A 115,343-nucleotide genomic window follows, 5' to 3' on the forward strand; every position below is an offset into this window, starting at 1 on the left:
GCTGCGATGCTGGCGTTCAGCATCTGCATGCCGACGGGGGCTCTGCAGGCCTTCGCGCAGGATAGCGACGACATGACGTCTGCAAAGGCGGCGGAGGGCCTGAACTCTCCCGAGGAAAACGATGCGGACGATCAGGAACATGCCGGTCTTGAAGCGCCTGTCGACGAAGATGGGCAGCTTGCAGACGAAGACGAGGCGGCTGGCGAAGCCGCCGGTCAGGCGGACGCTGCCGATTCCGTGATCTCGGATATCGCCCAAGTCGCGTCCCTGAGGTCTCCTGGCGTCGAGCTTCCGAATGTCGTCACGAACGCCCACGTGACTACCTCCACCGGCACCACGCCGGTGAACGTCGGTCCTTGGCAGGCGTTCAAGATCCACTTCCACTACGTTCTTCCCAACCACACGGTGCACGAGGGCGATACCACTACCATAGAGCTGCCGGCCGGGTTCAGGAGCGCTGCTCCGACCGACTTCGTGATCAAAGACGGCGACAACATCATTGCCCGAGGCAAGACCGACCCTACCAACACGAAGTACATCCTCACCTATACGAGCTATGCGGAAGGCAAGTCCGACATCTCGGGCGACTTCTCGGTGAATGCTCAGATCGACAACGACGTTCACACCCACTCCGGCGTTCTTCCGGTGAATCCTGTGGTAAGCGGCGAGACGGTGCCGGCGGGTTCCGTCAACTACACGGTACATGTTGAAACGGCCTTGCCCATCATCAAGTCTGGCTGGGCGAATGCCTTCGATACCACCAAGGGCGTCTGGCAGATCAAAATCAATCAGGACGGCAAGGAATATACGGATGCCGTGCTCGACGACACGCTCCTGACTCCCGGCGTGTCTATCATTCCCGGCACGCTCGAAGTGTTCGAAGGAACCTGGCAGCTTCAGGGCACGAGCTATAAACTTGTCGGTCAGACCAACGTCACCAGCCAGTACCTCCCCCAGTTCATTTCTACCGGCACGACATTCAAGCTCGGATTGGGTCATATCCCCGCTTCCAAGGGGTTGCTGGTGCGATTCCAGACCAAGATCTCCTACACGCCTCTTCCTGGCGAGAAGTTCGAGAACAAAGGGACTCTTACCGACAACGGCGTAAGCAAGGAAAGCAAGGCCTACTATCTTCTGCCGACTGCTGGCGGCATCGGAGAAGGATATAACTACACGATCAATATCAAGAAGACCGACGAGATGGGCGCTCCTCTTGCCGGTGCGGTGTTCGATATCGTCCGCACCCGCACCGGCATGGTTGTCGGCCAGGTGACCACGAACGCTTCCGGTGAGGCGAGCCTGTCAGGCCTTCTGCGCGATAGCTACGTCATTAAAGAGACCACTCCGCCATCGGGGTATCTTGCGGCTGACGACCAAGCGGTTATCGACACCGACTTTCCTCTCACGACCAAAAGCGTGACGAAGACATTCGTCGACAAGGTCGCTCCGTCCACAGTCGACGTTGCGGTTGAGAAGGCATGGAACGACAACGGCGATCAAGACGGGATCCGCCCCTCCTCGGTCAAGATCAGGCTGTTCGCTGACGGTGCGCCCACGAGCAAGATAGTGACGCTCGATTCGGCCGGTTCGTGGAAGGGTTCCTTCACGGGTCTTGACCAGAAGGATGCATCGGGCAACGATATCGCCTATACGGTAGAGGAAGATCCAGTTCCGCTCGGGTATATCTCAGCCGTGACCGGCGACGCGACGGCGGGGTATACCGTCACGAACACTCACGACCCCGAGACCATCGACATCCCGGTGGTCAAGAAGTGGGTCGGGCCCGCGGGCTCCGAGGTGACCGTGCGCCTGCTCGCCGACGGCGCCGATACCGGCAAGGAGCTCAAGCTCGACGCCTATAACAACTGGTCGGGCGCGTTCTCGGGCCTGCCCAAGTACGACCACGGCCGCGAGATCGTCTACACGGTGACCGAGGCCGAGGTGTCGGGGGTCGATGGCTCCAAGTACGATACGGGCGTTACGGGCAGCGCCTCCGACGGGTACGTCATCACGAACACCAACAAGGAGACCGTGAAGGTCCCGGTCGAGAAGAAGTGGGTCGGGCCCAAGGGCTCCGAGGTCACCGTCAGGTTGCTCGCCGACGGCAGCCTCGTTGCGGGCAAGGAACTCAAACTCAATGCCGGCAATAGCTGGAAGGGCTCCTTCGACGGCCTTCCCAAGTACAACGCTAATGGCTCCGAGATCGCCTACAGCGTGACCGAGGCCGAGGTCACGGGGGTCGATAGCTCCAAGTACGAGACCTCCGGGGCCGGAGACGCCGCGAGCGGCTTCACCATCACCAACACGAACAAGGAGACCGTGGATATCTCCGGGACCAAGTCCTGGGAAGACGATAGCGACCGCGACGGGGTCCGTCCCGCCTCGATCACGGTGAACCTGATGAGGGACGGCGCGAAGGCCGACTCCAAGGCGGTGACGCCCGACGCCTCGGGCATGTGGGCCTATGCCTTCACGGGCCTTCCCAAGCACGATCCCGCCGACGGCCACGAGTACGCCTACACGGTCGTCGAGGAGGCGGTCCCGAACTACGCCACCTCTGTGGACGGCACGGATATCGTCAACTCCTACACGCCCGGCAAGACCTCGGTCACCGTGACCAAGGCGTGGGCCGACGCCAACGACCGGGACGGGATACGTCCCGCGAGCGTGAAGGCCCAGCTCTACGCGGACGGCAAGCCCCTGGGCGATCCGGTGGAGCTCTCCGAAGCCAACGGCTGGACCCACACCTGGACCGGCCTGTTCATGAAGGAGGCCGGCAAGGACGTCGCCTACACCGTCAAGGAGGCCGGCGTGCCGAGCGGTTACGACGTCGCCGTGGCCGGCGACGCGACGGCGGGCTACACGGTCACGAACACGCATACGCCTGCGACCGTCGATGTCCCCGTCGTCAAGAAGTGGGTCGGCGGCGAGGGCGGCGAGGTCACCGTGCGCCTGCTCGCCGACGGCAAGGACACGGGCAAGGCATTGAAGCTCAACGCCGGCAACGGCTGGAAGGGCACCTTCGACGGGCTTCCCGCCTTCGAGGGCGGCAAGCGGATCGCCTACGCCGTGGCCGAGGACGCCGTGGAGGGCTACTCCTCCAAGGTGACCGGCGACGCCTCCAAGGGCTTCACCGTCACCAACACCAAGGACGGGAGGCCTGAGGCCCCCGCCCCCGGCGGCGGAACAACCGATACGACCAAGGGCAAGACGGGATCGTCTGGCTCTCTGCCGAAGACAGGCGACGGTGTGGCGGCTCCTCTAGCTGCTCTGCTCACCGCGCTTGCTGCCGGCTCCGTAGTTCTCATTGCACGTCGTAGGATGTCGTAACAGGACACCTTGCGTCTGAAGAAAGAGTCCATCAGTCCTTACGGTTTCATAGGATTCTGCAGGGACATGGGTCGGAACTCAACATATCGCATCAAGAAGACGCGCCGACGACCTATATCGACGGCGCGTCTTCCCATATCTCTCATGCAAGGTGTTGGCCAGCGGGAATACGCCACTCAGGAACTTTGATGCCGTATTCCTGCTTGAAGCTTTCGGTCAGCATGAACGTTACGGGGTTTCGTCTGCGTGCCCTGCAGACAACGCCGATTCTTTCCAAATCAGACAAATATTTCCTAGTCATCTGCTGCCCTATATCGAGATGTCGGGCTATTTCGGCAAGAGGCGCATCGCCTAGGAATCCGAATGTTTCATATTGCATGAGCATGAAGACCGCTGATGATTTCTTCGCATTGAGCTTCAAGTCGCTGTTGATGCGGTCCAGCGCTTCCGTCAATCGGCCATAGGACCGTTGGGCGGTTTCGAGTCTGTTTAGTATGTCGATCTGAGCATCGCTTATAAGCCCGAGCAGCTGATACGTGAAATGGGTCAGTTCGCCGTGGTTCAAAGGGTCTTGAGCGATGGAGAATGCGTTGTAGTAGACGTCTTTATGTTCGGCTATCGTTCTGGACAATGACAGGGATGTTGCCATGGATAAAGGTATGCTCAGGTAGAGCGCAAGGAGATACCTTCCCGTCCGCCCGTTTCCATCATAGAACGGATGCGCGTACTCGAACAGATAGTGCGAGACGATAGCACCGTAAAGTGCAGGAATCTCTTCCGACTGCGCGATTGCAAGCATGGCCGCCATAGCCTCGTATATCTTCTTCTCAGGTTCAAGGCCCTTGTGCACGACTTTTACCCTGTTGTAGATGTCAACGCCATGAGCGCGGAACAGCGTTCCATCCGGAGTGTCGTTGCGAGACAGTTCTCCATTCATGACCTGGTCGTATATTGCGCGAATGTCTGCAGGCTCTTCCGGCAGCTTCGCCGTCTGGTCGAGGATGCTCATGTAGAGCATTGTGAGCTCTTTGAATCGTCTCTGCGCCGAATCCTCCGAATCCATCGCATTCAACGCGTCTTTTATTTCACGTTTCGTGCTGCGCACCCCTTCGATTTCGTTTGACGATACGATCTCGTCAAGGACGAGCCCGCGCAGAATAGCGCCTCCCGCGATTCCTGGCATGTTTTGCATGCGCAAGGAGACCTTCCGCTCTGTGCGCAGTATCTTTTCGCTGAGCAGGGTAATTTCTCGCGGCATAGCAAGGAACAATTCATCATTTCCTGCGATATAGCCCGTTCGGAATGTTGATTCGGAATGCAGCCTCACATGCAGTTCGGCCAAAAGATCGGAATCTCTGCTCGTGGATGCATGTGCATGGTAAAGTTTCGAGAGCTCCCTGTATTCCAACTGAGCCTCCAATTGCCATGGGTGCTTTTTAATTTATATTAAATCGTATTTATTATAAGTAAACGAAGTAATTCATGGATTTGTTTATACGAAACCGCGAAAGAGAGCATCCGGCAATCTCGTTCGTTGCCAGTCATACCGGCGGCGATGGTTTCTTCGCGTGCGTGGCGGCTTCGCATCGAGCATAAATCATGCAGCATTGCACGCTCGGCGGCAAAAGGCTGAATGCAGTTTCTTTCCGCCGATGGCGAAATAGCCGCCTTCGCGGATGCTTGTAGAGCCGCTCATCGCGTAGTAGTCGCCACGCTTCTCAAACGTTTTCGCCGCGACAGGACGAGTGTCTCTCCGTGTGCATTCATGTAGCTGCGGTATTCAGAGAGCAACGACTGCGCAGCCTGGCTGGCTTCCGTTAAATCGGCGTCACGTCCGCTTATCAGATTGCCCGGCTCTTACGCACGCATGGACGTCTCCACATATGCGGACAAGAACGGATATGAGCGAACAAGGACGGTCTCGGTTCGATACCGAAACCGTCCTTGGAGTCGCATACGAACGGCGCGTGAGCGCCGCCTGCGCTTGGATCAAGCGCATCCCTTCTGCTCCGCGTCCCATCTACTCCGATCGCGGAAGCTTCTTCGAATTGCGTGCGGCGAGTATGACGCAGAGCGCGATGACCGCGTCGCAGGCCGCGCAGAACAGCCATACGCTGTTGTAGCCGCCAGTCGCTTGATAAATGCTGGTCAATATCGGCACGCCCATGCACCCGAGCGCGTATCCGATAGCCGGCACCAGCGAGTAGATCTTTGCATAGTCTTTGCTTCCGAACAGGAATGCGGTCAGCATGGCTATACCTGTGCCGTAGCATGCATACATTGTGTCGTTCAAGCTTGCTCCGACGAAGGCGAAGGCCGGCATCGATGCACCGATGCCTAGGCAGACGAAGGACAGTATGGTGACGGCGCACCAGAGGATAACGCCCTTGTCCGCCCCGAATTTATCGCAGGTAAAGCCAATGAGCGGGTTCCATGCGATATCGGAGAGCATGGCTACGGTCACCATGAGGCTGCCGAATGCAGCGCCGTAGCCTACCGATTCGCTGTAGCTGGTGAACAGCTGGTTCGTGATAGTGGTCGTAGTGATCAACGTCATGGCCACGAGCAGCAGGATGAAGGCAGGCGATTTGATCGCATCGCGGAAAGCCACGCCGTCAGTGGGATCTTCCACATGTGCCCCTTCTTGCTCTTTCTCGTAACCGTAAGGGAGCAGACCTAGGATTTCAGGCTTCAAGCGAATGATGAACAGGGATGCGCTGCACATCAGCACGAGGCTGGCCGCGCCGAGGACCACGTATCCGACGCGCCATCCGGCATTGATGATGACCTGTGCGATGAGAGGGCTCATGATGGCGTTGGCAAGCGAGCCGATAGCCCATGCCATGCCGATGGCGAACCCTGTCTTCTTAGCGAACCAGTTCGTCAGCACGATAGCAACGCCGATGGATGTATTGAATCCCATGCAAAAGCCGATGACCAGGCCGGATACATACCACATATGCACACTGCCGTAGGTCGACATGGCAATGGCGGCAACGGCTTCGATTGCGCAGATTATCGTCATATGCACGGGTATGTTCATTCTGGGTATCGTGCGTCCCGCTATAGGGAAGCTGATGGCTTGACCGATGCTCACCAAGGTCATGTAGAATCCCAAATCGGATTCGGTCACTCCCAAGTCCTGGCTTACAGGTACGTAGAAGTTACCGGATACGATCGTGAGGAACCCGATCGAACCGGATACCCACATGCCGCAACCCAGCACGACGAGCCAAGGATAGATTCTTTGTTTGGTTGATGGTTCGCCCATGCGAATCGCCTCTTTTCTAGAGGTCCGGAGTGCAGAGGATCTAGTACGTGAACAGGGTTCCCGTTTTTCCGGCGAGCGCCTCCTCGGCTTTCGAAAGGCTCGTGATGATGGCGCGTTTGTCGGGATAGGCGCGTACGAATTTCATACACGCTTCTACCTTGGGCTGCATGCTTCCCTTGCCGAACTGGCCTTCCTTGCAGTATCTTTCTGCCTCGGCCAACGTCAGGCAATCGAGATCGCGCTGCTCGGACGTGCCGAAATCAAGGGCGACCTTCTCTACTTCGGTGAGGATGAGCAGCACGTCGGCGTTCACGTTTTCAGCTAGGAGCTCGGCGCCGAAGTCCTTGTCGATGACGGCCGCGGTGCCTTCCAGCGCGCCGTCGGCATGTTCGATCACGGGGATGCCGCCGCCTCCCGCGCAGATCACGATCGAAGAATTCCAAAGCTGCCTGATGGCATCGATTTCAACGATTTTCTGCGGCTTCGGGCTTGCCACAACGCGACGCCACCCGCCGCGCGCCTTGTCCTCGCGCATTTCGTAGCCGCGTTCCTCTTCGAGGCTGCGAGCCTCCTTTTCGTCGTAGAAGGGGCCGATTGGCTTCGTAGGATCTTTAAAGGAAGGGTCTTCCCCATCTACGATGGTTTGCGTGGCTATCGTGACCACGGGGTAGTCGAGCCCCCGTTTAGCAAGCTCGTGCTTGAGCGACTGCTGCACGTGATAGCCGATATAGCCTTGGCTCATGGCGCCGCATACGTCGAGAGGCATGGGCGGAACCACGTCCTTAGCCGTTTCGCTTGAAAGCAGGATGCGTCCTACCTGGGGGCCGTTTCCATGCACTATGGCCATTTCATAACCCTCGGCAGATAGTTCGGAAAGAAGCCTGCAGGTATCTTTCACGACTTCAAGCTGGGCTTCAGCGGTTCCGTCGCTTCCTTTGGATTGCAAAGCGTTACCACCGAGAGCGATCACGACTTTGGTCAGGATTTTCGAATCGGTCATTTCGAACGCTCCTTTCGTGAGGGGGGGGGCGGCTTGGACCGATTGCAAGGATCCGAGGCATTGCATCCCTGCGCATCGGTTCCCCATAGTCATGCCTGCGTTGTTTCAGCGACATTGACCGCGTCGCTTCGCTGCACGCTCTCCGTTTCTCGAGGCATGCATTTCCAGCCGAGCTGTCTGCTGAACAGGATTCCCAGTACGATGACCGCGATGGGGTACAGGTAGCAGAAGAATGCGAACGGCAGGTATTTCAGACAGGGCACGCCCAGGATGGTGACCATGTAGATCGAGCACGTATTCCAAGGCACAAGCACCGATGTGATGCCCGACGCGGAATTGCAGATGTTGCTCCATACTTCGCCGGGCGTGCCGTGCTTCTCGAACGCATTGCCGTACATCTTGCATGACATGGCGATTGCGGGATATTGATCGGGCATGACGATATTGAACAGAGCGCCGCTTGCGACCGTGCCCGCGAGGAGCGACGCATAGCCTCGCAGCTTCGATGCAATGGGTTCGATGAGGGAATCCATCAGGCCTGTATGCTGCATGAGACCTACGAATGCCATGACCAAGATGACGATAGTGATCGTCGGGAGCATCTCCGCAATGCCGCCTGTGCTGAACAGTTCGTCGATGACGGCGGAGCCGGTAGCGCTCGTTACGCCGGCGCTGCAGGATTCGAGCGCGACGCCGAAGTCAGCGCCCTGCAAGAACACCGCTTCGATCAGGCCGAGGGCGGCACCCAGCAGAAATGCCGGGATGGCGGGCACCTGAACTGCGATGCATATGATCATCACGATCAGCGGAACCAACGTGAGAGGTCCGATCGAGTAGGCAGAGGACAGCGCGCCCATCAGACCGGCGGTGCTTGCCGCCGCCGATGCTTCGGTCGCATCTGCCAGATGGCCGATGCCGAAGTACAACGCAATGCTCAGCATGCATACGCCGACGACGATAGGCAGGAACCTCTTGCACATGTCGAAGACGCCGACTCCCGCCACTGCGGCGCAGAGAACCGGTCCGTCCGTAAGGGGGGAAGCGATTTCGCTCACGTATGCGCCCGCGATGATGGCTCCTGCTGCCATGCCCAGCGGGATATCCAATGCTGCGGCGATGCCTATGAATGCTATGCCGATGGTTCCTGCGGCGCCCCAGGAACCCAGGACGATGCCGACGAGCAACGTGCCAAGAAACGCCACGGGCAGGAAGAGCTGGGGGCTGATGACGGCAAGGCCGTAGTAGATAAGCGTGGGAACGGTGCCGGACTGAATCCATGACGCGACGAGCATGCCGATGCACATCAGGATGAGCACGGCTTCCATGGAGTCCATGATGCCCTTCATCATGGACTCCAACACATCGTCCCACTTGAATCCGAGATACATGGCGAGTCCGCCGGCAAGGAGGCATCCGATGACCAGGGGCATTTGCGGCTCGGTTCCCAAACCGACCACGCAAAACGCCATGGCGACAGCCAAGAACGTCAGGGCGAGCAGGCCATGACGGAATCTGATCGGCTTAATCGTTCTTTCGTTCACGGAAGCATCCTTCATGGCGACGGAAAGGAAAGGCTGGCACGGCGTGCTGAGGAAGCGTTGGGCAACGCGGCCCTAGATCTTGGAAAGGACCTTGTTGATGCGGGCTTCGGCATCGATGGCGATGGCCGGATTCGCGGCCTTTTTCTGAGCTTCGGCCTGTTTGACTAGATAGACGAGGATGGCGCGGATGGAATGCTTGCGATTCTCGGCCTCGATCCAGCACAGGCTGCGTTCGGGATCGTCCATGACCTCGTCCACGACTTCTTCGCCGCGGGTTGCGGGAAGGCAATGCATGAATTTGGAGGTCGGGGATGCGAAGTTCATCATATCCATGGTGACCTGATACTTAGGATAGAAGATGTCCATGTAGCTGCTGGTGCCTTCTTCATCGTCGTAGAGCCCGTACCATACGTCGGTATAGATGAAGTCGGCGCCCTTGATGGAGTCGAGGTCGTCGGAGACGGTCACGGTGCCGCCAGAGGTTTCGCAGTTCTTCTGAGCAATGGCGACCAGATCGATATCGGTATCGACTTGCAGGCCGCCGTCGGATACCTGATGGCCCTTAGGTCCGAAATGGACGAAGTCCATGCCCATGATGGAGCAGATGAACATCAGCGAAACGCAGACTTGGGTTGCATCCCCGACGAACGCGACCTTGCAATCCTCGAGCTTCTTTCCCTCGGGCAGGTTTTCGATCATCGTAAGCAGGTCGCCGAGCTCCTGGGTGGGATGGTTGTATTCCGACATCCCGTTGATGACGGGGACGCTGCTATACTTCGCCAGATTGACGATGTCCTTATGGCGATCGACGCGAGCCATCATGACGTCGAGCAAGCTGCCCATGACGCGGGCGGAGTCCTCAATGGTTTCATGGCCGCCCAGTTGGATGGTTCCCGGCCCGAAGAACTGCGCATGTCCGCCCAAATCGGTCATGGCCGTTTCAAAGGAAATGCGGGTGCGGGTGGAAACCTGCTGGAAGATCATTCCCAAACTCTTGTTCTTCAGGAGCTGCGGATACGCGCCTCCATCCTTGATCATGGCTTTCATCGCACGTGCGAGCTCGATCATCTCAAGAAGCTCTTCTTTCGTGAAATCGTTCGTATCGATGTAGTCTTTGCAAGCCATGCCTTCCTCCTTCGTCGAAGATCTGCAAGTGCGGAGCCGCCCATGCGGCGCCTCTGATGAACTCCACTATGCTTTCAGGTCCTCGGGTTTGGAAAGCCAGGAATAGGTTTGCCTGCCAGACGAATGGGTTTATGGATAGCGAGAACATGTACGTCCAGTTCACGATGCTCTGACCGCTGCCGGCTCATCGTGCGTCTAAACCCAATTAAACCGTGTTGAACTTTTCTGGATGGTAGTCTGGGGTTGGGCGAAGGTCGGAATCATAGCTCGGGGGATAATTGTCCGCTCGGCGAAAAAGAGGCATAGGTGGAAGCGACGTTTTCAACCTATACGATGGCAGTGATGTTCATCTGTGCCGTATCCAGTGCAGCTTCATTCGGTGCGTACCTGCTCACCCGAAATCGCACCTACATGTTCGCTGCCAGCGGCTTCTTCCTGTATTTTTTCGACCTGGCCTCTATTTTCCAGATGGAGAATCTCAGTCATGGGGCGCCCATTACCCTCGAACAGCTCTATGGCATTCAATTTCCCTACTATAAAGCCCTTCCGGCCGCCGGCATGCTGGAGTCGTGCTGGCTTTCCATATGCGAATATCTCGACGAGAAAAGCGTGACGCTCAAGATCGGGCCGGGCGTGGCGTTTCTGACGGGGGACCTCCTCATTGCGGCGGCGCTACCAGATGGTCCGATCAAGCAATGGCTGTTCTACAGCGCACGCGAGGCGTTTTTGGCCTGGTGTCTCCTTTTTCTCCTTTTCGTTTCTCTTTCCAATCGCAAATCCAGCGTGGAGAAGGCGCTCGTCCTGCGCCAGAAGAGATTCATCGCCATGGTCGCGATGATCACCTGCTGCATCATTGCTGAAAACACCTTCGTCATACTCATATGGCATCCCTCGCAAGCGACGCTGGATTCCATGTTGCCCCTCTATATCTCGGAGCGTAATTTCTCAGAGAATCTCCTGGTCATAACCCTTGGCGTAATAGCGGTGCGCCATGCCGCGGATGCGCTGAAGCTCCGGCATGTCGAACCTCCTACGCCTCGGGCGGACAATCAAGAACGCTATGTAGCCCTATCGATGTCGCTGTTCAGCGAAAAGTACGGCCTTACGGCGCGAGAGCGCGATGTGCTGCGGGGCATCATAGACGGCAAGGACAATCAGAACATCGCGAGCGATTTGAACTTGGTGCTGGGGACCGTGAAGTCGCATACCCACAACATATTCAAGAAGGCGGGCGTGGCCACGCGCCAAGAGCTGCTGCAGAAATTCTGGGGCAAGTGACGAGGGACCGAATTCGCATAGACTGAAAGGACGATATGCTGTCTTTTTCGATGCATACGGCCGTAATGGCTTCTTTCAGGAGGAATTCAGAGACGACCTTTGCGCAACACGGCCTCTCGTGCACCATTTTTATACCATGTACGTCCAGTTCATGAAAATATGCTGACATCTCGTGACCAATCGTCTATATTGTGGCATTGCAACAACGCGGCTTCATATTCATGAAACCGTGTCATCGGTCTCGCGCGTTTGCCGTCCGGCACCCGCGCGAAACGCAGCAGGGAAACAGCAGGGGAATTCATATGGGCTCATTGAAGAAAGCCATGGCGGCGCTCGTTTTCGCGCCCGCCGTGCTCGTCGCCGTCATGTGCGCCGGCATGCACGTCGCTTACGCCGACGATACCGCCGGTCTCGCGTTCGACTCCGTCACGATAGAGGAAGCCGAATCGCATACGCAGGTCGCCGACCTGATGGCGGGCGAAGTTCCCGCGCTTAAAGCCGGTGTCACCTACGCTCTCGATGTGAGCTACAAGGTTCCGTCCGGCCTGCAGTTCTCCCCGACGTATCTCAACGTCCGCCTGGGCGACGGCATCTATGCCACGGGCCTTCCCGGCGCAACGTTCACCGAGGGCGATATTTCGAACACGAGCTTCAGCAAGCTCCTGAAGACGCCGACGGGCACGGGAACCTCTCCGTACGGGTATCCCGAGGCAGGTTCTGAAAAGAGTCGGAACGGCGATCTCAAATACATGACCAAGAGCGGCCTCGTTCGCGTGGACACCAAGTCCGAAATCCGCTTCCGCATCGACGATGCGTACGAAAACCAGGATGCGTCCCAGGTCATTTCCGATGCCATCAAGGTGAGTTTGAGCACGGACGAAACGTCTGGTGTCGATGCGCATTCCTATGCGATCAATCCCGCCGACGAGCTGAAGTACGGCTTCTGGGTTGACCAAGCGACCGAGGTCATCTCCAAGGGCGGCACGACCGGCGCCATCGAGGCGTCCAACTCGGGCAGCGGCGCGTCTCTCACCGAGGCCGGCAGCAAGACCACGGTTCAGCTCATCTATCCGAAAGACGTCGAGCTCGTGGGCCTCGGGGAGACGGCCCTCTACAAGACGAACGGCACGGTTGTGAGCACCGTGGAAGACGGCGACAACAAAGTCGCCACCATCGAGTGGGACGAGCCCGGCTCGTATTCAGGCGGCCTGACCTTCAAGCCCCATCTGAAAGTCGCTTCCGATAGCACGCGTCCCAACGGCTCGTCTTTCGACGTCACGCTGAAGAACTTCAAGAAGACCATCTGGAACGACGTGCCGAATGCCGACAGGACGTCCGGCACGCAGAGCGCGACCATGAAAGTCACGGTCATCGACGGCGCGGTTCCCGAGAAGATCACGACCCATGCGCTCGTCGACTATGCGCCCAACTGGGCGCTTAAGAAGTACGACACGTACAATACGCGTCTGGGCGCCTATCTCATCAAGAATGAGCTTGCGTCTCCTACCTTGCCGAAGACCCTCGAGATGACCATCGACGAAGGCAACACGGCCATCATCCGCGGCGTCACCATCCCCTATAAAGAGGGTATGGCCTATGGCGCCATCTCATGGACCGCATCCGACGGCACGACCGGCACCGCCGATCCGAACATTCTGAAGAAGTCCGACGTTTCGGCGCTCATCACCAATACGGCGTTGGGGCTCGATATCAATACATCCATCACGTCCATCAAAGTCGATCTGGGATCCATTCCCGGCGGCTACGACGGCATCAAGCCCATGCAGGACATCCTCGACACCTGGAATCCCTCCAACAAGCATGTGACCGATGAGTACTACGGCTGGAGCTACATCTCCAACGGCGTGTACGGATCCTGGAAGCAGGGGACCGATGCCGACGTGAAGACCACGGTCAAGCTCTACACGACCGGAGACGCGCCGGGAGATGGGGAAGCCATCATCGGCAAGTCGAGCGCGCCCGAGGTGCTCAACGGACAGGGCTCCATCAGCAAGACCCAGATCAACGGCGGCGACTCGTTCACGATCCAAGGCGTCATCAACGATGCCAACTGGGATTGGAATCCTCTGCAGGAGCCTGTCCTCTACGTCATCATGCCCGAGGGATTTTCCTATAGCGATCTGAACGTCACGGAAGGCACGCTTGGCGATCCCGAATTCGTAGGGTCGTTCGACAAGAACGGCACCGAAGTCAAGGTCTGGAAATACCCCATCGACATCGGCGATGGAACGCGCGGCCAGTACCAGCCCGATTTTTCCATCAAGAGCATGAAGCTGAGCATGACGGTCAGCACCAACAAGCTCGCTGCGAAGGGCGTGTACCACATCAACGACTTCGTGGGATTCACCACAAAGGACTTCAAGGACATCGGTGCGGTCATCAAGAGCGAGAAGTGGGATCGCAGCAACTGGAACACCGATAAGTACACGGCGCTGTTCGGCGACAAGGTGAACTCCGGCGAGACGATGGTGTCTCTGTCCGAAGGCCGCGGCATCACCGTCGACCAGGCGTCCGAAATCGCCGCCGTCTCGACGTTCTCCGTGAAGGACGGGCAGACCGGCGACGTGACCGATTTCGCGTACGACCCGGCGAACAAGCCGGCCACCACCGCCGTTCTTCAGAAGGGCGATACCGCTACGGTCCGCATTGCCGTGAGGAACAACGCCGGCGTCGAGGCCTCTTCCACATCACTGTTCGTGCCGCTGCTGTCCAAGGCCGCAAACCTGGGGGATTCGTTCACGCCCGAGGGCTCGACCGAATTGCCGCTCAAGCTTGCGTCGGTTTCGGCCTCGTCCAACTATGCGGTGAAGTATCTCAAGCTGAACGCCGGCAAAACGTATGACGTGAACCACGCTCCGCAGCCCGGCGATTACACCGAGGTCGACGACCCGTCCGAGGCCGATATGCTGCTTCTGGAATCCACCAGGCCCCTTGAGGCCAACGAGGGCGGCTATGTCGCCGTGTCCTACGCGGTGAACGACACGGTAGGCTCCGCCTGCAATGACAAGCGCGACGTGTTCAATACCGTCCTTGACTACGATATCGAAGGCAATCACTCCACATTGACGCTTGCCACCAATGCGGCGACCTTCGCAGGAACCGATGTGCTCCTGACCAAGGTTTGGAACGACGGCAACGATGCGGGCAAACTGCGCCCGACCCCCGATGCCTTCGCGGCTGCGCTCACGCTTACGTCCGACAAGGGCATCGACCTGAGCGCCTTCGCGCCGCAGGTCAAGGACAAGGGCGACGGCACGTATGAGGTGTCGTACCGGGGTCTTCCCAAGTACAAGGGGAATGCGGGCAATATCGTCGCCTACACGCTGACCGAGGGCGACATCGCGCATTACACGACGGATTCCGCGTCTATCCAGGGCAGCGGCACCACGGTGGAAGGAACCATCACCAACACCTATGCCCCTCGGCCGACCACGCATGATCCTGCGGTGGAGAAGAAGATAGAAGGCCCGAAGCCCTCGAGCCCCGACACCTTCTCGTTCGTGCTGAAACGCACCGATGCGTCGTTCCCCATGCCTGCGGGCAGCGATGGCGATAGGAAGACGATTATGGTCGAAGGCGCGGGCAGCTCCGAATTCGGCGATATCGAATTCACCCTGCCGGGAACCTATACGTACACGATCACCGAAACGAAGGGTGGCGCCGCCTGCACCTACGACGGATCCTCATATGCGCTGACATACGAAGTGACAGACGACGGCCAAGGCAAGCTTCAGGTGAAACGGTCCATGACGAAGACCGTCGACGGCACGACCACGGTTGTCGATCTGGGCGCCCAGGGCGATGCCGTCGGTGCGGTGTTCACCAACGTGTATCCCAAGCCTGCCGATCCGGAGCAGCCGACGAGTCCGACGAACCCGACGGAGCAGGCGAAGCCCCAGAAACCCTCGGCCCCATCGACGCCTGCCGGCGGCTCTGGTGCGACATTCAAGACGTCGGATGCGCCTGCGGCGAAGGCTCTGCCGCGCACGGGCGATGGCACGCTGCCGTACGTTCTCGTGGTCCTTGCGAGCTTGAGCGCGGGTGCCGTCTTGGTCGGCACGGAGATGAAGCGCCGTATGGCATAGCGCGTCCGCGGGACGGAAAACGCAATCGCCCCGCCTGAGTGAACCGACTCCCATTTTCGTGTCCAAGAAACGGGAGTCGGTTCAGGGATGCGGGGCATATACGTAGAAAGCAGGCCTTCTGGACCTGCTTTCTACGTATGGAGCATGTGCGTTCCGAGCGCATCCCGAGCGCATCCCCGAGTGGACTTCAGCCGCTGCACGCTCATGCGCGCATCCGGCTATCCCTGAGGGTCGTAGGCGTTCGCCTGGGAAGACAGATCGGCGAGCACCTCGACCGAAAGGCTCCTGCGGGCGAACGGATACACCACGTCGTTTTCTTTCTGAACATGACGCCTGATCAGATGCACGTACTCCATCGACCACGAAAGAAGCTCGAGCTTATGCTCGTCGGTGGGGTCGGCGGCGTAGTCCTGGGCGGCCTGCTCGATCTTCGAGGTGGCCATGCGTCCTGCGTCGTGTTCGACCAGCATGCCGTGCTGGATGAGGTTCTCTGCGATGCGGCCGAGGTTGGTCACCATGTAGGAATACAGGACGTCCTCTTCTTTCTTATGGTGCGAAGCGTCCGCATATGCGCGGATGAACCTGACTTTGCGTAGATATGAGGCAAGGTCGAACGCATCGGTCGTCATGAGCGCGAGGCACATGCGCTCGAAGTCGTCCGCCTCTTCCAGGATGCGGTCGTGTTCGGCCAGCATCGCGTCGATGATGTCCATGTCGGCGGTGTCGGGCAGGTTTTCGAATTCATCAAGATTCACAGCCATAGCCTATGCCTCCCTGGCGATACGGTAGGAACCATCTCCGGATGCCTCGAGCGCGATGCGTGCGGCGCTCAGGAATCCGGTCATCCATGCGCGACGGACCTGCTCGTAGCAGGCGGCTGGATGGGGCTCCAACCGGATGGTCCAGGAAATGGTTTCAGGCGAGCTGCCGTGCAGGGTGACGAAGCGATCGCACGGCATGCCGTCCAGCCAGTGCGCATCGACGGCCGTCCACGCATCCTGCAGGGATGCGTCGGGCAAGAGCGAGCTGCGTCCGCTTGTCGCCCCTAGCTCCTTCACGAATTCCAAAGTCTCTTCCACATGGTCGGGGACGGGTTCGCACGCGCAGGCGAGCGCCGCCTCGGCATTGCCGACGAGCGCGTTCAGGCCGCCATGGATGTCGGTCACGTCGATATGGCCGGTCAAGTCGCCCTCAAGGCGAGGATGCCGCGCATTCAGGCGTGCTTCGGCACCAGCCGTCCAGCCCTGCTCATCGGAAAACACGGCGATGCGCCGCGCGAGCGCGTCGACCGCCTGGGCTTTCCCGTACATGCGGTAATGGATGGGTCCCAAGGTCGCGCTCATGCGTTGCTCCCGTTCAGCATGCCCAGCACCTCGGCGGCGTTCATGCCGTGCACCATGCAGGCGTCATCGAGCGATTCGCTCTGCGATGCCGGGCAGCCCACGCAGCCCATGCCGGCGCTTTCGAGGATGGCGATATTTCGGGGATCGCGGCGAATGATTTCGCCGACCAGCATGTCTCCGGTATAGGCGCTGCCGTTCATGAGATACCTCTTTCTTCCTTCTTCCCTGCATCCGCGTTGGGCTGGATGCTTTCGTGCGTCGAGGGCCACTATGGGCCGAAGGTCCTCAGAGGTACGTTGTTAAAACAACAAATGAAGAAATGCCTATGGGATACGCCGGATCCGGCACGTTTCTATGGCTCGAACACCTGGCACAGCCGATCGACGACGTCGTCGATCCTGCCCGGGTCGATGGCGGCGTAGTTGACGACGAGCGTGACCTGTCCCGGCATGTCGATATCGCAGATGCTGTAGTCGGTGAAGAACGATATCCTCAATCCGAGCCGCTCTCCCTTCTGCGTGATGTCCGTTCGCTTGAGATCGGTTCGCACTCTGAGGAGGAAGTGCGTTCCCGCCGCGTACTCCTCGATCGTCGACCTGCGTGCGAGCGGGCTTTCCCGAAGCGCCTTCAGCAGAGCCTTCCTTTTCTTGCGGTAGAAGTTGCGCATGCGGTTCATATGCCGCTCGAAGGCGCCCGAATCGATGAATTCCGCCAGCGCGAACTGTTCGAAGCTCGATACCGTGCACGAATAGAATCCCTGCTGGTCGCGGTAGGCATCCATCAGTTCGGGCGGAAGCACCATGTAGCCGATGCGCAGCGAAGGCACCATCGTCTTCGAAAACGTGTTGAGGTAGATGACGCGATCGCGCCCATCCTCGGCGAAAAGCGGGAGCGTCAACCGCCCTGCATAGCGGAACTCGCTGTCGTAGTCGTCTTCGACGACGTAGCGGCCCGGTTCCTCATAAGCCCAGCGCAGCACGTCCGAACGCGTCGAGGCGGGCATCACGCGTCCCGTGGGGAAGCGATTCGCGGGCGAAACGTACATAAGCTGCGCATCGGTTCCGCGCAGACGATCCATATCGAGGTCGTCGCCTATGTCGAAGAGGTCGTCGGAAGGTTTCGGGGGCACGATGACGGCGCGCGCGTGGAATTTCGAGGCTCCGAGGATGAGCTTCTTGAATCCCGTGCTTTCGATGCCGAAGCCCACATTGTCTCCGAACAGCGCGAAGAGCCTCATGAGCAGGTATTCCGTTCCGGCTCCGATAACGATGCACGCGGGACTCACATGCATGCCGCGGCTCCGATGCAGGTATTCGGCGATGGCATTGCGCAGCTCGGGCAGCCCCGCATACGGAACGGTCTGATAGAGGCGCGTCCCGCCGTCCAGCATCGCCTTGCGCATGCAGCGATTCCAGAGATCGATGGGGAAACTGTCGAGGTTCAGGCGATTGGCGCGGAAGTCCATGACGCAGCCGGGTTCGTCCTCTTCGACGGGAAGCCGTTCGGGCCGGTGCGAGCTGACTGGGGCGATGTCGCGCACGTCCGCCACGAAGTACCCCCGCTTCTCTTGCGCTTGAACGAAGCCTTCGGCAACGAGCTGGCCGTATGCAAGGGCTATGGTATTCACGCCGACGCCCAGGTTCTGCGCGAGCGCACGCTTGGAGGGGAGCTTTTCCCCTGCGGCCAGCGTGCCGGCGATGATGTCGTCGCGGATCCGTTCGTAGAGGAACGCGTAGAGCGATGTGCGCCCGCGTGCGGACAGGTCGTAGGTGATCATGCAACTGGTTCCATTTCTTTTTCAATATCTGGTTCTTTTGATAGCACCATTCTATCCATACACTCCGATTCGTCACCTACGAACAACGGAAGGAATACCGATGACCATGGAACTCAAAGAATCGTATGGACTGTATATCAACGGCGCGTTCGTGCCCGCATCCGACGGAGGCACGTTCCAGACGAAGAATCCTGCGACCGGCGAGGTGCTCGCCACGTGCGCCGATGCCACGCAGGAAGACGTCGATGCCGCGGTTAAGGCGGCGTGGGCCGCGTTTCCCGCATGGAAAGCGGTCGAGCCTATCGAGCGCGCGAACATCCTGCTGAAGATCGCCGATGTCATCGACGAGAACGCCGAGCTCCTTGCCCGCGTCGAAACGCTCGACAACGGCAAGCCCATTCGCGAGACGAGCGCCATCGACGTCCCGTTCAGCGCCGATCATTTCCGGTATTTCGCGGGCGTCCTCCGCTCCGAGGAAGGATCGGCCTCCGTGCTCGACGGCGGCTTCCTGAGCCTGATCCTGCGCGAGCCCATCGGCGTCGTCGGGCAGATCGTGCCCTGGAACTTCCCGTTCCTGATGAGCGCCTGGAAGCTTGCGCCCGCGCTTGCGGCCGGCGACTGCGTCGTCATCAAGTCCTCGTCGTCCACGCCGCTTTCGCTGCTCGTGCTGATCGAACTCATCGGCGACCTGCTTCCCGCAGGCGTCGTCAACGTCATCACCGGGCGCGGCTCGAAGTCGGGACAGTACATGCTCGATCACCGCGGTTTCCGCAAGCTCGCCTTCACCGGCTCCACCGAGGTCGGCCTCTCCGTCGCGAAGGCCGCCGCTGAGAAGCTGATTCCCGCCACGCTCGAGCTCGGCGGCAAGAGCGCGAACATCTTCTTCGACGACTGCGACCTTCAGCAGGCGATCGACGGCCTGCAGCTGGGCATCCTGTTCAACCAGGGCCAGGTATGCTGCGCCGGTTCTCGCGTGTTCGTGCAGGAGGGCATCTACGATCGGTTCGTCGAGGCGGCCGTCGAGCAGTTCAATAAGGTGAGGATCGGCGATCCCCTCGATCCCGAGACGCAGCTCGGCGCTCAGGTCAATGCGGCTCAGGCCAAGAAGGTCAAGGCCTATATCGACATCGCCCGCGAAGAGGGCGCCCAGATCCTGTGCGGCGGCGAGGCCTATACGGAAGGGGAGTGCGCGAACGGGACCTTCTTCAAGCCGACGCTCATCGTGGATGCGAACAACGGCATGCGCTGCGCCCGCGAAGAAATCTTCGGGCCGGTCGCGGTGGTCGTGAAGTTCAAGACCGAGGAAGAGGTCATCGCCATGGCGAACGACTCGGATTACGGACTGGGCGGCGGCGTCTGGACCAAGAACATCGATCGTGCGCTGCGCGTGGCCCGCAACGTGGAGACCGGGCGCATGTGGGTGAACACCTACAACCAGATTCCGGCGGGCGCTCCGTTCGGCGGCTATAAGGAATCCGGCATCGGCCGCGAGACGCACAAGTCGATCCTCCAGGCGTACACGCAGACCAAGAACATCATGATCAATCTGAACCAGGGGGTCTCCGGGTTCTATCCCGAGAAGTAGGCCCGCTTCTTCCGGACGGTCGCTTCTTATAGAGAGAACAAGGCGCTGCCCCTGCTTCTGCAGAGGGACGGCGCCTTGTCTGGCTTTTCGTGCGGCGTTCGGCGCGGAGCTCAAGGGCGTTTCCAAGACCCGTTTCCGTTGCCGGCGCGGATGCAGCGCCGCTTTCGGTCGCTTTCCGGCGGCAAGGCTTCACGCCTGAAGCTTCGGCCGTGTTCCTAGAGCGCCAGCATCCGGGAGAGCAGGGGCTTGTCGTAGGTCATGACGTTCTGCTTCATGACCGCGTTGCGGGCGATCAGCAGGCAGTCCACGTAGTCGAGCAGGCTCGACCCGAACAGGCGCGTCGCGTATTCCACGATGGGCGCTTCGATCAGGGTGATGTCGTTCATAAGGGTGACCAGGGCGTATCCGATCTGTGAACGGGGAACGCCGTAGACGTCGCGCAGGATGATGGCCACGCGCGCGTAGATTTCGGGATATGTGTACGCTTCGCCCGTCGCTATGGCCTCGCACGCGCGGTGGTATCCGCGCTTATTGTCGGCAAGCAGGTAGCGCAGGATGATGCTCTCATCGATTAAAAGTTTCATGTTTCGCCCCCAATGACCTGATCCATGATTCGCGTTCCGCCTCGCGATCGATGTCGCTTCCGTATGCCTTGAGGATGCCTTGCGCTTCCATGCCTCCCTTTCCTGCACTATAGGTCGGTCGGAAGGGGAGGCCGTGCTGCTTGATGGATTCGGCTATGAAAATGCGGATCGCCTCCGACAGGCTTGTGCCCAGATTCTTGAAAATTTTTTCGGCCTCTTCCTTTTGGTCCGCATCGATTCTGACGTGGACGACCGAATCCCGACTCATGCGCATCCTCCTTCGATCGGTTTTTCCGAAACGGCGATACTTTATTTCTTCCAAAAATGCAAACAACAAGGTGAAAACGGTATGTTTTTCAAGATTGTATCACGAATATGATACGTACCGCATATCTTCAAATACAACGCATTCTGTAAGAAATATACACGAACGTGATACATTATATCATCTTAAGAATAATATATTGTCAATATACCTCGAAAAATGCCTGCAAATGCCGCTTTGACAAAAACCCGTAATGGGTAGATATTCATAAATGGTTCACTTCGTGTAAAAGTCCTTTTCACTATATGAAAGGTCTTTAGGGACATATCAAATATGAATAAATCAAGGAGGTGAAGGAAGAAAACGCAATCGAAACGCCCCTTCAAGAGGTGGAAGAAAGCTACACGAAGACTAAATTGGGGGAAAAGATGAGCAGCAAATGTGTTGTTGCGGATCCAAGGCTATGCATCGGTTGCAAGACCTGCATGGCGGCCTGCATCGAGAAGCACGACGTAACGGGGGACGCTGCTGTTCCGCGACTGAATCTGGTCGAAACCATTCGGGTGTCTGCACCCATCGCCTGTCATCACTGCGTGGACGCGCCCTGCGTCAACGCCTGTCCTCAGGGCGCGCTGTACTACGACGGCGATCGCGTCGCGGTGAGCATGGAACGCTGCATCGGCTGCCGCAGCTGCGTCATGGCATGCCCGTATGGCGCATGCGACGTGGTTTCGCGTCTCGAGCCGGTCATGTTCGGCGATCTGGTTCTCGCGGACAAGACGGTCGCGAAGGTCATCAAATGCGATCTGTGCGCCGACGAGCCCGAAGGCCCGCGGTGCGTGAGGGCATGCCCGACCAACGGCCTGCGTCTCGTCGATCAGGACGATTTGAAGGATATGGCTCTCAAACGCCGCCGCGTTGCCGCAGAGTCGTACGAGTCCATGATGGACTCCACCGTGTACGCGCTCGTTTAAAAGGGGGAATACCATGGAAAAGCATATGGCCGTATGTCCATATTGCGGAGCCGGCTGCAAGCTCAACCTTCTGGTCGAAAACGGCCGGGTCGTTGGCGCCGAAGGCCTTAACGGCGTCACCAATGAAGGCGAGCTGTGCCTCAAGGGCATGAGCGGATACGACTTCATCAACGACACCAAGATCCTGACGCCCCGCATCCTGCACCCGATGATCCGTCGCCGCAAGGGTGCCGAGCTCGAGCGCGTGAGCTGGGACGAAGCACTCGATTTCACCGCCAAGCACCTTATGGAGATCAAGGCCAAGTACGGCCCCGATTCCATCATGCTGACGGGCTCTTCACGCGGTCCGGGCAACGAAGCCAACTACGTGATGCAGAAGTTCACCCGTGCATGCGTGGGCACCAATAACATCGACAACTGCGCGCGCACCTGCCATGGCCCCTCGGTCATCGGCCTGATCGATGCCGTTGGCTCCGGCGCCATGAGCGTCTCGATTCCCAATATGGAAAACGCCGACTGCGTCTTCCTGTTCGGCTACAATCCTAGCGCCTCCCATCCCATCGTCGCCCGCCGTATCGTCAAGGCGAAGGAGAAGGGCGCCAAGATCATCGTCGCCGACCCGCGCCTCATCGAGACCGCCCGCATCGCCGACATCTACATGCCGATCAAGAACGGCTGCAACCTGGCCTTCATGAACGCCTTCGCGAACGTCATCATCAACGAGGGCCTGGAAGACCGCGACTTCATCGAAGCCCATACCGTGGGATACGACGAATGGTGGGAAACCATCAAGAAGTACACGCCGGAATCCGTCCAGGACATCACGGGCATCGACCCCGAGACCTTCCGCAAGGCCGTCCGCATGTACGCCACCTCCCCGAACTCCATCATCGGCTGGGGCATGGGCGTCACCCAGCAGCGCCAGGGCGTCAAGACCGTCCATCAGATCGCCGCCGTCGCCTGCATCGCCAACCAGATCGGCCGCGATGCCGCCGGCCTCGCCCCCGTCCGCGGCCAGAACAACGTCCAGGGCAGCTGCGACATGGGCATGTGGCCCACGCTCTATCCGGGCTACCAGAAGGTCGACGACCCTGCGATCCGCGCCAAGTTCGCCAAGTCCTGGGGTGTTCCCGAGGAGAAGCTCTCCCTTGAGCCCGGCTTCAAGCTGACCGATCTGCCCCACGGCGTGAAGGAGGGCAAGATCCACGCGTTCTACAACTTCGGCGAAGACCCGCTGCAGACCGAGCCCGATTCCGCCGACATGAAGGAAACCCTGCAGAATTGCGACTTCGTGATCAGCCAGGACATCTTCATGACGCAGACCACGGCATACGCCGACGTCGTCTTCCCCGGCACCTCCTGGGGCGAGCACGACGGCGTCTTCAGCGCCTCCGACCGTACGTTCCAGCGCTTCACGGCCGCCGTTCCTCCGAAGGGCGAGTGCAAGCACGATTGGCAGATCTTCAGCGAGCTCTCCACGCGCATGGGCTATCCGATGCACTACGAGAACACCAAGGAGATCTGGGACGAAGTCCGCGAGAACTGCCCGTCGTTCTACGGTGCGACCTACGAGAAGATGGAAGGCGTGGGGCACGCGCAGTGGCCTATCCCGACGCTGGAGTGCCCGGGCACCCCGACCCTGTTCAAGGGCGGCAAGTTCAACAAGCCCGACGGCAAGGCCCGCCTGATCGCCGCCGACTTCGTGGTTCCCACCGAGCTGCCTGACGACGAGTATCCGCTGGTCCTCTGCACCGTCCGCGAGGTCGGCCACTACAGCTGCCGTTCCATGACGGGTAACTGCAAGGTCCTCTCGCTTCTCGCCGATGAGCCCGGCTTCGTCAACATCAACCCGGCAGACGCCGAGGCCCGCGGCATCGCGCAGGACGATCTCGTGTTCGTGAAGTCCCGCCGCGGCAAGGTCATCACCCGCGCCAACCTCAACGAGCGCATCAACAAGGGTGCCGTCTACATGACCTACCAGTGGTGGATCGGCAAGTGCAACCAGCTCACGATGCACGTGACCGACCCGCTGTCCGGCACGCCCGAGGACAAGCACAGCGCATGCCAGGTCGAGCAGATCGAAGACCAGGTCTGGGCCGAGCGCTATGCGCAGAAGCTCTACACGGACATGAAGGACTGGCTGGCGGGCGAGGCCTCCGCGCAGGATGTCGCCCCTACCGAAGCGCTGGTCTGATCCGATCCGGGACGGTAACGACATAAAGAGGAACGACATGAATGGCTACATCGTTATAAACACATATCGATGCATAGGCTGTGGAACGTGTCAGGCTGCTTGCAGCGAAGGCCATCAGAAGGCCGGGCTGCAAGCGGCCCCCCGTCTGGCTCTGGTCATGACGAGGGATGTGTCGGCGGCGGTCACCTGCCATCATTGCGACGGGGCTCCCTGCATGCAGGTATGCCCCGTCAGGGCAATCACCAACGAGAACGGTTCGATCCACATCAACGAGCAGACGTGCGTCGGGTGCAAGATGTGCGCCGTCGTCTGCCCGTTCGGTGCGATCCATCCTTCGGGCACCTCTCTCGCGGGCGTTGCCGGCATGAAGTACGACACGCCCACCTTCCCCTCTTCCCGCGGCGAGATGCTGCAATGGGAGGAAGGCATCACCACCAGGGCCGTCAAGTGCGACCTATGTTCCTTCGATTCCGAAGGTCCTCATTGCGTCAAGGCATGCGCGACCAACGCTCTGAGCTACGTCGACGAGGCTGCGGTCAAGTCAACGTTGCGCCTGGAGCGCGCCGTCGCCGCGGAAGCGAGCGACCAGTACGCGCATGACTTCACGAGGATGGGGGCTCAAAGATGAGTATGACAATCCTGCTCGCCTCGATCGCGGTCTCCGTCATCGGCGGCTTCCTCGCCCTGTTCCTGGGCAAGAGCGCCCATGCGGCCAAGGTCGTCGCGTGCCTGTTCGGCATGGGATCGGCGCTGCTCGCCGTCCTCGCCGGCTTCCAAGGCGTTATCGGCCAGGGGGCGTGTCTGTCCGTCGCGACGCCGTTCTCCTTCGCCGACTTCACCCTGCTGCTCAATCCGATCGCCGGCCTTCTGCTGGCGATCATCAACGTCCTCGCGTTCGCGGCGTTCCTGTACGGCCTTTCCTACTTCGACGAGTACAAGGAAAACGGCCTGGGGGCCATGGGCCTGTTCATGAACCTCTTCATCGCGTCCATGAACGTGCTGGTGGTCGCCGATAACGCGTTCTGGTTCCTGGTCTTCTTCGAGCTCATGTCGTTGACCTCGTATTTCCTGGTCGTCGTCGAGCAGAAGAAGCAGTCCATCAAGGGCGGCTTCATGTACCTGGTCATGGCGCATGTAGGCTTCCTGATGATCATGATTTCGTATTTCATCATGGCGTCCCAGACCGGCAGCTTCGAGTTCGCCGCCTATCGCGTCCACGATTTCGGTCCTGCTCTCGGGTCCCTCGCGTTCGTGCTGGCGTTCTTCGGCTTCGGCTGCAAGGCCGGCATGGTGCCCTTCCATTCCTGGCTGCCCCAGGCGCATCCCGCGGCGCCTTCCAACGTGTCCGCGCTCATGTCCGGCGGCATGATCAAGATCGGCGTCTTCGGCATCATCAAGGTCGGGCTCGACCTGCTGTCCGGCACCGACTGCATGCTGTGGTGGGGCCTGCTGGTCCTCATCGTCGGCGCCGTCTCCTCGGTGCTCGGCGTCGTCTACGCGCTGGGCGAGCATGACATCAAGAAGCTTCTGGCCTACCACTCCGTCGAGAACATCGGCATCATCCTGCTGGGCGTCGGCCTCGCCTTCGTCGGCGTCGCGATGGACCAGCCCGCGCTTGCCGGCCTCGCGCTTCTGGCGGGCATCTACCACATGCTCAACCACGCGATGTTCAAGGGCCTGCTCTTCCTGGGCGCCGGCTCCGTGCTGTACTCCACGGGCACGCGCAACATGGAGAAGATGGGCGGGCTTATCCACGCCATGCCCGTCACGGCCATGTGCTTCCTTATCGGCAGTCTGGCCATCTCGGCCATTCCGCCGCTGAACGGCTTCGTGTCCGAATGGTTCACCTATCAGGCCATGTTCAGCGCGGCCTTCATGGGCGGAACTATGATCAAGGCCTTCGCCGCCTTCGCGGCCGTGGCGCTCGCCGTCACCGGCGCGCTTGCCGTGACCTGCTTCGTCAAGGCCTACGGCGTCACGTTCCTGGGCGTCGGCCGTTCTGACGCGGCGCTTAAGGCCAAGGAAGTTCCCGCCTCCATGACGGCTTCCATGGTCATCCTATCCATCGTCTGCATCTTCCTCGGTCTGGGCGCACCTCTCTGCGCGCCCGTGCTCGAGGGCGTCGCGGCATCCGTTCTCGGCGGAAGCGCCGTCGCGGTCGCGAGCGGCGCTGCGGTCACCAACGGCATCACCGACAGCGTCATTTCCACGCCGCTGGTCGCCGTTCTTCTGATCGCGGCCGTGTTCGTGGCCTTGGGGATCCGCTCGATGTTCGCGAAGGGCGGCTCTTCGGTCCGTCGCGACCCCTGGGCCTGCGGATATAAATCCGAAGGTGACATGCCGGTCATCGCGACCACATTCGCGTCCGAGGTCAAGTGGGTCATGGGCCCGCTGTATGCCGCGCGCGGCGCGCTCGTGGGCACGTCCCCGAAGTTCGTCAAGGCGTTCGAATCGCTCGTCGGCGGAGCCAAGGTTGCGGAAACGGTGGGCGATAAGCGCCTCGTCGATCCCGTCGCCGCATTCGTCGACCGCATCGCGAAGCTCTCGCAGCGCATCGAGGCCGGCGACTCCCGCCTCTATATCGTCTACATCGTCGTCGCTCTGGTGGCTCTGCTCATCGCGACCGTCGCTTTGATGGGAGGTGCCGCATAATGAGTATCGTCGTTGCGATCCTCCAGGCGTTGCTCCTGATGCTCCTTGCGCCTTTGACCTCTGGTATCGGTCGTTGGCTGCGCGCGAAGATCCATACGCGCAAGGGCCCTTCGATCTTCCAGGACTACTACGACATCATCAAGCTGTTCAAGCGTGACGACGTCCGCACCGAAAGCTCGACGTTCGTATCGCGCTACATGCCCGTCCTGTACGTCGGCGTCTGCTTCGTGCTCGCCATGGGCATGCCGATGGCGACCCGTGCCTGTCCGATCCCGGTGCTGGGCGACATCATCCTGATCATCTACCTGCTCGCCCTGCCGCGCTTCTTCTTCGGCTTGGCCGGCGTCGACCGTTCGGGCAACTACGCCTCGATCGGCGGCATCCGCGAGCTCATCGTGGGCATCCTGGTGGAGCCTTCCATGATGCTGGCGCTGTTCGCCACCGCCATGATCCTCGGCACCACCAATGTGGGCACCATGGGAGAGATGATCGGATCTCTGCAGGTCGCATCTCCCGTCGGCGTGACCGTCGCGGGCGTCGCGTTCGCCGTCGCCTGCTACATCGAACTCGGCAAGCTTCCGTACGACGTGGCGGAAGCCGAGCAGGAGCTGCAGGAAGGACCTCTTTCCGAGTACTCCGGCCCGTCTCTGGGCATGATCAAGGTCGCCATGACCATGAAGCAGATCCTCGTGGTCAGTTGGTTCCTCGCGATTTTCCTGCCGTTCGGCAGCGCCGTCGAGATGACGGTGCCGGCCATGGCTCTCGGCCTGGTCGTGTACCTGGTCAAGATGGCTGTCGTGTTCCTCGTGATTCTCGTCGTGGAAAACCTCGTCGCACGTGTCCGCTTCAAGTTCATGGGCAAGCAGACCTGGGCCGTCGTCGGCATCGCCGTCCTGGCCTTCGTCTTCTGCGCCCTCGGAATCTAAGGGAGGTGCTTGAGAATGGTATGTAATCTCGCCATGCTGGCAATCGCCTCCATACTCGTGCCCTTCGTCGCCTCGCTTGCCATCGTCGTGTGCCCGAGGCCTGCGGCGAAGGCCATCTGCATCGCGGCCGCCGGCATCTCCACGCTGTGCGCGATCATGACCTGGATCGGTCTCGGCGCGTCGGGCGCGGATAGCGCGCATGTCACGCTCGCCGTCATCGGCGGCGTCGAGATCATGGGGCTCACCATCGACAAGGTCAGCGTCATGCTTGCGACCGCGTTCGTGAGCATCGGCCTGCTTATCTCGATCTACTCGGTCGGCTACCTGAACGAAGGCAACCGCGAGCATCCCGATAAGCCCCGCCGCCGCTTCTATGCGTTCTTCACCGTGTTCATCGGTGCCATGGCGGGCCTGGTCTTCAGCTCGACGTTGATCGGCCAGCTGATGTTCTTCGAGATCACCGGTGCATGCTCTTGGGCCCTGATCGGCTACTACGACACGCCGACCGCGCGCAAGTCCGCCATGAAGGCGCTCATCCTGACCCATATCGGCTCTCTGGGCCTGTACGTGGCGACCGGCGCGCTCTTCCTGCAGACCGGATCGTTCTCGGTCGTCGACATCGCTCAGCTGGGCGAAGGGTGGAAGACCTTCATCCTGCTCGGCGTCATCTTCGCCGCCTGGGCGAAGTCGGCGCAGCTGCCGTTCTACATGTGGCTGCCCTCCGCCATGGAGGCGCCGACGCCCGTGTCCGCCTACCTCCATGGCGCATCCATGGTCAAGGTCGGCGTCGCGGTGCTGGCCCGCGAGCTCATGAGCGCGGGCGCCATCCCCGAGGCCGTGGGTTGGGTCATCGTCATCGGTGCGATCATCACCTGCATCTTCAGCTTCATCATGTACCTGCCTCAGACCGACATGAAGCGCCTGCTGGCCTTCTCGACCATCAGCCAGCTGTCGTACATCTTCCTGGCGTTCGGCTTCTACGCGTTCGGCAGCGGCATCGCCCTCGAGGGCGGCATCGCCCACATCTTCAACCACGCCTTCGCGAAGACCCTGTTCTTCCTGACGGCAGGCGCGTTCAGCTACACGCTGGGCACCCGCATGCTTCCGCAGCTGCGCGGCGTGCTCAAGAAGCAGCCGCTGCTCGGCGTCGCGTTCGCGTTCGCCGCGCTGGCCATCGCGGGCGTCCCGCCCATGAACGGCTTCTTCAGCAAGACGCTCATCTTCGCCGGCGGCTTCATCACCGCTGCGAACAGCGGGCATCCTGCGCTGATGGTCATCGTGGTCATCGCCCTGCTCGAGACCGTGGGCTGCTTCGCCTGGTTCCTCAAGTGGATCGGCTCCGTGCTCTTCGGCGAGCCTTCCGAGACCGTCGCCGCCGCCCAGCCCGTGCCTCGGGCCATGGTGGTCGCCTTCGTCGTTCTGTTGGTCATGACCGTCTGCTCCAGCTTCATCGCTGCGGCGTGGCTTGGTTAGGAGGGGGAACATGGACGGATTTACCATAGTGAACATCCTCGGCGCGTTCCTCATCATCACGTCGCTCGTGATCGTGCTGGAAAAGGCGCCTCGCAAGGCGGCATACGGCTACATCGTTCAGTCCCTGGTCCTCATCGGCTGCTTCCTGGCCCTCGCCGTCACGACGGGGTCGGTCGAACTGTACGAATGGTCCGTGACGGCCTTCGTCACGAAGGTCGTCGTGGTGCCGAGCGTCATCATCTTCCTTTCGCGGAAGATCGCCGACGCAGGGTCCGAACTCGAGCCGAAGCTCACGGCAACCAAGGCGATCGTGCTGGTCGCCGTCGAGGTCGCCATCTGCTTCATCGCGGTCCAGAATATCGACCTTCCGGCGGCCGTCGAGGTCAAGCCTGCGCTGGCCATTTCGCTTGCGCACTTCTTCATCGGTCTGACCTGCATCATCACGCAACGTAACGTCGTGAAGCAGATCTTCGGCTACTGCCTTATGGAGAACGGCTCGCACCTGACGCTCGCCCTGCTTGCGTCCAATGCGCCGGCGCTCGTCGAGATCGGCGTCGCCACCGACGCGTTCTTCGCGGTGATTATCCTCTCGGTCCTGGCATACCGCCTGTACGGCGTCGCCCACACGGTGAACGCCGACGACCTGACTGAATTGAAAGGTTAGGACCATGACTGGTGAACTATTGATCATCCTGATGCTCGTGCCGCTCGTCGCGGGCGTCATCATCGCCATCCTTCCCTCGAAGGAAGGCCTCATCCCGGCCTACGAGGCGCTGCACGGCATCGATGTCGTCGCGGTTCTGGTTCTGAGCTTCGTGTCCATCGCGGGCGTCGTGGATTCGGGCGAGACCGCCGCCGCCATGGGCGAGTGGTTCCGCCTTGACCAGCTGTCCTGCATCTTCGTGGGCCTCATCGGATTCATCGGCTGCATGACCGGCCTGTATGCGATTCCCTACATCAGGCACGATGTGCAGCGCGGCGCCATGGAGCCGCGCAAGGTGAAGCAGTTCTACCTGTTCTTCAGCCTGTTCATCTTCACGATGCTCGTGGCGGCGCTGTCCAACAACATCTTCATGATGTGGATCGCCGTCGAGGCCACGACGCTGTCGACCATCTTCCTGGTGGGCGCCTACGACGTGAAGCCTTCGCTCGAAGCCGCCTGGAAGTACGCCATCGTCTGCACTTCGGGCGTCGCGTTCGGTCTGTACGGCACCGTGCTCATCTATGCGAACGCCGCGAGCATCCTGCCCGATCCGACCCAGGCCATCTACTGGACCGCGATCCTTCCCTATGCCGACCGGTTCGACACGCTGACCGTGGCGCTGGCGTTCGTCTTCGCGACGATCGGCTTCGGCACCAAGGCGGGCCTGTTCCCGATGCATACCTGGCTGCCCGATGCCCATTCCGAGGCGCCGAGTCCCGTGTCCGGCCTGCTGTCCGGCGTTCTGCTCAAGTGCGCCATGCTGCTCATCATCCGTTACTACATTCTCGCATGCGCGGCTTTGGGAGACGCATTCCCGAAGATGGTGATGCTGGTCATCGGCATCCTGTCGGTCGCCATGGCGGCTCTGTCGGTCTTCTCTCAGGACGACCTCAAGCGCAAGCTGGCCTACCACTCCGTCGAGAACATCGGTATCGTGGCCCTGTTCCTGGGCTTCGGCGGCCCGCTCGGCATCGCGGCTGCGCTGCTGCACTGCGTGACCCACGGCCTGACCAAGTCCTTCCTGTTCTGCCTGTCCGGCAACGTGCTCATGAAGTACGGCACGCGCGACCTCAACGAGATCAGCGGCGTGCTCAAGGCCATGCCGGCGACCGGCGTGCTGCTGGCGATGGGCTTCTTCGCCCTGGCCGGCTTCCCGCCCTTCGCGATGTTCGTGTCTGAGATCACAGGCATCACGGCGGGCGTCATGGACGGGCGGTGGATCGTCCTCGCGATCTTCGTGATCGCGCTCACCATCGTGGTCGCCGCCTGCGCCCACGTCGTCACCGCAGCCGTCTTCGGCAAGGTTCCCGACCATATCAAGAAGGGCGACGTCGGCGTCGCCGCCCTGGTTCCCGAAGTCATCCTGGCCGTCACGCTTCTGTGGTTCGGCGTCGCCGCCCCGCAGCCCATGCTGCAGTGCGTCGAGGACGCAACGGGGATCGTCACGCAATCCAGCACCGAGGCGCTGCACGAGACTCCCGTCGTGAACATTCTGTTCAGCCAGACCGATGGCGCCTCCGCAGGCATGAAGGTCGAAAGGTAGGGGGTCATGAAGAACAAGAAGGAGCTCCGTATCGGCGAGACCCACGTCGAAGCCGTGCGGAATCGTTTTCCAGGATCGGTTGTCGACGCGAGCTGGCAGGGCGAGGATCAGCTCTGCGTGACCGTGAAGCTCGATATGCTGCCTGACGTGGTGGAATTCCTCTACTACGATCGCGGCGGCTGGATGCCGGTCATGGTCGGCAACGACGAACGCCCGCTCAACGGCAATTATGCGCTGTACTACATCCTGTCCATGGAGGATGAGGATCGGTGCTTCCTGACCGTGCGCGTCGAGGTTCCTCCCGAACCGGGCGAATACCCCAGCGTCACGCCGCGGGTTCCCGCCGCGGTATGGAGCGAGCGCGAGGTCTACGATATGTTCGGGCTGCGCGCGATCGGCATCATCGACAACCGTCGCCTGGTCCTGCCGGACGACTGGCCGGAAGGCCTGTATCCGCTGCGCAAGGACAGCATGGACTACCGCCATCGTCCGAAGCTCGCATCGGAGATGGAAACCTACGAGTTCCTGCGCGAGACCGGAGATCGCGAGACCACGGTCGTCCCGATGGGGCCGCTGCACATCACGTCCGACGAGCCGGGCCACTTCCGCCTGTTCGTCGAGGGCGAGACCATCGTGGATGCGGACTACCGCCTGTTCTACGTGCATCGCGGCATGGAGAAGTGCGCCGAGCAGCGCCTGAACTACGATGCCGTCACGTTCTTCGCCGACCGCATCTGCGGCATCTGCGGCTGCGCCCATTCGGTCGCGTACGCCGAGGCCGTGGAGAACGCCCAGGGCATCCAGGTCCCTCTGCGCGCCCAGTACATCCGCTCGATCGTGCTCGAGGTCGAACGCCTGCACTCGCACCTGCTCAACATCGGCCTCGTGTGCCACTACTGCGGCTTCGACACGGGATTCAACCATTTCTTCCGTGCGCGCGAGAAGTCGATGGATCTGGCCGAACGCATCACCGGCCACCGCAAGACCTACGGCCTGAACCTCATCGGCGGCGTCCGCCGCGACATCTTGAAAGAGCAGGCCGGCACCCTGCAGCTCGTCCATGAGCTGCGTGCCGAGGTCAAGAGCCTGGTCGAGGAGCTTCTGGGCACCCCGAACTTCGATTCCCGCACCAAGGGCATCGGCATCTTGGACCCGAAGGTCGCGCGCGACTACAGCCCCGTCGGCCCGCTGGTCCGCGGCAGCGGCTTCGCCCGCGATGCGCGCCACCATCATCCCTTCGATGGCTACACGCATCTGAAAGACTGGAAGCCCCAGTTCCAGACCGGATGCGATGTCCAGAGCCGCACGCTCGTGCGTGTCGGGGAGTTCTTCGACAGCCTCGATATGATCGAGGAGCTGCTCACCAACGCACCGTCAGGCCCGATCCTCACCGAGGATTGGACCTACACGCCGCATCGGTTCGGCGTGGCGGTCGCCGAGGCGCCGCGCGGCGAGGACGTGCACTGGGCCATGGTTGGGGATAATCAGAAATGCTACCGCTGGCGTGCCAAAGCGGCCACCTACAGCAACTGGCCCGTCCTGCGCAGCATGTTCAGGGGGAACACGGTCTCGGATGCCGCGCTCATCGTCGGCAGCCTCGATCCCTGCTATTCCTGCACCGACCGCGTGACCGTGGTGGATGTGAAGAAGCAGACCTCCAAGGTCTTGACCAAGAGCGATCTCGAGTTCTACTGCCGCGACAGGGCTCATTCGCCGTTGAAGGATTAAGGAGACGGCCATGCTGAAAACCTTGATCAACGCCCTGAAAACGGGCAATGCGACCACCCAGTACCCGGCGGTGCCGATGGATCTGCCGTACGGCTTTCGAGGCAAGCCCGAGCACGACGAGAAGCAGTGCATCGCCTGCGCCGCGTGCGCATCGGCGTGCCCGCCCAACGCCATTCAGATGACGGTGGACGAAAGCGCCGGCACCATCGCGTGGAACATCAACTACGGTCGCTGCATCTTCTGCGGCCGTTGCGAAGAGGTCTGCCCCTTCGACGCGATCAAGCTCGGCAACGAGTTCGAGCTCGCGGTCATGGCGGCGGAAGACCTCGAGGAGAGCAGCACCTATCTGCTCGAGCACTGCGTGGCGTGCGGCAAGCCGTTCGCGCCGCGCAAGCAGGTCGCCTACGCGGAGGGCCTGTTGAAGAACATTTCCGGCATCGCCGGAGAAGAGCTTGACGCGTCCCTGGCGAAGCTGAGGGTGTGTCCTACGTGCAAGCGGACCATGGATGCCAAGGCGGCCCAGGCGGTTTCGCGCATCGAAGGGGGGAGGTAGGACATGCATACCGTACTCGAGCAGGTGCCCGAGCGCCTGCAGGCCATTCCTACCAGGATAGAGCTCGACGAGAGCATACAGAAGGCCAAGGCCGCGCTGCTCAACGACATCAAGCGCTCCGTCTACATCTACCGCGTCGACTGCGGCGGATGCAACGCGTGCGAGATCGAGATCTTCGCGACCATCACGCCGGTCTTCGACGCCGAACGCTTCGGTATCAAGAACACCCCGAGTCCCCGTCATGCGGACATCCTGGTATTCACCGGCGCCGTCACGCGCGCCATGCGCCTGCCGGCCATGCGCGCCTACGAAGGGGCTCCCGATCCGAAGCTCGTCGTGTCCTACGGCGCCTGCGGCTGCACCGGCGGCATCTTCCACGACAACTACTGCGTGTGGGGCGGCACCGACCAGATCCTTCCGGTAGATGTCTACATCCCCGGGTGTCCGCCGTCGCCGGCCCAGACCATCTACGGCTTCGCGATGACGCTCGGCATGCTGGGCCAGAAACTGCATCATAAGGAGACCATCGAGGCTCCCGGCGAGCTTGCGCGCCTGGCCTATGCGGACATCCCGTACGCCCTTCGTACGGAAATCGAGCACGAGGCACGTCTTATGAGCGGGTATCTGCAGGGTCACGACCTCGCCGATGATTTCCTGAAAGCGCTTTCGTCTTCGAACGGCAGCGTGATCGCCTCGGTCGACGATCTTATCGCCGGCACCGACGACCCGCGTCGCGCCGAAGTCTACGCCGACCTCAAAGAGCTTCTGCTTAAAAAGGTGATCGGATGAGCCTTGCGCGCAACAACGGGACCGACCTTGCGCCTGAGCATGCTCAGGCGCGGACGGTGCGCGTCCATCGCCTGGTGAGGAAGTTCGTGGACAGTGCGCAATCGGTGCCCGACGACGCGAAGGACGTTCTGTACTACACGCTTTCGGTCGGGCATCATACCGGCGTCATCGATTGCTTCGAGTGCGTGCTGAGCATGCCGGTCGAGGTATTCGAGCGCATCTGCGCCGCGCTTCCTGAGGGAGAGGCGCGCTACAAGCTCGAGGGGGTCATGCGCCATTCCGAGATAGAGCTCGGCAAGGCGCAGGTCGACATCGTGATCGACGCGCTCGAGCCGCTTGCATCGGCTGCGGATGAGGAGGTCGCCCGCTACGTCGGGCTCTTCCTCGAGCAGCTTCGCATCGTGCGCGAGGAGCCGTCGGTCTATGTGATGGTCAGGGAGGTGGTCTCGTGAACGTGGGGAATCAGGTCCTGTTCACCGTCGGAAGCGTCCTGCGCGGCGACGACGCCGCAGGCCCGATGCTCACGCAACTGTGCGAGGAGGATCCCATCGAGGGGTGGAGCGTCATCGACGGCGGGCAGACGCCTGAGGACGACCTCGTCCTGATCCGTCGGGCGCATCCGAAGCGCCTCGTGCTCGTGGATGCGGCCGACATGGGGCTCGAGCCCGGGTCGGTGCGCGCCATCACGCCCGAGGAGGTTGCGACGCAAGCCCTCATCACCACGCATTCCCTTCCCATCACGTTCCTTTTGGGGCAGCTCGAGGCGTGTTGCGACGAGATTCTGTTCGTCGGGATCCAGCCGCAGGACACCTCGTTCTTCAACCCGCTGACGCCCGAGGTCATGAAGGCCGTCCGGTTCGTATACGACTGGGTTGCGGCCGGAGCCGACTTCGCGATGTTCGCGGGAGCTCGTGAGTCTAGGTAAGCGATCCATTCGATTCTAGGGGAGTAATCATGGAGAACAAAGAACTCGATGCGTTGAAGCCCGATGCTCTTTCGCCGGTCGCCACGCTTGCGAAAGCCGTGGGAATCGGAGTCGGAAAAACGAAGATGCTGCCGGGCCGCATGTTCATCTCGGCCATGCTCGCCGGCGCCTTCATCGCGTTCGGCGGCCTGTACTTCTGCGTCTTCCTCGGCGATCCGGCCATGCCCTTCGCCGCGCAGCGCATCGTAGGCGGCATCTGCTTCTGCTTGGGCCTCGTGCTCGTCGTCTGCACCGGCGTCGAGCTGTTCACCGGCAATTCGCTTATGGTCTGCGCGCTCGTCGACAAGAAGATCGGCATCGGACCGCTGCTCAAGAACTGGGTCATCGTCTGGATCGGCAATCTGGTCGGTTCCCTGATCGCGGTGGCGCTCATCTATCTCGCCGCCACGCCTGCGCTCGGCGGCGGCGGAGTCGGAGAGGCCATGGTGAACGTGGCTGCGGGCAAGGTCGCGCTCGCTCCGGCGACCATCTTCTTCAAGGGCATCATGTGCAATGTGTTCGTGTGCCTGGCCGTTTGGGTCGCGTTTTCCGCGCGCACGGTCGCTGACAAGGTGCTCGGCGTCCTTCTGCCCATTTCCGCCTTCGTCGCCGCAGGATTCGAGCACTGCGTCGCCAACATGTCCTTCCTGCCCATGGGCCTGCTCCTGAACACCACGGGCATCGGCGATGCCGGCCTCGTCACTCTGGGCGGCGTCATGACCAACCTCTGCTTCGCCACGCTCGGCAATATCGTCGGCGGCGCGCTCGTAGGTCTCGCCTTCTGGGCGATCAACCGCGCGGTCAAGAGCGACAAATAAGCGGAGGGGCGGCAGCAAGGGGGCGCCGTGAGCGACCAACGCGTCATATATCTTGATAACGCAGCGACGACCAGGCCCTACCCACGCGTGTGCGCCGTCATGGCCGATGCTATGGAGCGCACGTTCGGCAATCCGTCCTCGATTCACGGCGTCGGTCGGCAGGCCAAGCGACTCATGGAGGAAAGCCGCGAGACGTTGGCCGAGCTGATCGGCGCCCATCCCGACGAGATGTATTTCACGTCCGGCGGCACGGAATCGAACAACCTCGCCATCACGGGGTCGTGTCTGGCTTTCGAGCGCATGGAAGGGAAAGGGTCGGTCATCACGTCGGCCTTGGAGCACCCATCGGTCACGAAGACGGTGCGCAACCTGCGCCGCGACGGCTGGCGGACGGAGCATCTTGATGCCGTCAAGGGCGATCTCGATCTGGATACGCTCGGACGGCTGCTCTCGGAGCGTGACGACGTCGCCCTGGTCACCGTCATGAGCGTGCAGAGCGAGCTCGGGTATCGGTTCCCTATCAAGGAGGTCGCCGCCCTGTGCCACGAACATGCCATGGCGCGTCGCGGGACCGATTCCGACGCAGCGAGCGCCTCGTATCCGCTCGTGCACACGGATGCGGTTCAGGCGTTCGGCAAGCTTGATGTGCAGGTGGACGACCTCGGGGTCGACCTGATGTCGTTTTGCAGCCATAAGATCGGAGGTCCCAAGGGAATCGGCGCGCTGTACGTGCGGCGGGGCACGACGCTGTTCACCACGGCTGCCGGCGGCGGTCAGGAATCCGGACTCCGCTCGGGGACGCAGGCCGTCCCTCTGATCGTCGGGTTCGCCGAAGCGGCGCGAATCACCTGCGCGGATCGGGAGGCGTCCTTCAAGCGCGTATCCGCTCTGAAGCGCATGATCCTCGAGGGGCTGGCCGAGCGCTTCGACGGGCTCTGCGTGAATGCGCGCGACGACAGCAGCCCCTACATCGTCAGCTTCTCGATTCCCGGCACGAGCAACAGCCAGGTCATCAGAATGCTTGACGAGCAGGGTATCTGCATCTCCGCGAGCACGGCCTGCTCGACGTCCCGCGCCGACGTGCCCGAAGGCACCTGGCGTGTGAAGCATCCGTTGACGTTGCGGCTCGCGGGGTTCCCCGTGACGCATTGGCGCTATACCTACCGTGTGAGCCTATGCCGGGACACGACCGAGGACGAAGTCCGTACGTTTTTGGATGCGTTCACGGTTGCGGCGGAGAAGTCGTTGGGGAAGCGCGCCGGCTAGGCGTCTCGACGGCGAAGCGGCGGTTCTCGAAAAGCATGGGGAGCGTTCGTTGGGCGGGCTTCGTCTCACGGGACGGAGTCCGCTTGCCTTTTGCGGTTGCCGGTCGCGTTCGCGCTGCCGGCTGTTCGGACGGACGAGCCTGCGTGCCTTCGGCGGCTGCGGGCGGGAAGGAGGGAAGACGCATGAAGGGGAGGACGTCCGCATTCGTCGGCGCCGTTGCGGCGACGGTCGCCGCCTCCACCGCCCTCGCGCTCGCGTTTTCCTTCGCCGTCGATGCATCGAGCTGGGTTTTCTCTGAGACGGAACATGTTGCCGTTCTGCTTCCCCTGGTCGGGCTCGAAACCTATCTGTTCTATCGCCTCATGCACGTGCCGTTCGGCATGGCGACGGGCGTGGCCATCGAATCGCTGAGGCGTGAATCCGCGGGAGCGGGAGAGATCGGCGCAGGGGAGGCGAACGCCGATCGCGACGCGTGCGAGATGGCGGTTGACGGGAGTGCGGGCGATCGATCGGCCGCTGTAGGAGAACCGGGTGTCAGGCATGGCGTGAGCGAATCGATGTCTGACGACGTGGTGTCCGGCAGAGCGTCGGTCGCGTTCGCTCCGGCAGGGGAGGCGCGCACGTCGGCAGGCGAGGCATCCGCGCCGAATCCCGCAGTGCCGGGCGTGCCTTCTTCGGAATCCCGCCTCTGGGGCTATCATGCCGCATCCGGGAAGCGATCGGACGCATCCGACGTTGACCGGGGATTCTTCGGGGGTATGCGCAGATTGAGCGACACGGCGGTTCCCGACGAACTTCCCGTGACGCTCATGCCCGCCATCTTCCTCGGCACCTGCATGACCATCCTCTGCGGCGGTTCGGTCGGCAAGGAGGCGGGCGCGCTGCAGATGAGCTCCGCGGTGGCGTCTATCATGCGCCGCCTGTTCAGGGTCGATAAGAAGCAGCTGGTCACGCTTGCGTCGTGCGGCATGGCCGGTGCGCTCGGCGTCCTTTTGGGCATGCCGCTCGCTTCGGCGCTGCTTTCGATCGAGCTCATGCGCAACCATTCGTGCGGCATCAGGGGGCTCGGCGTCGTCGTCGCATCGGCGTTCGCCGGCGACGGATGCGCGAAGCTCGTGGGGTTTTCCGGTCTTGGATCGGCCGTCGTTGCAGGATCGCTGCCGGCGCTTGCGCAGACTCCGGCATTCTTGCTGGTCGTGCTCGGCAGCACTGCGGCGGGGGCGTTCTTCTGCTTCATCGTGGTGCGGGGGCGCGCGGCTGTGGCGGCGCTGCCGGTTCCCATGTGGCTTCCCCTCGTGATCGGCGGGACGATCGCGGCCGTGATGGTGCTGTCGCTGCCCGGCATGCGGGTGTTTTCGGGTACGGGCATGGATTACGTGACCGCCGCGTTCGCAGGCGGTGTGACCGATCCGTACTTCTTGGGAAAGCTCGCGTTCACGGCGTTCCTGCTCGCATTCGGCTTCAAAGGCGGGGAAATCATGCCGACCATGTGCATCGGCGCGACCTGCGGATGCTTTCTCGGGGACGTTTTCGGCATCGATCCGGGATTCGGTGCCGTCGTGGGGCTTGTCGCGGGAATGACTGCTGCGGCGAACTGCCCGATCGCAGCGTGTTTGCTCGGCCTCGAGGCGTTCGGCCCCATCGGTGCGGGCTGGTTCGCCGTTGCGGCGGCGATCTCGTTTCTCTGCACGCTTCCGCTGAGCCTGTATGGGAACGTGTTTTCGTATCGCGAGATCGGTCCGGCGGTGCGAAGCGCGTTTGCGTCCGTGCGTCGGGCTCGATAGGAATGGATCGCGGCGCGCTATGGTGCCGCTTCTCGCCTAGGCCGTCCCGCGCGCGTACGCCATGCGTTCGCCTGCGTGCCGGGCATTCGTTCGTGCGTCGGGCTCGATGGAAACGGATCGCAGTTCGCCATGCCTTCGGTCAGGCGCTGAGTTCGGTAGGAATGGATCGCAGTTCGCTATGCTCTTATTCGCGCGTCGGGCTCGATAGGAATGGATTGCGTGCGCATCATGCTCTCGCCTGCGCCGCCCCACACGCGCCGGGCGCTTCCTTCTGTGAGGCGAGGACGATCCGCATGCGTTTAGCGGCATCTTGCGACGCTAAAAAGTTGTTAGAGCGTCGGAGCTGTTTCTAATCACTTTTTAAGGCGATAAAAAGTGATTAGAGCATCAATGGGTGTTCGAACAACGCGAAATCGTTGCGAGAAAGGCTTATCAATGTGATGAGAGTTTGGTTGCCGTCGCGCGATCCGTTGAATGTTTTCATGCGCGACACCGGTGCCGCATGCGTGGACACCGCGCATGCGTTATCGAAAATGCGCACGTGTTATCGAAAAACGTGCATGCATTGTCAAAAAATCAGTGCTTTACGAAAAATAGAAGCCGATCTTCGCCCAACTGACAGTTTTTCCTAGGTTAGGGGGTATTCGATCCCGCGACGAAGTCTTTTGAAGGGGTATTTTGTTGTTCTTGCAACGAAAATGGCTCTCGATTTCGAAAAACGACTTTCAAAATCCCACTAAGCTCTGCAAAATCGGCAGTGCGGGTGGATTGGGCTTACGCCATGGCTGTCCGCACGAACCGTGTGGCGCAGGATCGCCCCGAGTGCAGGATCGCCCCGAGTGCAGGATCGCCCCGAGCGCAGGTCAAGCAGTTTGTCTCCGCGGGCTAGCGTTTCCATATTGTCTGGTCGAAGTCTTGCAAAACGTTCGGTCAAAGCGGCTGATCCAGTCGTTCAACATCGCGATAGCCGTACAGGCGCATGTCATCGGCGGTCCTCAGATGCAGAATCCGATCACGATGCCGGCATCGTAGTTGCCGAGGAATCCATAGGGGTTCGCCGATCCATCTTTGTAAACGCCGACGTAGTACACATCGTCGCTCGCACGCGAGCTGCGCGTCCACCAATCGCATTGCTTCTCGCCGTCGGGAAACGTGCGAGCGAGCAGCTCGGTTGGCGCCGAGGCGTCGCGGCCGGTCTCGTGGCTGAACGCCTGCGCATCGTCGGTGTCCACGACGATGCCGCCCGCGTTGATGCCCGCTTGCGCGAAGAGCCGATACTGGCTGCCTTCCTCGGCGAGCACATCGTTGCACCAAGCCTGGTCGTCGGTGAACCATACGATGTCCTGCCCCCAGATTTCAGCGGCGGAAGGAATCCAGAGCGCATCGTCCGTCGCGCTCAAGGATGCGCTTGGGTTCGCGGCATCGGCGTTGCCGAGGTTGTTCGTCGTCTTCTCAACGGGCGTGATGGCTTTTTCCAGGTCGTCAGGAAACGAGGGAAGCACCTCGTTTGCCAGCCATGCGCGCGCCTCGCTCTTCTCCCAGCCGCCTGCATTCGACGGTCCGGCATTCATGCCATGCGGTCCCACGGCCGTTGTCGCAAGGAAGGTGATGCCGGCTTTCCCCGATCCATCGGATTTGTCATCGTGGTAGACGTCGGCGACGCGGACCGCGATCGTCTCCCCGGAATCGAGCGCGATGGATTTCGTGCCCTCAGCGATAGACCCATCTTCATTGACGAAGCCGTACGAGGCCGCACGCGCCAAGGCATCCTCCTCATCGGACGCAGATGCTATATCGTGCGCGGCTGCCTCGATTTCATCCCAAGTCATGGTCCCCAAGGCTCCGGAATCCATCGACGTCGCACCGCCATGCGCGCAGCCGGAGGCCGCCATGCTTGCGAGGAGGGCAAGGAACACGAGGAGGACGACGGTGCGCCCGAGGGAGTCGCGTTTGGAGCCGCGGCGGCCGTCGTTGAGGTGCAGAGCATGAATCATAGGGAACTTCTTACCTGTCAAAGACCGTTGACGCTATGCGATGAGGCCAGGCGCGGTCTTGCCAATACCTTTTGATGGTAGCATCCCACGAAACGTCTCATCCTTCGAGGCGTCGAAGGGAGCCACATGGAACTTGCAGGACAGATAAAGCGCCTAAGGTCCGAGAACGATTTGTCTCAAGACGATTTGGCGTCGAGAATATACGTCTCGCGCCAGACCATTTCCAATTGGGAGAACGACAAGACCTACCCAGACGTGCAGAGCCTGCTGCTGTTGTCGGCGACCTTCGACGTATCGGTGGATAGCTTGATCAAAGGAGACGTGACGGCCATGGAAGAAATCATTGGGAATAAGGATCTTGCGAAGAAGCTCACGATCCTGTCATGGACGGGCGTGGTGTTCCTTGCCGCTTCCGTGGTCCTGCTTGCAGGAGGAACCATGTTTTGGGGATGGGGCATGATCCCATCCGCCATCATCTGGCTTCTATCCTTTGGAATCGGATGCTCGTTCTTCTGGCGGATCGACAGGATCAAAAGAGACCAGGATCTCGTGACCTATCGGGAAATCGTCTCCTTCATCAAAGGCGACCCCGTTGACCGCGACAATCCCACAAGCGTGCGTGCTCGCAAGAACCGCCTGCGCAATACCGCGCTTCGAGTCTTGGTCTGCGCGATGCTGGGAGGTGTCGTCGGATATCTGTTCGCACAGGCGGTCATGTCGTAAAAATGACGCGTCAGTGCAGTTGACGCTTGAAAATAGCATTACATCACGGGTATTGAGAAGTCAGGATGCTCTTACAAGCAATATCGGACAGGCAGCTTTCGAGTCGCTCAATGAGTATGAGCTTGCTGCCATGCAGTACGTGTATGCAAAGGGTCGAATCACTGTCGGAGAACTATCGGGGCTTCTCGGGAGAAGCGTGAAGGTATCTAGGCCCACGCTTAAAGGCCTTGTGAGCAAGGGATTTATCGAATGGCATGGTTCGAGTGCCAACGACCCGTCGCAGTACTATGGCATGAGAAGGTTCGAGTAGGTTCGAGTAAAAGTGGGATCAGAAGAGTTTCCACAGGTCAGAAAATGTGCAAGCTCGTACCTTCAGGTTCGAGTACATGAGCTCAAGCTGTCCGCGACCATCTCTTCCCGCGTTTCACCGCTTCCGTTCCTCCGTGAATCTGGCGATATGCATGCCACTCGCTTCGCCAAGATGACGCTCCGTCAACGTTTAGTGACGCACGCTTAGATTTTCTCAATTGGGCATTGCGTGTTACGGCTTGGCTGCTAGTATAGGGAACCGTTAGCAGTCGGGCATGCCGAGTGCTAGCACTCATTCAACTCGGGTATCAAGTCATGGAGAAAGGACAATCGATCATGAATTTGAAGCCTCTGGGCGATCGCGTCATCGTGAAGCGCGACGAAGCCGAATCCGCAACTTCCGCGGGCCTGCTCATCGCATCCACCTCCAAAGAGAAGCCGCAGACCGGCATCGTCGTCGCCGTGGGCGAGGGCAAGCTGGACAAGGACGGCAAGCTCGTGCCCGTTCCCGTCAAGGCCGGCGATCGCGTCCTGTACGGCAAGTACGGCGGAACCGACATCACGCTTGATGGCGAAGAGGTCCTGATCCTGCGCGCCGACGACATCCTGGCCGTCTACACCGCCTAATCGTGCATCCTGCCGGTCGCGTCACTCGTGGCACGCGGCCATGCAGCCGCCAGGTTGAAGGGGATAAGGCAGATCCTCTTTCCTCGAGCCTGGCGCAGCGGTTCATCTTTTGAGGCAGCCCGAAGGCTGCGAAAGGAAGAATTTCAATGGCTAAAGAAATCAAATTCGACTCCGAGGCTCGCGGCTCCCTTGCAGACGGCGTTTCCAAGCTTGCGGAAGCCGTCAAGGTCACCCTCGGGCCCAAGGGCCGCTATGTCGCTCTCTCCCGCAGCTACGGCGCTCCCACCGTCACCAACGACGGCGTGACCGTCGCCAAGGAGATCGAGCTCCCCGATCCGGTCGAGAACATGGGCGCCCAGCTCGTGATGGAAGCCGCCACCAAGACCAACGACGGCGCGGGCGACGGCACCACCACCGCCACGCTGCTCACCGACGTCATCGTCGAGGAAGGCCTGCGCAACGTCATCGCCGGCGCCAACCCGCTGGCCGTCCGCCGCGGCATCGACAAGGCCACCGAGGCTCTGGTCGCCGAGCTGAAGGAAACCGCGATCCCCGTTTCCTCCAAGGATCAGATCGCCAACGTCGGCACCATCTCCTCCGGCGACGCCGTTATCGGCGAGAAGATCGCCGAAGCCATGGAAATCGTCGGCAACGACGGCGTCATCAGTGTCGAAGAGTCCCAGACCTTCGGCTTCGAGATCGAAACCGTGGAAGGCATGCAGTTCGACCGCGGCTACATCTCCCCGTACATGGCCACCGACATGGAGCGCATGGTCGCCGAGCTCAAGGATCCCTACATCCTGCTCACCGACCAGAAGATCTCCAATATTCAGGACATGGTCCCGCTGCTCGAGCAGATCATGAAGAGCGGTCGCACGCTGCTCCTCATCGCTGAAGACGTCGACGGCGAAGCTCTGGCCACCATTCTGCTGAACAAGCTGCGCGGCACCTTCAACTGCGCCGCCATCAAGGCTCCGGGCTTCGGCGACCGCCGCAAGCGCATGCTCGAGGACATCGCCGTCGTGACCGGCGGCCAGGTCATCGCTTCTGACTTCGGCATGTCCCTTGCCGATGCCACCGTCGATATGCTGGGCACCGCCAAGACCGTCAAGATCACCAAGGACAACACCACGATCATCGACGGCGCAGGCTCCAAGGACGCCATCAACGAGCGCATCGAGCAGATCCGCGTCGAGATGGACAACGCCACGAGCGACTTCGATCGCGAGAAGCTCCAGGAACGCCTGGCCAAGCTCGCCGGCGGCGTTGCCGTCCTGCGCGTCGGCGCAGCCACCGAAAGCGAGCTCAAGGAGAAGAAGAGCCGCATCGACGACGCCCTGCAGGCGACCCGCGCGGCCGTCGAGGAAGGCGTCATCCCGGGCGGCGGCGTTGCGCTCCTCAACGCCCTCGGCGCTCTTGAGAAGGTCGAATGCGCGGATAAGGACGAAGAGGTCGGCGTCGCGATCATCGCGAAGGCTGTCGAGGCTCCGCTGCGCACCATCGCCCAGAACGCCGGCTACGAAGGAAGCGTCGTGGTCGAAAAGGTCAAGGGCATGGCTGCTGGCGAAGGCTTGAACTGCGCTAACGGCGTGTATGGCAACATGATCGAGATGGGCGTGTCCGATCCGGTCAAGGTCACCCGTACCGCCCTGCAGGCAGCTGCTTCCGTCGCGGGCCTCATCCTCATCACCGAGGCCACGGTCAACGAGATCCCGAAGGAGGGTCCGGACCTGTCCGCTCTCGCCGGCGCTGCCGGCGCAGGTGCAGGCATGGGCTACTAAGCCTCGTGCATCTCGCACGTATAGCGCATTGAACCGAAGGGCCGCGCCGGTGCGCGGCCCTTCGTGCGCTAGTCGCTCCTCGGATTTTTCGAGGAGCGACGTTCTTTCCGAGGCTGCTCTCTATATACAGATTATTGGATCGAGGTGTTCTGTCGAGGTTGAAAGCAAGGCCCGAGGCGGATTATCCGCCTCGGGCCTTGCGTGCGCATCGGGTGCAATCGTATCGAGTGCGATCGATTCCTATTTCCTGAACAGGCGAGAGAAGAATCCGAGGATGCCTCCGCGCTTGCGCCCATGCACCCCGGAGCCGGTAGGCATGGGAACGATCTCCACGTGCGTCGCCGCGACGGGTTCGCCGGGTACGGGTTCCGAGAGGCCCCGGTCAGGATCTGCAGGGTGTGCGTGGGCGGGATCTTCCGGTTGAACGGGAGCTTCTTGAACAGATGCTGCGGAATGAATAGGAGCATCCGTCGGATCGCTGGCCGCTGCCGCCTCGGCCGTCGTTCCGGCCCCAGCCTTCGCCGAGCAAGCGGGAATGCCTGAATGATCAGGAGCTGCCGCAGTTCCGGCATCCTCATCGGCTGCACGCGCATCTTCATGCGCGACAGGCGCCACGGCATCGAGCTCGTCTCTCGTCACCATGTCGTCCATCGCCTCTTCTGCCATGGCTTCGATCTGGGTGGACAGCTTCTGGCGCTGGGCGAAGTCGTAGGCTGCCGACGGCAGCGTATGCTCGGCGGCCACGTATGCATCTCTGATCAGGCGATCCTGAGCATCGAACGGGCGCTTCGGCATGCCGTCCTCGGCAGTTCCCAGGAAGTGCCCCAGGCGCGTGTAGGTTCCATCGGGCAGAAGCTCGCGCAGCTTCGCCGTGTCGGACAGCATCGTCTGGAAGTACGCGACGACGCTTTTCCGAGCCTGCGGATCTTCCACCGGCCACATGATTTCGACGCGTTTATCCAGGTTGCGAGTCATGAGGTCCGCGCTCGAGAGGAACACCTTGCGCCCTTCCCCCTCGCCGAACACGTAGATGCGCGAATGTTCGAGCAGGCGTCCGACCACGCTGACCACGCGCACGTTCTCGGTTTCGCCCGGAATGCCGGGCACGAGGCATGAGATGCCGCGCACGAGCATCGTTACCTCGACGCCCGCACGGCTGGCCTCGGCGATCTTCTCGATGATGTCGCGGTCGGTCACGGAGTTCGTCTTCAGGTACGCGCACGCGGGCCTGCCGGCGCGCGCAAGGGCGATCTGCTCGTCCAGCAGGTCGCAAAGGCGCTGCTTGATCATGATCGGCGCCACGCTGAGCTTCTGGTAGTCCTTCGACACCGATTCGAGCTGCATGCTGCGGAAGAACAGCGCGGCATCGCGGCCGAACACGGGGTCGGCGGTGATGAGCGAGAAGTCGGTGTAGAGCTTCGCGGTCTTCTCGTTGTAGTTGCCGGTGCCGAGCTGCGTGATGAATTGCAGCCCCTCGGGCGTGCGGCGCGTGATGGAGCAGATCTTGCTATGCACCTTGAAGTCGTGGAAGCCGTAGATGATCGTGCATCCAGCCTGTTCGAAGCGATGCGACCACTCGATGTTGTTGTTTTCGTCGAAGCGTGCGCGCAGCTCGAACAGCGCTGTCACGTCCTTGCCGTTCTCCGCGGCCGTGATGAGCGCATCGGCCAGGCGCGATTGGCTGGCCAGGCGGTACAGCGTGATCTTGATCGAGATGACGTTCGGGTCGACGGAGGCTTCCTGCAGCAGGTGCACGAAGGCGTCCATCGTCTCGTACGGGTACGACAGCAGGATGTCCTTCTGCTGCACCTGGTTGATGATGGAGCGGTTGCGCACCACCGATGCGGGCCACTGCGGCGATGCCGGCTCGTCCACCAGGTCTTCGCGCACGTCGGCCGGTACCAGGGACGGCAGCGCGAACGCATAGCCCATGTCGAGCGGCATCCCGATGCTGTAGATCTGGTTGCGCTTGAGCTTCAGGCGCTTGGCCAGCACGCGCTGCGTCATGTCGGAAAGCGGGTATTCGCTCTCCAGCCGCACGGGGGCCAGGCGGGCGCGCTTCTTGATGATGCGCTTCATGTGCGTGCGGAAGTCCTCGTCGTTCTCGTCGGCTTCCTCGTACGCGTCCAGGTCGGCGTTGCGCGTGACCTGGATCACATTGGCGTGCTTGACGGGATACATGCCGAACAGGCCCTCCACCACCAGCTCGAGCGCATGTTCGAGCAGGATGAACGTGAACGCGCCATCGCTGCTCTTGATGGGGATGATGCGCTGGGTGTTCTTCGGCATGGGGATGATGCCCATGATGACGTTCTCGGCCGCCTTCGCCCGCGCCGCCTTGCGTTCGGCCTTGCTGGCTTTCTTCGTCTTCTCGAGCTCGGCCTCGTCGTCGAGGCGCACGGCTATGTAGAGCGCGCCGTTCTCCAGATGGGGGAAGGGATGCGTCGCGTTTATGATCTGCGGCGATATGAGCGGCAGCACGTTGGCATCCAGATACGCCTTCACCTGCTCGGCCTGTTCGGCCGACAGTTCGTCGGGATAGAGCTGGCGGATGCCGGCGTTCGCCAGGCGCGCACGCACGGCATGGAAGTCCTTGGATGCCTGCGGCGTCAGGTCGCGCACGCGGGCGTAGACGGCGTCGAGCTGCTCGTTCGGCGTCATGCCCGTCTTGCTGTCGTAGACGTCGGTCTTGGCAAGCGCCAGGTCGAGCAGGCTGCCGACGCGCACCATGAAGAACTCTTCAAGGTTCGACCGCCAGATGGCGAGGAATTTCAGCCGTTCGAGCAGCGGCACGCTCGGATCGACGGACTGGTCGAGCACGCGCTGGTTGAACGCGAGCCAGGAAAGCTCTCGGTTCTGCATATAGGTCGTCGGGGCAGGGCGCTGCGGCCTCTTTTTCGCCTTGCGCTTCGGACGGGCTTCGGGGTCGGTTTCGACCTGGTTCTCGTCCATGTCCGTAGGAGTTGATCCGGTCATGGGTGATCTCCTTCCGTGAGGTGCGGAAAGCTCTGATGCTCTGGTTACGGGTATTATAGTAACCGTACCGGGGCGCTTCGGCCCCGGGGAGGGCAGCAACCCGCGCAGCCCCGCGGCGAAGGGAGCGTATCCGTGCTCGAACAGGTTGATCTCGATCATAAGACGGCCAAGGAAGACTACAAGGCCGAACACGATGCCCTGATGGCCCGCCTCATCGTCCTTCAGGTGAAGGCGATGCAGGCCGGCATCGGCACCGTCGTGATGTTCGATGGCTGGAAGGGCGCGGGCAAGGGGAGCCGTATCAGCGATCTGGCGTACAACCTGGATGCGCGCTACATGAACGTGCATACGCTGTCGGATTTCGACGTGCATGCCCATAGGGAATTCTGCGAGAAGCATCCCGGCGTCACCGGATTCTATCCGTTCATGCAGGAGTTCTGGGGCGCGCTGGGCGAGCGCGGCCGCATGACGATCTACGAGCAGGGCTGGTACGCTGCGGCGCGCCGGCTCATGGCCAAGGGCGACGACCCGCAGGCCCGTGCGCGCGAAACCGTCGAATCGATCGGCGACTTCGAACGCATCCTCGCCGACAACGGCTACGTCGTGGTCAAGTTCTTCGTGCATATCTCCCAGAAGGAGCAGGAACGCCGCCTGCGCAAGCTGGCCGACAACCCCGACACTTCCTGGCGTCTCAAGGGCGGCGGGATTCCCGGCAAGGACGAGTACGCCGCGCGCTACGAGGAATTCGACAAGACGCTTTCGCTCACCGACGCGGACCATGCGCACTGGGTGCTCGTCAACGGCGAGGACAAGCGCACGGCAAACCTGACCATCGCCCGCACGCTCGTGACCGAGCTCGAGCGCGCCCTGTCGCGCAAGGAGGACCCCGCTGCCGCGGCCGCGGCGAGAAAGGCGGCCGAGAACAGCGCAGGCGCCCTGGCCCAGGCGACCGACCCGCGCACGCGCAGCGCCGAGGAATCCGCGCTCGTGCTGGAGGCGGCGCGCGCCCAGGCGGCCGAGCAGGCGACCTTCGCGCCTCGTCACTCGCGTTTCAAGATGGTCGACCGTCCGGTGCGCCTGGCCGATGTCGACAACACCCTCTCCCTCGCACGCGCGGACTACTCAAAGGCGCTCAAGGAGGAGCAGAAACGCCTCGGCGAGCTCGAGCTCAAGATGTATCGGGCCCGCGTGCCGCTCATGATCGTCTACGAAGGCGACGATGCGGCCGGCAAGGGCGGCAACATCAAGCGCGTGGCCCAGGCCATCGACGCGCGCGGCTACACGGTGTTTCCTTCCGCCGCGCCGACGAAGCCCGAGCTCATGCATCCTTTCCTATGGCGTTACTGGACGCGCCTTCCCAAGGCCGGGCACGTCGGTATCTACGATCGCAGCTGGTACGGCCGCATCCTGGTGGAGCGCGTCGAGGGATTCGCATCGCCCGAAGAGGTGTTCCACGCCTACGACGAGATCAACGAATTCGAGCGCGAGCTGGTGGAATGGGGTGCCATCCTGCTGAAGTTCTGGGTGGCCGTCGATCCCGACGAGCAGCTGCGACGCTTCGAGGAACGCGAGGCCAACCCTGCCAAGCAATGGAAGATCACGCCCGAGGACTGGCGCAATCGCGACAAGCATCCGCAGTACGCCGCCGCGGTCGACGATATGTTCCGCCTCACGTCGACGCCGGCGGCGCCGTGGCGCATCCTTGAATCGACCGATAAGCTCCATGCGCGCGTGAAGGCGCTGCGCACCATCAACAAGGCGCTCGAGGACCGTCTGGGGTAGGTCGGGTCATCTGCGGATCGGGTCCTCGGCTCCCAATATTTCAGGGCGGTAACGCCATGCTTCCGTTTGCATAATCATCGAGCATTGCAGTACCATATGAAGGAAACATGTGAAAATGATGTACGGAAAGCAGGAAGGGGGTCGCCATGACGTTATTCGGCCTGACGGTTCCGATGACGCTCATCTGGGTCATCGCAGCCATCGTCGTCGTGCTCGTCATCGCGTTCATCGTGAAGGGCTTCATCGACGAGATGAAGCACTAGGCCTGATATGTCAGACGCGCTTGCAGGAGCGTTTTGGACGGAGATGCCGCTTCGGGCGCATCCCCGTCCTTTTTTCGTTATCATGACGCTATGAAAGAGATCAAGAGAACCCATTCGCATCAGGAAAGCCGCACGCACGGACGGAGGAGCAGGGGATACGAGCCTGCGAAGTTCGGCATGCCTTCCGCGCGCCCGCAATCGGCGCGCGCGTACGCCGCCGCATCTCCCGAGGCATCCCAGTATGCCCGGGCGCGCTACGGCCAGCAGGCCGCCGTGAACCGCCGCAACCGCCGGGGCGACCACTTCCTTTCGTTCGTCATCGTGGTCGCAGCCGCGGTGTTCATCGCGTCGATCGTCGTGCTCGGCGTCATCTGGTACGGCTATCACAGCAGCACGAAGATGTACGACGACGTCGCCAGCCACGCCGTCATCAGCGAGGAAACGTCTGACCTGGCGAATATCACGATCGACTGGGATTACCTCAAGTCGGTCAACAAGGATGTCGTGGCCTGGGTCTATATGCCCGGCACCGAAATCAACTACCCGATCGTCAAAGGTGCCGACGACGATGAATACCTCTGGAAGAACTTCGATGGAGGCGAAGGCGCCATCGTCAAGAAAGGCTCCATATTCCTCTCCGGCGTCAACTCTCGCGATATGTCCGACGACCTGAGCTTCTTCTATGGTCACAATATGCATGACGGCACGATGTTCTCGCTGCTCGAGAAGATGGTGAACGACACGAAGCTCTTCGATGGGTCGCGCACGTTCTATGTGCTCACCCCCACCAAGAACTACCGATGCTCGACCTTCGCCCTCGACCGCGTGGACGAGACCAAGGTGGAGCTCATCCAGCCGACGTTCTCCTCGGCCGACGAATTCCAGGCCTATCTGAACGACCGCGTTTCGGAATCCCTCGTGTCCCTGCCTGGCGATGTGGACCTTTCCGGCATCTCCAAGTCGTTCGCGCTGGTGTCGTGCGCGGTGCATAACGACGGCACGCGCGTGATCCTCTACGGCGGCGTCGTGGATGCGGCGGCGCCCGCGAACGCGCAGGAACCGTCCGATGCAGGGGGTACCGAATCGGTCGACAACGTGGCGGAAGACGTGGAGGCGGACGTCGCGGCGCAGTAACGGAGCGGAGCGCGGCTCCGGCCCGGGCGGCCGGGGCCGTTCGGTTTCCCGGCCCGATGTCGCTCTCGTCGGCCGGTGCAAAAAGGGGAAGATGCCATGGCAACATCGATTTTTCCAGGCGAAGCGCCTGACCGCCCGCAGGAGGAGTGCGCGGTCTTCGGCGTGTATTCCCAGACCGACGACGTGGCGCGTCTGACCTGCTTCGGTCTGCAGGCCCTGCAGCACCGCGGCCAGGAATCCGCGGGCATCGCCGTGGGCGACGGCGACACGGTCACGGTCACCAAGGATCTCGGCCTGGTCACGCAGGTTTTCGACGAAGGCGTGCTCTCTGCGCTCAAGGGCAACCTCGCAGTCGGCCATTGCCGGTATTCCACCAGCAACAATGCGAATCCGTGGGCCTCTTCCCAGCCGCACATCTCCGCGATCGACGACGAGCTCGTCGCGCTCGCGCACAACGGCACCCTCGTCGACACGCGCGCCCTCAAGGCGTTCCTCGTCTCCGAGGGCGTCCAGTTCCGCTCATCCACCGACAGCGAGATCGCCTGCCAGGCCATCGGGCATTTCACGCGGCAGACGCATCATCTGCGCGAGGGGATCAAGGCGACGATGGAAGCCATCCGCGGCGCCTACACCATGGTGCTCGCATCGCCCCATGCGCTCTATGCGTTCCGCGACCCGAACGGCATCCGACCGCTTTGCCTGGGCGAGCTGCCCGACGGGCGCGGCTGGGTCGTCTCGTCCGAGACCTGCGGCCTCGATATCGTCGGCGCACGGTTCGTGCGCGACGTCGAGCCCGGCGAGATCCTGCGCATCGGCGAAGACGGCCTGTCCTCGTCGCATGGGCTTCCCGCCGGCGAGCATCGCGGCTGCATCTTCGAATACGTCTACTTCGCCCGGCCCGATTCCACGATCGACGGCCAGAGCGTCTACGAATCGCGCCGCTCCATGGGCCGCGAGCTCGCACGGGAATCGGCCGTTGATGCGGACCTGGTCATGGGCGTGCCCGACTCGGGCGTTCCCGCGGCCCTGGGCTATGCCGAGGAAAGCGGCGTCCCGTTCGCGGACGGCATCGTCAAAAACCGCTACGTCGGACGCACGTTCATCCAGCCCACCCAGGAAATGCGGCAGATGGGCATCCGCATCAAGCTCAATCCGCTGCCGTCGGTCATTGCCGGCAAGCGCCTGGTCGTCGTCGACGACAGCATCGTGCGCGGCAACACGTCCAAGCAGCTTGTCAGCATGCTGCGCGCCGCCGGCGCCACCGAGGTGCATCTGCGTATCTCGGCGCCCGAGGTCACGTGGCCGTGCTTCTACGGCATCGACACGCCGTCGCAGGACGAGCTGATGGCAGCCACGATGTCCAACGAGCAGATGCGTGAATTCATCGGCTGCGATTCGCTCGCGTTCATTTCGGTCGAGGGCCTGCGCGCGTCGGTCCGATCCGAGCACCGCACGTTCTGTGAAGCATGCTTCACCGGCCGCTACGTGGTCGAATTGCCGGACTATCTGAAAAAGACCTCGTTTCTCGCGAAGGAGCAGTGATCGCGCATGTCGCAAGTCACGTACGCCGACGCCGGCGTCGATATCGTAGAGGGCGCGGCTGCGGTCGACGCCATCAAGGACGCCGTGCATTCCACCTATCGGCCCGAGGTCATCGGCGATATCGGCGGATTCGGAGGCATGTTCTCCGCCGCCGCGTTCAAGGGCATGGAAGATCCCGTCCTCGTGTCCGGCACCGACGGCGTGGGAACGAAGCTCAAGGTGGCGCAGCTTCTGGGCACGCATGGCACGGTCGGCATCGATCTGGTCGCCATGTGCGTGAACGATATCCTGGCCTGCGGCGCCGAACCCCTGTTCTTTCTCGACTACATCGCTTCGGGCAAGATCGAGCGCGCGCATATCGCCCAGATCGTGGGCGGGATCGCCGACGGTTGCCGCCAGGCGGGCTGCGCCCTCATCGGCGGCGAGATGGCCGAACACCCCGGCGTCATGGATCCGGACGACTACGATCTTTCCGGCTTCACGGTAGGCGTCGTCGACCGTCCGCGCATGATCGGTCCTGAACGCGTGAAGGCGGGCGACGTCATCGTCGGCCTTGCATCGAGCGGCTTTCATTCCAACGGATATTCCCTGGTCCGCAAGGTGCTCATCGAGGGGCGCGACGCAGCCGGCTTGAATGTCGCGCGCGAAGACCTGGGCGGCCGCACGCTCGGCGAAGCCCTGATGGCGCCGACGCGCATCTACGTGAAGCCCGTCCTGTCGCTTCTGCGCGGTCTGCCGGGCGCCGTTCACGCGCTTGCGCATATCACCGGCGGCGGCATGACCGAGAACCTCGATCGCGCCCTTCCGTCCGACCTCGACGCCCTGGTCGATCGCGATGCGTGGGCCGTACCCGCCGTCACGGCGCTCGCGGTGGCCGAGGCGGGCCTTACGCGTGCCGAGGCGTTCAAGACGTTCAACATGGGCATCGGCATGGCGCTCATCGTCGCGTCCGACCGGGTGGAAGCCGTCGAGGCTGCGCTTGCCGAAGCCGGCGAGGCCCCCGTTCGCATCGGATCCGTCGTTTCCGGCGCCGGCGTCGTACGCTATCTGGACGAGGAGTAGGCCATGGTTCGCTTCGGGGTTCTGATCTCAGGGAGCGGCACCAACCTCCAGGCCGTCATCGACGCGATCGCGGCCGGCACGCTCGACGCCCAGGTTCCGATCGTCGTTTCGAGCCGGCCTGACGTCTACGGCATCGAACGCGCCCGCGCCGCCGGCATCGAAACGCTGGTGCTCTCGCGCGAGACGTACGCCGATCCGCGCGCAGCCGACGCGCGCATCGTGGAGGCGCTGCAGCGTGCCGGCTGCGACTACGTGGTCATGGCCGGCTACATGCGCAAGGTGACCGATGCCATCCTGGATGCGTTTCCCGACCGCGTGGTCAACCTGCATCCGGCGCTGCTTCCCGCCTTCAAGGGCGCGCACGCCATCCAGGACGCCTTCGACGCCGGCGTGAAGGTGACGGGCGTCACCGTGCATTTCGCCAACGCCGAATACGATAAGGGCCCGATCATCGCGCAGCGTGCGGTCGTCGTCGCGGAAGGCGACACGGTCGATGCGCTCGAGGCGAAGATCCATGCCGTGGAACACGAGCTCTACCCCGAAACGCTTGCGCTCATCGCCAGCGGCCGCGTGAGCGTGGGGGAGGATAGGAAGGTGCACGTTGCGTAGGTCCGCTCTGCTTGAGATCATCGATGACGTGGGGCATGGCGTCACGCCCGATCTGCTCCCCGAGGATTTTCCCTGCCTGGACGCGTGCGTCTCGGACAACCCGCATATCACGCCCGATGTCGCGACGCGCATCGCGGAAGGCCTCGGACGCGTGGACATCCCGACGTTCGAACGTGCCGTGCGCGCGATCGACGAAGGCGAGCTCGCCTGGATCGGGTTCAAGGTCGTGTTCGACGCCGAGGCCGCCCAAGCGAACGTGGATAACCAGGTCACCAAGAAATACGGCGAGGTGGGGAGCGCCGATGGGTCCGATCTGGCCTTCTTCGTAAGCGATGCGAAGGAGATCGTCGCGTCGCGCCCGTATTCGGCCCGCGACGCCTTCCAGATGAAGGACGTCACGCGCGGGCCTTCCATGCATAACGATCAATTCAATGGATTGACCTGGGTCTCCGTTCCTCTCTTCGACCCGGTTCGCGTCTGGCTGCTCGGCGCGAGCGACGCGGCCTCGGAGGTCGCGCGTCTGGCGCATCACGTCGGTTTCGCGGTCGAAGTCGTCGACGACGACCCGGCCTACGTGAACGAGGAGCGCTTCCCGTCCGCGAAACGCCATCTCATCGGCGATTTCTCCGAGCTGGGCGATTTGAAGGGCTCGTCGGCCGATTACGCCTGCGTGCTCACACGCGGCCATATGCACGACCACGAGTCCTGCGTCTGGGCATCGGCCCAGGGCATGCGCTACGTCGGCATGATGGGGTGCAAAGGCAAGAACGAACGCATCCACGACCTCTGCATCGCATCGGGCATGACCGAGGGGCAATGGGCGGCCGTCAAGCGTCCGATCGGGTTGAAATTCGGAGCGAAATCGCCTGCCGAGCTGGCTATCGCCATCGTGGCCGAGCTCGTGGACGTACGGTATAGGCAGCGGTACGACGCGCAGGCGCGTGCGCGGCATGAACAGAGTCTGGGAAGGTGACGGCATGAACGATCCTTGCGTGAAGCGGGTTCTCATCTCGGTGACGGACAAGACCGGCGTCGTGGACTTCGCCCGCGCGCTGCATGACGAGTTCGGGGCTGAAATCGTATCGACGGGCGGCACCGCGCGCGTCCTCGAGGAGGGCGGCGTGCCCGTGCGTCCGATCGACGACGTGACGGGCTTTCCCGAGATGATGGACGGTCGCGTGAAAACCCTGCATCCGAAGGTGCACGGCGGCCTTCTGGCCAAGCGCTCCAATCCCGCGCACATGGCCCAGGCCGCGGAGCATGGCATCGGCATGATCGACATGGTCGTCGTGAACCTGTATGCGTTCGAGAAGACCGTCGCCTCCGGCGCCGATGCCGCCGCCTGCATCGAGAACATCGATATCGGCGGTCCGAGCATGTTGCGCTCCGCCGCGAAGAACTTCGAGAGCGTCGCCGTGGTCATCGACCCCGAAAGCTACGGCGCCATCCTCGACGAGATGCGCGCGCACGGCGGCGCCACCACGCGCGAGACGCGCGCCCGTCTCGCGCTGCACGTGTTCCAGACGACGAACGCCTACGACGGCGCCATCGCCGGCTGGCTTGCGGGCCAGGTCGAAGGTGCCGGTGAATTTCCCGAGCGCCTGTCTATCGACCTGGTCAAGCAGCAGGACCTGCGCTACGGCGAAAATCCCCATCAGTCCGCGGCCTTCTACCGCCGCATGACGGCGACGCCGCACGCGCTGGTCAATGCGCGGCAGCTCAACGGCAAGCCGCTCAGCTACAACAATATCCTCGACACGGACGCCTGCTGGACCATCGTGCGCGAATTCGACGATCCGGCCGTCGTGATCCTCAAGCATCAGAATCCCTGCGGATCGGCCGACGGCGCCACCGTCGCCGAAGCCTTCGAGCGTGCGTTCGCGTGCGATACCAAGAGCGCGTACGGCGGTATCGTCGCGGCCAACAAGACGGTCTCGCTCGCCATGGTCGAAGCCGTCAACGCCCATAAGCTCTTCGTCGAGGTGCTGATCGCGCCCGATTACGAACCTGCGGCGCTCGAGCTGCTCCAGCAGAAGAAGAACCTGCGCGTGCTTGCGACCGGCGGCGTGGATGCGCTCGGGCAGGAGATGGAATTCCGCACCGTCGACGGCGGCGTGCTCGTTCAAGATGCCGACGTCGTGTCCGAAGCCGCCGATTCCTTCGCCGTGCCGACGAAACGCATGCCGACCGCCAAGGAGATGGACGACCTGCTGTTCGCGTGGAAGGTCGTCAAGGGTGTGAAATCGAACGCCATCCTGGTCGCGAAGGACCATGCGGGCATCGGCATGGGGCCGGGGCAGCCCAACCGCGTCGATTCCGCGAAGCTCGCGTGCGAACGCGCGCATGAGGCATGCGCGCGCATTGGGGTTGCGCCCGAAAGCCTGGTCGCCGCGTCGGATGCCTTCTTCCCGTTCCGCGACAACATCGACATGCTCGCCGGCTACGGCGTGACGGCCATCATCCAGCCCGGCGGTTCCATCAGGGATGATGAATGCATCCAAGCGTGCGACGAGCTCGGCATCGCGATGGTCTTCACCGGCCGCCGCCATTTCCGCCACTAGGCGCGACCGATCCCGCCGTCGATCGGCGGGGTCGGGCAAGGCGGTTTTTCGGATGCGGGGCGATGCCGAAGCTCTCGACAGACGCGCATGCGGCATGCGTGCTTGTGGCGTTCGGCGGTTGATAGTATGCTTGCGGATCGCCATGTCCAAGCGGCATGCGCCCGTCGCTCCCTGCGAGCGGCGCGTCGATCATTGGAGGGAAAGAAATGAACGAGATCAAGGGAATGTCGCGCCGCAATTTCCTCGCGGGCGCCGCCATGGCAGGTATCGCCGCGGCGGGCGCGGGCCTCGGCGGCTGCGCGCCCAAGACGGCCGAGGAAGGCGAGGAGTCTCCTTCGCCTGCCAAATCGTCCGATAAGAAGCATACGTGGGAGCAGGCTCCCGATCCGATCACCGACATCGTCAAGGACGTCGACACCGAGGTGCTCGTCATCGGCGGCGGCTATTCGGGCACCTGCTGCGCCCTGTCCGCCGGAGAGAACGGCGCCAAGGTCATTCTCGTCGAGAAGGATGCGGTCCTGAACGGCCACGGCGTCGGCGGCACGGGTGCGGTCGGTTCGCGCGCGCTCGACGAGCTCGGCATCTCCTTCGATCTTCCCGTCGAAATGGAGCGCTGGGTGTCCACCTGCGGCAACCGCTGCCGTGAATCCCTTGTGGCCAAGTGGTTCCGCGAATCCGAGCGTTGCATGAACTGGCTGCTCGACCTGGCCGAGAAGAACGGCGCCACCTGCATGGTCACCGTAGGATCCCGCTCTATCGTCCATCCCGAGATCGACTGCTACCACATGGTGTCCGGCGGCCCCCTGTTCGAACAGCACACCGTCGCCGACTTCGTCGAGTATATGTTCGAAGCCGAGGCGAAGGCCACGGGCAACGTTGAATTCGTCTACGAGTCGCCTGCGGTCCAGCTCGTGCAGGATGCCTCCGGCAAGGTCACGGGAGCCGTCTGCAAGGCCAAGGACGGATACGTCCAGTACAACGCCACGAAAGGCGTCGTGCTCGCGACGGGCGACGTTTCGTATAACGACGAGTATCTCGACGAGTTCGCCCCCATCGCCAAGAAGGTCATGGCGCGCCTGTGCGCCGACAAGGGCAATGTCGGCGACGGCCATAACATGGCTGCCTGGGTGGGAGGCTCCTTCCAGGCGGCGCCCTGGCCGACGATGATGCATCCCCAGGCCGCCGCGTTCTATCATGGCCCCTTCCTGTTCGTGAATCCCGACGGCAAGCGCTTCATGAACGAAGCCACCTGGGTCCAGGGCAAATGCGTGGGCATCATGGTCAACGGCGGCCACGACCATGCGTGGTCGATCTTCGACGCCAACTTCGAGGACGACAACACCGCCTCGCTGGAATACGGCGGCGGCATGTTCTGGGATTCCTTCCGCCCAGTCGGTTCCACTTATGCGGATGCCTCTGCCGCCAATGCGGCGACGGTCGAGAAGGGCGTGACCGATACCCCCGACAACTACAAGAAGGCCGACACCATCGAAGAGCTCCTCAAGCAGCTCGACGTCGATCAGGCCGAGGCGAAGAAGACCATCGACCGTTACAACGAGATCTGCGAGGCGGGCGCCGATACCGACTTCTTCAAGGAATCGCACTTCCTCTTCCCGATCAAGCAGGGCCCCTTCTATGCATGCAAGGTCGCTCCGGGCTTGCTGGGCGTGTGCGGCGGCATCCATATCTCCGACAACTTCGAGGTCCTTACCTCTGACAACAAACCGATCCAGGGACTCTATGCGATCGGCAACTGCGCGGGCGACATCTACGCCTACGACTATCCGATCAACGTCCAAGGCAACAGCCATGGCCGTTGCCTTGTGGAAGGCAAGTGCCTCGGCGAGCAGCTCGCCGGCGTGTACGACAAGGTGAAGGCCTAGAGGATCCGCGCGAATCCGGCGGGATCCGCGCGAATCTTGGGACGAAAGGCGCACTGCGCGCCGTGCAGACGAGAACGAAGGGACGGCTTCCCCGGAAAGGGCCGTTCCCCGCGCGATGCATGAGGTGATGCCGATGAAGGCCGGCGCCAGCACCTATACCGGCGATGTGGCGGACGAGGAATCCGTCGATGCGCTTTTCGACCGCATGAAGGAGCTCGTCGATCTGCTTCCCTCGATGGAGGAGAAGGGCCGACGGCTCCTTGCCGATGCGGCGGCGCGCCGCGCGTGCGAGGCGATGCGGTACCGCGAGGGGCAGGAACGCGAGCTCGCCTATGTACGGGGGCTGTTCGAGGAGCATTCGAAGGCGCTTGAGGCCGCGATCGCCGCGGGCGACGCGGAAGCCGAGGAGCGCGAACGCTACGCCACGTTACGCTTCGGGAATCAGATCGGCATCAAGAACGGCGCCGTCGCATCGGCGCGGCAGGCCGAGGAGGATCGTCTTGCGGAAGGCGGCTTCGACGGCATCGAGGCGGCCGAAGCCCGCATTCTTCCCGACGAGGAACGCGACGCGCTCGTGCGCGAGACCGATGCCTTCCAGGAGGACTACCGCACGACGCTCGAGGCCTGCCGGGTCGCGCTCGACGAGGAGGAATCCGGGCGAACCGAATAACGGGCGCGGGGCTTACGGATCTATTAGGAAGCGGCTTCGGAGCCGCTTCTTTCTTCCTGCGAACGGCCGGCGTTCGGACGAGGCGCGAACACGCTGTTCCGTCTGCGGGGCCTATTTCCGTCCCGTATGTACGGCGACGATGCCTCCAGCGTAGTTTTTCCAGCGCACATCTTTGAACCCGGCGTCGCGCATCATCTGGGCATACGTTGCCTGATCGGGAAACGCCCTGATGGATTGCGCAAGATAGACGAAGTCCGCGCGTTCGTGCGTGAACAGCTGCCCCCAGAAGGGGATCATCACCTTCAGGTATACGTGGTAGAGCGCCCGCCAAACGGGGTTCGGCGGCGTCGAGAATTCGAGGCAGGCGAACGTCGCGCCGGGTTTGAGAATGCGGTTGACCTCGCGCAGCGCGCGCATGCGGTCGGGCATGTTGCGGATGCCGTAGGCCATCGTGGCCGCATCGAAGCTCTCGTCGGAATAGGGGATGTCCTGCGCGTCCACGACTTCGAAATCCATGGGCACGCCCATGCTTTCGCCCGCCTCGAAGCGTTCTTGGGCGACTTCGAGCATCTCGGCGGTGTAGTCGGTAAGCTGGATATGGGCCGGAGGATTGCGGCGCGCGGCCGCGAACGATATATCGCCTGTGCCGCCTGCCAGGTCGATCATGCGGGAAGCGGGCGTCAGGCCGGCCGCGTCGACGGTACGGCGCATCCATGACCGGTACAGTCCGAAGCTCGAAAACGCGTTGAAGCGCCGGTACTGCCGCGCGATGGCTCCGAAGATGCGCCGCACGCGTTCTTGGGAAAGCTCGGCGGGCGCTTCGGCGCCGGTCGCCGTGTCGATGCTGTGCGATTCTTCGGTCATGCGCATGCCTGTTCATCGGGATTGTTTCGAGGGCGAAAAAAGATGCTCGGATGGGAGCCATTGGCCCAGCCGCAAAGTATAGCCCATGTCCTGATGCGCTATCATATCCACATGTTACTCTGCGCCCAACACATCATCCCGGTCACGGCGGAGCCCATCGAAGATGGCGCCGTTCTCGTCGTGGACGGCCGCATTGTCGAAATCGGCAGTGCCCAGCGGCTGAAAAGCCGCCATCCATCCGAAGAAGTGCGCGACTTCGGTCAGGCGGTCATCATGCCCGGCCTCGTCGACCTCCACACCCATCTCGAATACACGGCGCTGCGCGGGATCGTGCACGACGTCCCGTATGCCGAGTGGCTCGCCATCGAGCATAAGAAGGCCGACCAGATGACGCGCGACGAGCGCTACGATTCCGCATACCTCGGCTGTCTCGAGATGATCGCCGGAGGCGTCACCACGCTCGCCGAGTTCACGAGTTCCGGCGCGTCATGCGAAGCGCTGCACGACCTGGGCCTGCGCGCGCACGTCTATCGCAGCGTCGGCGCCACCGACAAGAACGCGGTGGACATCGCTTTGGACGAAGCCCTTGTCAACGTGAATCGTTGGAGGGGCGGCGTCGATGCCGACCGCATCGCCGTCGGCATCGCCCCCAAGGCGCTCCATGCCTGCCATCCGACGCTCTTCCGCAAGGTGAACGAGCTCGCCGCTCGGGAGAACCTGCCCATCGCCATGCATATCGCCGGCAGTTACGAGGAATACAAGTACATCAAGTACGGCTCCACGCCGCTTTCCGTGCGCGGCATCACGCGCGGCGAAGACACGCTGACCGATCGCCCGACCTGGCTTCCGACAGGCGTGACGCCGGTGAACTATGCACTGAACTGGGATGCCTTCTCCAGCCCGACCAACGTTTTGGCCGTCCACTGCGTGCATGTGGACGAGGACGACGTCAAGAAGCTCAAGCAGTACGACGTGGCGGTCGCCGTCAGCACGCGCTGCAACGCCCAGCTGGGCATGGGCCTTGCGCCGCTGCAGGACTTCCTGAGCTCCGGCCTGCGCGTCGGGCTCGGCACCGATTCGCCTGCAGCCACCGACACGGCCGATATGTTCATCGAGATGCGCTTGGGCATGCTCATCCATCGCGCGGTCGATCGCGAAAGCTTCCTGAGCGCTCAAACGATGCTCGAGCTCGCCACGATCGGCGGTGCGCGCGCGCTCCGCATGGAAGACGAGATCGGCAGTCTTGACGAGGGAAAGCGTGCCGACCTGATCGTCGTGGACCTTTCCGCGTCCCGTCAGACGCCGCTCGTCGATCCGGTCACGGCAGTGGTCACCGGCGCGTCGGCGTCCGACGTCATCTACACGATGGTCGGCGGCATGCCGCTGTTCGACCTGAGGAAACGGTGGGCAGGCGGTGCCAACGTCATCGACGCGGCGCGTCGATGCGCGAAGATTCGTACGAGGCTGAAGGGTTAATCGTGTCAAACCAGAAACTCACGGCAAAGCAGCGCGCGGCCAAGGTGGAGGCCGCCCAGCGGCGCGCCGAGGCGGCGCAGGCCAAGAAGGAAGCCACCGAACGGACCAGGAAGATCTTCACGATCGTCGTGTGCGTGATCCTCGTGCTTGCGCTCGGCATTCCCACGATCGCCATCGCGGCGATGGGCGGTGGGAAACTGTAGCGTTTCGCACCGGCGCTTTCGCGCTTTAGCGAAGTGGAGTACAATAGCGCATCGACATCCATTCGACGCATGCGAAGGACGAAGATGAGCGATTTGCGCACCCCCGAGGTTGAATCCCTGCTCAAGGTCCTTGTCACGCTTGATGATCCGGACCAGGTCTACGCGCTTCTGGAAGATTTGCTGACCATCAGGGAAATCAAGGAAACCTCCCAGCGCCTTTCCGTCGCGCGCCTGCTTGCGGACGGGCGCCCTTACACCACCATCGCTCAGGAGACGGGGGCATCGGCCACGACCATCGCCCGCGTATCCAAGGCGCTGAACTACGGGACGGGCGGATACGCGCGCGCGCTCGACATCCTCGCGTTGGAGGACGGCGCACCCGCCGACGGGGCGGGCATGGAGCCCCCTGCTTCGTAGGCCGCGCTTCGCAGGCACGGATTCTTCGAGTATGATGCGATTCCCTGCATGCGTGGCATCCAGCGCCCGCGTCGCGTCGACGCATTCGGATGCGCGCTGCGTTCGGCATATCCAAAGGGGGATTCATGCGGGAGCTGCATCGGCCGTCACCGGCGGTTTCGTTCGTCGGACGGCATAATTCAGGCAAGACGACGCTGCTCGAGAAGGTCATCGCCGAACTCGTCTCGCGCGGGCTGAACATCGGCACGATCAAGCATCATGGGCACCCCGATTTCGACATCGACATTCCCGGCAAGGATTCGTTTCGGCATCGCGCCGCCGGATCCGTGGACTCCGTCATCGTGTCCTCAGGTAAGATCGCACGCGTGACCAGCCTCGATCGCGATCTCGAATGCTCCGAGATCGTCAAGTGCATGCCCGATCACGATCTGATCATCGTGGAGGGCTACCGCAAGAGCGGCCTGGACGTCATCGAGCTGTTCCGCGCCGCGAGCGATCGGGACGTCGCGGCGGCCCGCGAGTTCTGCATCGATGCGACGATCGGCGGCGTCGCGCCCCAAGCCGTCGTCACCGACATGCCTGACGTCTCGGCGGTCTCGGCGGCGCACGGCATTCCGTCGTTCGGGTTCGAGGATATCGACGCCATCGCGACGTACCTCGAGAACGTGTATGCCCGTCCGAAGCTCACCGTGGTGGTGCAGGCGGGCGGCGAATCGCGCCGCATGGGGCAGAGCAAGGCGCTTGTAGGCTTTTTGGGCGAACCCATGATCACGCGCATCCTCCATCGCATCGCGCCTGCTGCGGACGAGATCGTCGTGACGACGAACGAACCCGACCGGCTCGCGTTCCTGCATGATATCGATTTCGGACGGCCGCTCCGCCTCGCGAGCGACGTCTATAAGGAACGCGGCGCGCTGCGCGGATTCTGCACGGCTATCGCTGCGGCGCGAACGCCGCTCGTCGCCTTGGTGGCGTGCGACATGGTCTACGCATCGCCGTCGCTCATCATCGCCGAGGCGGCGACGCTTCATGCCGAACGCAAGGATGCGGTGGTTCCCGTGACGCGTTTCGGGCTCGAGCCGTTCCATGCCGTCTATCGAAAGGATGCATGCCTCGATGCGACGCGCGAGCTCGTCGAGCATGGAAGCGTGCGCATGGTGGATGTGTTCGACCGTCTCGACGCGCGGTTCTACAGCCGCGAGGAAACGCGTGCGGCCGCGCCGGACGGCGGCTGCTTCATCAATGTGAACACGCCGGACGAGCTCGCGCATATCGAATCGTCCATCTTGGGCGATGGGGACAGGGGCTAGAGCCGGAGGCCAAGGCTCGGTATGGAGATCGGAATCCGCAAGGCCGGAAGCCGAGATCCGGCCTTGCGATCGGAGCTAGTCCCGAACGGTTTCTTCCAGGGCCTTCCGTGCGAAATCTCGGGTCTGCTCGAGCAGGCCGTCATAGGCCGCGAGGAGGTTCTCGCCTTCGCGCGTGAGCGTCGAGCCATGGGCTCCGGCACGGAAAAGCAGGTCGAAGCCGAGGTTCGTTTCGGCTGATTTCATGATGCGCCACGCCTTGCTGTATGCCATGCCCATCGATTTGGCGGCTTTATTGAGCGAGCCGGATTCCCTGACGCCGCGACAGAGGGCGGCAACGCCCTGGCCGAATGCCAGCGGTTCGGCTTCGGTGCCGATGCTGAGCCTGATGACCGGCTTGAGATTCGAAAGTTCGTTCATGGAAAGGCCCTCCTTTGCGACCGTGCGCATCAGGTCGTCGCGCGGACGCTGAACCGGTATTCTCCAATAATGGATAAGTATAGAGCATGCGGCGTCGGCCGTGTCGGACGAGAGCGCGACCGCACGGCTGTCTGGAATGCGGGACGCGGGCGCGTCCGTATGGCCGCCTGTGAAGCCGGAAGAATATTCTTGATTGATAATATTCATGCATGAGAATATTATTACCGTCACGCGGCCGATGCGGCCGTGCCATGCAGGAAGGGAAGCAAAGGGGTATGCCATGAAGAAATGGAAGGCGTTGCTCGCAGGAGCGTTCGCAGGCGCGCTCATCGCATCGTTCGTGCTTGTCGGGTGTTCATCATCGAACGATGGCGATCAGATGTCCTCGTCAGACGAGGGTTCGGCGGCGGACATGGCTGCGAAGGCCGATCCCGTCGAGCTGCATGTCTTCGCAGCCAATTCGCTGCAGAAGGCCCTGCCGGAAGTTCAGGAGCTTTACACCAAGGCGCATCCTGAGGTTTCCTTCGCGGATACTCAGTTCGAAGCCTCGGGCACGCTCGTGAGCAAGCTCGCCGGCACCGACGGCCAGACGCAGGCCCATGCCGATATCTTCATCGCGGCATCGACGAGCTCCATGGACAAGGCGGACAAGAACGGCTCCATCGACGCGTCCACGCGCCTGAACATGTTCAATAACGATCTGGTCCTCGCCGCCGCCACGAACAGCGACCTCAAGGTCGCCGATTTGGCGGACCTCGGAACCGATGCCGTCGATTCCTTCGCCATCGGCGAGCCCAATGCGGTTCCGGCCGGCAAGTACGCGCTGCAGTCCCTCGTCTCCGCCGGTTTGGCGACGTCTTCTCAGGCGGATGACGGCACGGTGTCCTACGAGTGGGACGCATCGGTCGCCGACAAGGTGAACGCCGGTGCGCAGAAGGTCGGCGACGTGGCTGAATACGTGAGCTCGGGCAACGTGCAGCTCGGTTTCGTGTACTCCTCCGATATCTACCGTTATGACGGGATCAAAGCCATCTACACCGTTCCGGCCGATATGCACAAGGCCATCGTCTATCCGGGAGCCGTGACGTCAGACTCTGCCAACGCGCAGGTCGCGCAGGATTTCCTGAACTTCTGCATGACCGATCCGGACGCTCAGGCCGTCTTCCAGAAGTACGGCTTCGAGCTGGCGGCCGCGTAGGCTGCCCTGCGGCCGGCGCATGCCGATTCGATCGAGCCCTGCCTCCTTCGCGGAGCGGGGCTCTTTTCATGCGCGGGAGCATATCGCGCGCAGCCTGCCTTCCGGAATATGGGTCGAATCGTTCTTTTCAAGCAGGGAAGGCCTTATGTCCGTTAAGATGAAGGCCGATTATTCTCAAGGGGGTACTATGACGCGCATGCGGAGAGGGATCGAAGCCGGGCCGAAGCGATGCCCGGCGGTCTCGCCATGCCGCGACGCCGTATGCGGCGTAGGGCGGCCGCGCATCCTCACGTCCCTTTTCGTCTCCATCCTGATCGTGCTTGCGTCGGTCCTCGCGGCAGGCTTTCTCTGCGTGCCGACGCATGCCTATGCGGACGAGGACGCGAGCGCGGCGCCGGCATCGGACGCCGCCGCCCCGCGCGATGCGTCGGGCGCCCCTCTGAGTCCGTCGGCGGCTAACCTCGAACGGGACAGCCAGGTCACGGTTTCCGCCGAGGCCGATGCAGCGGTGATGAGCGTCGCACGCGAAGGCATAGCGTCGTTCTCGCGGCAGAACAAGGGGACGAACCGCGATATCGATGGGCGTTACCTCGGGTATCGCTATGCGATGGCCGGTTCCGACGCGTTCTCCGTCATCGCGACCGATACGTCCGCGATCGTCTACATTCCCGCAAACGTCGCATCCGATCTAGGCATCGACGTGAACGATCCGGTATTCCAGGAAGAATTCCTCGTCACGCTGCGTGCGCTCGACGACGCGGCATCGAAAGGCGGTCCCACGCTCGCCGGTGCGGACCGATGCTTCTACTTCACGTCGAGCGAGTCCGTGTCCGCAGGCGACTACACGTATCGCTTCGCCGTGGAAGGCGAGGAGGGGCGCTTCTACGCGACGTGCACCCTCGAGGGGTCCCAGGATGGCAGCGCCGGTGCCGTGTATGCGGAATCGGGGTTCCTGACCGATGCGAACGACGTGGCCGTGACCCAGAAGGCCGAAGGCTTCGCCGCGCTCAAGCAATTTCTTGCCGATCTGGACTGGTCGCCGCTCTGGGTTTCCCTTAAGACGACCGGCGTGGCCGTCATCGTGATCTTCTTCCTAGGCCTGCTCGCCGCATGGGCGACGCTGCGCGTATCCGACCGTTTCAAGGGCATCTTCGACACGGTATTCACGATTCCCATGGTGCTTCCGCCGACGGTCTGCGGCTTTCTGCTCATGCTCTTCTTCGGCACGTCGACTGCAGTGGGCCGCTGGTTCATCGCGCACGGCATCGATCTGGTCTTCACCTGGCCGGCCGCCGTCATCGCGTGCATCGTCGTCGGTTTCCCCCTGATGTATCGCACCGCGCGCGGCGCGTTCGAGAACCTGGACGGCGACATGCTGGACGCGGCCCGAACGCTCGGATGGGGCGAGGGGAAGATCTTCCTGCGCCTTATGCTGCCTTTGGCCTGGCCCTCCATTGCGGCAGGAACCGTGCTCGCATTCGCGCGCGCGATGGGCGAGTTCGGCGCGACGCTCTTCTTCGCCGGCAACTACGTCGGCATCACGCAGACCATCCCGATCGCGATCTACTATGACTGGATGGCGGGCAGAAACGACGTCGCGATTTTCTGGGTCATCGTCGTGATCCTGATATCGTTCCTGGTCATTCTCATCATCAATGTCTATTCGTCGCATACGCAGACGTACCGTCGGAAAGGGGCGGGACGTGAGTCTTAGGATCGATATCCGCAAGAAGCTCGCTTCGTTCGACCTCGAGGTCGCCTTCGAGGTCGAGTCGGAGACGCTCGGATTCCTCGGCGCGAGCGGCTGCGGCAAGTCCATGACGCTGCGCTGCATCGCCGGCGTCGAGGAGCCTGACGAGGGCATCATCGAAGTGAACGGCACGACCTACTTCGATTCCGCGGCAGGGATCGACCTGTCGCCGCAGAAGCGCAAGACGGCGCTGCTCTTCCAGAGCTTCCAGCTGTTCCCGCACTTGACGGTGGCCGACAACATCGCGGCGGGCATCGGCCGCGACGCGGGCGAAGCCGACCGCGCCGCCGCAGTTGCGCGGCAGATCAGACGGTTTTCGCTCGAGGGGCTCGAGAAGCGCTTTCCTTACCGCCTGTCGGGCGGCCAGCAGCAGCGTGTGGCCCTCGCGCGCATGATCGCGGCGCAGCCGGGCATCCTGATGCTCGACGAGCCGTTCTCCGCGCTCGACGCGCATCTGAAAAGCGAGCTCGAACAGGATCTTCTTGCTCTCTTCGAATCTTTCGAGGGAAGCATCCTGTATGTGAGCCACGATATCGACGAGGCGTTCCGCTTCTGCGACCGCATCGCGGTGGTAGAGGAAGGGCATATCCGCGAAATCGCTCCGAAGCGCGATATCGTGAGCGACCCGCAGACTCTTGCGACCATTCGCCTTTCGGGGTGCAAGAACACGACCGAGGCGCAAAAGGCAGGCGATCACGAAGTGTTCCTCCCCTCGTTCGGCGTGACGGTCCGCTGCGCGCAGAACGTACCTGATGACGTGCGATTTTTCGGCGTCCGCGCATTCCGCATCCGACGCGCGCGGCACGAGGGGCGCAATGTCTTCCGCGTACGCGTGGACCGTGCGAGCGATTCGCGCTTCGAACGTACGGTCATGGTCTCGTTCCTGGACGGTGCACCGATCTCATCAGGTGCGGCGGACGAGAGCGAGCGGTTCGCCCAGACCCATCTCCAGTGGAAGGTGGACAAATTGGCGACATGCGAGGCCGATGTGCCTTGCAAGGGCGACGAGCTGCTGATAGAAATACCTGAAGAGTTCGTATACGTCGTCACGCGATGATGGCGGCGGGTTGGGGGCGCACATGATCGACTCTCATGGCAGAGTCATCGATTACCTGCGGATATCGCTGACGGATCGATGCAATTTCCGGTGCATCTACTGCATGCCCGAAGAAGGCGTGTGCTCGCTGGGGCATGACGCCATCTTGAGGCTCGAGGAAATCGAGCGCATCGTAAGCGTCGCGGCCGGCATGGGCATATCCCATGTCCGTTTGACAGGCGGCGAGCCTTTGGTTCGCAAGGGCGTCGTCGACCTGATCGCGGCCATGAAGAAGACCGAAGGCATCGAAAGCATCGCGCTCACGACGAACGGCGCGTTGCTGCCGCTCATGGCGGACGATCTCGCGCGCGCGGGTCTTTCCCGCGTGAACATCTCGCTCGATACGCTCGACCCGGTGCAATTCCGCACGATCACGAGGCGCGGCAACGTGGAAGACGTGCTCGAGGGAATCGATGCGGCCCTTGTAGCGGGGCTCGATCCGGTGAAGATCAATTCGGTCGTCGTGCGCAGCCTGGATCAGGATCTGTACGGCTTCGCACGGATGTCCTTCGACCGCCCGCTGCACATGCGCTTCATCGAATACATGCCGGTGGGGGAAAGCGCCGGGTCGGACGGCACGGGCTGGGGCCGGGACGACGTGGTTCCGAGCGAGGAGGTCATAGGACTCATCAACGCCCGCGCGCGCAAGGAAGGCGTGGAAGAGCTGGTTGCGGCCTGCGCCCATGCGCCTACGGGCTGGGGTCCGGCGCGTTACTATGAGTTTCCGGGCGCACTCGGCACCGTGGGCGTCATCTCGCCGCTGTCGAAGCATTTCTGCAGCACGTGCAACCGCCTGCGCATGACGGCCGACGGCAAGATCCGTCCCTGCCTGTTCAGCGACGTGGAGTTCGATATGCGCGCGGCCGTGCGCGAAGGGACCGACGACGACATCCGGCGCGTGTTCCTGAACGCGCTGGGCATGAAGCCCGACGATCATCACGATCGCGTCGGCACCGAACGCACGATGTCGCAGATCGGCGGATAAGGGATGCAGAACGACTGACGATACGGAGCCGTTCGGAGACATGCATGCAACGCGCGCAGTTCCGCACGAGCCGAACGTGCCGCTGGCACGTTCGTGCGAGCCCAGGACTGTTTGAGCACGTGCATGCATGTCTCCGAACGGCGCACGAAGCGAAAGGGAGGGCATATGGCCGATCAGAAGCTTACGCACATCGACGAGAAGGGCGATGTGCGCATGGTCGACGTATCGGAGAAGGACGACACGAAGCGCGTCGCGGTTGCCGAGGGGTTCATCGCCATGCACGCGGAAACGTTGGAGATGATCACGAGCGGCTCGGCGGCGAAGGGCGATGTGCTCGCATGCGCGCGCGTCGCGGGCGTGATGGCTGCGAAGAAGACGAGCGAGCTCATCCCGATGTGCCATCCGCTCATGATCACGAAAGCCAAGGTCGAATGCCTTCCGGTGGGTCCGGGCGAGCGCGAGGACGGACGCGTCGGCATCCATGTGACGACGACCTGCGGCGTCATGGGCAAGACCGGCATCGAGATGGAAGCGCTCACCGCGGCGAGCGTCGCATGCCTGACGGTCTACGACATGTGCAAGGCCGTCGACCGCGGCATGGAGATCATGGATGTCCGTCTGCTCAAGAAGGACGGCGGCAAGACGGGTCTGTGGCTGAGGGGCTAGACCCGAGGCGCGGCTTCGTTCTCAGGATGCTTTCCGCCCGCCATCATCGAGACAGCATGGGGAAGCACGGAGGCGACGGCGTCCCAATTCTCGCGCGCGGCCTTCTCGCTGCCGGGGAGGTTGATGACGAGCGTCGAGCCGCGCTGGGCGCAGACGGCGCGCGAGAGCATGGCGCGCGGCGTGACGGCCATGCTGCAGGCGCGCATGCCTTCGGCGATGCCGGGAACCGTGCGGTCGCAGACGTCGAGCGTGGCCTCGGGGGTTACGTCGCGCGGCGAGAGGCCGCTTCCTCCGCAGGTCAAAACGATGTCGATTCCATCCATATCGGCGAGTCGCGCGATCTGGGCGGAGATGGCCGCACGGTCGTCAACGACGACGACGCGCTCGACGCAGGTCCATCCGCGTTCGGCTATGAGCTCCTCGAGCGCCGCACCGGCGCTGTCTTCCTTTTTGGAGCGCGTGTCCGAGCAGGTCAGAATCGCGAATACGGGGTTCGGTTCTTCGTGATGGCGATGGTCGTGGACGGGGCGGCTTTCGCGGCCCAGTCCGGTTGCGGCGGATCGTTCGGTCAAGGGAGTTCCTTTCAAGTCGGGTTCGGAAGGGCAGGCCGGTTTCGAGGGCGGAGCGGGTTCGGGCGACCTTCGTCTCGACTGACGAGGCCCCGCGGTGCGGAATCAGGGTGCCCGTCGGTTCTGCGTAGAGCTCCGCGTCGCGGAATCGCGTCTCGATCGATCACGCGGAATCCTGCGCTGCGGGGCCGCAGGTACGGATATGTTACAGCGCGACCTCCTCGGGGACATCGAGTAGGATGCATTCAACCAGGTCGCCGGCATGGATGGGATCCGTTCCTTCGGGCATGACGGCGACGCAGTTGGATTTCTGAATGACGCCGAAAAGCCCGGAGCTCTGGTTCTTCGCGGGCGTCACGACACGCGCGCCGTCGGGCGTGCGCGTGAGGGTCGCGCGCAGGAAGATGCGACGCGGATCCTTCTTCTTCCGATCGGATGCGATGGCGGCGAACACGTGCGGATGCTCGAGCGCGGCGTATCCCTGCATCGTGCGCAGCGCCGGACGGATGATGAGCTGGAAGCCCATGTACGCCGCGGCCGGATTGCCGGGCAGGCCGAATACCGGCGTGCCGTTCACCAGGCCGAAGGTCTGAGCCTTTCCCGGACGCATGTTCACGGTGGTCATGAGGAGGTCGCCGAGCTTTTCGACGACGGGCTTGATGAAGTCGTAGTCGCCGTTCGAGGCCCCGCCGGTCGTGATCACGAAGTCGTGCGTGGCGGACAGCGCCTCGATGGCATCGGCGAGCGCATCGAAGTCGTCGGGCATGATGGGCTGCATGTCGGCGATGCCGCCGGCCTCGCGCACGCAGGCGGCTATGGCGTAACCGTTGGAGTTGCGGATGCGGCCCGGTTCGGGGACGGCGGGCGGTTCCACGAGCTCGCTGCCGATAGGGATGATCGCGACGCGCGGACGGCGGTGCACGGCGATCCGAAGCGCCCCGCATCCGGCGAGGAAGCCGACGCCCGCCGCGGAGATGACTTCGCCGGCCTCGATGACCGTCTCGCCCGCACGTGCCTCTTCGCCGGCTTCGCGGATATTGTCGCGCAGCTTGGGGGCGTGCGTGAAGCGCACGCGGCTGCCTGTCTTGCCGTCGCCTTCGACGGTGTCCACGATTTCATACTTGACCACGGCATCCGCATCCCCGGGAAGGGCCGCGCCGGTCATGATGCGCACGCACTGGCCGTGCGCGATGGGGCCTTCGTAGGTGGCGCCGGCCGGGATGTCGGCGATCACGTCGAGCTCGACGGGCGCTTCGGCGCATGCCGAGGCCACGTCTTCCCGGCGCATGGCGAAGCCGTCCATCGCGGCATGCGCGAACGGGCTGACGTCGATATCGCTTGCGATCCGCTCGGCTGCGACGCGTCCGACGGCATCGAGCAGATCGACCTGCTCGGAGTCGAGCCTGCGCACATGCGCGCAGGCGAGGGCGCGCGCGTCTTCGAGGGAGATCATCGAGGGTATGTTTCGTGCCATGGGGTTCCTTCCTTGTGCGAATCGTATGCTGCGCGCGATCGCCGCCTGCGACTCGATGGCGCGACGACCGCATATGCGGATTTCAATCGCCGAGGCGATCCTGTGCGGCCGCTCCGGCCGCCGGCCTTTCCGTCGAGCGCAAGGCCTCTTGTTCCCGATGCGTGTCGAGAAGCCAGGGGCCGTGTGTGCTCCATGAGATGAATGCCCAGGCCACATCGCGTGGCGCGTCGAGGCGGAAGGCTTTCTGGGGCATGCCCTTGCTATCGGGGCGCCCCGCGGTCTCGTTGGCGACCAGGTGCCGTTCGATCCAAGCATCGAGCCTGCGTTCGGCGGCTTCGCGCTCGCCTTCGGCGAAACAGGCCCCGCTGCCGTCGATCATGCCCGAGAACTTCGCGAATGCCTCGTCGCGCGTGGCGAAGGTGTCGCGGCGCTGCGAATGGATGTAGGACAGGACGGGCTCGCGCCCGGCCGCGGAAAGTATCCCGACGGCGAATGCATGCGTATGCATGCTTCGGGGCCTCACGCCGATTTCCGCGAGCAGGTTCTCATCGAGCTTGGGCGACGCGCCTGTGGCGACGGTGATGCAGCAGCGGGTGCGGGCGACGCGGTCGAGCTTGCACAGCGCGGCTTCCAGATCGGGCGTGCTGAGCGATCGCGACGCCACGGCGACATCCACGGCATCTTCGCCCATGCCGAAATCGTCCCAGTCGTCTTCCCATGCCATGCGCACGGTCCGGGGACGAAGAGGAGCATCGATGGATGCAGCCTTCGCGTTCAGCACCTCCAGCATGCCTTCGCTGAAGTCGGCCGCGCATACCCGATGGCCGAGCCTTGCGAGCGGCAGCGACACGGCGCCGGTGCCGCAGCCCATGTCGAGCACCGCCGCCCCGGGGTCGATGCACGCACGTTCGAGGAAGGCATCCGCATAGGCGCTCTTCTTGTCGGTGTTGTCGAAGCGCTTCGCGCGGGCCGACCATGCGTCGGCGCTGTCCGTGGCGTTTCGCAGCTTCTGCCCGCGGCGCCATTCCTCGCCGAAGTCGATCATGCGTCCCCCTTCCTGCGCCGCGTGGCGCATGAATTATCCTCAACCCATAATAGCCTGTGCGGGCGTGCGTGGGGCGTACTTTGTGTAAGGGGCTTGGAGCTGCGGATAGGCGAATTCCGTATGCTACAATGCAACGGTTTACGAGGAAGGATGCCGCATTCCGCAACCTCGGCGGTGCCTCTCCTTCCACCTGTCTGCGAAAGGGATCGACCATGCAACCACGTGAGGATTTGGGTAAGCTCGTCCAGTCTGCCCTGAGTGCATCCATTGCCTCGGGCGCCATCCAGCTCGAAGAGGTTCCTGAGATCCTCCTCGAACGCCCTCGCGATGTCGGACACGGCGATTGGTCCACGCCTGTCGCGCTGCGCTGCGCCAAAGCCGCTCATAAGAACCCGCGCGAGATCGCCCAGACGATCGTCGATGCGCTGCCCGAGGCCGATTTCGTCGAGCAGGTCGAGATCGCGGGGCCCGGCTTCATCAACTTCTATCTGAAGGACGGGGCGCTCCAGAACGTCATCGCCGACGTGCGCGCCCAAGGCGCCGACTACGGCAAGGGCGAGATTCCCGAAGGCATGCGCAAGGTGCTGATCGAATACATCTCGTCCAACCCGACGGGCCCCATGCACGTGGGCCACGGCCGCTGGGCCGCGCTCGGCTCCGCCATGGCCAAGCTCATGCAGCATGCCGGCTACGAGGTCGATGAAGAGTTCTACATCAACGACCATGGCGTTCAGATGGACAAGTTCGGCCAGTCCATCGTCGCACGCTACCTGACGCAGCTCGGGCATGAGACCGAGGTCCCCGAGGGCGGCTACAACGGCGGCTACGTCAACGACATCGCCCGAGCGCTCATCGAGCGCGACGGCGATCGCTGGGTGAATGCCGACGAGCACGAGCGCATGGTCGAGTTCCGCGAGTTCGGCTATGCCGCCCTTCTCGAGAACATCCGCAAGGTCTGCGACGAATTCGGCACCGTGTTCCAGTACTGGCAGTCCGAGCGCGAGCTCTACGTGCCGAATGAGAAATGGGACGGCATGTCGCCGGTCGACTACTGCCTGTCCAAGCTGCGCGAGAACGGCGATGTCTACGACAAGGACGGCGCGGTGTGGTTCCGCTCCTCCAAATACGGCGACGAGAAGGACCGCGTCGTCATCAAGAGCGACGGCGAATACACCTATTTCGCATCCGATGTGGGATACCACTACATCAAGAAGCTTCGCGGCTACGACAAGCTCATCGATATCTGGGGCGCCGACCATCACGGCTACATCCCCCGCGTCGCCGCCGTTCTGGCCGCCATGGGCTATCCGGGGGCCCTCGAGGTTCCTCTGGGCCAGCTCGTCAACCTGTTCCGCGGCGGCAAGCCGGTCCGCATGTCCAAGCGCACGGGCGAGATGATCACCTTCGAAGAGCTCATCGAAGAGGTGGGCGTCGACGCCACGCGTTGGAAGATGCTCGAGCGCTCGACCGACCAGCCGATCGACTTCGACATCGAAGAGGCCAAGAAGCAAGACGCGTCCAACCCGGTCTACTACGTGCAGTACGCACATGCGCGCATCTGCTCGCTCCTGCGCAACGCCGCCGGCCATTCGGGCGAAGACAACCTGGACATGTCCGCCGTCGCCTCCGAATGCATTCCGGCCGACGTCGATCTGTCGCTGCTCACCGAAGAATCCGAGCTCGCGCTCATGCGCAAGATGAGCGAATTCGGCGACCTGGTGGCGCTGGCCGCCCGCGATCGCGCCCCGTTCCGCCTGACGCATTACGCTCAGGAGCTCGCCGGCATGTTCCATCAGTTCTATACGAACTGCCCGGTGCTCAAGGCCGAGGACGAAGCGCTCAAGCAGGCGCGCCTCGCGCTGGCCGATGCGACGCGCATCGTGCTCGAGATTGCGCTCGGCATCATGGGCATCTCTGCTCCGCAGCGCATGTAGGCTGTTCGAGCGCTACCGTTACCTGAGACTAACGCGCTCGGGATGTGTGCTAAAGTTCCTTGCGAACACATGCATGCATTCCGGGCGCGTTCCATGTTCCGTGACGCGCCCTTTTCGGAAAGAAGGCGCCGATGGCCGCGCAGCCGTATCTGTCTGTCAAAGGACTCCGGAAACATTACGGGTCAGGCGATACGCTGACTCAGGTTTTGAAAGGCATCACCGCCGACGTCATGCAGGGCGAGACCTGCGTGCTGCTCGGGCCCTCGGGTTCGGGCAAATCGACGTTTCTGAATCTGATCGGCGGGCTCGAGCCGGCCGACGGCGGATCGATTCGCGTGGGCGGGACCGAGCTTACGGATCTTTCGGATCGCGATCTCGTGGAATACCGCAGACGAGAGCTCGGCTTCGTCTTCCAGTTCTACAATCTCGTGCCCGATTTGACGGTGCAGGAGAATATCGAGGTCTGCCAGTTCCTGAGCGACCATCCTCTCCCGATGGGCGATTTGCTGAAGTCGCTCGGGTTGTGGGAGCATCGGCATAAGTTCCCGAACCAGATTTCGGGCGGTCAGCAGCAGCGCTGCGCCATCGGGCGCGCGCTCGTCAAGGCGCCCGGCCTGCTGCTCTGCGACGAGCCGACCGGCGCGCTCGACTACAAGACCTCCAAAGAAATCCTCGCCCTCTTCGAACAGGTGAATCGCGAGTACGGATGCACGATCGTCATCGTCACGCATAACGACGCCATCAAGCGCATGGCGCATCGGATTCTGCGCCTGCGCGATGGCGAGCTGGTTGAAAACGAGATCAACGATATGCCGATCCCCGCATCCGACCTCGTCTGGTAGGAGGGGTCGCATGCACTCGCCCTTGAATAAGCGCCTTCCGCGCGAACTGCGGAACAATCTGGGAAAATACCTCGGCATCTTCCTGCTCATGGGCATCGCCATCGCGATGACCTCGGGATTTCTCGTTGCTGCATCGAGCATCCAGAAGATTACCGAAGAGGTGCCCGAAACGTATCACGTCGAGGACGGACGATTCGCCACGGCCTTCGAGGCCGACGACGCGACGCTTGCCGCGGTAGAGGAGCTCGGCTGCACCGTGTATCCGAGTTTCTCGTGCGACCTTCCGCTTTTCGTTCCGACTTCCGACGACGAGCTGACCGTGCGTCTGATCAAGAATCGAACCGATGTGAACCTTGCCGTCTATGCCGAAGGCGAGGCTCCTGCGTCGAGCGACGAAATTGCGCTTGACCGGGCGTTCTGTGCCAACAACGGCCTGTCCGTCGGAGACGAGGTGAAGGTGGCGGGAAAGAGCCTCGTAATCTCGGGCATCATGACGCTGCCCGACGACGTCGCGTCGTTCATGAACAACAGCGACCTGGTATTCAACGAGCTTACGCTTGCGTACGCCCAGGTCACGCCTGAAGCATATGACGATTTGGTCGCCGGAGGCTCCATCTTCACCTATTCGTTCGTGCTCGACGACCGCGACATGTCGCTTCCCGACCGCGTGAGCTTCGAGGAGGATGTCGCAGAGACCCTCGCCGACCACGGGGCCGTCGTGACGGACCTTGTGGACAAGGATGCGAACCAGGGTATCACCTACGCGGCCGACGACGTCAAAGGCGACCAGGTCATGTGGCAGGTCTTGCTGGTCATGCTTATCGTGATCATGGGGTTCGTCTTCGTGGTGCTCACGAACGCGACGATCGAATCGGAGAGCGCGATTATCGGCACGCTGCTGGCGAGCGGGTATCGCAAACGCGAGATTCTCCGCCACTACCTCGTGCTTCCCGTTGCGGTGGGCCTGCTCGGCTGCGCGATGGGCAACCTGATCGGACGCGTTCTGCTCTCCGATCCGATGAAGGGCCTGTACTACAACAGCTACAATCTTCCGCCCTACGTAGCATCGTGGAGCACGCGCGTGTTCGTCATGACGACCGTCGTTCCCTTCGCGGTGCTTGTGGGCATTACGATTATCGGCCTGCTCGCGCGCCTTCGCCTCACGCCTCTGCAGTTCCTTCGCCACGAGCTTGGGCATGCGGCGCGCGGCGGCGTGCGCCTTCCCGATGCTCTGGGATTCGTCACGCGCTTCCGCCTGCGTGTGTTCCTGCGCAACTGGTCGCATTTCCTGACGCTGTTCTTCGGCATATGCTTCGGAAGCCTGCTCCTGGTCTTTGCGTTCTGTCTGATACCGACGATGACGCATTACGCCGAATCGCGCGCGGCGGACATTCCCGCGAATCATATCTACGGCCTGAAAGCTCCGCTCGAACTCGATGGAACGGCTTCGCAGCGCGAAGCGTACGAGGCGGCCGAGACCCTAGCCACTACCAAAGACCTGACGAGCATCGCGCCTGAGCGGCTGCTCTCTATGATGCTTCAAGCCCAGACAGTCGACCGGGATGCGCATGCCGTGAATACGTGCGAAAACGATTCGGATGCCGTAGCTCAGGCCGAGAAGGTGACGATCGAGTCTCTTCAAACGCCGAGGAACTTCTCTGATTCCAATGAAGACGTCTCGGTCTACGGTATTCCCGAGCATTCGAGGTATTGGACCGGCGTGGATGTGTCGGATGGCCGCGTGGTCGTAGGCGGCGGATTGGCGCGCAAATGCGGCGTCGCTGCCGGGGAGGACCATGATTTCACGGACAAGTACAGCGGCAAGACCCATACGCTCCATGTCGACGAGGTGAACGATTCGATTACCGATACGTCGATGTATATGTCTATCGATGCGTGCAACGAGCTGTTCGGGGAGGATGCCGACTACTTCAATGCCTACGCATCCGATGCGGCGCTCGATTTGAACCCGCGGTATCTTGCGACCGAGGTCACGCCTGAATCCATGGACGCCATAGCCGACCAGATGCAGAATTCGATGGGTTCGATCGCGCGCGTGATCGGCTTCGTCGCCGTTCCCATCTATCTCGTTTTGATGTATCTGCTGACCAAGACCGTGATCGACCGAAGCGCGCGGGCCATCTCGTACATGAAGGTGTTCGGGTACGAAGACCGGGAAATCGACCGTCTCTACGTGCGCTCCATTTCGGTCACCGTGGTCGTCTCGATAATCTTAGCGTTGCCGCTGATCATCGCGTCGCTCGGAGGCATTCTGAGCGTGGCCATGTCATCGTACGGAGGCTATATGCAGGCGTACGTTCCGCTTTCGAGCTTCCTCGGGGAGATAGCGCTCGGAATCGCGGTCTATACGGTGGTGGCATTCCTGCATGTACGCCGCATCCGTCGCGTGCCGCTCTCGCTTGCAATGAAGGTGCAGGAGTAGCGATTCACCGCGCCTTCGTTGTGCTAGCATTGGGCGGCGGTAATGCGCCGGGAATGCGGGCGGCAATGCGCCGGAATGCGCGGCGGTCGCGCGATTCGGCGCCGCATCGAAGCGCGGTTCGGACGGTGCGCGGCCCGATGCCGCATCGAAGCGCGCTCTAACCGCGTGGGGCGCGGTATCAAAGGGGGAAATCGTGGCGAATAATGAATGCGTCGTCGTGTCCGACGGCGCCGTTGACACGAAGACGGACGACGCGCTCGACGAGGCCGTTACCCGCGATGCGCAGCGGATATTCGGGGGCATGCCGTTCGAGCGTGCCGAAGCTGTTGCGGCGGCGCAAGGAGCGCAGGCGCGCGTGCGCTCCATCAACATATCGAAGCGCAAAGGGCAACGCAAAACGCCGCTCGATTCGAATGCGCAGGTCGAAGTGCGTGAGCAGTTCGGCGTCGCGGGTGACGCACATGCGGGCGACTGGCATCGGCAGGTGTCGTTCCTCGCGTACGAATCCATCGAGCGCGCCCAGGCTGCGGGTCTCGATGTGACCATCGGCGACTTCGCCGAGAATTTCACCACGGACAACTTGAACTGCATGGACCTTCCCATAGGCACACAGCTTGCCATCGGCGACGAGGTCCTGGTGGAAATCAGCCAGATCGGCAAGGTGTGTCACACGCGCTGTGCCATCTACTACATGGCCGGCGATTGCATCTTCCCGCGCGAAGGTATCTTCGGCGTGGTGCTGCGCGGCGGCACGGTGAAGGCCGGGGATGCGATCGACATCGTGAAGACGGGGGACGGCACGTGTGCGTTTTCGCCTGATGAGGCGCTCGCCGAGGTGGAGGCGGCACGTCAAGCGGGCACGTTGTAGGCGAAAGTTCCGGCCGCGCATCCGGTATTAAGGGATGTCGAGGCGGCAAGGCACGTCAGACGGGCGCGCTGCAGGCGGCCTCTAGTCCCGATACTCCGCCATGAGTTCCGCGAAGGCGGACATGGAACCTGCGATGACCTCGGGCGCGACGCAGTAGCCGATGCGCACCCAGCCCTTCGCCCCGAAGCTGTCGGACGGCACGATGAGCAGCTCGTGCGCGCGGGCCCGCAGCGCGAAGGCCTCGGCGTCGTCCTCGAGCGCGCGCACCCATAGGTAGAAGGCGCCTTGGGGTTCGACGCATTCGTAGCCGAGGGCGGTCAGTCCCGCATAGAGGGCATTGCGATTCCTCCGGTACGCCTCGACGTCGCTCGGCTCGTCGGCGCAGCGCTCGATCACGCGCTGGAGCAACGCCGGGGCGCAGACGAATCCGAGCGCGCGTCCGGCGCCTGCAATGGCGGCGTAGACGTCGCGCGCGCAGGCGACGGCCGGCGGCACCAGGATGTAGCCGATGCGCTCGCCCGGCAAGCTGAGCGATTTGGAATACGAATAGCAGACCAGCGTGTTCTCATAGATGCTCGGCACCCAGGGGACTTCGAGCCCGTCGTAGACGATTTCGCGGTACGGCTCGTCGGCAAGCAGGTAGACGTCTCGCCCTGTGCGTTTCTGGGCCGCGCGCAGTTCATCGGCCAGAGCCTCAAGGTCGCCTTTCGGGTAGACCGACCCGACCGGGTTGTTGGGCGAATTGACGATGACGCCCGCCGTGCGCCCGGTGATCGCGCCCGCGATGGCGGGCACGTCGAGCTGGAAGTCGTCCGCACGCGCCGGCACCTCGATGCAGGAGCATCCCGCGTGCTCGATCCATACGCGGTATTCGGGGAAGTACGGGGATATCACGATGAATTCGTCGCCCGGGTTCGCAAGCGCGGTGATGCAGATGCTGAGCGAAGCCGCGGCTCCGCAGGTGAGATGCAGATCTTCGGGGCCGTAGGAGGTCGCATGGCGACGGTTGAGCACGCGGGCGATCGCATCGCGCGCAGCGGGCAGCCCCTGGGCGGGCGTATACCCGTGCACGTCCTGAGGGGGCAGCTCCGCGATGTCGGCGATGGCGCCGCCCACGGCGGCCGGCGCGGGGATCGACGGATTGCCCAAGCTGAAGTCGAATACCTTGTCGGATCCGATCTCGGCTTTGCGGGCAAGGCCGTAGGCGAAAAGCTCTCGAATGGCGCTCGGCTCGCTTCCGAGCGCATGCATCCGCTGGTTGTACATGGATCACCGCCTTATCGCGCGTTTCGCTGCGTATGAACGTCAAGTCTAATGCGTCGCGGCGCCGTCCCGCGGAAATTTCGGATGGATGGAGAAAAACCGCTTGCATTTCGCACACGCCGGATGCATCATGCTCGCCAATGAAATACCGAAACCTGTGACGCGGAAAGTAGATGTCCAAGCGCGCGAAGAGAATCCGGGGCGGTGGGATCCGGGTCGAGATGCTGCCCATCGAATGGGCCGCGGAGGGCGCACCGAAAGAGCGATCGAGTAGGCTGCGACGTGAAGGCATACGTCAGTTGCCGGGGATGTGACGGCATTCCGCAAAGGGCACGGCCCGGTCGGGTCGTGAATCAAGGTGGCACCGCGGGTCTTCGAACCCGTCCTTGACGCATACGGCAGTCGAGGACGGGCTTTTTCGTTCCTTGACGAAGACGAGCCGTTTGGGTTTTCCAGACGGGGACAAGGAGGAACGACCATGATGGGTGCGATGACGAACGCGGCGATCGACGAACGGGGATTCTTCGGCGCATACGGCGGACAGTACGTCCCCGAGACGCTGATGGATGCGCTGCGCGAGCTTGAAGAAGCATACGGTCGGGCAAAAAACGACCCGACATTCCGCGCGGAGCTCTCGACGCTGCTCGATGAGTACGCGGGGCGTCCCTCGCGTCTTTTCTATGCTCGGCGCATGACCGAGGATCTGGGCGGGGCGAAGGTCTATCTCAAGCGCGAGGATCTGAACCATACCGGTGCGCACAAAATCAACAACGCGCTCGGCCAGTGCCTGCTCGCCAAGCGCATGGGCAAGACGCGCGTCATCGCCGAGACCGGCGCCGGCCAGCATGGCGTGGCGACGGCGACCTGCGCCGCGCTGCTCGGTCTCGCATGCACCGTCTATATGGGCGTCAAGGACATGGATCGCCAGGCGCTCAACGTGTACCGCATGCGCCTGCTCGGTGCCGAGGTTTGCGGCGTGACAAGCGGTACGGGGACGCTGCAGGATGCGGTTTCCGAGGCCTTCGCCGCATGGGCTTCCTGCCTTGACGACACTCACTACGTCGTCGGCTCGTGCGTGGGGCCTCACCCGTTCCCTGAGATGGTAAGGGATTTCCAGGCCGTGATCTCCGCCGAGAGCAGGGAGCAGATCCTCTTGCGCGAAGGCCGCCTTCCCGATGCGGTCATCGCCTGCATCGGCGGTGGATCGAACGCGATCGGCTCGTTCTACCACTTCATCGAGGACGAGGGCGTGGAGCTTATCGGGTGCGAGGGGGCGGGCCACGGAGCGGATACGCCCGATACGGCAGCCACGCTCACGGCGGGCGCTCCTGCCGTCTATCATGGCATGAGAACCTATTTCTGCCAGGACGATCAGGGAGGCATCGCGCCGGTCTACTCGATATCGGCCGGACTCGACTATCCGGGCGTCGGCCCCGAGCATGCGGCGTTGCACGATGCGGGACGAGCGCGCTATGTGCCCGTCACCGACGACGAGGCGGTCGATGCGTTCGAGTATCTGTCGCGCACCGAGGGCATCATTCCGGCGATCGAAAGCTCGCATGCGATCGCCTACGCGCGCACGCTTGTGCCGACGATGAGGAAGGATCAGATCGTCATCGTGACGGTTTCCGGCCGCGGAGACAAGGACGTGGCGGCCATCGCCCGGTACCGGGGGGAGCGTATCCACGACTAGCGCGTCGCACGCGAGGCTTTCCATCCAAGGTGTTTCGAACGCCGACGTGCATGGATATCGCGTGCGTGCGCCGCATGCGGCGGGACGCGCGCAGGGCGTGCATGGAGCATGCGCCGAACAATGCGTGCGCACCGGGCATCGCGCAAGGTCCTTACGAACGGCGCGTCTGAAGAAGGTGGCGAATCGCGTTTCGTGCCTGGCCGCGGAAGATGGCGCGCGGTCCCGCGTAGGCCATCGACTCTTGCTGCCAGGCGCGCTCTTCGGGCGTGTAGCAGTGGACGGCGCAGGTCTTGCATGAAGGCCGGGGCTCTCTCGTGCAGAGCGCGCGTCGCGCCTCGCCATAGCGTAGGTGGGCCGCGCATGCGGGGCAGAGCCGAGGAATCCTGCGTGCGGGATAGAGCCCCATGTCCGTCGAAAGGCCTCGGTACGGCACGCGCATGCTTTCAGGATGATGGTCGGCGCAGTAGATTTCGGTCATGCCGCCGAGCGTGACCACGTCGCGTGCAACGTCGGGATCGGCGAAGCGCGCGCGGATGCGGCCTTCGAAGCGTTCGTAGAGGAGGTCGGCCGCGTCTGCCGAAGCCGCGGCTTTGTCATGCGTTTTCTTCATCGGTCAAGCATACCTGAGCCTCGGGTTCGTCCACGAGGTATCCATGGAGAATCCGATGTATCGGTCGCGTGTCTTTCACCTCGGAAAACCGCCGCCTTCGTGCGTGCGCGATATAATCCGAGCTATGAGAGGTTTCGAGCGTCGGCCGTGGGGGCCGGGGAAGGACGCATCATGGACGCGAAGGTCGCAAAGCTTATAAACGAGCAGATAAACGCAGAATTCTACAGCGCTTACCTGTACCTTTCGTTTGCCGATTATTACGAGGAGGCCGGTCTTAAGGGCTACGCCAACTACTACATGATCCAAGCGAAGGAAGAGCGCGACCATGCCCTTATCTTCCGCAACTACATGCACGACAACGGCGAGAAGATCACGCTGACCGCCATTGCCGAGCCCGAATGCGCCTTCGAAGATTATCTCGCGCCGCTTACCGCCGCGCTCACGCATGAGAAGTACGTCACCGCGCTCATCAACGGCATCTATGCCGCCGCCGAAGACGTCAAGGATTACCGTACGATCAACTTCCTCAAGTGGTTCGTCGACGAGCAGCTCGAAGAGGAGGCGAATGCCGACGACATGATCACCCGCATGAAGCTCTTCGGCGGCGACGCCAAGGCGCTCTACGATCTCGACCAGGAATACGCGTCGCGCACCTATGCGACGCCGGCGCCGCTGGTCGTCGCGTAACCGCACGGCCGGTGCCGCGGGTTCCGGATTCGTTTCGAGGGGGGGGTGATGCCTGCGCTCAGGCGTCGCCCCCGCATGTTTCTGCACACGATTTTCGCACGAAGGAGGCGGAATGCCGCGTATCGCAGCCGACCGCACGCTGATTCTGTCCAACCTTGGCTTCGACGCGCGCGGGCCGTATCTGGAATTCAACGACGTCTTCGGAAAGACCCAGCACCGCATGCCCATCCTCGGCCGCACGTTTTCGCTGCGCCGTCTGCCGCACCGGTACTGCACCGGGTCGTTCGACTTGATCTCGTATAGGTCCGCCGCCTGCGAGCTGTCCGCCGAGCTGCTGCTTAACCCCGATCAGAAGGACATGAACATGTGCCCGCATTGCCAGGAGCTCACCGGGTTCGACCCGGCGTTCTACAATGCAAGCACCATATCGCCGCAGCAGCGCGCCTATAACAAGACGCCGCATTTCGTGTACATGGCCTACTTCTCGCCCCAGCATCTGAAGGTCGGCATCTCGTCCGAGACGCGCGGCATCGACCGTTTGCTCGAGCAGGGCGCACGCGTCTGCGCGATCCTCAAGCGCTTCGAGAACGCCGATGATGCGCGCAGCCTGGAAGCCGACCTCTGCGCCCGTGCCGACACGTTCGAGTCGATGCGCCTGTCCGCCAAGGTGAAGCTTCTATCCGAGTATTTCAATCCGCATGAGGCCATCGAATCGCTCAAGCGGCGCTGCGCGCTTCTGGGTATCGAGCCTGAAGGCGGCTACCTTGACCTGACGCCCTACTATTTCGGCGAGGGCGTGGCATGCCCGGCGCTCGTGCAGGTGCCCGACGGCGAACCCGACGACGTCATCGGCGGCCGCTGCATCGGTCTGGTCGGCGGCGCCATCGTCTTCGAGCAGAACGGCAGCGCGTTCGTCGCACCGGTGAAGTCGTGGGAATCCTTCGAGACCGAGATCACCGTGGGGGAGATGCTCGTCGAATACGAACCGCAGCAGATGGGGCTCTGGTAAGCGGCACGTAAGCCGGCCGCATGCAGGGCTTCGGAGCGCGCACGGCGGCTGTGCCGGCCCGCGATACGCAGTTCCTTGCCAAGCCGTCCTTCCGCCCCGGCGGGCGGGATGGGAGCGCGGCGCACGGTATAATGGCGGTCCCTCTTCAAGAATCGGAGCGCGCCATGGCATTCGTCGAGTTCCACGACGTCACAAAGGTCTATCGGATGGGCGAGGTTGACGTGGCCGCGCTCGACGGCATGTCGTTTTCGATCGAGGCCGGCGAGCTCGCGGTCGTCGTCGGGCCGAGCGGATCGGGGAAGACGACGCTGCTCAACATGCTTGGCGGCATGGATTCTCCCACGTCGGGCGATATCCTGCTCGACGGGCGCCTCGTAAGCGCCTTCGACGAGAGCGCGCTCATCGCCTACCGTCGCTTCGACATCGGCTTCGTCTTCCAGTTCTACAACCTCGTGCAGAATCTGACGGCGCTCGAGAACGTCGAGCTCGCAAGCCAGATCTGCAAGGATCCGCTGCCGGCCGACGAGGCTCTTGCACTCGTGGGGCTTGCCGCCCGCATGGACAATTTCCCGTCGCAGCTGTCCGGAGGCGAGCAGCAGCGCGTGGCCATCGCGCGCGCCTTGGCGAAGCGTCCGAAGCTTCTGCTCTGCGATGAGCCGACCGGCGCGCTCGACTACAAGACCGGCAAGGCGATCCTCGAGCTCCTGCAGAACGCATGCGAGCGCATGGGCTGCACGGTGGTCTTGGTCACGCACAATACCGCCTTTGCAGGCGTCGCGGATCGCGTCATTCACGTCAGGGGAGGGTATGCGGCCGCCGTCGAGACGAACGAGCATCCGCAGCCCGCCAGCACCATCGAATGGTAGCGGCAACGCCATGTCCCGCGCGTTTCTCACGGAATTCATTCGATCGATCTCGCATGGCGCGGGCAGGTTCGTCGCCATCGCCGTGATCGCCGCGCTCGGTGCGGGCTTCTATGCCGGGCTCCGCATGACCGCGCCTGACATGAAGCAGGCCGTGGATATCTACTTCGATGCGACGAACATGCACGATCTGCGCGTCGTGAGCTCGATCGGCTGGGACGACGAAGCCGTGGATCGGATCGCCGATATCGAGGGCGTGGAGGCGGTCATGCCCGTGCATGAGGCCGATGCGGTGATCGATGTGGACGAACGCCCCTATGTCGCACGTGTGACGGGTCTCGACGTCGATGCGGCCGAAGCGTCGGACACGACGGGCGGGGTCCGGGCGCTGTCGGACGATGCGTCCTATCTCGACCGTCCCATCCTCGTCGAGGGCTCATGGCCTGCGTCGCCGAACGAATGCGTGCTGGCGGAAAGCGCGACGCTCGATTCCGAGCCGCGCATCGGCGACACGATCCGCGTGACCGGCGCCGCCAAGGATGTCGACGACGTGTTCTCGGAGACGGAATACACCGTGACCGGCTTCGTGCGCTCGCCATCCTATGTGTATACGGGCGCGTTCGGCTCGTCGTCGCTCGGGCGCGGCCTGGTCGATGAATACCTCTACGTTCCCGACGGAGCCTTCGCCGAAGGGCTTCCCTATGCCGACGTGCGCGTTTCCGTCGAAGGCGCGCGCGATCTTGACGCCTGTTCCGATGCGTACGACCAGGCGGTCGACGAGGTCGCGCACTGCATCGAAGAGGATGCGGGCGGCGTCGCCGAGGCGCGCCTGGAGCGCTTTCGCGCGAAGGCGCAGGCCGATATCGATGCGGCGCGCGATACGCTCGAAGACGAGGAATACCGGTCCAAGAGCTTGGCGAACACCCTCGCCTTCATGCTGGAGAATCACGACGAAGGCGCGGCCGGCCTTGAGGATCGGCGGGCGGAAGGCGAGCGGGAGCTTGCCGAGGCGCGCGAGGCGATCGATCGGTCGCAGGCGGATCTGGACGCGATGGCCGTGCCCGATGTCTACGTGCTCGATCGCTCGAAGAACACGGGTGCCGCGAGCTTCACATCCGACGCCGATCGCGTCGATCATATCGCGCAGGTCTTCCCTCTGATGTTCTTCCTGGTGGCTGCGCTGGTGTCCCTCACCACCATGACGCGCATGGTCGAAGACGAGCGCGGATACGTCGGCACGCTCAAGGCGCTCGGATACGCTCAGAGCACGATAGCGTCGAAATACCTGGTCTATGCCGTGCTTGCGGCAGGCGTGGGCAGCGCCGTCGGCATCGCGGCGCTCGGACGCTTCCTTCCGTGGTTCATCATGAAGGCGTACGCGGTCGTCTACGACATGCCGGTCATGCCGACCCCGATCGATCCCGGCATCGCGCTTCTATCGGGCGTGCTCTGCGTCGGCATCACGCTTGCGGCCACGGGGCTCGTCGTCCGCTCGACGCTTGTCGAGACTCCGGCCGCGCTTATGCTGCCGCGCGCGCCTCGGGCCGGCAAGCGCATCCTGATCGAGCGCATCCCGCCTTTGTGGCGGCGGATGTCGTTTCTCTGGAAGGTGACGGCGCGCAATATCTTCAGGTACAAGCGACGCTTCCTCATGGCGTGCGCAGGCATCGCGGGATGCACGGCGCTGCTGCTCACGGGCTTCGGCCTGCACGATTCGATCAACGACATCATCGCGAAGGAATTCGGCCCCATCTCGCACTACCAGACGACCATCACGGTGGACGAGGATATCTCGGACGAATCGTCGGAGCGGCTCGAGGCGCTGCTCGACGACGCCGACGTCTTCACATCGCATACCGCTGCGCACACGGAAACCCTGATCGCGAAGACCTCAGACGGCGCCGACCACCGCGTCTCCCTCGTCGTTCCGCAGGACGTGGACGAATTCGAATCGGAATACCTGACGCTGCGCGAGCGCGTGGGTGCCCGTCCTCTGCCTTTGGGGGATGGCTCGGCCATACTCGGCGAGAAGCTCGCGTCCATCCTGGGCGTGCGCGCGGGGGATACGGTCCGGCTCTTCGAAGAGGACGAGACCGGCAACGCCGTGGGCGACGGCTTCGACGTCACGGTAGGCGGCGCATCCGAGGGATACGTGTGGCTGCCGGCGTACATGAGCCCTGCGTACTACCGGGAGGTATTCGGTAAGGATCCCGCGTTCACGACGATCTATGCGCAGGAGGCCGATGCGTCGGGCGAGGCGCTCAAGGACGCGAGCGCAGCCATCCAGGCCATCGACGGCGTGAACACCGTCGGCTCGATCGACGACACGATCGAATACTACGAGACGGCGCTCCAATCGGTGAACGCCGTGGTCGTCGTGCTCATCGTGGCGGCGGCGCTCCTGGCGTTTGTCGTGATCTACAACCTGACGAATATCAACATCGAGGAGCGCATGCGCGAGGTGGCGACGCTCAAGGTGCTCGGGTTCACGCCGCACGAGGTCAACGCCTATATCTACCGCGAGACGCTCATCATCGCCGCGATCGGGTCGGCCGTAGGCCTTGCGCTGGGCATCTGGCTCGAAGGGTTCGTCGTCGCGACGGCCGAGGTGGATGCGGTCATGTTCGGGCGCGACATCCATGCTGCAAGCTTCGTGCTCGCCTTCGTGCTCACGATGGCGTTCGCCGGCATCGTGAGCGCCTTCATGAAGCGCAAGCTCGATGGGATCGACATGGTCGAAAGCCTCAAGAGCGTCGAGTGATGTGGAGCGCGGCATCGTTTCGATCGCGTCCCGCTCCCGTATCCACCGTTGCCGTCGGACGCATAGCATGCGCATGCCTCATCGACGCCGGCCGTTCGGCCCTTTTGCGCGCCGAGCTGTGCCGGCGCGCGGGGGTTCTTCCTCTTCGCGCCGAGTCGTGCCAGCATCCGAGGTCCTTACATACGAAAACGGCCCGCGCGAGGCGGGCCGTTCAGGGTCGGCGATGCACCGGCTGGAGCCGGGCATGCGCACGCATGGATGCCGAGAGGCTAGTCTTCCTTCTTGATCCAGGAGAACATGCTGCGGATCTGGGCGCCGGTGGTCTCGATGGGGTGCGTATCGATCGCCTCGCGCTGCTCGAGCAGGCGCTTATGGCCGTTGTTGCAATCGTCGACGAATTCCTGGGCGAAGGAGCCGTCCTGAATGCGCTTCAGGATCTCCTTCATGGCCTCGCGGGACTGCTCGTTGATGACCTTCGGGCCGGCGTAGTACTCGCCGTATTCGGCGGTGTTGGAGATCGAGTAGTTCATGAAGTGGATGCCGCTCTCGTACATGAGGTCGACGATCATCTTCATCTCGTGATAGCACTCGAAGTACGCCAGCTCGGGCGGATACCCTGCCTCGGTCAGGGTCTCGAAGCCGGCCTTGACCAGCTCCACCAGGCCGCCGCAGAGCACGGCCTGCTCGCCGAAGAGGTCTTCCTCGGTCTCCTCGGCGAAGGTCGCCTTGATGATGCCGGAACGGGCCCCGCCGACGCCCCAGCAGTAGGACAGGACGATATCCCAGGCGTTGCCGGTGGCATCCTGCTGGACGCAGGCCAGGTCGGGCACGCCAGAACCTTCGGTGAACTGACGGCGGACGATATGGCCCGGGCCCTTGGGGGCGCACATGATGACGTTGACGTCCTCGGGCGGCACGATGTAGCCGTAGTGGATGTTGAAGCCATGGGCGAAGGCGAGCGTGTTGCCTGCCTTCAGGTGCGCGGCGATGTGCTCCTGGTAGACCTTCGGCTGGATCTCGTCGGGGACGAGGACCATGATGACGTCGGCTTCTTCGGCCGCGGTGTCCATGTCGGTGACCTTCAGGCCGGCCTCTTCGGCGGTCTTCCAGGACGAGGATCCTTCGCGCAGGCCGACGCGCACGTCGACGCCCGAATCCATGAGGTTCAGCGCATGGGCATGGCCCTGGGAGCCGTAGCCGATGATGCCGACTTTGAGACCCTGTATGACTTTGGGATCGACGTCCTGTTCGTACAAGATGGTGACAGCCATTTCTTTCTCCTTAGTCTTGACCGACACGTCCTATGCTCAAACCGCGGGCCGCGAACGGCGGCGGGAATCGCTTTCGTATGCAGGGCCTTTACCTGGCCGTAAGGTTCTCTCATGCTCCGGATGCCCGGCATCGCGCTTCAGCGCGCATCGACGTTCGTCGACGGCGCGGAGCGCGGGGCGGCCGGCACCGGGTTGATCAATCGTGGGTGCCGCGGTTGATGGCGATCTTGCCGGTGCGCGTCAGCTGCTTGATCCCGTAGGCGCGGAACAGGTCCTCCATCGCTGAGAGCTTGCTTTCGTCGCCCGTCGCCTCGACCGTCATCGACGCGCGTCCGACATCCAGGATATTGGCGCGGAAGACGTTGGCGATCTCGATGATCTCGTGGCGCTTCTCCGGCGCGACCGATACCTTGAACAGCGCGAGCTCGCGTTGGATGGCATCGCCCTCGGTGAGATCGGCGATCTTATACACGCTGATGAGCTTGTGAAGCTGCTTGGTCAGCTGCTCGAACGCCACGGCATCGGCCTTGACGATGATGGTCATGCGCGACATCGTCGCGTCTTCGGTCGGGGCGACGGTCAGCGACTCGATGTTGAAGCCGCGGCGCGAGATGAGCCCGGTCACGCGCGAAAGCACGCTGGGCTTGTTCTCTACGAGAACCGAGAGGATGTGGTTCATTCCCGGCCTCCTTCCTCGTCTGCGCCGGCATCGTCGACGCGCACGCCTCCGCGCGTCATATCGATGACGCCGATCGGGCGAGCGAGGTTTCCGCCGGCAGGGACCATCGGGAAGACGTTCTGGTTTTCGGAGATGGCCACGTCCAGCAAAAACGGGCCGTCAGCGGCGAGCATCTCGTCGATGGCGCCGTCGATCTTCGATGGATCGGACACGCGCGCGGCCTGCCAGCCGTAGGCGTCCGCAAGCTTCACGAAATCGGGCACCGGATCGAGCACGGTCTCGCTGAAGCGGCCGTCGTAGAAGAGCTTCTGCCACTGGTGCACCATGCCGAGCGCGCGGTTGTCGAAGATCATGACCTTGACCGGCGTCTTCTGGATGGCCGCGGTGGCCATTTCCTGGCTGCACATCTGGAAGCTTCCGTCGCCCGTGACGAGCACGACCGTGCAATCGGGGGCCGCGATCTGCGCGCCGATGGCGGCGGGCAGGCCGAAGCCCATCGTGCCCAGGCCGCCTGAGGTGAGAAACGAACCGGGGTGGCTGCGATCGATGTGCTGCAGCGCCCACATCTGGTGCTGCCCTACGTCGGTGGCGACGACGGACGCATCCTGGTCGAGGCGGTCGGACAGGTGCTTCATCGCGATCTCGGGGACGATGGTGCCGGGCTGTTCCTGCGCCTCGATGCCCGCGCCGTACAGGGGCCAGCGATCGCGCCATGCGGCGCACGTCGCGGCCCAGGCGCTGCCGATGCCGCAGAGCTTCGCCTTCGCCGCCTGCTCGTTGATGCCGGCGAGCACGATCTGCGCATCGCCGACGATGGGGATCTGCGGGTCGCGGATCTTGCCGATCTCGGCCGGGTCCACGTCGATATGGATGACGGTCGCGTCCGGCGCGAAGGTGGCCAGGTTGCCGGTCACGCGGTCGGAGAAGCGCGCGCCCACGCAGATGAGCAGGTCGCATTCGCTCATGGCCTTGTTGGCGTACTTCGATCCGTGCATGCCGACGTTGCCGAGGTTCAGCGGGTCGTCGGCCTCTATGACGCCCTTTCCCATGAGCGTGGTGACCACGGGGATCTGCTGGGTATGGGCCAGCGTGAGCACTTCGGCCTCCGCAAGCGAGCGCACGGCGCCGCCGCCGATGTAGAGCAGCGGCCGTCGGGAACGCTTCAACGCGTTCACGGCCTGGCGGATCTGCTTGGCGTTGCCCTTGTAGGTCGGCCGGTAGCTGGGCAGGTTCACGCCGCCTGGGTAATGGAAGACCATCTCGGAGCCGGAGATGTCGGCCGGCACGTCGATGAGGACGGGACCGGGACGTCCGGTGGAGGCGATGTAGAACGCCTCGCGCACGGTGGCGGTCAAGTCATCGGTGGATTGCAGCAGGAAGCTGTGCTTGACGACGGGCATCGTGATGCCCACGATGTCGGCTTCCTGGAACGCGTCGGTGCCGATGACGGCGCGCTGCACCTGGCCGGTGATCACGACCATGGGCACGCTGTCCATATAGGCGGTGGCGATGGCGGTGACGACGTTCGTGGCGCCCGGCCCGCTCGTCACGAGGCAGACGCCGGGGCGCCCGGTCACGCGCGCGTAGCCGTCGGCCATGTGGGCCGCGCCCTGCTCGTGGCGCGCGAGGATGTGGCGGATGGGCGAATCGTAGAGCGCGTCGTAGATCTTGATGACGGTGCCGCCGGGATACCCGAAGATCACGTCGACGCCCTCGGCCTCGAGGGAAGCGACGATGGCGCGCGCGCCGGTCATCTTCTTCCCCTCGTACGGGGTCGCGGTCCCGGGTCCGAGCGGCGCGCCGGCGACGGCGGCGCGTTTGAGCTCGAGCTCTTCGGTCAGATTCATCATGCGAGGTATGCTCCCTTGTCTGCGCTGGTCACAAGCTTTGCATAGCGGGAAAGGACTCCCGTCGTGTATTTCGGCGCCGGCGCCTGCCACGCGGCGCGCCGGCGATCGAGCTCTTCGTCGGAGATGCGCGCATCGAGCGTGCCCGCCTCGATGTCGATGTCGATGATGTCTCCTTCATGGATGAGGGCGATGGGGCCGCCCGCAGCGGCTTCGGGGCTTACGTGCCCGATGGCCGGGCCTTTGGTGGCGCCGGAGAAGCGCCCGTCGGTGATGAGCGCGACCGATGTGTCCAGCCCCATGCCGCAGATGGCGCTCGTCGGGGTGAGCATCTCGCGCATGCCGGGGCCGCCCGAGGGGCCTTCGTAGCGGATGACGACGACGTCGCCGGGGTTGATCGCGCCGCCGAAGATGGCCTCGCAGGCCGCATCCTCGCTATCGAAGACGCGCGCCGGTCCGGAATGCCTGCGCATGCCTTCGTCGACGGCCGACTTCTTCACGACGCCGCAGTCGGGCGCGATGTTCCCGCGCATGACTTTCAGGCCGCCGGTCTGCATGTAGGCGTTCTCTTTGGTGCGTACGACCTCGCCGTCGACAGGCGGGCATTGGGCCAGCCATTCGGCCATCGTGCCGTGGCACGTGAGCGCCGTCTCGTCGAGGAGTCCCGCGCGGCCGAGCTCGCCCAGGATGGCGGAGATGCCGCCCGCGGCGTTGAGGTCCTCGATATGCAGCGGCCCGGCGGGCGCGATGCGCGTGAGGTTCGGGGTCACATCCGAGACGCGATCCCAGTCGTCCATCGTGATGGGGCAGCCGGCCGCATGCGCGATGGCGGTCAGGTGGAGCATCGTGTTGGTGGAACCGCCGAAGGCCATGTCGAGCACCATGCCGTTATGAACGGATGCGGGCGTGATCAGGTCGCGCGGGCGGATGTCCCTCTCGAGCAACTCCATGACCTTCATGCCGGCCCGCTTGGCCATGCGGATGCGCTCGGAATAGACCGCGGGAACGGTGCCGTTGCCGGGAAGCGCGATGCCCAGGGCCTCGGAGAGGCATTGGATGGAATTCGCGGTGAACATGCCCGAGCAGCTGCCGCAGGTGGGGCAGGCGGTGTTCTCGAGGTAATTCATCTCCTCCTCGGTCATGGTGCCGGCGGTGACCTGGCCTGCGGCATCGAACAAAGTATTCAGGTCGGTCTGGCATCCGTGCCTGTCGTGGCCGGCGAGCATCGGGCCGCCCGAGATCATGACGGTGGGGATGTTGATGCGGCAGGCCGCGATGAGCATGCCGGGGACCACCTTGTCGCAGGACGGGATGATGACCATGCCGTCGAAGGCGTGCCCGTTCACGACGCACTCAACGCTGTCGGCGATGACCTCGCGGCTCGTGAGTGAGTACTTCATGCCTTCGTGGTTCATCGCGATGCCGTCGCATACGCCGATCGTGGTGGCCTGCAGCGGCGTGCCGCCTGCCATGCGGATGCCCGCCTTCACGGCTTCGGCGATGGTGTTGAGATGCAGGTGGCCGGGGATTATTTCGTTCTGGGACGAGATGACGGCGATGAGCGGACGCTCCAGCTCTTCGTCGGTGAGTCCGTCGGCCTTGAGAAGGCTGCGGTGAGGCGCGCGCGCCACGCCCTTCTTTATCGCGTCGCTTCGAAGCTGCATTCCAGTGTCTCGCTTTCCCTCTTTTTGACGAACCTCAAAAGAATGCGAGCAGGAGCATAAGCCTCTCTGGACGCCGATAACGGTGGCTGCCGGCCCGCCATAGTGACCCGTCGCGGCCGAGGAGGATCGCTCCTGGCGCGACGCGCGTTCAAGCGCGCTGCTCGAGGGAGTTTCGGAGCCGTCCAACGCAGGCTTGCTCACCGCCTGCTTTCAGGAGAAGGATTCGTTCCTATTGCCCTGTCGTCGCATGTATTCGAGTTGCTCGGATTATAGGCGCGTGCGCGGCGGGCGACGGGGACGGCGCGCCGCCTCGCACGGTTTCTTCATGTTTGCCTTACGAGATGTCCTCGACCTTGGCTCCGGGCTCGTCTGCGGGGGGATATTTGAGCAGCTCGTCGATCGTGATGAAGCGATACCCCTGTTCCTTGAGGTAGGGCAGCGCCGTCTTGAGCGCCTCGATGGTCTGGGAGCGGTCGCCGCCCCCGTCGTGCATGAGGATGACGTCGCCGGGTCTCGCCGATTCGATCTGGGAGACGATGTGGTCGACGCCGGGGCGCGACCAGTCCATCGTGTCGATGTTCCATCCGATCTGCGCGGTGATGAGGTCGTCGACGTTGACCCAGACGGAGTCGGTGGGGAAATTGCCGCCTGGCGCGCGCAGCACGGGCGAGACCTCGTGGCCGAGCGCGCCCGCGATGCCGGAAAGCCCCTTGGTGATCTCGTCGCGCTGTTCGTCGGCGGTCATATACGAGAGGTTCACGCCCTGCCCGCTTCCCGCCGCATGGTCCCAGGTGTGGGTGGCGACCTGATGGCCGTCCTTCTCTTCGCGCACGACGTCGTCGGCCGCCGTTCCGGTGATCTGCGCCCCGATGGTGAAGAACGTGGCCTTCGCGCCGTTGTCGGCGAGCACGTCGAGCAGCTCCTCGGTCTGTTTGGCCACCGGGCCGTCGTCGAAGGTCAGCGCGATCACCTTGTCGTTGCCGACTTCGGGATAGTAGCGCAGGTACGTGGTGTCGACCGGGTCCTGCTTGACCTCTTCGACCACCTGCTTGCCCGAAACCGAGCCGGTCTTGATGGATGCGACGCCGTCATGCCCGTCCTGCTTGACGCACAGCGGTCCCGACCCCTTGGCGACCCGCTTGCTCGGGAGCGCCGCGTTCTCGTCGATCGTGGAATCCTCTTCGACGTTCGTGCCGTCGGATACCTGGACGACGGCGCCGTTCTTAAGCGTGCGATCCGGATCGTCGACGGCCGCGCCGTCGACCGTGGCGGTGTAGCGCGTGCCGCCTCCTTCCGTCAGCACATTCCCCTCGACATCCACGAGGTCGCCGGGCTTGACCTTGACGCCGCTCAGATCGAAGGCTGCATCGATGGTTCTGTCATCTTTGAGCTGGACCTTCGCATCGTTGATCGTGACCGTGATCGGACGGTGCGCCGACCAGGCCGAAAATCCCGCGACGATGGCGATGAGCACGAGGGCGAGGGGAAGCGCCCGCGTGAAGAGCTTGCGGATGCGGAATTCCCGGCGCAGGGCGCTCTCATGGGTGGAATGCGGCGTGCTGACCGACGCGCGGACGTATCCTTCGCGTCCGCTGCGCGCCGTCGCCCGCGACGGCGTCCTCGCATGGTCGTGGGCAGGCGTGGGCCGGCGGGAGGCACGGGAGGAGCGCGCCGGGCCGTCGGCGCGGACGCGCGTGCGGTCCTCGCTCAGGCGAGGCGCATGCGACCCTGCGGACGTCGGCTTCGATGCATGCGCATGGGCGCGGCGGGAATCGTGTACGGACGGACGCTCTTGCATGGTGTGCTCCTCGGTGCCCGCGAGCGGGTGCATGACGCACGGCTCGGGCGGGCCGCGGTCGTATCGTCAGGGTTGCGCGCCATTATATCTTCGCGGCGAAGATGTCTGGTGATATTGAAAGATTCCCTACGTTACGTTTACGCATGCGGAGCATCGCGGGCGCGCGTGGTATGTTGTGACGCGTGCGTGCGCCCGGACGGATCTTTCCGAAATCGCGGCCGCACGCGCGCGGCATGCACTCCTCGCAGCCCCCATGGGGTTGCTCTGACGCGAACGGTACCTATATGGGATTGAAGAAGAGCGGCAAGCACGGGTCCTCGGGCAACGCAGGGGGCTTCGTTCCCGCATCGACGGTGAGGCCGGCGTCCTATTCCTCGAAGTTCGATTCCCGCCAGGCGTCTTCCGGGGCGTATGTAAGCGATGTGAGCTCCGTCATGCCCGATAGGAAGCGCGGGCGCATCGCGCGCATCGTCGGCATCGTTATCGCCGCCCTGGTCTTCGTCGGCGCCATCGCGGCCGTCGCGCTGTACCTCTACACCGATTCGATCAATCAGAAGCTTCGCGCGGGCGTCGACGACGATCTGATGGATTCGCTGAGCGAACAGGGTTCGACCGACCCCGGAGAACCGTTCTACATGTTGGTCATGGGCGTCGACCGTTCCGAATACCGCGAAAGCACCGGCGACGACAAGTTCCGCAGCGACTCGATGATCCTCGTGCGCGTCGATCCGCGCCAGAAGACGGCGACGCTCGTCTCCATCGAGCGCGACACCTACGTCAACATCGACGGCGTCGGGGCCGACAAGATCAACGCGGCCGCTGCATACGGCGGTGCCGACCTGGTCGTATCGACGGTCTCCGAATTCGCGGGCGTGCCCATATCCCACTATATGGAAGTCGACTTCGACGGCTTCGAGGCGGCGGTCGACGCGCTCGGCGGCATCGACGTCGACGTTCCCATCGATATCGACGACGATCGCGCCGGAGGCTCGCTTTCCGCAGGCGAGCAGACCCTCGACGGCGAGCAGGCGCTCATCCTATGCCGCTCGCGCCACGCTTACGATTCCTACGGGACGGGAGATTTCTATCGCATGGCGAACCAGCGCCTGGTCATGGGCGCCATTGCCGAGAAGGTGCTGAGCTCCGACGTGGCCACCATGGCCGAGACCATCAACGCGATGTCCGGCTACATCACCACCGACATGTCGGTGGAGGATCTCATCAAGGTGGCCGAATCGATGCGCGGCATGGATATGGACAACGGCATCTATTCCGCCATGAACCCGACCTACGGCGCGCAGATCGACGGCATCTGGTATCAGTATTGCGACCTTGCGGCATGGCGCAAGCTCATGACCCGCGTCGACGCGGGGCTTCCTCCCTACGAAGACAAGGCGCAGAACTCCAACGACGGCGGCATCGTCGGTTCGGCGAGAAGCTATTTGGGGGCGACCGCCGACCAGACGGCCCGATCGGAGGCGTCCGGCGAAGGCGACGAAACCGAAGAGGACGCGGGCGGATCCCGCACGGGCGCATCCGGAAACGCCCGAGGCTCCGCGGCGGGCGGGCGATAGGCGCGCGTACTCGCGCATTCCCACCCATTTCAGAAGGCGGTTCGAGGCGTTCCGCACCGCGTCGGCGCGTATCCTCGGGGTAACGCGGCGATGTTCATTTGGCTGATAGGGAAGCTCCGTACGGCGTCTTGTTGTATGATGCGAGCCGCATATAGAAGATCGAGCGGCCGTCGCGCGCCGTGAGCGCACCGGGCCGGGCATCGTCGTCCATATGCAGGGGCGGCCCATTCACAAGGAGAATGCCGAATGGCACGAAACCGACGAGAACCCACGTCGCAGCCTGATTCTCGCGGGCTCGACGTCCATATCAGCGGTGCCCGCAGCGCACAGGACTATTCTCGCGCCAACTCCCAATACTACCGGGAAAGCTCCCAGTCCTATCGCGGCGGGGCGCAGGATCGCGTCGACGAACCGAATCCTGTGGATCAATTCTCTCGGCGTTCCACGCAGGCCGAATACAGCAAGAAGCGCAAGCGCGGATCACGCATGCGCAAGGTGCTCATCGGCGTCGCGTCGACGTTCGCCCTCGCGCTCGTCGCCGTAGGGGTCGCGGCGGCCGCATATCTCTGGCAGGTGAATTCGAACCTGCATTCCAGCGCCGATCCGAACGCCTCGAGCGCCTTGACCGAGAAGGCTTCGGCGCAGGATCCCTTCTACATGCTGCTCATCGGCATCGATCGTTCCGAGTACCGCGAGGAAACCAACGAATACGACGGGGCGTATCGCAGCGACACGCTGATCCTCACGCGCGTCGACCCTAAGAACAAGAAGGTCACGCTCGTATCCATCTACCGAGACACCTATGTCAACATCGAAGGCCACGGTCCCGGCAAGATAAACGCCGCCTATGCGTTCGGCGGCGCCCAGCTGGCCATATCCACGGTTTCCAAGTTCGCGGGCGTGCCGATCTCCCATTACGCGATCGTCGACTTCGACGGTTTGGAAGCCGTCGTGGACAGCGTCGGCGGCATCGACGTCAACGTCCCGCGGGACATCGACGACGATCGTGCCGGCGGCTCGCTTTCCGCAGGCCAGCAGACCCTCGATGGTGAACAGGCGCTCATCCTGTGCCGTTCGCGCCATTCCTACGACGACGTGGGCGACGGCGACGCGTATCGTGCCGCGAACCAGCGCATGGTCATCGGAGCCATCGCGGACAAGGTTCTGCAATCCGATCCTTCGACGATCCTCTCGACCATATCGACGCTTAGCCAGTACATCGAGACCGACATGAGCGCGACCGACATCGCGGGCCTGGCCGTCAATATGAAGGGCATCGACGTCGAAACCGACATCTATTCCGCGATGAACCCGACCACCTCCGCCTACGAAGGGGGCGTGTGGTACGAATACAGCAATCAGGACGCGTGGGCGGCCATGATGAAGCGCGTGGATCAGGGGCTCTCGCCCCTGCCTAACGAGGCCGACACGACCAACGACGGCGGCGTCACCGACGGCACGCTCAATTCGGAATACGTCATCCAGCAGCTCATGTCCGAGGCGGATTCGTCGTCGGCTTCGTCGGGCGCGTCGATTTCCGGAGCGACCGTGACCGTGCTCAACGGCAACGGAGTGGACGGCGCCGCGGCCCGCGCGTCGTCGATGCTCACGCCTTCGGGGGCGAAGGTGGTCTCCACGGGCTCCGCCTCGTCGTTCGATCACGGCACGACGCTCGTCGTCTACGGAGAGTCGGGCAACGAGCAGGTGGCGCAGGCCATCGTCAAGAGGCTGGGCGTGGGAACCGCCATGCGCGACGACGGCAGCTTCGGATCGTTCTCGTCGTCGTACCTCGTCATCGTCGGAAGCGATTTCAACGACTAGGCGTTTCCGGCCGATCCGTCGCGCGTGCACGGCGTAAAAGGAATGTCTTCCGCAGGCGCTCCATACGGCGTGCCGCGGTCGCGGTCGATCGGAGGCATGCGGGATTTGCCGCGCCTTTCGGGCGGCGCGAGTATGTCGGTACGGCAACGGCCGCGTGGTCAAGCGAAGGCGTGCGGCCGTGCCGCCTGCCGTCCACGTATAATCGTGGTCTGACAAGAGGCATACGATATGCGAATCGAGGCCACCTTATGACGAATCAGACGTTCAATCATGAGCAGGGCACGTCGGCGCAGCCTACGACCCCTCTCGTCCCGTCGGCCGAAGGCGCGGATCCCGCGACCTCGTCGCCGACCCAGCCTTTCGATCGGTTCCAGGCGAACGGCGCAGCCCAGGACGGCGCGGCACCGTTCCAGCCGCAGGCATTCTATGGCGACGGATGGCGGAACGGTCCTGCGGCACCGGGCGCGCCGTACGCGAACGGCCCTGCGAACGCGCCCTATGTGCAGCAGATGCCCCTCGACGACAACGCACCCGGCCAACCGCTGCGCGAGCTTTCAGGAGGCCAGAAGTTCGGGTGGCTCGTGCTCGGCTTCTTCTTCGGGCCGTTCGCCGCGCTCATCGCCGTCTTGACCGGGCATGCCAACTGGAAGAAGGCGCGCAGCCAGTCGATCACGTGGTCGTTCGTCGGCTTCGGGATCGCAGCCGGCCTGTTCCTGGTCACATGCCTGTTCGCCGGGCTCATCTCCGCGATGCTCGGCCCGGTTCCGTACGATCCGGGCTACTATTACGGGCCTGGATACGGGTACGGCTACGGGTACGGCGGTCCGTACGACGGGGACATGCTCTACGATGACGATATGCTGTATGACGGGGAATGGTATTAGCGCAGGACGTGTATTCCCGATGCGCGGTGACCGAATCTGCAGGCGAGGTGCGAAGTGATGGTACACTGCACGTTCGTACGCATCGTTTGAAAGAGGGCAGTCAACATGAGCGAGATGCAGACGCGGGATTCGTCGGAATCGTCATGGTACGGAGACGACGATATCGCCGAAGTGCTCTATTCGCCTGATTTGATCCAGGCGCGCGTTCGAGAAATCGGACAGGCCATCACCAGGGATTATGCTGACAAGGCATACGAGCCGACGCACGATGGATCGCCGGCCGTGCTGGTCATCAGCGTGCTGCGCGGCGCCGCCATCTACATGTCCGATCTGGTCCGGTCGATAAACCTGCCCCTCGAGATGGACTATATGGCCGTGTCGTCGTACGGCAGCGGAGTCAAGAGCTCGGGCATCGTGCGCATCCTGAAGGATCTGTCCACGAACGTCGAGGGCCGCCACGTCATCATCGCCGAGGACATCCTCGATTCCGGCCTGACCCTCAAGTACCTCATGCGCGTCCTCGAGTCGCGCAAGCCCGCGTCCATCCAGATCGCTACGTTGCTGCGCAAGAAGACCGAGGTCCAGGCTCCGGTCGACTGCGCGTACGTAGGGTTCGAATGTCCGAACGAATTCATCGTCGGCTATGGGTTGGACTACGCGGAGAACTACCGCAACCTTCCCTATATCGGCGTGCTGAAGCCCGAGGTCTACCAAGGAAACTCATGAGCGACCAATCCAACAACGAATCGAACAGCAACGACAACCGTCGCGACGACGACCGCCGCGACGGCGGCCGTCCCGTCCCCCCGCCCTCGTTCGGCGGCGAGCGTCCCGACTACCGTCCGCCTGCGCGGTCGGACGAAGGCCGTCCTTCGCGCGACGACCGCCCTTCGTGGACGAATCCCTTCGACGAGCTCGGCGGATCGTCGTCCGATGGCGGCTCCCAAGGGCGCCCGCCTCGCCGTACGTCCATGCTCACCGCCCTGATCCTGTTCCTGTTCGCCTTCTTCGTCGGTAGCCAGATGATGACGATGATGAGCAGCTCCGAACAGCCCGATAAGCTTGTCACCTCGGAATTCGTCCAGGCGGTCGAGCAGGGTCGCGTGGAGAACGTCGTCTACGATGCGGGGAAGTACACCGTTTCAGGCTCGTACTATCCGGCTGCGACCGCAGGATCGTCCGCGGCCGATGCCTACAACACGGCGTTCGAATCCATCAACGTCAAGCTCGGCGCGCTCCTTTCGCCGTCGGATCCGACGGCGCTCGGCGTGAAGACGAAGGCCCTTGACGAGAAGACGTTGGGCGCGAAGTCGTCCTACGTGTCCACCTATGTGGGCCAGGATTCCCTCATGCAGCTCATGAAGGAGCATCCTGAGATCGAATACCAGGTCAAGCTTCCGAGCGGCATTGCCAATGCGCTTCTGAGCCTGGTGCCGATGCTCGTGCTCGCCGCGCTCATGATCTTCTTCTTCGTCCAGTTCTCCAAGGCGAACAACTCCCAGATGTCGTTCGGCCGCGCCAAGGCGAAAAAGACCGTGGAAGAACGCCCCGACGTGCGTTTCTCCGACGTCGCCGGCGAGGACGAGGCGGTCGAGGAGCTTCAGGAGATCAAGGACTTCCTGATGGATCCGGGCAAGTACCAGAAGCTCGGCGCGAAGATCCCGCGCGGCTGCCTGCTCGTCGGACCTCCGGGCACGGGCAAGACGCTGCTTGCGCGCGCGGTCGCCGGAGAAGCCAAGGTCCCGTTCTTCAGCATTTCCGGCTCCGAGTTCGTCGAGATGTTCGTCGGCGTGGGCGCGAGCCGCGTGCGCAGCCTTTTCGAGCAGGCGAAGGATGCGGCGCCGGCCATCATCTTCATCGACGAGATCGATGCCGTCGGCCGCCAGAGGGGCACCGGTCTGGGCGGCGGCCACGACGAACGCGAGCAGACGCTGAACCAGCTGCTCGTCGAGATGGACGGTTTCGAGAAGAACGACGCCGTCGTGCTGATCGCGGCGACGAACCGCGTCGACGTGCTCGACCCGGCGTTGCTGCGCCCCGGCCGCTTCGACCGTCAGGTCGTCGTCGATGCGCCCGATGTGCGCGGACGCGAGAAGATCCTCGAGGTGCACGCCAAGAACAAGCCGCTCGGCTCCGACGTCGACCTTGTGCGCATCGCCAAGCTGACGAGCGGCATGACCGGCGCCGATCTTATGAACCTCATGAACGAGGCCGCGCTCCTCACGGCTCGCCGCAACAAGGATTCCATCGGTATGTCCGAGGTCAATGAATCGTTGGAACGCCTGATGGCAGGACCTGAGCGCAAGAACCGCGTCCTGACCGAGGAGACGCGCCGCACCATCGCGTACCATGAGTCCGGCCATGCGCTGGTCGGGCATCTGCTCGAGCATGCCGATCCGGTCCATAAGATCACGATCGTGCCGCGCGGCATGGCGCTCGGCTACACGATGTCCGTTCCTGACGAGGACAAGTTCCTCGTCAGCCGCGCTGCCATGATCGACGATCTGGCGGTGTTCCTGGGCGGTCGCGTCGCCGAAGAGCTGTTCTGCGGCGATATCACCACGGGCGCCTCGAACGACCTGGAGCGCGCGACCAAGCAGGCGCGCAAGATGATCGTGAACTACGGCATGTCCGACGAACTGGGGCACCAGACGTTCGGCGAGCCGAATCACGAGGTCTTCCTCGGACGCGACTACGGCAATTCCGCCGATTACTCCGAGAAGACGGCCCAGGCCATCGACGCCGAGGTCGCGCGCCTGATGAAGCAGGCCTACGACACGGCCAAAGAGGTGCTCTCCGCACACGCGGACCAGATGCACCTGATGGCGTCCGTTCTGCTCGAACGCGAGACGGTCGACGGGCCTGCGTGCGATGCCCTGCTGGACGGCACGTGGGACGAATACCTCGAGAAGGAGAAAGCCGGGCTCATCGCCGGCGAAGGCGTTTTCGCCGAGATCGTCGATGCGGGCTCGGCATCCGGGCAAGATTCCCCCGCCGTCGAGGCTCCCGCTTCGGCCGGTGCGGCCGAGACGGCATCCGAGCGCGCGACGGAGGATGTCCTGAAGCGCGTCGATGGGGATTCTTCCCAAGAAGGCCGCGACGCCTAAGCGGCAGACGTTTTGCGAGTACCATGGATGGGACCGCGCTTCGGCGCGGTCCCATTCGTTTCATAAGGATCGAAGGAGCGTGCGGCCATGGAATGGCGCTGCGGATCATATGCGTTCGACCCCCGGACGCCCATCGTCATGGGCGTGCTCAACGTGACGCCCGACTCGTTTTCGGACGGCGGCGCGCATGCCGACCTTGATTCGGCCCTTGCGCACGCACGTGCCCTGGTCGACGATGGCGCGCAGATCATCGACGTCGGCGGCGAATCCACGCGTCCCGGCGCGGCGGAGGTTTCCTGCGAAGAAGAGCGTGCGCGCGTTGTGGATGTCGTTCGTCGTCTTGCCGACCAGAGAATCTGCGTCAGCATCGATACGCGCCATGCCCCGGTCGCCCAAGCCTGCGTCGATGCGGGCGCCTCGATCATCAACGACGTCTCGGGCTTTTCCGATCCCGCCATGGTGCGCGTGGCTGCCGATGCGGATTGCGGCTGCGTCGTCATGCATATGCGCGGCACTCCCGCGACCATGCAGCGGAACACCGCCTACGACGACATCGTCGCCGAGGTGAAAGACTACCTGTCTCGTCAGGCCGCGCTGCTGGAATCCCACGGCGTCGATCGTGCACGCATCTGCATCGATCCAGGTCCTGGATTCGGGAAGTCGCCCGAGGAGACGCTCGTCATGATGCGCAATCTCCAGGAATTCGCGCGGCTCGGCTATCCGGTCATGTGCGCTCCCTCGCGCAAGAGCTACGTAGGCCGCGCCTACGGCATCGACGAGCCGTCCGAGCGCGACGAGGCTTCCGCCGCCGAGGCGCTGCTCGGCTGCGAGCTGGGCGCCACGGTGCTGCGCATGCATAACGTCGCGACCACGATGGAGGCGCTCAAGGGCCTGCGTCCGTACGTGTTCCTCGGACTCGGCGCCAATGTGCCCCTGGTCGCGCATCCCGGCGAAGAGACCGAGGGCAAGATCGCGAACCTCAATCAGGCCATAAGCGCGCTCTGCACGCTTCCCGACACCCAGATCGTCGATATCTCCCGCTTCTATGAAAGCGAGCCCGCGTATCTCGAGGATCAGGATCCGTTCGTGAACGCCGTGGTGCTTGCGCGCACCGGCATCGCGCCGAAGGAGCTCCTCGGCTACCTGCATGCGATCGAGCGCAGCCTCGGACGTGTGCGCGAGGTCGAAAACGGGCCGCGCACCTGCGATATCGACATCCTCGACTATCAGATGCATGTGGTCGGCTCCGATGCGCTGACGCTCCCGCATCCGCGGATCCTCGAACGGGATTTCGTCGTGAAGCCTCTGATGGAGCTTGCGCCGACGCACGTTCTGGCCGATGGCACGGCCATGACTTCCGATCAGGTGAAATACGGGGCGGCCCATGCGCTTTAGAGTGACATGGAAGGGCACGACCGCTTCCACGAACGATGATGTCTGGGCGCTCGCGCGCGCAGGCGAGCCGGCAGGCGCCTGCGTCGCTTCGTTCGCGCAGGAATCGGGGCGGGGCACGTGGAAGCGCGTGTGGGAGAGTCCGCGCGGCGGGCTGTACTTCTCCTTCCTGCTGCGGCCGCGCACGCCCCAAGCCGTCTGGCCCGAGTCGAGCATCCTGCTCGCTCGGACCTGCGCCCAGGTCATACGTGACTTCTGCGGCGTGGCTGACGGCATCGTGCGCGTGAAGCCGAAAAACGACGTCGTCTGCGATGCGGGCAAGCTCGCCGGCATATCGCTCGAGGCGCGCGACGGCTGCCTGAACGTCGGCTGCGGCACGAATGTATTCAAGCCCGAAGGCGGCATCCGGACCGATGGGCGCAACGTGCCCGCGTATCTGGAAGACCTCTGCGTCCAAGGGGCGCGCGGGACGCTGGGGCCGTTTTCGGAAGAGGCGATCGAAGGCTTGCTGGATGCCTATCTCTCGGCGATCGGGCGGCTCATTGACGTGCGGTCCGACGTGTTTTAGAACGGTGTGGCGATAGCCCTCGCATGCGAGGGCTAAGGTTGATGGCGGGCCTCCGCTGCACGGGGGTCGAAGGAGCGGCGAACCATATGGCGCAACGGCATGACGAACACGGGGAAGCGGCCCGGATCTCCCGTCTCGGCACGGGCGATATCCGCGCGCTCGTGGTGGAATTCGCCGTCCCCGCTGTCGCAGGCATGATCGTCAACGGCGCCTACAACCTGATCGATTCGGTGTTCCTGGGCAATTTCGCCGAGGATCTGGCTCTCTCGGCGATCACCGTCGCATCGCCCATCATGCTGATCACGATGGCGCTGTCGATCTTCGTCGGCGCCGGCGGCAACGCCCTGTGCGCGCTGCGTCTCGGCGAAGGGCGGCACGAGGAGGCCGAGCGCGTCTTCGGCAACACCTTCGTTCTCGGGCTTGTCGTGGCCGTCGCGCTCGGCGCGCTTTCGCTCTGCCCACCGGTGATCGAATTCCTGCTCGACCTGTCCTCCGCGACCGACGAGACGCGACCTTATGCACGCGCGTTCATCCAGATCCTTTGCGTAGGGAGCGTATTCCAGCTGGTCGGGGCCGGTCTTAATAATTTCATCCGCACGACGGGCGCGCCGAACCGCGCGCTGTGGACCATGGTGATCGGCGCGGTCGGCTGCACGGCGTTCAACGCGCTGTTCGTGGCCGGCTTCGGCTGGGGCGTCCACGGCAGCGCGCTCGCGACGGTCGCCGGCACCGCGCTTTCCGCCGCAAGCGTGCTGTGGTACTTCCTGAAGACCCCGAACGTGCCCATCCGTTTGCGCGTGCGACATTTCCCGCTGAAGGCGAAGATCGTCGGCGCCATCCTGTCTCTCGGCGCCGCATCGTTCGCGGTCCAGGCCGGAGCGGCGCTCGTGAGCTTCGTCACGAACTATGTCCTGGTGACGTACGGATCGGCCGATCCGATCGGCGCCGACGGGGCGCTTGCGACGATCGGCGTCGTCAGCCGCGTGGGGATGTTCGTCATTCTTCCGCTCGTCGGCATGGCGATCGCCGTGCAGCCGATCCTCGGGTACAACTACGGCGCCAAGCTCTGGAGCCGCGTGCGCGAGACCTTCCGCACGGGCGTCGTCGGCGCGACCGCCACCGCCACGGTCATGTGGGCGCTGCTCATGGTCTTCGCACGCGAGATCGTCGTCTTCTTCGGCATCGACAGCCCCGAGCTCGTGGATTTCACGGTACGCGCCTTGCGCATCAATCTGGCGCTGCTTCCGTTCATCGGATTCCAGATCATGGGATCGAACTATTTCCAGGCGACGGGCCAGCCGGCGAAGAGCATCGTCCTGTCCCTCTCGCGCCAGATTCTCTTCCTCGTTCCGGCGCAGGTGGGGCTACCTCTCGTCCTGCCGCTCATCTTCGACGGCATGACGCCGCTCCGTTCGATCTTCTTCTCGTGGCCTCTGTCCGACTTCCTTGCCGTCTTCGCGGTCGGCATCTTCGTCATCGTCGAGATGCGCCGTTTGAATCGTCGTATCTCCGCTCAGGAACAGGAGGCATGAGGCGTATGCCCGAAGGAGCAGGCCTCTCTTGGTCGAACGTCTGCAAGGTCTACGAAGGCGCCCAGGGCGCGACGCAGGCCCTCGACGGCTTCACGCTCGATGTGGGTCCCGGCGAATCGGTCGCCGTGCTCGGGCCGTCCGGATGCGGGAAGTCGACTGCGCTGCGCATTGCGAGCGGGCTTGCGGCGCCCACGTCCGGCTCCGTCGCGGTGAACGGGCGGCCGATCGCATCGCCGCGCCGTGCGACGGCGCTCATCCTGCAGGATTTCGGCCTGCTGCCGTGGAAGACGGTCGCGCAGAACGCGGGCCTGGGGCTGCAGATCCGCCATGCGTCCGCATCCGTGCGTCGGGAACGCGTCGCGCAGGCGCTCGCGACGGTCGGGCTTGCCGACTTCGCCGATGCGTACCCGTCCGAGCTGTCGGGCGGCATGCGCCAGCGCCTTGCCATGGCGCGGGCGTTGACCTGCGATACCGACGTCCTTCTCATGGACGAGCCTCTGTCGGCGCTCGATGCCTTCCTGCGCGAGGAGATGCAGTCCATGCTGAAAGGCACGTGGAAAAGGGAAGGGTATTCCCAGGTCATCGTCACACATTCGGTCGAAGAGGCGGTCTTCCTCGGGCAGCGCGTCGTCGTCGTCTCGCCGCGTCCCGGACGCATCGTCTATGCGCTCGAAAACTCCGAGATGACGGATGCGGCCTGGCGCGATTCCGATCTCTTCTTCGAGCGGTGCCGCACGCTGCGCGCCGTGCTGCATGGGAGGGGAAGCCATGCATAGAGAAGCCGCGCGCAAGATCGCAGGATACGCGCTTGCGATCGCGTTCATATTCGCGGGATGGCATATCACGGCGATGCTCGTGGGAAGTCCCGCCCTGCCCGAACCGCTGCCGGCCGTGCGGCAGCTCATCGCCTACGGGAATGAGATCCTGCCCGCGTTCGGCGTGAGCCTCTATCGCGTCGTCATCGCCATGTTCGCAGGCACGGTGCTCGCCATACCCCTCGGCCTTGTCTGCGGGCGCTCCGCGCGCCTCGACGCCGTCTTCGCGCCGGTGCTCTATTTCCTCTATCCGCTTCCGAAGGTGGTCCTGCTTCCGGTGCTCATCGTGCTCATGGGCCTTGCCGACGCGCCCAAGATCGCGCTCATCGCGCTCACGATCTTCTTCCAGGTGCTGGTCACCGTGCGCGATGCGGCGAAGGCGGTTCCCGAGGACAGCATAGAATCGGTGCGTTCGCTCGGCGCCGGGCGCCTTGACGTCTATCGTCACGTGGTCGTGCCGGCCACGCTGCCCGAGCTCTTCACCGCGTTGCGCATCTCATCGGGTACGGCGGTCGCCATCCTGTTCTTCGCCGAAAGCCTCGCCGGCTCGACGGGCCTCGGGTACTTCATCGTGAATTCCTGGGCGTTGCTCGATTACCCGCGCATGTTCGCGGGCATCATCGCGATGGCCGTGCTGGGCGTGATCCTCTACGAGCTGTTCGACGTGGCCGAGCGCCGCCTGACGCGCTGGAGGAGGTCGGCGTAGCCGACGCGCATCGCGTGCGGATTCCTGCAGGCCATGGATGGCTTCCGTAAGCCGTCGTTCGGGATGCCGATGCGGTGCCCCATGGTCTTGCGCCCGTCTTCCGTCGGGCGCGGCCGATATCCTCTCTGCCGCATGCATGCGGCAGGGCAGGCGTTTCGGATCCTCGTCAGTGCACGCTGGGCAGGGAGACGCTGAAGCAGGCGCCGCCCCGAGGGACGTTGTAGGCTTCGATGGTGCCGTCGTGCGCATCGACGATGCTCTTGGCGATGGCGAGTCCCAGCCCGGACCCGCCGGTCGTGCGCGCGCGGGAGTTATCGCCGCGATAAAAGCGCGTGAACAGGAGTTTCGGGTCGATATCGCCGAATCCGGGCCCGTCGTCCACGACGCTTACGATCGAACGGTCGGCGAATCCTTCGAGCCTGATGACGACGTGCCCTTCCTGGCCGATGAAGCGGCAGGCGTTCGCCGCCAGGTTGTAGACGACCTGGTAGAGACGGTCGGGATTGCCGAGCACGTCGGGGGCTTCGCCGATCACTTCGATCGTGCCGCCCCGCTCGTCGATCAGGGGTTCGAGCGCGTCGGCGACCTCGTTCGCCACGCGATGCAGATCGATGCGCTCGAGCGTGGCGCTGTCGGTGCCGTCTTCGATGTGCTGCAATGTGAGCAGGTCGTTCGCAAGGCGCGTGAGGCGCTCGGATTCGCTCATGATGGTCTGGCAGAACCGGGCGCGCATCTCGGGCGGCATATCGGGGTCGAGCATGGTTTCGGCGCTTCCATGGATGGCCGTGAGCGGCGTGCGCAGCTCATGGGCGACGTCGCTGATGAATTTCGTCTGGCGTTTCTGCTGGATGTACAGGTCTCCGAATTGGGATTTCGATTTCTTGAACAGCGTCGCGAAATCATGGGCGAGCAGGTCGGCCTCATAGAGGCGCCCGTCAGGGGCAACCTCGGCGTCCGGCTCTCCGCGCAGAAGCGCCTGCGCCTTGCCATGCAGGTCTTTCAGGGGTTCGGCGATGTAGTAGCCGATCACGAGGCTGACCGAGAACGTGATGAGCGTGCCGGAGGTCGCCATCCAGAACACGGGCACGGGCCCGAACGCGTTGACCAGCACGAGCATGCCTGTGAGCAGGGCGCCCGTCGTCGCGAAGATGACCGTCAGGATGGCGAAGTATGTCTGAAGGCGCTTGGGCACGCGCGTTTACGCCTTGAAGCGGTACCCGTAGCCGCGGACCGTCTCGATGACGTTCTGATCTATGCCGGCGGCGGACAGCTTGTCGCGCAGACGTTTGATATGCGTGTCGACGGTCTTGGTCTCGGTGATGTATTCCCAGTCCCAGGCTTCTCTCAGGAGCTCTTCGCGCGTGGCCACCTTGCCGGCCACCTTCATGAGGGCGGCGAGCAGCTCGAATTCGCGCGGCGTGAGGTCGATCGGGCCGTTGGGGCCATCGGCGGAATGGCGGCCTTCGTTCAAGGTCACGCCGCCCGCGGAGATGGACTGGTCGGCCGGGGAATCCTCCAGGCGGCCGCGACGCAGCAGCGCGCGTACGCGCGCGATGAGCTCGCGTACGCCGAAGGGCTTCGCCAGGTAGTCGTCGCCGCCGATTTCCAATCCGACCACCTTGTCGAGCTCGGTGTCGCGGGCGGACAGGAAGAGGACGGGCGACGCGGTGCGCGCGCGCAGGCGGCGGCAGAGCTCGTAGCCGTCCATGCCCGGAAGCATGATGTCGAGGATGAACAGGTCGTAGTCTTTGCGCATGGCCGCGGCCAGGCCCTCTTCGCCGTTCGCGGCGGTATCGACGGAGAAGCCCTCTTTCTTCAGGCTGTACGAAACGAAGTCGGTGATGGACTGCTCGTCGTCGACGATCAGGATGGATTCGGGAGCATCGCTCATGGTGGCCTCGGAATTCCTCGGGGACGATTCGCGCCGGCGCCGCCGCGCAGCATGCGGACGTGCGCCTGACGTGGCTTTCGTTCGTATTCTAGCACGTGCGCGTCCGACCTCTGGATGGCTCCGTTCCGCTGATTCCTTCCCGTCAACAATCGATTCGCGCCGCATGGGGATGAGTGCTCCGCCGCATCGGACGCGCTCCGTATAATTCTGCTTCATACCCCGCATGAACCATGCGCGCCTCTTCGGACGTGCGCGACGAAGGAAGGGAAGGCCCATGCTGTCCGATATCGAAATCGCCCAGTCCGTGACGCCTCGGCGCATCACCGAGATCGCCCGCGCGGCGGGCATTCCCGAGGAATACCTGGAACAGTATGGCGGCAGCAAGGCCAAGGTCGACTACAACCTCCTGCGCGACAAGCCGCGCGAAGCCGGCAAGCTCGTGCTCGTGACGGCCATCAATCCGACGCCTGCCGGCGAAGGCAAGACCACGACGACGGTCGGCCTCGCGGATGCCATGCGCCGCATCGGCAAGAACGCGCTCGTCGCATTGCGCGAGCCTTCGCTCGGCCCTGTCTTCGGCATCAAGGGCGGCGCTGCGGGCGGCGGGTACGCCCAGGTCATTCCTATGGAAGACATCAATCTGCATTTCACGGGCGACTTCCACGCCATAGGAGCCGCCAACAACCTTCTCGCCGCGATGATCGACAACCACATCAAGCAAGGCAACGCGCTCGGCTTCGATGTGCGCAAGATCGCCTGGAAGCGCGTCGTGGACATGAACGACCGCCAGCTGCGCAGCATCGTGGACGGCTTAGGCGGCCCGGCGCACGGCGTCCCGCGCGAAGACGGCTTCGACATCACGGTCGCATCCGAGGTCATGGCCGTGTTCTGCCTGGCGACCGATGTGTCGGACCTCAAGTCGCGCCTGGCGCGCATCGTCGTGGGATACACCGCCGCCGACGCCCCGATCACGGCGGGCGAGCTGCATGCGGAAGGCGCCATGTGCGCGTTGCTCAAGGATGCGCTCAAGCCCAATCTGGTGCAGACGCTCGAAGGCACGCCGGCGTTCGTGCATGGCGGCCCCTTCGCCAATATCGCGCATGGCTGCAACTCGCTCATATCCACGCGCATGGCCCTCGCGCTGGGCGACTACTGCGTCACCGAAGCCGGCTTCGGCGCCGATCTGGGAGCTGAGAAGTTCCTTGACATCAAATGCCGCCTGGCGGGCCTCGAACCCGACGCGGTCGTCGTCGTCGCCACGGTGCGCGCGCTCAAGAACCATGGAGGCGTGGCGAAGGCCGATCTGGGCGAAGAGAACCTCGATGCCCTCAAGGCGGGCCTGCCGAACCTGCTGCAGCATGTCGAGAACATCACGCAGGTCTACCATCTTCCCTGCGTCGTGGCCATCAACCGCTTCCCGACCGACACGGAGGCGGAGCTCGCCCTCGTGGAGGAAACCTGCAAGGAGCTCGGCGTGAACGTCGCCCTGTCCGAGGTCTGGGCGCGCGGCGGCGCGGGCGGGACCGCGCTGGCCGAAGAGGTCGTGCGCCTGTGCGAGCAGCCGAACGATTTCGATTTCTGCTACGAAAGCGGCGCTCCGGTCGAAGAGGCGCTCGGCTCCATCGCCGCGCGCGTCTACCGCGCCGACGGGGTCGAGTTCACGCCGGCCGCCGCGAAGCAGCTTGCGCGCCTCAAGGCGCAGGGATTCGACGGGATGCCGGTCTGCATGGCCAAGACCCAGTACAGCTTCTCCGACGACCCGAAGCGCCTCGGCGCTCCGCGCGGCTTCACGATCACCGTCCGCAACCTGCGCGTGGCGGCGGGCGCGGGCTTCGTGGTCGCCTTGACGGGCGATATCATGACGATGCCCGGCTTGCCGAAGCATCCTGCGGCCGAGCGCATCGACGTCGACGAAACGGGAAGGATCACGGGACTGTTCTAATGCCTGCCATCGACGAAACATTCCTCAACGAACTTGCATCCGACGCCCCCGCGCCAGGCGGGGGCGGGGCCTCGGCGTACGTCGGGGCTCTTTCGGCCGCCCTTGCGAGCATGGTGATCGCGATCGCCGGACGCAAGCGCGCCTACGAGAGCATCGCCGGCAAGCTGCAGGAGCAGACCGATATGCTCGCATCCTGCCGCGAGGCGCTGGTCGGGCTCGTCGAAGAGGACGCCGTTGCATTCGGCGCCCTTGCGGCCACCTGGAAGATGCCCAAATCGACGCCGGAAGAACGCGCGCGGAAGAGCGAAGCCCAGCAGGCCGCGCTCGTCGGCGCCTGCGAGGTGCCCATGCAGATCATGCGCATCTGCGCGAAGGTGATCGAGATCGACCACGACCTGATCGGGCTTGTGGACAGGATGATCCTGTCCGACGTGGGCGCCTCGGTCATCATCGCCCTCGGCGCCATGAAGGCGGCCGCGCTCAGCGTGCGCGTCAACGCGGCGTACATGAAGGACGCCGATGCAGCCCAGGCCTATCTCGGCGAAGTCGACGACATGATCCGTACGTTCGAGTATTCCGCCCAGGTCGTGTACGACTTCGTGAAAGACAACGTGTAGGAAGCGTCTTCCGGCGCCGCGCCCGTTCCCGCACGAGAGGGTTTCGCGCGTCACCGGAAGAGGGTTTCGATCAGATAAGGAGTTCCATGGGACGCCTTCTTGTGGGGAAAGACGTATCGGCCCGCATCGCCGCGCGTGCACGCGAAGGCGTGGCCGAGCTTGCGGTGCGCGGCGTCGTGCCGACGCTCGCGATTCTGCGCATCGGGGAACGCCCCGATGATCTGGCCTACGAACGCACGGCGATCAAGCGCGCGGAAGCGCTCGGCGTCAGCGTGCGCCAGGTCGTCCTTCCGGCCGACGTCGGAACCGATGAGGTGCTGAAGGCCGTGCACGCGGTCAACGGCGATCCGACGATCCACGGATGCCTGATGTTTCGTCCTATGCCTGCCGGCGTGGACGAGAGGGCGGTCTGCGCTGCGCTCGCTCCCGAAAAGGATGTCGACGCGGCGGGAGAAGCCTCGCTTTCCGGGGTGTTCACGGAATCGGGCGTCGGATTCGCGCCGTGCACCGCGCAGGCCTGCGTCGAGATGCTCGATCATTACGAGGTGCCGCTCGACGGTGCGGATGCGGTCGTCGTGGGACGAAGCCTGGTGATCGGACGGCCCGTGGCGGCCTTGATCCTTTCCCGCAATGCGACCGTGACTGTCTGCCATTCGCATACGCGCGACTTACCTGCGAAGATGCGCGCGGCCGATGTGGTCGTCTGCGCTACGGGACGTGCGAAGGCGTATGGAGCCGCATGCTTCGCACCCGGCCAGATCGTGATCGACGTCGGCATGAACGTCGACGAGGCGGGGGCGCTCTGCGGCGATGTCGACTTCGCGGCCGTCGAGCCCATCGTCGATGCCATCACGCCTGTTCCGCGCGGCGTGGGAGGCGTCACGACGCAGGTCCTGCTCGATCACGTGGTTCAGGCTGCGCTCGAGGCGACGGCGTAGCCGGGGCGGTTTCTGTCTTAAATAAGATGACGAATGGCGGGCGCGTCCGACGGGGGGGGCGCCCGCCGTCTCGTATTCCCGGACTATGCGGACAGGTCGTTCAGATCCATTCCCATCAGGCGGTCGATGGTCAGGATGTAGACGCGCATCGCGCGCTTGAGCGTTTCTTCCGCAACGCCTTCGTCGGCGCCGTGCATCTGGCCGACCCAATCGGGGTAGTCGTCGTGCGGATCCAGCACGCCGAAGCTCGCGGCGCAGGGGAAGGCGCGTGCATAGGTTCCGCCGCCGATCGTGAAGGGTTCGCCGTCCAGCTCCGTGGCGTCGCGGTACGCCTGCGCGAGCGTGCGCACGACCGGGCCTTCGGGATCGAGGACGAAAGGATCGCGCCCGCTGACGAAGCGCGCATCGGCGCCTGCGGCCGCTGCGACGGACCGAAGCGATTCCATGATCGCATCGACCGTGGTGGCGGTGGGAAAGCGGATGTCGAGCGTCGCCACGACGCGCCTTCCTTCCGTGCGGACGGTTCCGATGACGCCGGTCAGCGGATCGAAGTGCGCATCGGAGCAATCGATGCCCGCGGCGGCGCCGTCGGTGGATGCCGCGAGCGCCGATACGAGCCGAAGGAAATCGGCCTCGGCGCCGTCGACGAGCCTATGTCCAAGCGCGTAGTCGCAGGCGAGCCCGATGGCGTTGACGGTGCCTTCAGGCATGGATGCGTGCCCGCCCCTTCCGTGCGCGACGATGCGCGCGCAGGGGATGCCGTCCACGTTTTCCTCGGTCACGGTCACGCAGTCGGTATCGGGCAGGCCGCTTCCCTCGTGTCTCACCACGAGCGCGGCCATGCTGGGCACGGCATTCAGGGACGATTCGCCGGTCGTGAAGTCGACGATCGCACCGTCCTCGAAGGCCGGCGAGGCGACTTCGGCGTTGACGCAGCCCTTTTCCCCATAGCAGACGGGGAACATGTCGTCAGGCGTGAACGTGAATGCGGGAGCTCCGTATTTCTCCAGATAGAAGGCGACGTCCTGCATCGTGCCGACCTCTTCGTTCGCACCCATGATCATATGCATCGTATAGGGCAGGCGAATGCCGCGGTCGGCGAAGAACTTCATGCAGTACAGGGATATCGCAAGCGGGCCCTTGTCGTCGACGACGCCGCGCCCGATGAGAAAGCCGTCGCGCCGCACGAGCGTCCAGGGGTCGACTGTCCAGCCGATGCCTGGCTGCACGACGTCGGCATGGCAGATCATAGCGAGCGTCTCGGGGCGCTCTCCCGGCAGCACGGCGACGCCGACGTTGCCGTTGTTGTCGGTTGCCTCGAAGCCCAGGCGGCGGGCCAAATCGACAGCGGCATTCAGACCGTCGTGGGCCTCTTTTCCGCTCGGATGCTCGGGCGTCGCGGCATCGAAGTCGACGACGCTCGGAACGGCGATGAGCCGCTCGATCTCTTCGACGATCTCTTCCCAATGGGCATCGATGAATGCGTCGGCTTCTTGCAGGATCGAAACGTCGGGGACGTATGCGGCCATGGCGTCGGCCTCCTTGGCTCGTAGGCAGGAACGGGTGCGGAACGCCGCCTACGATAGCAGACGGGCATGCCCCTTCGCCATCTTGGAAGGACTCGGGCGTTCAGGTATAATTCGCCACTGCGCCCGAGTGGCGGAATGGCAGACGCGGCGGTCTCAAAAACCGCTATCTTCACAGATGTACGAGTTCGAATCTCGTCTCGGGCACCATCCGTCTCAAACGGCATCGTGCCGTTCGCGGCCCCTCGTCGAGGGGTCGTTTCTGTTCAAGGGAGCGTTCGCCTCGCGCGCTTCCGGAAAGGACCTCCATGTCTCGAAGCCGTTCCGTCGCATTCTGCGGACTTTCCATCGCGCTGCTCGCGGTAGGCGCATGGGTCACGGTACCGCTCGGCCCCGTGCCGTTCACGCTCCAGACCATGATGATGGTCTTCGTGCTGCTTCTGCTGCCGTCGCGTGAAGCGCTCATCAGCATATTCGCATATGTCGCCATCGGTGCGCTCGGCATTCCCGTGTTCTCGGGCATGCGCGGCGGCATGGGGGTCATGCTGGGCACGTCGGGCGGGTTCATCTACGGGTTCGCCTTGGGCGCCCTGCTCGCCGTCGCTGTCCTCCGATTCTGGCCCGAGCCTTCTTCCAAAGCGGCGTCATACGCGCGGGAAGGCGTGGCGGCCGTCGTGTTCCTCGCCGTTTCATACCTGTGCGGATGGGTGCAGCTCATGGCCGTTGCAGACCTGGGTCCCGCCGCGGCGTTCCTTGCCGGCATCGCGCCGTTCATCCTGCTCGACGCCATCAAGCTTGCGATCGGCGTCGCGCTTGCCCATTCGGTGCGCCAGGCGGTTC

The 115,343-nt window shown here is 63.1% G+C and carries 92 protein-coding genes, 1 tRNA gene and 1 pseudogene (2 of these 94 running past the window's edge); 66 read left to right on the top strand and 28 right to left on the bottom strand.

All coding sequences use genetic code 11. The annotated features are described in order from the left end of the window. Window positions 1-3,330, top strand: partial view of a Cna B-type domain-containing protein gene (locus HMPREF1155_RS03250; RefSeq protein ID WP_009077354.1) — the 3' portion only. The gene continues 27 nt to the left of window position 1, outside the view; the window shows 3,330 of its 3,357 coding nt (coding positions 28-3,357); its start codon lies off the left edge, out of view; its stop codon occupies window positions 3,328-3,330. 142 nt (window positions 3,331-3,472) lie between these two features. On the opposite strand, the gene HMPREF1155_RS03255 is transcribed toward HMPREF1155_RS03250, so the two are convergent. The 5 genes from HMPREF1155_RS03255 to ptcA all read right to left on the bottom strand — a co-directional run bounded on the left by HMPREF1155_RS03255 (window position 3,473) and on the right by ptcA (window position 10,267). Beyond that, window positions 3,473-4,738 (bottom strand): Fic family protein, encoded by a 1,266-nt coding sequence (locus tag HMPREF1155_RS03255; RefSeq protein ID WP_238319080.1) that lies wholly within the window; start codon window positions 4,736-4,738, stop codon window positions 3,473-3,475. Window positions 4,739-5,350: 612 nt separating this feature from the next. Continuing rightward, window positions 5,351-6,601, bottom strand: coding sequence for an MFS transporter (locus HMPREF1155_RS03260; protein ID WP_009077468.1), 1,251 nt, complete (start codon window positions 6,599-6,601; stop codon window positions 5,351-5,353). Window positions 6,602-6,641: 40 nt separating this feature from the next. Then, a complete protein-coding gene (gene arcC / locus HMPREF1155_RS03265) occupies window positions 6,642-7,601 on the bottom strand; it encodes a carbamate kinase (RefSeq protein ID WP_009077096.1) in 960 nt (319 codons plus the stop codon). A gap of 89 nt (window positions 7,602-7,690) precedes the next feature. Next, complete coding sequence (locus HMPREF1155_RS03270; protein ID WP_009077521.1) at window positions 7,691-9,142, bottom strand: Na+/H+ antiporter NhaC family protein; 1,452 nt, start codon at window positions 9,140-9,142, stop codon at window positions 7,691-7,693. Between the two features lie 72 nt (window positions 9,143-9,214). Then, window positions 9,215-10,267 (bottom strand): putrescine carbamoyltransferase, encoded by a 1,053-nt coding sequence (gene ptcA, locus HMPREF1155_RS03275; RefSeq protein WP_009077426.1) that lies wholly within the window; start codon window positions 10,265-10,267, stop codon window positions 9,215-9,217. 306 nt (window positions 10,268-10,573) lie between these two features. On the opposite strand from ptcA, the gene HMPREF1155_RS03280 reads away from it, so the two are divergent. Next, window positions 10,574-11,545 (top strand): helix-turn-helix transcriptional regulator, encoded by a 972-nt coding sequence (locus HMPREF1155_RS03280; protein ID WP_009077167.1) that lies wholly within the window; start codon window positions 10,574-10,576, stop codon window positions 11,543-11,545. A 302-nt stretch (window positions 11,546-11,847) separates the two neighbouring features. After that, window positions 11,848-15,651 carry a Spy0128 family protein gene (locus HMPREF1155_RS03285; protein ID WP_009077106.1) on the top strand — a complete coding sequence of 1,268 codons (3,804 nt, stop codon included), beginning with the start codon at window positions 11,848-11,850 and terminating at the stop codon, window positions 15,649-15,651. Window positions 15,652-15,869: 218 nt separating this feature from the next. On the opposite strand, the gene HMPREF1155_RS03290 is transcribed toward HMPREF1155_RS03285, so the two are convergent. From HMPREF1155_RS03290 to HMPREF1155_RS03305, 4 genes are all read right to left on the bottom strand, one after another. Beyond that, window positions 15,870-16,412: a hemerythrin domain-containing protein gene (locus tag HMPREF1155_RS03290; protein WP_009077267.1), complete on the bottom strand. Its 543-nt coding sequence runs from the start codon at window positions 16,410-16,412 to the stop codon at window positions 15,870-15,872. A 3-nt stretch (window positions 16,413-16,415) separates the two neighbouring features. Further along, window positions 16,416-16,994 (bottom strand): hypothetical protein, encoded by a 579-nt coding sequence (locus tag HMPREF1155_RS03295; protein ID WP_009077144.1) that lies wholly within the window; start codon window positions 16,992-16,994, stop codon window positions 16,416-16,418. Next, entirely contained in the window at window positions 16,991-17,194 is a 204-nt protein-coding gene (locus HMPREF1155_RS03300) for a DUF1858 domain-containing protein (protein ID WP_039993266.1), read from the bottom strand. The genes HMPREF1155_RS03295 and HMPREF1155_RS03300 overlap by 4 nt, the downstream gene beginning before the upstream one ends. A 152-nt stretch (window positions 17,195-17,346) precedes the next feature. Next, window positions 17,347-18,771, bottom strand: a complete 1,425-nt coding sequence (locus HMPREF1155_RS03305) for a PLP-dependent aminotransferase family protein (RefSeq protein ID WP_009077190.1) — start codon at window positions 18,769-18,771, stop codon at window positions 17,347-17,349. 100 nt (window positions 18,772-18,871) lie between these two features. On the opposite strand from HMPREF1155_RS03305, the gene HMPREF1155_RS03310 reads away from it, so the two are divergent. Further along, on the top strand, window positions 18,872-20,356 hold the full coding sequence (locus tag HMPREF1155_RS03310; protein WP_009077430.1) for an aldehyde dehydrogenase family protein: 1,485 nt from the start codon (window positions 18,872-18,874) through the stop codon (window positions 20,354-20,356). Window positions 20,357-20,571: 215 nt separating this feature from the next. On the opposite strand, the gene HMPREF1155_RS03315 is transcribed toward HMPREF1155_RS03310, so the two are convergent. Then, window positions 20,572-20,940: a nucleotide-binding protein gene (locus tag HMPREF1155_RS03315; protein WP_009077300.1), complete on the bottom strand. Its 369-nt coding sequence runs from the start codon at window positions 20,938-20,940 to the stop codon at window positions 20,572-20,574. Continuing rightward, window positions 20,921-21,208, bottom strand: a complete 288-nt coding sequence (locus tag HMPREF1155_RS03320; protein WP_009077170.1) for a type II toxin-antitoxin system RelB/DinJ family antitoxin — start codon at window positions 21,206-21,208, stop codon at window positions 20,921-20,923. Before HMPREF1155_RS03320 ends, HMPREF1155_RS03315 begins: the two co-directional genes overlap by 20 nt. 347 nt (window positions 21,209-21,555) lie before the next feature. Between HMPREF1155_RS03320 and HMPREF1155_RS03325 the strand changes: the two genes are divergently transcribed. From HMPREF1155_RS03325 to HMPREF1155_RS03400, 17 genes and pseudogenes are all read left to right on the top strand, one after another. Further along, window positions 21,556-22,179 carry a 4Fe-4S dicluster domain-containing protein gene (locus HMPREF1155_RS03325; RefSeq protein WP_009077358.1) on the top strand — a complete coding sequence of 208 codons (624 nt, stop codon included), beginning with the start codon at window positions 21,556-21,558 and terminating at the stop codon, window positions 22,177-22,179. A 13-nt stretch (window positions 22,180-22,192) separates the two neighbouring features. After that, window positions 22,193-24,373: a formate dehydrogenase subunit alpha gene (gene fdhF / locus HMPREF1155_RS03330; RefSeq protein WP_006362278.1), complete on the top strand. Its 2,181-nt coding sequence runs from the start codon at window positions 22,193-22,195 to the stop codon at window positions 24,371-24,373. Between the two features lie 37 nt (window positions 24,374-24,410). Continuing rightward, window positions 24,411-24,476, top strand: a pseudogene (locus tag HMPREF1155_RS09180) (4Fe-4S binding protein); the annotation flags it as partial. A 54-nt stretch (window positions 24,477-24,530) separates the two neighbouring features. Then, window positions 24,531-25,001 carry a 4Fe-4S dicluster domain-containing protein gene (locus tag HMPREF1155_RS03335; RefSeq protein WP_155999128.1) on the top strand — a complete coding sequence of 157 codons (471 nt, stop codon included), beginning with the start codon at window positions 24,531-24,533 and terminating at the stop codon, window positions 24,999-25,001. Further along, window positions 24,998-27,025 (top strand): hydrogenase 4 subunit B, encoded by a 2,028-nt coding sequence (hyfB, locus tag HMPREF1155_RS03340; protein ID WP_039993268.1) that lies wholly within the window; start codon window positions 24,998-25,000, stop codon window positions 27,023-27,025. Before HMPREF1155_RS03335 ends, hyfB begins: the two co-directional genes overlap by 4 nt. After that, window positions 27,025-27,951 (top strand): respiratory chain complex I subunit 1 family protein, encoded by a 927-nt coding sequence (locus tag HMPREF1155_RS03345; protein WP_006362275.1) that lies wholly within the window; start codon window positions 27,025-27,027, stop codon window positions 27,949-27,951. The genes hyfB and HMPREF1155_RS03345 overlap by 1 nt, the downstream gene beginning before the upstream one ends. A 15-nt stretch (window positions 27,952-27,966) precedes the next feature. Further along, entirely contained in the window at window positions 27,967-29,424 is a 1,458-nt protein-coding gene (locus tag HMPREF1155_RS03350) for a hydrogenase 4 subunit D (RefSeq protein ID WP_009077530.1), read from the top strand. A gap of 10 nt (window positions 29,425-29,434) precedes the next feature. After that, complete coding sequence (hyfE, locus tag HMPREF1155_RS03355; protein WP_006362272.1) at window positions 29,435-30,088, top strand: hydrogenase 4 membrane subunit; 654 nt, start codon at window positions 29,435-29,437, stop codon at window positions 30,086-30,088. 4 nt (window positions 30,089-30,092) lie between these two features. After that, window positions 30,093-31,670: a hydrogenase 4 subunit F gene (locus HMPREF1155_RS03360; protein ID WP_009077089.1), complete on the top strand. Its 1,578-nt coding sequence runs from the start codon at window positions 30,093-30,095 to the stop codon at window positions 31,668-31,670. A gap of 6 nt (window positions 31,671-31,676) precedes the next feature. Beyond that, complete coding sequence (locus HMPREF1155_RS03365) at window positions 31,677-33,398, top strand: NADH-quinone oxidoreductase subunit C (protein WP_009077323.1); 1,722 nt, start codon at window positions 31,677-31,679, stop codon at window positions 33,396-33,398. A 10-nt stretch (window positions 33,399-33,408) separates the two neighbouring features. Then, on the top strand, window positions 33,409-33,951 hold the full coding sequence (locus tag HMPREF1155_RS03370) for a formate hydrogenlyase complex iron-sulfur subunit (protein WP_009077108.1): 543 nt from the start codon (window positions 33,409-33,411) through the stop codon (window positions 33,949-33,951). Window positions 33,952-33,954: 3 nt separating this feature from the next. Continuing rightward, window positions 33,955-34,740, top strand: coding sequence for an NADH-quinone oxidoreductase subunit B family protein (locus HMPREF1155_RS03375; protein WP_006362268.1), 786 nt, complete (start codon window positions 33,955-33,957; stop codon window positions 34,738-34,740). Next, complete coding sequence (locus HMPREF1155_RS03380) at window positions 34,737-35,192, top strand: formate hydrogenlyase maturation HycH family protein (RefSeq protein ID WP_009077151.1); 456 nt, start codon at window positions 34,737-34,739, stop codon at window positions 35,190-35,192. The genes HMPREF1155_RS03375 and HMPREF1155_RS03380 overlap by 4 nt, the downstream gene beginning before the upstream one ends. Beyond that, complete coding sequence (gene hycI / locus HMPREF1155_RS03385) at window positions 35,189-35,665, top strand: hydrogenase maturation peptidase HycI (protein WP_009077117.1); 477 nt, start codon at window positions 35,189-35,191, stop codon at window positions 35,663-35,665. The genes HMPREF1155_RS03380 and hycI overlap by 4 nt, the downstream gene beginning before the upstream one ends. A 29-nt stretch (window positions 35,666-35,694) precedes the next feature. Next, entirely contained in the window at window positions 35,695-36,522 is an 828-nt protein-coding gene (locus HMPREF1155_RS03390) for a formate/nitrite transporter family protein (protein WP_009077344.1), read from the top strand. A gap of 27 nt (window positions 36,523-36,549) precedes the next feature. After that, entirely contained in the window at window positions 36,550-37,788 is a 1,239-nt protein-coding gene (locus tag HMPREF1155_RS03395) for a cysteine desulfurase family protein (RefSeq protein WP_238319082.1), read from the top strand. 182 nt (window positions 37,789-37,970) lie between these two features. Beyond that, window positions 37,971-39,572: a chloride channel protein gene (locus HMPREF1155_RS03400; protein WP_009077517.1), complete on the top strand. Its 1,602-nt coding sequence runs from the start codon at window positions 37,971-37,973 to the stop codon at window positions 39,570-39,572. A 995-nt stretch (window positions 39,573-40,567) separates the two neighbouring features. Here the strand turns inward: HMPREF1155_RS03400 and HMPREF1155_RS03405 are convergent. Next, entirely contained in the window at window positions 40,568-41,566 is a 999-nt protein-coding gene (locus HMPREF1155_RS03405; RefSeq protein WP_009077366.1) for a DUF6273 domain-containing protein, read from the bottom strand. A 126-nt stretch (window positions 41,567-41,692) separates the two neighbouring features. On the opposite strand from HMPREF1155_RS03405, the gene HMPREF1155_RS03410 reads away from it, so the two are divergent. From HMPREF1155_RS03410 to groL, 3 genes are all read left to right on the top strand, one after another. Continuing rightward, complete coding sequence (locus HMPREF1155_RS03410) at window positions 41,693-42,289, top strand: helix-turn-helix transcriptional regulator (protein WP_009077432.1); 597 nt, start codon at window positions 41,693-41,695, stop codon at window positions 42,287-42,289. A 645-nt stretch (window positions 42,290-42,934) separates the two neighbouring features. Continuing rightward, window positions 42,935-43,225 (top strand): co-chaperone GroES, encoded by a 291-nt coding sequence (gene groES, locus HMPREF1155_RS03415; protein ID WP_009077294.1) that lies wholly within the window; start codon window positions 42,935-42,937, stop codon window positions 43,223-43,225. Between the two features lie 146 nt (window positions 43,226-43,371). Continuing rightward, window positions 43,372-45,006, top strand: coding sequence for a chaperonin GroEL (groL, locus tag HMPREF1155_RS03420; protein WP_009077465.1), 1,635 nt, complete (start codon window positions 43,372-43,374; stop codon window positions 45,004-45,006). 240 nt (window positions 45,007-45,246) lie between these two features. On the opposite strand, the gene ppk1 is transcribed toward groL, so the two are convergent. Continuing rightward, window positions 45,247-47,982 (bottom strand): polyphosphate kinase 1, encoded by a 2,736-nt coding sequence (ppk1, locus tag HMPREF1155_RS03425; protein ID WP_009077162.1) that lies wholly within the window; start codon window positions 47,980-47,982, stop codon window positions 45,247-45,249. A gap of 132 nt (window positions 47,983-48,114) precedes the next feature. Between ppk1 and HMPREF1155_RS03430 the strand changes: the two genes are divergently transcribed. The 9 genes from HMPREF1155_RS03430 to HMPREF1155_RS03470 all read left to right on the top strand — a co-directional run bounded on the left by HMPREF1155_RS03430 (window position 48,115) and on the right by HMPREF1155_RS03470 (window position 59,488). Continuing rightward, window positions 48,115-49,764 (top strand): polyphosphate--AMP phosphotransferase, encoded by a 1,650-nt coding sequence (locus HMPREF1155_RS03430; RefSeq protein ID WP_006362256.1) that lies wholly within the window; start codon window positions 48,115-48,117, stop codon window positions 49,762-49,764. Between the two features lie 353 nt (window positions 49,765-50,117). After that, window positions 50,118-51,161 (top strand): class B sortase, encoded by a 1,044-nt coding sequence (locus tag HMPREF1155_RS03435; RefSeq protein ID WP_050999260.1) that lies wholly within the window; start codon window positions 50,118-50,120, stop codon window positions 51,159-51,161. Window positions 51,162-51,257: 96 nt separating this feature from the next. After that, window positions 51,258-52,703, top strand: coding sequence for an amidophosphoribosyltransferase (gene purF / locus HMPREF1155_RS03440; RefSeq protein ID WP_009077138.1), 1,446 nt, complete (start codon window positions 51,258-51,260; stop codon window positions 52,701-52,703). Between the two features lie 6 nt (window positions 52,704-52,709). Continuing rightward, entirely contained in the window at window positions 52,710-53,765 is a 1,056-nt protein-coding gene (gene purM / locus HMPREF1155_RS03445) for a phosphoribosylformylglycinamidine cyclo-ligase (protein ID WP_009077213.1), read from the top strand. Between the two features lie 3 nt (window positions 53,766-53,768). Beyond that, on the top strand, window positions 53,769-54,374 hold the full coding sequence (gene purN, locus HMPREF1155_RS03450) for a phosphoribosylglycinamide formyltransferase (protein ID WP_009077182.1): 606 nt from the start codon (window positions 53,769-53,771) through the stop codon (window positions 54,372-54,374). Continuing rightward, complete coding sequence (locus tag HMPREF1155_RS03455; RefSeq protein WP_009077275.1) at window positions 54,367-55,347, top strand: XdhC family protein; 981 nt, start codon at window positions 54,367-54,369, stop codon at window positions 55,345-55,347. The genes purN and HMPREF1155_RS03455 overlap by 8 nt, the downstream gene beginning before the upstream one ends. A 4-nt stretch (window positions 55,348-55,351) precedes the next feature. After that, the gene (gene purH, locus HMPREF1155_RS03460) at window positions 55,352-56,935 is read left to right on the top strand and encodes a bifunctional phosphoribosylaminoimidazolecarboxamide formyltransferase/IMP cyclohydrolase (protein ID WP_009077418.1); all 1,584 of its coding nucleotides are present in this window, start codon (window positions 55,352-55,354) and stop codon (window positions 56,933-56,935) included. A 206-nt stretch (window positions 56,936-57,141) separates the two neighbouring features. Further along, entirely contained in the window at window positions 57,142-58,818 is a 1,677-nt protein-coding gene (locus tag HMPREF1155_RS03465; RefSeq protein WP_238319083.1) for an FAD-dependent oxidoreductase, read from the top strand. A gap of 133 nt (window positions 58,819-58,951) precedes the next feature. After that, window positions 58,952-59,488: a DNA repair protein Rad50 gene (locus tag HMPREF1155_RS03470; protein ID WP_238319085.1), complete on the top strand. Its 537-nt coding sequence runs from the start codon at window positions 58,952-58,954 to the stop codon at window positions 59,486-59,488. A gap of 111 nt (window positions 59,489-59,599) precedes the next feature. Here HMPREF1155_RS03470 and HMPREF1155_RS03475 read toward each other — a convergent pair whose 3' ends face one another. Continuing rightward, a complete protein-coding gene (locus tag HMPREF1155_RS03475; RefSeq protein ID WP_039993315.1) occupies window positions 59,600-60,352 on the bottom strand; it encodes a class I SAM-dependent methyltransferase in 753 nt (250 codons plus the stop codon). A gap of 111 nt (window positions 60,353-60,463) precedes the next feature. Between HMPREF1155_RS03475 and HMPREF1155_RS03480 the strand changes: the two genes are divergently transcribed. The 4 genes from HMPREF1155_RS03480 (at window position 60,464) to mobB (ending at window position 63,758) form a co-directional block, all read left to right on the top strand. After that, entirely contained in the window at window positions 60,464-61,828 is a 1,365-nt protein-coding gene (locus tag HMPREF1155_RS03480; RefSeq protein WP_039993316.1) for an amidohydrolase family protein, read from the top strand. After that, window positions 61,795-62,031, top strand: a complete 237-nt coding sequence (locus HMPREF1155_RS03485) for a CASC3 protein CASC3 (protein ID WP_202898197.1) — start codon at window positions 61,795-61,797, stop codon at window positions 62,029-62,031. Before HMPREF1155_RS03480 ends, HMPREF1155_RS03485 begins: the two co-directional genes overlap by 34 nt. An 84-nt stretch (window positions 62,032-62,115) precedes the next feature. Beyond that, window positions 62,116-62,448: a YerC/YecD family TrpR-related protein gene (locus HMPREF1155_RS03490; protein WP_009077112.1), complete on the top strand. Its 333-nt coding sequence runs from the start codon at window positions 62,116-62,118 to the stop codon at window positions 62,446-62,448. 125 nt (window positions 62,449-62,573) lie between these two features. Further along, window positions 62,574-63,758, top strand: coding sequence for a molybdopterin-guanine dinucleotide biosynthesis protein B (mobB, locus tag HMPREF1155_RS03495; protein ID WP_238319087.1), 1,185 nt, complete (start codon window positions 62,574-62,576; stop codon window positions 63,756-63,758). A gap of 75 nt (window positions 63,759-63,833) precedes the next feature. Here the strand turns inward: mobB and HMPREF1155_RS09105 are convergent, their stop codons facing one another. Then, window positions 63,834-64,175 carry a winged helix-turn-helix domain-containing protein gene (locus HMPREF1155_RS09105; protein ID WP_039993319.1) on the bottom strand — a complete coding sequence of 114 codons (342 nt, stop codon included), beginning with the start codon at window positions 64,173-64,175 and terminating at the stop codon, window positions 63,834-63,836. Between the two features lie 280 nt (window positions 64,176-64,455). Between HMPREF1155_RS09105 and modA the strand changes: the two genes are divergently transcribed. The 5 genes from modA (at window position 64,456) to moaC (ending at window position 69,870) form a co-directional block, all read left to right on the top strand. Next, window positions 64,456-65,373, top strand: a complete 918-nt coding sequence (gene modA / locus HMPREF1155_RS03505) for a molybdate ABC transporter substrate-binding protein (RefSeq protein WP_009077168.1) — start codon at window positions 64,456-64,458, stop codon at window positions 65,371-65,373. Between the two features lie 145 nt (window positions 65,374-65,518). Continuing rightward, window positions 65,519-67,087 (top strand): molybdate ABC transporter permease subunit, encoded by a 1,569-nt coding sequence (modB, locus tag HMPREF1155_RS03510; protein ID WP_039993274.1) that lies wholly within the window; start codon window positions 65,519-65,521, stop codon window positions 67,085-67,087. Continuing rightward, window positions 67,077-68,180: a sulfate/molybdate ABC transporter ATP-binding protein gene (locus HMPREF1155_RS03515; RefSeq protein ID WP_006362236.1), complete on the top strand. Its 1,104-nt coding sequence runs from the start codon at window positions 67,077-67,079 to the stop codon at window positions 68,178-68,180. Before modB ends, HMPREF1155_RS03515 begins: the two co-directional genes overlap by 11 nt. 22 nt (window positions 68,181-68,202) lie before the next feature. Then, on the top strand, window positions 68,203-69,204 hold the full coding sequence (gene moaA / locus HMPREF1155_RS03520) for a GTP 3',8-cyclase MoaA (RefSeq protein ID WP_009077436.1): 1,002 nt from the start codon (window positions 68,203-68,205) through the stop codon (window positions 69,202-69,204). 165 nt (window positions 69,205-69,369) lie between these two features. Continuing rightward, window positions 69,370-69,870: a cyclic pyranopterin monophosphate synthase MoaC gene (gene moaC / locus HMPREF1155_RS03525; RefSeq protein WP_009077280.1), complete on the top strand. Its 501-nt coding sequence runs from the start codon at window positions 69,370-69,372 to the stop codon at window positions 69,868-69,870. Here the strand turns inward: moaC and HMPREF1155_RS03530 are convergent. From HMPREF1155_RS03530 to HMPREF1155_RS03540, 3 genes are all read right to left on the bottom strand, one after another. Beyond that, a complete protein-coding gene (locus HMPREF1155_RS03530) occupies window positions 69,867-70,442 on the bottom strand; it encodes a molybdenum cofactor biosynthesis protein B (RefSeq protein WP_009077132.1) in 576 nt (191 codons plus the stop codon). The two genes, moaC and HMPREF1155_RS03530, sit on opposite strands and share 4 nt — an antisense overlap. 202 nt (window positions 70,443-70,644) lie before the next feature. Next, entirely contained in the window at window positions 70,645-71,913 is a 1,269-nt protein-coding gene (gene glp, locus HMPREF1155_RS03535; RefSeq protein ID WP_009077370.1) for a gephyrin-like molybdotransferase Glp, read from the bottom strand. Window positions 71,914-71,995: 82 nt separating this feature from the next. Then, entirely contained in the window at window positions 71,996-72,958 is a 963-nt protein-coding gene (locus tag HMPREF1155_RS03540; RefSeq protein WP_009077198.1) for a class I SAM-dependent methyltransferase, read from the bottom strand. A 212-nt stretch (window positions 72,959-73,170) separates the two neighbouring features. Here HMPREF1155_RS03540 and argS point away from each other — a divergent pair, with 212 nt between their 5' ends. From argS to HMPREF1155_RS03560, 4 genes are all read left to right on the top strand, one after another. Continuing rightward, entirely contained in the window at window positions 73,171-74,892 is a 1,722-nt protein-coding gene (gene argS / locus HMPREF1155_RS03545; RefSeq protein WP_009077503.1) for an arginine--tRNA ligase, read from the top strand. A gap of 131 nt (window positions 74,893-75,023) precedes the next feature. Further along, window positions 75,024-75,734 carry an ABC transporter ATP-binding protein gene (locus HMPREF1155_RS03550; RefSeq protein ID WP_006362222.1) on the top strand — a complete coding sequence of 237 codons (711 nt, stop codon included), beginning with the start codon at window positions 75,024-75,026 and terminating at the stop codon, window positions 75,732-75,734. A gap of 10 nt (window positions 75,735-75,744) precedes the next feature. Next, a complete protein-coding gene (locus tag HMPREF1155_RS03555; RefSeq protein ID WP_009077460.1) occupies window positions 75,745-78,177 on the top strand; it encodes an ABC transporter permease in 2,433 nt (810 codons plus the stop codon). 193 nt (window positions 78,178-78,370) lie between these two features. Continuing rightward, the gene (locus HMPREF1155_RS03560) at window positions 78,371-79,045 is read left to right on the top strand and encodes an MOSC domain-containing protein (RefSeq protein ID WP_009077388.1); all 675 of its coding nucleotides are present in this window, start codon (window positions 78,371-78,373) and stop codon (window positions 79,043-79,045) included. 81 nt (window positions 79,046-79,126) lie between these two features. Here the strand turns inward: HMPREF1155_RS03560 and HMPREF1155_RS03565 are convergent, their stop codons facing one another. Continuing rightward, entirely contained in the window at window positions 79,127-80,311 is a 1,185-nt protein-coding gene (locus HMPREF1155_RS03565; protein WP_009077092.1) for a pyridoxal phosphate-dependent aminotransferase, read from the bottom strand. A 475-nt stretch (window positions 80,312-80,786) separates the two neighbouring features. On the opposite strand from HMPREF1155_RS03565, the gene trpB reads away from it, so the two are divergent. After that, window positions 80,787-82,001: a tryptophan synthase subunit beta gene (gene trpB, locus HMPREF1155_RS03570; protein WP_009077400.1), complete on the top strand. Its 1,215-nt coding sequence runs from the start codon at window positions 80,787-80,789 to the stop codon at window positions 81,999-82,001. Window positions 82,002-82,152: 151 nt separating this feature from the next. On the opposite strand, the gene HMPREF1155_RS03575 is transcribed toward trpB, so the two are convergent. Next, entirely contained in the window at window positions 82,153-82,611 is a 459-nt protein-coding gene (locus tag HMPREF1155_RS03575) for a nitrous oxide-stimulated promoter family protein (RefSeq protein ID WP_009077123.1), read from the bottom strand. A gap of 171 nt (window positions 82,612-82,782) precedes the next feature. Here HMPREF1155_RS03575 and HMPREF1155_RS03580 point away from each other — a divergent pair, with 171 nt between their 5' ends. From HMPREF1155_RS03580 to HMPREF1155_RS03595, 4 genes are all read left to right on the top strand, one after another. Beyond that, window positions 82,783-83,298, top strand: a complete 516-nt coding sequence (locus tag HMPREF1155_RS03580) for a ferritin (protein WP_006362215.1) — start codon at window positions 82,783-82,785, stop codon at window positions 83,296-83,298. A 112-nt stretch (window positions 83,299-83,410) separates the two neighbouring features. Continuing rightward, window positions 83,411-84,307, top strand: a complete 897-nt coding sequence (locus HMPREF1155_RS03585) for a DUF2797 domain-containing protein (RefSeq protein ID WP_006362214.1) — start codon at window positions 83,411-83,413, stop codon at window positions 84,305-84,307. 164 nt (window positions 84,308-84,471) lie between these two features. Beyond that, complete coding sequence (locus HMPREF1155_RS03590) at window positions 84,472-85,173, top strand: ABC transporter ATP-binding protein (RefSeq protein WP_039993326.1); 702 nt, start codon at window positions 84,472-84,474, stop codon at window positions 85,171-85,173. Between the two features lie 10 nt (window positions 85,174-85,183). Beyond that, window positions 85,184-87,931 carry an FtsX-like permease family protein gene (locus tag HMPREF1155_RS03595; protein ID WP_009077265.1) on the top strand — a complete coding sequence of 916 codons (2,748 nt, stop codon included), beginning with the start codon at window positions 85,184-85,186 and terminating at the stop codon, window positions 87,929-87,931. Window positions 87,932-88,200: 269 nt separating this feature from the next. Here HMPREF1155_RS03595 and ilvC read toward each other — a convergent pair whose 3' ends face one another. From ilvC to HMPREF1155_RS03620, 5 genes are all read right to left on the bottom strand, one after another. After that, entirely contained in the window at window positions 88,201-89,202 is a 1,002-nt protein-coding gene (gene ilvC / locus HMPREF1155_RS03600; RefSeq protein ID WP_009077216.1) for a ketol-acid reductoisomerase, read from the bottom strand. Between the two features lie 196 nt (window positions 89,203-89,398). Continuing rightward, window positions 89,399-89,881, bottom strand: a complete 483-nt coding sequence (ilvN, locus tag HMPREF1155_RS03605; protein ID WP_006362209.1) for an acetolactate synthase small subunit — start codon at window positions 89,879-89,881, stop codon at window positions 89,399-89,401. After that, complete coding sequence (gene ilvB, locus HMPREF1155_RS03610; protein ID WP_009077407.1) at window positions 89,878-91,731, bottom strand: biosynthetic-type acetolactate synthase large subunit; 1,854 nt, start codon at window positions 91,729-91,731, stop codon at window positions 89,878-89,880. The genes ilvN and ilvB overlap by 4 nt, the downstream gene beginning before the upstream one ends. After that, window positions 91,728-93,392, bottom strand: coding sequence for a dihydroxy-acid dehydratase (gene ilvD / locus HMPREF1155_RS03615; protein WP_009077501.1), 1,665 nt, complete (start codon window positions 93,390-93,392; stop codon window positions 91,728-91,730). Before ilvD ends, ilvB begins: the two co-directional genes overlap by 4 nt. Window positions 93,393-93,726: 334 nt before the next feature. Next, complete coding sequence (locus HMPREF1155_RS03620) at window positions 93,727-95,190, bottom strand: polysaccharide deacetylase family protein (RefSeq protein WP_009077486.1); 1,464 nt, start codon at window positions 95,188-95,190, stop codon at window positions 93,727-93,729. Window positions 95,191-95,474: 284 nt separating this feature from the next. Between HMPREF1155_RS03620 and HMPREF1155_RS03625 the strand changes: the two genes are divergently transcribed. From HMPREF1155_RS03625 to HMPREF1155_RS03670, 10 genes are all read left to right on the top strand, one after another. Then, window positions 95,475-96,764 carry an LCP family protein gene (locus HMPREF1155_RS03625; RefSeq protein ID WP_006362203.1) on the top strand — a complete coding sequence of 430 codons (1,290 nt, stop codon included), beginning with the start codon at window positions 95,475-95,477 and terminating at the stop codon, window positions 96,762-96,764. Window positions 96,765-97,010: 246 nt separating this feature from the next. After that, window positions 97,011-98,585, top strand: coding sequence for an LCP family protein (locus tag HMPREF1155_RS03630; RefSeq protein WP_009077211.1), 1,575 nt, complete (start codon window positions 97,011-97,013; stop codon window positions 98,583-98,585). Between the two features lie 248 nt (window positions 98,586-98,833). Continuing rightward, window positions 98,834-99,469 (top strand): hypothetical protein, encoded by a 636-nt coding sequence (locus HMPREF1155_RS03635; protein WP_009077533.1) that lies wholly within the window; start codon window positions 98,834-98,836, stop codon window positions 99,467-99,469. Between the two features lie 105 nt (window positions 99,470-99,574). Continuing rightward, window positions 99,575-100,195: a hypoxanthine phosphoribosyltransferase gene (gene hpt, locus HMPREF1155_RS03640; RefSeq protein ID WP_006362198.1), complete on the top strand. Its 621-nt coding sequence runs from the start codon at window positions 99,575-99,577 to the stop codon at window positions 100,193-100,195. Then, on the top strand, window positions 100,192-102,576 hold the full coding sequence (ftsH, locus tag HMPREF1155_RS03645; protein WP_009077526.1) for an ATP-dependent zinc metalloprotease FtsH: 2,385 nt from the start codon (window positions 100,192-100,194) through the stop codon (window positions 102,574-102,576). Before hpt ends, ftsH begins: the two co-directional genes overlap by 4 nt. 87 nt (window positions 102,577-102,663) lie before the next feature. Beyond that, window positions 102,664-103,971 (top strand): dihydropteroate synthase, encoded by a 1,308-nt coding sequence (gene folP / locus HMPREF1155_RS03650; RefSeq protein ID WP_009077359.1) that lies wholly within the window; start codon window positions 102,664-102,666, stop codon window positions 103,969-103,971. Then, complete coding sequence (locus HMPREF1155_RS03655; protein WP_039993277.1) at window positions 103,961-104,536, top strand: biotin--[acetyl-CoA-carboxylase] ligase; 576 nt, start codon at window positions 103,961-103,963, stop codon at window positions 104,534-104,536. The genes folP and HMPREF1155_RS03655 overlap by 11 nt, the downstream gene beginning before the upstream one ends. A gap of 86 nt (window positions 104,537-104,622) precedes the next feature. Beyond that, window positions 104,623-106,068 carry an MATE family efflux transporter gene (locus HMPREF1155_RS03660; RefSeq protein ID WP_009077196.1) on the top strand — a complete coding sequence of 482 codons (1,446 nt, stop codon included), beginning with the start codon at window positions 104,623-104,625 and terminating at the stop codon, window positions 106,066-106,068. Window positions 106,069-106,073: 5 nt separating this feature from the next. Continuing rightward, window positions 106,074-106,844 (top strand): ABC transporter ATP-binding protein, encoded by a 771-nt coding sequence (locus HMPREF1155_RS03665; RefSeq protein WP_009077146.1) that lies wholly within the window; start codon window positions 106,074-106,076, stop codon window positions 106,842-106,844. After that, window positions 106,837-107,589, top strand: coding sequence for an ABC transporter permease (locus tag HMPREF1155_RS03670; protein WP_009077241.1), 753 nt, complete (start codon window positions 106,837-106,839; stop codon window positions 107,587-107,589). Before HMPREF1155_RS03665 ends, HMPREF1155_RS03670 begins: the two co-directional genes overlap by 8 nt. 166 nt (window positions 107,590-107,755) lie before the next feature. Here the strand turns inward: HMPREF1155_RS03670 and HMPREF1155_RS03675 are convergent, their stop codons facing one another. Both HMPREF1155_RS03675 and HMPREF1155_RS03680 read right to left on the bottom strand, forming a co-directional pair. Next, on the bottom strand, window positions 107,756-108,781 hold the full coding sequence (locus HMPREF1155_RS03675) for a cell wall metabolism sensor histidine kinase WalK (RefSeq protein ID WP_006362191.1): 1,026 nt from the start codon (window positions 108,779-108,781) through the stop codon (window positions 107,756-107,758). Window positions 108,782-108,787: 6 nt separating this feature from the next. Then, on the bottom strand, window positions 108,788-109,480 hold the full coding sequence (locus tag HMPREF1155_RS03680) for a response regulator transcription factor (protein WP_009077472.1): 693 nt from the start codon (window positions 109,478-109,480) through the stop codon (window positions 108,788-108,790). Window positions 109,481-109,754: 274 nt separating this feature from the next. Between HMPREF1155_RS03680 and HMPREF1155_RS03685 the strand changes: the two genes are divergently transcribed. From HMPREF1155_RS03685 to HMPREF1155_RS03695, 3 genes are all read left to right on the top strand, one after another. Further along, window positions 109,755-111,422 carry a formate--tetrahydrofolate ligase gene (locus HMPREF1155_RS03685; protein ID WP_009077263.1) on the top strand — a complete coding sequence of 556 codons (1,668 nt, stop codon included), beginning with the start codon at window positions 109,755-109,757 and terminating at the stop codon, window positions 111,420-111,422. Next, window positions 111,422-112,039, top strand: coding sequence for a cyclodeaminase/cyclohydrolase family protein (locus HMPREF1155_RS03690; RefSeq protein ID WP_009077223.1), 618 nt, complete (start codon window positions 111,422-111,424; stop codon window positions 112,037-112,039). Before HMPREF1155_RS03685 ends, HMPREF1155_RS03690 begins: the two co-directional genes overlap by 1 nt. 86 nt (window positions 112,040-112,125) lie before the next feature. After that, window positions 112,126-112,977 carry a bifunctional 5,10-methylenetetrahydrofolate dehydrogenase/5,10-methenyltetrahydrofolate cyclohydrolase gene (locus tag HMPREF1155_RS03695; RefSeq protein WP_009077447.1) on the top strand — a complete coding sequence of 284 codons (852 nt, stop codon included), beginning with the start codon at window positions 112,126-112,128 and terminating at the stop codon, window positions 112,975-112,977. 83 nt (window positions 112,978-113,060) lie between these two features. Here HMPREF1155_RS03695 and HMPREF1155_RS03700 read toward each other — a convergent pair whose 3' ends face one another. After that, window positions 113,061-114,506 carry a Sapep family Mn(2+)-dependent dipeptidase gene (locus HMPREF1155_RS03700; RefSeq protein ID WP_009077207.1) on the bottom strand — a complete coding sequence of 482 codons (1,446 nt, stop codon included), beginning with the start codon at window positions 114,504-114,506 and terminating at the stop codon, window positions 113,061-113,063. A gap of 121 nt (window positions 114,507-114,627) precedes the next feature. Here HMPREF1155_RS03700 and HMPREF1155_RS03705 point away from each other — a divergent pair. Together HMPREF1155_RS03705 and HMPREF1155_RS03710 are read left to right on the top strand one after the other, a co-directional pair. Beyond that, window positions 114,628-114,713 (top strand) — tRNA-Leu (locus HMPREF1155_RS03705). Between the two features lie 98 nt (window positions 114,714-114,811). Then, a protein-coding gene (locus HMPREF1155_RS03710; RefSeq protein ID WP_009077164.1) for a biotin transporter BioY crosses the window boundary here: on the top strand, window positions 114,812-115,343 show its 5' portion. Its footprint extends 26 nt past the window's final position; only the first 532 of its 558 coding nucleotides appear in the window; the start codon lies at window positions 114,812-114,814; its stop codon lies beyond the right edge, outside the window.

The organism is Slackia sp. CM382 (assembly GCF_000293015.1).
In the GTDB taxonomy this organism is placed as follows: Bacteria; Actinomycetota; Coriobacteriia; order Coriobacteriales; family Eggerthellaceae; genus Slackia; species Slackia exigua.

What these genes read in the sequence shown, in the direction of transcription:
- HMPREF1155_RS03260 (WP_009077468.1), bottom strand. Translation starts at nt 6,601, where the DNA reads ATGGGCGAACCATCAACCAAACAAAGAATCTATCCTTGGCTCGTCGTG.
- arcC (WP_009077096.1), bottom strand. Translation starts at nt 7,601, where the DNA reads ATGACCGATTCGAAAATCCTGACCAAAGTCGTGATCGCTCTCGGTGGT.
- ptcA (WP_009077426.1), bottom strand. Translation starts at nt 10,267, where the DNA reads ATGGCTTGCAAAGACTACATCGATACGAACGATTTCACGAAAGAAGAG.
- HMPREF1155_RS03285 (WP_009077106.1), top strand. Translation starts at nt 11,848, where the DNA reads ATGGGCTCATTGAAGAAAGCCATGGCGGCGCTCGTTTTCGCGCCCGCC.
- HMPREF1155_RS03290 (WP_009077267.1), bottom strand. Translation starts at nt 16,412, where the DNA reads ATGGCTGTGAATCTTGATGAATTCGAAAACCTGCCCGACACCGCCGAC.
- HMPREF1155_RS03295 (WP_009077144.1), bottom strand. Translation starts at nt 16,994, where the DNA reads ATGAGCGCGACCTTGGGACCCATCCATTACCGCATGTACGGGAAAGCC.
- HMPREF1155_RS03300 (WP_039993266.1), bottom strand. Translation starts at nt 17,194, where the DNA reads ATGAACGGCAGCGCCTATACCGGAGACATGCTGGTCGGCGAAATCATT.
- HMPREF1155_RS03305 (WP_009077190.1), bottom strand. Translation starts at nt 18,771, where the DNA reads ATGATCACCTACGACCTGTCCGCACGCGGGCGCACATCGCTCTACGCG.
- HMPREF1155_RS03310 (WP_009077430.1), top strand. Translation starts at nt 18,872, where the DNA reads ATGACCATGGAACTCAAAGAATCGTATGGACTGTATATCAACGGCGCG.
- HMPREF1155_RS03315 (WP_009077300.1), bottom strand. Translation starts at nt 20,940, where the DNA reads ATGAAACTTTTAATCGATGAGAGCATCATCCTGCGCTACCTGCTTGCC.
- HMPREF1155_RS03320 (WP_009077170.1), bottom strand. Translation starts at nt 21,208, where the DNA reads ATGAGTCGGGATTCGGTCGTCCACGTCAGAATCGATGCGGACCAAAAG.
- fdhF (WP_006362278.1), top strand. Translation starts at nt 22,193, where the DNA reads ATGGAAAAGCATATGGCCGTATGTCCATATTGCGGAGCCGGCTGCAAG.
- HMPREF1155_RS03335 (WP_155999128.1), top strand. Translation starts at nt 24,531, where the DNA reads ATGACGAGGGATGTGTCGGCGGCGGTCACCTGCCATCATTGCGACGGG.
- hyfB (WP_039993268.1), top strand. Translation starts at nt 24,998, where the DNA reads ATGAGTATGACAATCCTGCTCGCCTCGATCGCGGTCTCCGTCATCGGC.
- HMPREF1155_RS03345 (WP_006362275.1), top strand. Translation starts at nt 27,025, where the DNA reads ATGAGTATCGTCGTTGCGATCCTCCAGGCGTTGCTCCTGATGCTCCTT.
- HMPREF1155_RS03350 (WP_009077530.1), top strand. Translation starts at nt 27,967, where the DNA reads ATGGTATGTAATCTCGCCATGCTGGCAATCGCCTCCATACTCGTGCCC.
- hyfE (WP_006362272.1), top strand. Translation starts at nt 29,435, where the DNA reads ATGGACGGATTTACCATAGTGAACATCCTCGGCGCGTTCCTCATCATC.
- HMPREF1155_RS03360 (WP_009077089.1), top strand. Translation starts at nt 30,093, where the DNA reads ATGACTGGTGAACTATTGATCATCCTGATGCTCGTGCCGCTCGTCGCG.
- HMPREF1155_RS03365 (WP_009077323.1), top strand. Translation starts at nt 31,677, where the DNA reads ATGAAGAACAAGAAGGAGCTCCGTATCGGCGAGACCCACGTCGAAGCC.
- HMPREF1155_RS03370 (WP_009077108.1), top strand. Translation starts at nt 33,409, where the DNA reads ATGCTGAAAACCTTGATCAACGCCCTGAAAACGGGCAATGCGACCACC.
- HMPREF1155_RS03375 (WP_006362268.1), top strand. Translation starts at nt 33,955, where the DNA reads ATGCATACCGTACTCGAGCAGGTGCCCGAGCGCCTGCAGGCCATTCCT.
- HMPREF1155_RS03380 (WP_009077151.1), top strand. Translation starts at nt 34,737, where the DNA reads ATGAGCCTTGCGCGCAACAACGGGACCGACCTTGCGCCTGAGCATGCT.
- HMPREF1155_RS03390 (WP_009077344.1), top strand. Translation starts at nt 35,695, where the DNA reads ATGGAGAACAAAGAACTCGATGCGTTGAAGCCCGATGCTCTTTCGCCG.
- HMPREF1155_RS03400 (WP_009077517.1), top strand. Translation starts at nt 37,971, where the DNA reads ATGAAGGGGAGGACGTCCGCATTCGTCGGCGCCGTTGCGGCGACGGTC.
- HMPREF1155_RS03405 (WP_009077366.1), bottom strand. Translation starts at nt 41,566, where the DNA reads ATGATTCATGCTCTGCACCTCAACGACGGCCGCCGCGGCTCCAAACGC.
- HMPREF1155_RS03410 (WP_009077432.1), top strand. Translation starts at nt 41,693, where the DNA reads ATGGAACTTGCAGGACAGATAAAGCGCCTAAGGTCCGAGAACGATTTG.
- groES (WP_009077294.1), top strand. Translation starts at nt 42,935, where the DNA reads ATGAATTTGAAGCCTCTGGGCGATCGCGTCATCGTGAAGCGCGACGAA.
- groL (WP_009077465.1), top strand. Translation starts at nt 43,372, where the DNA reads ATGGCTAAAGAAATCAAATTCGACTCCGAGGCTCGCGGCTCCCTTGCA.
- ppk1 (WP_009077162.1), bottom strand. Translation starts at nt 47,982, where the DNA reads ATGACCGGATCAACTCCTACGGACATGGACGAGAACCAGGTCGAAACC.
- HMPREF1155_RS03435 (WP_050999260.1), top strand. Translation starts at nt 50,118, where the DNA reads ATGAAAGAGATCAAGAGAACCCATTCGCATCAGGAAAGCCGCACGCAC.
- purF (WP_009077138.1), top strand. Translation starts at nt 51,258, where the DNA reads ATGGCAACATCGATTTTTCCAGGCGAAGCGCCTGACCGCCCGCAGGAG.
- purM (WP_009077213.1), top strand. Translation starts at nt 52,710, where the DNA reads ATGTCGCAAGTCACGTACGCCGACGCCGGCGTCGATATCGTAGAGGGC.
- purN (WP_009077182.1), top strand. Translation starts at nt 53,769, where the DNA reads ATGGTTCGCTTCGGGGTTCTGATCTCAGGGAGCGGCACCAACCTCCAG.
- purH (WP_009077418.1), top strand. Translation starts at nt 55,352, where the DNA reads ATGAACGATCCTTGCGTGAAGCGGGTTCTCATCTCGGTGACGGACAAG.
- HMPREF1155_RS03465 (WP_238319083.1), top strand. Translation starts at nt 57,142, where the DNA reads ATGAACGAGATCAAGGGAATGTCGCGCCGCAATTTCCTCGCGGGCGCC.
- HMPREF1155_RS03470 (WP_238319085.1), top strand. Translation starts at nt 58,952, where the DNA reads ATGAAGGCCGGCGCCAGCACCTATACCGGCGATGTGGCGGACGAGGAA.
- HMPREF1155_RS03475 (WP_039993315.1), bottom strand. Translation starts at nt 60,352, where the DNA reads ATGACCGAAGAATCGCACAGCATCGACACGGCGACCGGCGCCGAAGCG.
- HMPREF1155_RS03480 (WP_039993316.1), top strand. Translation starts at nt 60,464, where the DNA reads ATGTTACTCTGCGCCCAACACATCATCCCGGTCACGGCGGAGCCCATC.
- HMPREF1155_RS03485 (WP_202898197.1), top strand. Translation starts at nt 61,795, where the DNA reads ATGCGCGAAGATTCGTACGAGGCTGAAGGGTTAATCGTGTCAAACCAG.
- HMPREF1155_RS03490 (WP_009077112.1), top strand. Translation starts at nt 62,116, where the DNA reads ATGAGCGATTTGCGCACCCCCGAGGTTGAATCCCTGCTCAAGGTCCTT.
- mobB (WP_238319087.1), top strand. Translation starts at nt 62,574, where the DNA reads ATGCGGGAGCTGCATCGGCCGTCACCGGCGGTTTCGTTCGTCGGACGG.
- HMPREF1155_RS09105 (WP_039993319.1), bottom strand. Translation starts at nt 64,175, where the DNA reads ATGAACGAACTTTCGAATCTCAAGCCGGTCATCAGGCTCAGCATCGGC.
- modA (WP_009077168.1), top strand. Translation starts at nt 64,456, where the DNA reads ATGAAGAAATGGAAGGCGTTGCTCGCAGGAGCGTTCGCAGGCGCGCTC.
- modB (WP_039993274.1), top strand. Translation starts at nt 65,519, where the DNA reads ATGTCCGTTAAGATGAAGGCCGATTATTCTCAAGGGGGTACTATGACG.
- moaA (WP_009077436.1), top strand. Translation starts at nt 68,203, where the DNA reads ATGATCGACTCTCATGGCAGAGTCATCGATTACCTGCGGATATCGCTG.
- moaC (WP_009077280.1), top strand. Translation starts at nt 69,370, where the DNA reads ATGGCCGATCAGAAGCTTACGCACATCGACGAGAAGGGCGATGTGCGC.
- glp (WP_009077370.1), bottom strand. Translation starts at nt 71,913, where the DNA reads ATGGCACGAAACATACCCTCGATGATCTCCCTCGAAGACGCGCGCGCC.
- HMPREF1155_RS03540 (WP_009077198.1), bottom strand. Translation starts at nt 72,958, where the DNA reads ATGATCGACTTCGGCGAGGAATGGCGCCGCGGGCAGAAGCTGCGAAAC.
- argS (WP_009077503.1), top strand. Translation starts at nt 73,171, where the DNA reads ATGCAACCACGTGAGGATTTGGGTAAGCTCGTCCAGTCTGCCCTGAGT.
- HMPREF1155_RS03550 (WP_006362222.1), top strand. Translation starts at nt 75,024, where the DNA reads ATGGCCGCGCAGCCGTATCTGTCTGTCAAAGGACTCCGGAAACATTAC.
- HMPREF1155_RS03555 (WP_009077460.1), top strand. Translation starts at nt 75,745, where the DNA reads ATGCACTCGCCCTTGAATAAGCGCCTTCCGCGCGAACTGCGGAACAAT.
- HMPREF1155_RS03565 (WP_009077092.1), bottom strand. Translation starts at nt 80,311, where the DNA reads ATGTACAACCAGCGGATGCATGCGCTCGGAAGCGAGCCGAGCGCCATT.
- trpB (WP_009077400.1), top strand. Translation starts at nt 80,787, where the DNA reads ATGATGGGTGCGATGACGAACGCGGCGATCGACGAACGGGGATTCTTC.
- HMPREF1155_RS03575 (WP_009077123.1), bottom strand. Translation starts at nt 82,611, where the DNA reads ATGAAGAAAACGCATGACAAAGCCGCGGCTTCGGCAGACGCGGCCGAC.
- HMPREF1155_RS03580 (WP_006362215.1), top strand. Translation starts at nt 82,783, where the DNA reads ATGGACGCGAAGGTCGCAAAGCTTATAAACGAGCAGATAAACGCAGAA.
- HMPREF1155_RS03585 (WP_006362214.1), top strand. Translation starts at nt 83,411, where the DNA reads ATGCCGCGTATCGCAGCCGACCGCACGCTGATTCTGTCCAACCTTGGC.
- HMPREF1155_RS03590 (WP_039993326.1), top strand. Translation starts at nt 84,472, where the DNA reads ATGGCATTCGTCGAGTTCCACGACGTCACAAAGGTCTATCGGATGGGC.
- HMPREF1155_RS03595 (WP_009077265.1), top strand. Translation starts at nt 85,184, where the DNA reads ATGTCCCGCGCGTTTCTCACGGAATTCATTCGATCGATCTCGCATGGC.
- ilvC (WP_009077216.1), bottom strand. Translation starts at nt 89,202, where the DNA reads ATGGCTGTCACCATCTTGTACGAACAGGACGTCGATCCCAAAGTCATA.
- ilvN (WP_006362209.1), bottom strand. Translation starts at nt 89,881, where the DNA reads ATGAACCACATCCTCTCGGTTCTCGTAGAGAACAAGCCCAGCGTGCTT.
- ilvB (WP_009077407.1), bottom strand. Translation starts at nt 91,731, where the DNA reads ATGATGAATCTGACCGAAGAGCTCGAGCTCAAACGCGCCGCCGTCGCC.
- ilvD (WP_009077501.1), bottom strand. Translation starts at nt 93,392, where the DNA reads ATGCAGCTTCGAAGCGACGCGATAAAGAAGGGCGTGGCGCGCGCGCCT.
- HMPREF1155_RS03620 (WP_009077486.1), bottom strand. Translation starts at nt 95,190, where the DNA reads ATGCAAGAGCGTCCGTCCGTACACGATTCCCGCCGCGCCCATGCGCAT.
- HMPREF1155_RS03625 (WP_006362203.1), top strand. Translation starts at nt 95,475, where the DNA reads ATGGGATTGAAGAAGAGCGGCAAGCACGGGTCCTCGGGCAACGCAGGG.
- HMPREF1155_RS03630 (WP_009077211.1), top strand. Translation starts at nt 97,011, where the DNA reads ATGGCACGAAACCGACGAGAACCCACGTCGCAGCCTGATTCTCGCGGG.
- HMPREF1155_RS03635 (WP_009077533.1), top strand. Translation starts at nt 98,834, where the DNA reads ATGACGAATCAGACGTTCAATCATGAGCAGGGCACGTCGGCGCAGCCT.
- hpt (WP_006362198.1), top strand. Translation starts at nt 99,575, where the DNA reads ATGAGCGAGATGCAGACGCGGGATTCGTCGGAATCGTCATGGTACGGA.
- ftsH (WP_009077526.1), top strand. Translation starts at nt 100,192, where the DNA reads ATGAGCGACCAATCCAACAACGAATCGAACAGCAACGACAACCGTCGC.
- folP (WP_009077359.1), top strand. Translation starts at nt 102,664, where the DNA reads ATGGAATGGCGCTGCGGATCATATGCGTTCGACCCCCGGACGCCCATC.
- HMPREF1155_RS03655 (WP_039993277.1), top strand. Translation starts at nt 103,961, where the DNA reads ATGCGCTTTAGAGTGACATGGAAGGGCACGACCGCTTCCACGAACGAT.
- HMPREF1155_RS03660 (WP_009077196.1), top strand. Translation starts at nt 104,623, where the DNA reads ATGGCGCAACGGCATGACGAACACGGGGAAGCGGCCCGGATCTCCCGT.
- HMPREF1155_RS03665 (WP_009077146.1), top strand. Translation starts at nt 106,074, where the DNA reads ATGCCCGAAGGAGCAGGCCTCTCTTGGTCGAACGTCTGCAAGGTCTAC.
- HMPREF1155_RS03670 (WP_009077241.1), top strand. Translation starts at nt 106,837, where the DNA reads ATGCATAGAGAAGCCGCGCGCAAGATCGCAGGATACGCGCTTGCGATC.
- HMPREF1155_RS03680 (WP_009077472.1), bottom strand. Translation starts at nt 109,480, where the DNA reads ATGAGCGATGCTCCCGAATCCATCCTGATCGTCGACGACGAGCAGTCC.
- HMPREF1155_RS03685 (WP_009077263.1), top strand. Translation starts at nt 109,755, where the DNA reads ATGCTGTCCGATATCGAAATCGCCCAGTCCGTGACGCCTCGGCGCATC.
- HMPREF1155_RS03690 (WP_009077223.1), top strand. Translation starts at nt 111,422, where the DNA reads ATGCCTGCCATCGACGAAACATTCCTCAACGAACTTGCATCCGACGCC.
- HMPREF1155_RS03695 (WP_009077447.1), top strand. Translation starts at nt 112,126, where the DNA reads ATGGGACGCCTTCTTGTGGGGAAAGACGTATCGGCCCGCATCGCCGCG.
- HMPREF1155_RS03700 (WP_009077207.1), bottom strand. Translation starts at nt 114,506, where the DNA reads ATGGCCGCATACGTCCCCGACGTTTCGATCCTGCAAGAAGCCGACGCA.